At 35.9% G+C, this 115,343-nt stretch carries 103 protein-coding genes and 5 tRNA genes (1 of these 108 cut by a window edge); 68 read left to right on the top strand and 40 right to left on the bottom strand.

What is annotated here, in order from left to right:
• The 8 genes from C7D53_RS09310 to C7D53_RS09275 form a co-directional block, all read left to right on the top strand.
• On the top strand, positions 1–479 hold the 3' portion of the coding sequence (locus tag C7D53_RS09310; RefSeq protein WP_106916098.1) for an ABC transporter ATP-binding protein. The gene continues 1,270 nt to the left of window position 1, outside the view; the window shows 479 of its 1,749 coding nt (coding positions 1,271–1,749); its start codon lies off the left edge, out of view; its stop codon occupies positions 477–479.
• Between the two features lie 167 nt (positions 480–646).
• A complete protein-coding gene (locus C7D53_RS09305; RefSeq protein WP_228422272.1) occupies positions 647–1,237 on the top strand; it encodes a TlpA family protein disulfide reductase in 591 nt (196 codons plus the stop codon).
• 4 nt (positions 1,238–1,241) lie between these two features.
• Entirely contained in the window at positions 1,242–1,730 is a 489-nt protein-coding gene (locus C7D53_RS09300; RefSeq protein ID WP_106916096.1) for an SMI1/KNR4 family protein, read from the top strand.
• A gap of 164 nt (positions 1,731–1,894) precedes the next feature.
• A complete protein-coding gene (locus C7D53_RS09295) occupies positions 1,895–2,617 on the top strand; it encodes an SMI1/KNR4 family protein (protein ID WP_106916095.1) in 723 nt (240 codons plus the stop codon).
• Entirely contained in the window at positions 2,605–3,165 is a 561-nt protein-coding gene (locus C7D53_RS09290; protein ID WP_106916094.1) for a Crp/Fnr family transcriptional regulator, read from the top strand. Before C7D53_RS09295 ends, C7D53_RS09290 begins: the two co-directional genes overlap by 13 nt.
• Before the next feature lie 104 nt (positions 3,166–3,269).
• Entirely contained in the window at positions 3,270–3,659 is a 390-nt protein-coding gene (locus C7D53_RS09285; protein ID WP_106916093.1) for a RidA family protein, read from the top strand.
• An 82-nt stretch (positions 3,660–3,741) separates the two neighbouring features.
• Positions 3,742–4,530 (top strand): SDR family oxidoreductase, encoded by a 789-nt coding sequence (locus C7D53_RS09280; RefSeq protein WP_106916092.1) that lies wholly within the window; start codon positions 3,742–3,744, stop codon positions 4,528–4,530.
• 74 nt (positions 4,531–4,604) lie between these two features.
• Positions 4,605–8,090, top strand: coding sequence for a glycosyltransferase family 117 protein (locus C7D53_RS09275; RefSeq protein ID WP_106916091.1), 3,486 nt, complete (start codon positions 4,605–4,607; stop codon positions 8,088–8,090).
• 87 nt (positions 8,091–8,177) lie between these two features.
• Here the strand turns inward: C7D53_RS09275 and ric are convergent, their stop codons facing one another.
• From ric to C7D53_RS09250, 5 genes are all read right to left on the bottom strand, one after another.
• The gene (ric, locus tag C7D53_RS09270; protein ID WP_106916090.1) at positions 8,178–8,903 is read right to left on the bottom strand and encodes an iron-sulfur cluster repair di-iron protein; all 726 of its coding nucleotides are present in this window, start codon (positions 8,901–8,903) and stop codon (positions 8,178–8,180) included.
• Between the two features lie 38 nt (positions 8,904–8,941).
• Positions 8,942–9,364 carry a c-type cytochrome gene (locus C7D53_RS09265; protein WP_106916089.1) on the bottom strand — a complete coding sequence of 141 codons (423 nt, stop codon included), beginning with the start codon at positions 9,362–9,364 and terminating at the stop codon, positions 8,942–8,944.
• A gap of 7 nt (positions 9,365–9,371) precedes the next feature.
• Positions 9,372–9,821, bottom strand: coding sequence for a hypothetical protein (locus C7D53_RS09260; RefSeq protein ID WP_106916088.1), 450 nt, complete (start codon positions 9,819–9,821; stop codon positions 9,372–9,374).
• 54 nt (positions 9,822–9,875) lie between these two features.
• Positions 9,876–10,307 carry an RrF2 family transcriptional regulator gene (locus C7D53_RS09255; RefSeq protein ID WP_106916087.1) on the bottom strand — a complete coding sequence of 144 codons (432 nt, stop codon included), beginning with the start codon at positions 10,305–10,307 and terminating at the stop codon, positions 9,876–9,878.
• 173 nt (positions 10,308–10,480) lie between these two features.
• Positions 10,481–11,278, bottom strand: coding sequence for an AraC family transcriptional regulator (locus tag C7D53_RS09250; protein ID WP_106916086.1), 798 nt, complete (start codon positions 11,276–11,278; stop codon positions 10,481–10,483).
• Between the two features lie 133 nt (positions 11,279–11,411).
• Between C7D53_RS09250 and C7D53_RS09245 the strand changes: the two genes are divergently transcribed.
• The 5 genes from C7D53_RS09245 (at position 11,412) to C7D53_RS09225 (ending at position 17,349) form a co-directional block, all read left to right on the top strand.
• The gene (locus C7D53_RS09245) at positions 11,412–12,734 is read left to right on the top strand and encodes a TolC family protein (protein WP_106916085.1); all 1,323 of its coding nucleotides are present in this window, start codon (positions 11,412–11,414) and stop codon (positions 12,732–12,734) included.
• Between the two features lie 4 nt (positions 12,735–12,738).
• Complete coding sequence (locus C7D53_RS09240; RefSeq protein WP_106916084.1) at positions 12,739–13,803, top strand: HlyD family secretion protein; 1,065 nt, start codon at positions 12,739–12,741, stop codon at positions 13,801–13,803.
• On the top strand, positions 13,796–15,388 hold the full coding sequence (locus C7D53_RS09235; RefSeq protein WP_106916720.1) for an efflux MFS transporter permease: 1,593 nt from the start codon (positions 13,796–13,798) through the stop codon (positions 15,386–15,388). Before C7D53_RS09240 ends, C7D53_RS09235 begins: the two co-directional genes overlap by 8 nt.
• A gap of 217 nt (positions 15,389–15,605) precedes the next feature.
• Positions 15,606–16,607, top strand: a complete 1,002-nt coding sequence (locus C7D53_RS09230; RefSeq protein WP_106916083.1) for a GlxA family transcriptional regulator — start codon at positions 15,606–15,608, stop codon at positions 16,605–16,607.
• A gap of 100 nt (positions 16,608–16,707) precedes the next feature.
• On the top strand, positions 16,708–17,349 hold the full coding sequence (locus C7D53_RS09225; RefSeq protein WP_106916082.1) for a DJ-1/PfpI family protein: 642 nt from the start codon (positions 16,708–16,710) through the stop codon (positions 17,347–17,349).
• 93 nt (positions 17,350–17,442) lie between these two features.
• Here the strand turns inward: C7D53_RS09225 and C7D53_RS09220 are convergent, their stop codons facing one another.
• Complete coding sequence (locus tag C7D53_RS09220; RefSeq protein WP_106916081.1) at positions 17,443–18,477, bottom strand: S66 family peptidase; 1,035 nt, start codon at positions 18,475–18,477, stop codon at positions 17,443–17,445.
• A gap of 361 nt (positions 18,478–18,838) precedes the next feature.
• On the opposite strand from C7D53_RS09220, the gene C7D53_RS09215 reads away from it, so the two are divergent.
• From C7D53_RS09215 to C7D53_RS09205, 3 genes are all read left to right on the top strand, one after another.
• Positions 18,839–18,911, top strand: a tRNA-Lys gene (locus C7D53_RS09215).
• A 404-nt stretch (positions 18,912–19,315) separates the two neighbouring features.
• On the top strand, positions 19,316–19,546 hold the full coding sequence (locus C7D53_RS09210; RefSeq protein ID WP_106916080.1) for a DAPG hydrolase family protein: 231 nt from the start codon (positions 19,316–19,318) through the stop codon (positions 19,544–19,546).
• A gap of 281 nt (positions 19,547–19,827) precedes the next feature.
• Positions 19,828–19,900, top strand: a tRNA-Lys gene (locus C7D53_RS09205).
• A gap of 233 nt (positions 19,901–20,133) precedes the next feature.
• Here the strand turns inward: C7D53_RS09205 and C7D53_RS09200 are convergent.
• On the bottom strand, positions 20,134–21,837 hold the full coding sequence (locus C7D53_RS09200) for a hypothetical protein (protein ID WP_106916079.1): 1,704 nt from the start codon (positions 21,835–21,837) through the stop codon (positions 20,134–20,136).
• A 969-nt stretch (positions 21,838–22,806) separates the two neighbouring features.
• On the opposite strand from C7D53_RS09200, the gene C7D53_RS09195 reads away from it, so the two are divergent.
• Both C7D53_RS09195 and C7D53_RS09190 read left to right on the top strand, forming a co-directional pair.
• A tRNA-Lys gene (locus C7D53_RS09195) sits at positions 22,807–22,879 on the top strand.
• Positions 22,880–23,123: 244 nt separating this feature from the next.
• A tRNA-Lys gene (locus tag C7D53_RS09190) sits at positions 23,124–23,196 on the top strand.
• Between the two features lie 39 nt (positions 23,197–23,235).
• Here C7D53_RS09190 and C7D53_RS09185 read toward each other — a convergent pair.
• Positions 23,236–23,712 (bottom strand): GNAT family N-acetyltransferase, encoded by a 477-nt coding sequence (locus C7D53_RS09185; RefSeq protein ID WP_106916078.1) that lies wholly within the window; start codon positions 23,710–23,712, stop codon positions 23,236–23,238.
• A gap of 494 nt (positions 23,713–24,206) precedes the next feature.
• Between C7D53_RS09185 and C7D53_RS09180 the strand changes: the two genes are divergently transcribed.
• Both C7D53_RS09180 and C7D53_RS09175 read left to right on the top strand, forming a co-directional pair.
• Positions 24,207–25,646 carry a tetratricopeptide repeat protein gene (locus C7D53_RS09180; RefSeq protein WP_162926138.1) on the top strand — a complete coding sequence of 480 codons (1,440 nt, stop codon included), beginning with the start codon at positions 24,207–24,209 and terminating at the stop codon, positions 25,644–25,646.
• Positions 25,647–25,768: 122 nt separating this feature from the next.
• Positions 25,769–27,190: a tetratricopeptide repeat protein gene (locus C7D53_RS09175; protein ID WP_106916076.1), complete on the top strand. Its 1,422-nt coding sequence runs from the start codon at positions 25,769–25,771 to the stop codon at positions 27,188–27,190.
• 685 nt (positions 27,191–27,875) lie between these two features.
• On the opposite strand, the gene C7D53_RS09170 is transcribed toward C7D53_RS09175, so the two are convergent.
• Together C7D53_RS09170 and C7D53_RS09165 are read right to left on the bottom strand one after the other, a co-directional pair.
• A complete protein-coding gene (locus tag C7D53_RS09170) occupies positions 27,876–29,030 on the bottom strand; it encodes an FAD-dependent oxidoreductase (protein ID WP_106916075.1) in 1,155 nt (384 codons plus the stop codon).
• Positions 29,031–29,056: 26 nt separating this feature from the next.
• Positions 29,057–29,812 carry a helix-turn-helix domain-containing protein gene (locus C7D53_RS09165; RefSeq protein WP_106916074.1) on the bottom strand — a complete coding sequence of 252 codons (756 nt, stop codon included), beginning with the start codon at positions 29,810–29,812 and terminating at the stop codon, positions 29,057–29,059.
• A 126-nt stretch (positions 29,813–29,938) separates the two neighbouring features.
• Between C7D53_RS09165 and C7D53_RS09160 the strand changes: the two genes are divergently transcribed.
• Positions 29,939–30,478 carry a hypothetical protein gene (locus C7D53_RS09160; protein WP_106916073.1) on the top strand — a complete coding sequence of 180 codons (540 nt, stop codon included), beginning with the start codon at positions 29,939–29,941 and terminating at the stop codon, positions 30,476–30,478.
• Between the two features lie 108 nt (positions 30,479–30,586).
• On the opposite strand, the gene C7D53_RS09155 is transcribed toward C7D53_RS09160, so the two are convergent.
• A complete protein-coding gene (locus C7D53_RS09155) occupies positions 30,587–31,144 on the bottom strand; it encodes a GNAT family N-acetyltransferase (protein ID WP_106916072.1) in 558 nt (185 codons plus the stop codon).
• 303 nt (positions 31,145–31,447) lie between these two features.
• On the opposite strand from C7D53_RS09155, the gene C7D53_RS09150 reads away from it, so the two are divergent.
• The 3 genes from C7D53_RS09150 to C7D53_RS09140 all read left to right on the top strand — a co-directional run bounded on the left by C7D53_RS09150 (position 31,448) and on the right by C7D53_RS09140 (position 33,829).
• Positions 31,448–32,242: a class I SAM-dependent methyltransferase gene (locus C7D53_RS09150; protein ID WP_106916071.1), complete on the top strand. Its 795-nt coding sequence runs from the start codon at positions 31,448–31,450 to the stop codon at positions 32,240–32,242.
• Between the two features lie 6 nt (positions 32,243–32,248).
• Positions 32,249–32,830 carry a Crp/Fnr family transcriptional regulator gene (locus tag C7D53_RS09145; RefSeq protein WP_106916070.1) on the top strand — a complete coding sequence of 194 codons (582 nt, stop codon included), beginning with the start codon at positions 32,249–32,251 and terminating at the stop codon, positions 32,828–32,830.
• Between the two features lie 63 nt (positions 32,831–32,893).
• Positions 32,894–33,829 carry a ketopantoate reductase family protein gene (locus C7D53_RS09140; protein ID WP_106916069.1) on the top strand — a complete coding sequence of 312 codons (936 nt, stop codon included), beginning with the start codon at positions 32,894–32,896 and terminating at the stop codon, positions 33,827–33,829.
• A 97-nt stretch (positions 33,830–33,926) separates the two neighbouring features.
• Here the strand turns inward: C7D53_RS09140 and C7D53_RS09135 are convergent, their stop codons facing one another.
• The 6 genes from C7D53_RS09135 to C7D53_RS09110 form a co-directional block, all read right to left on the bottom strand.
• Positions 33,927–34,274, bottom strand: coding sequence for a 4Fe-4S dicluster domain-containing protein (locus C7D53_RS09135; RefSeq protein ID WP_106916068.1), 348 nt, complete (start codon positions 34,272–34,274; stop codon positions 33,927–33,929).
• A 136-nt stretch (positions 34,275–34,410) separates the two neighbouring features.
• Positions 34,411–34,734, bottom strand: a complete 324-nt coding sequence (locus C7D53_RS09130; protein WP_106916067.1) for a 2Fe-2S iron-sulfur cluster-binding protein — start codon at positions 34,732–34,734, stop codon at positions 34,411–34,413.
• Between the two features lie 5 nt (positions 34,735–34,739).
• The gene (locus tag C7D53_RS09125) at positions 34,740–35,792 is read right to left on the bottom strand and encodes an NAD(P)/FAD-dependent oxidoreductase (protein ID WP_106916066.1); all 1,053 of its coding nucleotides are present in this window, start codon (positions 35,790–35,792) and stop codon (positions 34,740–34,742) included.
• A 1-nt stretch (position 35,793) separates the two neighbouring features.
• Positions 35,794–36,363: an NADPH-dependent FMN reductase gene (locus C7D53_RS09120; protein WP_106916065.1), complete on the bottom strand. Its 570-nt coding sequence runs from the start codon at positions 36,361–36,363 to the stop codon at positions 35,794–35,796.
• A gap of 6 nt (positions 36,364–36,369) precedes the next feature.
• Positions 36,370–36,870, bottom strand: coding sequence for a DUF2480 family protein (locus C7D53_RS09115; RefSeq protein WP_106916064.1), 501 nt, complete (start codon positions 36,868–36,870; stop codon positions 36,370–36,372).
• A 21-nt stretch (positions 36,871–36,891) separates the two neighbouring features.
• On the bottom strand, positions 36,892–37,518 hold the full coding sequence (locus C7D53_RS09110) for a superoxide dismutase (RefSeq protein ID WP_106916063.1): 627 nt from the start codon (positions 37,516–37,518) through the stop codon (positions 36,892–36,894).
• A gap of 194 nt (positions 37,519–37,712) precedes the next feature.
• On the opposite strand from C7D53_RS09110, the gene C7D53_RS09105 reads away from it, so the two are divergent.
• Both C7D53_RS09105 and hxpB read left to right on the top strand, forming a co-directional pair.
• On the top strand, positions 37,713–38,333 hold the full coding sequence (locus C7D53_RS09105) for a helix-turn-helix transcriptional regulator (RefSeq protein WP_106916062.1): 621 nt from the start codon (positions 37,713–37,715) through the stop codon (positions 38,331–38,333).
• 36 nt (positions 38,334–38,369) lie between these two features.
• On the top strand, positions 38,370–39,014 hold the full coding sequence (hxpB, locus tag C7D53_RS09100) for a hexitol phosphatase HxpB (protein WP_106916061.1): 645 nt from the start codon (positions 38,370–38,372) through the stop codon (positions 39,012–39,014).
• A 31-nt stretch (positions 39,015–39,045) separates the two neighbouring features.
• On the opposite strand, the gene C7D53_RS09095 is transcribed toward hxpB, so the two are convergent.
• A complete protein-coding gene (locus C7D53_RS09095; protein WP_106916060.1) occupies positions 39,046–39,672 on the bottom strand; it encodes an RNA polymerase sigma factor in 627 nt (208 codons plus the stop codon).
• Positions 39,673–39,914: 242 nt separating this feature from the next.
• On the opposite strand from C7D53_RS09095, the gene C7D53_RS09090 reads away from it, so the two are divergent.
• The 8 genes from C7D53_RS09090 (at position 39,915) to C7D53_RS09055 (ending at position 50,170) form a co-directional block, all read left to right on the top strand.
• The gene (locus tag C7D53_RS09090) at positions 39,915–40,862 is read left to right on the top strand and encodes a FecR family protein (RefSeq protein WP_228422271.1); all 948 of its coding nucleotides are present in this window, start codon (positions 39,915–39,917) and stop codon (positions 40,860–40,862) included.
• A 56-nt stretch (positions 40,863–40,918) separates the two neighbouring features.
• On the top strand, positions 40,919–44,200 hold the full coding sequence (locus tag C7D53_RS09085) for a TonB-dependent receptor (RefSeq protein ID WP_106916058.1): 3,282 nt from the start codon (positions 40,919–40,921) through the stop codon (positions 44,198–44,200).
• A 308-nt stretch (positions 44,201–44,508) separates the two neighbouring features.
• A complete protein-coding gene (locus C7D53_RS09080) occupies positions 44,509–45,807 on the top strand; it encodes a hypothetical protein (protein WP_106916057.1) in 1,299 nt (432 codons plus the stop codon).
• 74 nt (positions 45,808–45,881) lie between these two features.
• Complete coding sequence (locus C7D53_RS09075; RefSeq protein ID WP_106916056.1) at positions 45,882–46,805, top strand: T9SS-dependent choice-of-anchor J family protein; 924 nt, start codon at positions 45,882–45,884, stop codon at positions 46,803–46,805.
• A gap of 178 nt (positions 46,806–46,983) precedes the next feature.
• Complete coding sequence (locus tag C7D53_RS09070) at positions 46,984–47,727, top strand: hypothetical protein (protein WP_228422269.1); 744 nt, start codon at positions 46,984–46,986, stop codon at positions 47,725–47,727.
• A gap of 6 nt (positions 47,728–47,733) precedes the next feature.
• Entirely contained in the window at positions 47,734–49,074 is a 1,341-nt protein-coding gene (locus C7D53_RS09065; RefSeq protein ID WP_106916055.1) for a S41 family peptidase, read from the top strand.
• 32 nt (positions 49,075–49,106) lie between these two features.
• Positions 49,107–49,379, top strand: a complete 273-nt coding sequence (locus tag C7D53_RS09060) for a hypothetical protein (RefSeq protein WP_106916054.1) — start codon at positions 49,107–49,109, stop codon at positions 49,377–49,379.
• 68 nt (positions 49,380–49,447) lie between these two features.
• Entirely contained in the window at positions 49,448–50,170 is a 723-nt protein-coding gene (locus C7D53_RS09055; RefSeq protein WP_106916053.1) for a sterol desaturase family protein, read from the top strand.
• Positions 50,171–50,412: 242 nt separating this feature from the next.
• Here the strand turns inward: C7D53_RS09055 and C7D53_RS09050 are convergent, their stop codons facing one another.
• The gene (locus C7D53_RS09050; protein ID WP_106916052.1) at positions 50,413–51,459 is read right to left on the bottom strand and encodes a phytase; all 1,047 of its coding nucleotides are present in this window, start codon (positions 51,457–51,459) and stop codon (positions 50,413–50,415) included.
• 4 nt (positions 51,460–51,463) lie between these two features.
• On the bottom strand, positions 51,464–54,274 hold the full coding sequence (locus C7D53_RS09045; protein ID WP_106916051.1) for a TonB-dependent receptor: 2,811 nt from the start codon (positions 54,272–54,274) through the stop codon (positions 51,464–51,466).
• A 261-nt stretch (positions 54,275–54,535) separates the two neighbouring features.
• Between C7D53_RS09045 and C7D53_RS09040 the strand changes: the two genes are divergently transcribed.
• A complete protein-coding gene (locus tag C7D53_RS09040) occupies positions 54,536–55,135 on the top strand; it encodes a hypothetical protein (RefSeq protein ID WP_162926137.1) in 600 nt (199 codons plus the stop codon).
• Between the two features lie 74 nt (positions 55,136–55,209).
• Here C7D53_RS09040 and C7D53_RS09035 read toward each other — a convergent pair whose 3' ends face one another.
• From C7D53_RS09035 to C7D53_RS09015, 5 genes are all read right to left on the bottom strand, one after another.
• Positions 55,210–60,858: a hypothetical protein gene (locus tag C7D53_RS09035; protein WP_106916049.1), complete on the bottom strand. Its 5,649-nt coding sequence runs from the start codon at positions 60,856–60,858 to the stop codon at positions 55,210–55,212.
• A gap of 90 nt (positions 60,859–60,948) precedes the next feature.
• Entirely contained in the window at positions 60,949–61,812 is an 864-nt protein-coding gene (locus C7D53_RS09030; protein WP_106916048.1) for a tail fiber domain-containing protein, read from the bottom strand.
• A 39-nt stretch (positions 61,813–61,851) separates the two neighbouring features.
• Positions 61,852–62,388, bottom strand: coding sequence for a TetR/AcrR family transcriptional regulator (locus tag C7D53_RS09025; protein ID WP_106916047.1), 537 nt, complete (start codon positions 62,386–62,388; stop codon positions 61,852–61,854).
• 251 nt (positions 62,389–62,639) lie between these two features.
• Positions 62,640–63,362, bottom strand: a complete 723-nt coding sequence (locus C7D53_RS09020; protein WP_106916046.1) for a hypothetical protein — start codon at positions 63,360–63,362, stop codon at positions 62,640–62,642.
• Between the two features lie 204 nt (positions 63,363–63,566).
• Positions 63,567–64,448, bottom strand: a complete 882-nt coding sequence (locus C7D53_RS09015) for a cupin-like domain-containing protein (RefSeq protein WP_106916045.1) — start codon at positions 64,446–64,448, stop codon at positions 63,567–63,569.
• A gap of 370 nt (positions 64,449–64,818) precedes the next feature.
• On the opposite strand from C7D53_RS09015, the gene C7D53_RS09010 reads away from it, so the two are divergent.
• The 12 genes from C7D53_RS09010 (at position 64,819) to C7D53_RS20890 (ending at position 77,347) form a co-directional block, all read left to right on the top strand.
• The gene (locus tag C7D53_RS09010; RefSeq protein WP_106916044.1) at positions 64,819–67,386 is read left to right on the top strand and encodes a M1 family metallopeptidase; all 2,568 of its coding nucleotides are present in this window, start codon (positions 64,819–64,821) and stop codon (positions 67,384–67,386) included.
• A gap of 138 nt (positions 67,387–67,524) precedes the next feature.
• On the top strand, positions 67,525–69,021 hold the full coding sequence (gene putP / locus C7D53_RS09005) for a sodium/proline symporter PutP (protein WP_106916043.1): 1,497 nt from the start codon (positions 67,525–67,527) through the stop codon (positions 69,019–69,021).
• A gap of 468 nt (positions 69,022–69,489) precedes the next feature.
• Positions 69,490–69,846 carry a winged helix-turn-helix transcriptional regulator gene (locus C7D53_RS09000; protein WP_106916042.1) on the top strand — a complete coding sequence of 119 codons (357 nt, stop codon included), beginning with the start codon at positions 69,490–69,492 and terminating at the stop codon, positions 69,844–69,846.
• A 534-nt stretch (positions 69,847–70,380) separates the two neighbouring features.
• Positions 70,381–70,950, top strand: a complete 570-nt coding sequence (locus C7D53_RS08995) for an AAA family ATPase (RefSeq protein WP_106916041.1) — start codon at positions 70,381–70,383, stop codon at positions 70,948–70,950.
• Positions 70,951–70,968: 18 nt separating this feature from the next.
• Positions 70,969–71,529, top strand: coding sequence for a DUF6624 domain-containing protein (locus C7D53_RS08990; RefSeq protein ID WP_106916040.1), 561 nt, complete (start codon positions 70,969–70,971; stop codon positions 71,527–71,529).
• Between the two features lie 51 nt (positions 71,530–71,580).
• On the top strand, positions 71,581–72,084 hold the full coding sequence (locus C7D53_RS08985; RefSeq protein ID WP_106916039.1) for a DinB family protein: 504 nt from the start codon (positions 71,581–71,583) through the stop codon (positions 72,082–72,084).
• Positions 72,085–72,657: 573 nt separating this feature from the next.
• Positions 72,658–73,083, top strand: a complete 426-nt coding sequence (locus C7D53_RS08980; RefSeq protein ID WP_228422267.1) for an immunity 51 family protein — start codon at positions 72,658–72,660, stop codon at positions 73,081–73,083.
• A 77-nt stretch (positions 73,084–73,160) separates the two neighbouring features.
• Positions 73,161–73,655 (top strand): hypothetical protein, encoded by a 495-nt coding sequence (locus C7D53_RS08975; protein WP_106916038.1) that lies wholly within the window; start codon positions 73,161–73,163, stop codon positions 73,653–73,655.
• Positions 73,656–73,939: 284 nt separating this feature from the next.
• Positions 73,940–74,024, top strand: a tRNA-Ser gene (locus C7D53_RS08970).
• Between the two features lie 248 nt (positions 74,025–74,272).
• Positions 74,273–75,340, top strand: coding sequence for a tetratricopeptide repeat-containing glycosyltransferase family 2 protein (locus tag C7D53_RS08965; RefSeq protein ID WP_106916037.1), 1,068 nt, complete (start codon positions 74,273–74,275; stop codon positions 75,338–75,340).
• A gap of 190 nt (positions 75,341–75,530) precedes the next feature.
• Positions 75,531–76,016, top strand: coding sequence for a T9SS type A sorting domain-containing protein (locus C7D53_RS08960; protein WP_106916036.1), 486 nt, complete (start codon positions 75,531–75,533; stop codon positions 76,014–76,016).
• Positions 76,017–76,036: 20 nt separating this feature from the next.
• Positions 76,037–77,347: a collagen-like domain-containing protein gene (locus C7D53_RS20890; RefSeq protein WP_106916035.1), complete on the top strand. Its 1,311-nt coding sequence runs from the start codon at positions 76,037–76,039 to the stop codon at positions 77,345–77,347.
• A gap of 153 nt (positions 77,348–77,500) precedes the next feature.
• Here C7D53_RS20890 and C7D53_RS08950 read toward each other — a convergent pair whose 3' ends face one another.
• The 5 genes from C7D53_RS08950 to C7D53_RS08930 are packed head-to-tail and all read right to left on the bottom strand — an operon-like array spanning position 77,501 to position 83,787.
• Positions 77,501–78,196 carry an ABC transporter ATP-binding protein gene (locus C7D53_RS08950; protein ID WP_106916034.1) on the bottom strand — a complete coding sequence of 232 codons (696 nt, stop codon included), beginning with the start codon at positions 78,194–78,196 and terminating at the stop codon, positions 77,501–77,503.
• The gene (locus tag C7D53_RS08945; protein ID WP_106916033.1) at positions 78,190–79,536 is read right to left on the bottom strand and encodes a DUF3526 domain-containing protein; all 1,347 of its coding nucleotides are present in this window, start codon (positions 79,534–79,536) and stop codon (positions 78,190–78,192) included. Before C7D53_RS08945 ends, C7D53_RS08950 begins: the two co-directional genes overlap by 7 nt.
• A complete protein-coding gene (locus C7D53_RS08940) occupies positions 79,537–80,982 on the bottom strand; it encodes an ABC transporter permease (RefSeq protein ID WP_106916032.1) in 1,446 nt (481 codons plus the stop codon). It lies immediately after the preceding gene.
• Between the two features lie 3 nt (positions 80,983–80,985).
• Positions 80,986–83,400: a TonB-dependent siderophore receptor gene (locus C7D53_RS08935; protein ID WP_228422265.1), complete on the bottom strand. Its 2,415-nt coding sequence runs from the start codon at positions 83,398–83,400 to the stop codon at positions 80,986–80,988.
• A gap of 33 nt (positions 83,401–83,433) precedes the next feature.
• Positions 83,434–83,787 carry a hypothetical protein gene (locus tag C7D53_RS08930; protein WP_106916030.1) on the bottom strand — a complete coding sequence of 118 codons (354 nt, stop codon included), beginning with the start codon at positions 83,785–83,787 and terminating at the stop codon, positions 83,434–83,436.
• Between the two features lie 290 nt (positions 83,788–84,077).
• On the opposite strand from C7D53_RS08930, the gene C7D53_RS08925 reads away from it, so the two are divergent.
• The 4 genes from C7D53_RS08925 to C7D53_RS08910 all read left to right on the top strand — a co-directional run bounded on the left by C7D53_RS08925 (position 84,078) and on the right by C7D53_RS08910 (position 86,747).
• Positions 84,078–84,992, top strand: a complete 915-nt coding sequence (locus C7D53_RS08925) for a serine hydrolase domain-containing protein (RefSeq protein WP_162926136.1) — start codon at positions 84,078–84,080, stop codon at positions 84,990–84,992.
• A gap of 150 nt (positions 84,993–85,142) precedes the next feature.
• Positions 85,143–85,640: a GNAT family N-acetyltransferase gene (locus C7D53_RS08920; RefSeq protein WP_106916028.1), complete on the top strand. Its 498-nt coding sequence runs from the start codon at positions 85,143–85,145 to the stop codon at positions 85,638–85,640.
• A 77-nt stretch (positions 85,641–85,717) separates the two neighbouring features.
• A complete protein-coding gene (locus C7D53_RS08915; RefSeq protein ID WP_106916027.1) occupies positions 85,718–86,299 on the top strand; it encodes a hypothetical protein in 582 nt (193 codons plus the stop codon).
• Positions 86,300–86,426: 127 nt separating this feature from the next.
• Positions 86,427–86,747, top strand: a complete 321-nt coding sequence (locus C7D53_RS08910) for a hypothetical protein (protein WP_106916026.1) — start codon at positions 86,427–86,429, stop codon at positions 86,745–86,747.
• 49 nt (positions 86,748–86,796) lie between these two features.
• Here C7D53_RS08910 and C7D53_RS08905 read toward each other — a convergent pair whose 3' ends face one another.
• Positions 86,797–87,744, bottom strand: a complete 948-nt coding sequence (locus tag C7D53_RS08905) for a beta-1,6-N-acetylglucosaminyltransferase (protein WP_106916025.1) — start codon at positions 87,742–87,744, stop codon at positions 86,797–86,799.
• 426 nt (positions 87,745–88,170) lie between these two features.
• Here C7D53_RS08905 and C7D53_RS08900 point away from each other — a divergent pair, with 426 nt between their 5' ends.
• The 5 genes from C7D53_RS08900 to C7D53_RS08875 all read left to right on the top strand — a co-directional run bounded on the left by C7D53_RS08900 (position 88,171) and on the right by C7D53_RS08875 (position 92,263).
• A complete protein-coding gene (locus tag C7D53_RS08900) occupies positions 88,171–89,295 on the top strand; it encodes a DEAD/DEAH box helicase (RefSeq protein WP_106916024.1) in 1,125 nt (374 codons plus the stop codon).
• Between the two features lie 52 nt (positions 89,296–89,347).
• On the top strand, positions 89,348–89,542 hold the full coding sequence (locus tag C7D53_RS08895) for a cold-shock protein (RefSeq protein WP_106916023.1): 195 nt from the start codon (positions 89,348–89,350) through the stop codon (positions 89,540–89,542).
• 561 nt (positions 89,543–90,103) lie between these two features.
• Positions 90,104–90,355: a hypothetical protein gene (locus tag C7D53_RS08885; protein ID WP_106916021.1), complete on the top strand. Its 252-nt coding sequence runs from the start codon at positions 90,104–90,106 to the stop codon at positions 90,353–90,355.
• Positions 90,356–90,532: 177 nt separating this feature from the next.
• Positions 90,533–91,183, top strand: a complete 651-nt coding sequence (locus C7D53_RS08880) for an SMI1/KNR4 family protein (RefSeq protein ID WP_162926135.1) — start codon at positions 90,533–90,535, stop codon at positions 91,181–91,183.
• Between the two features lie 54 nt (positions 91,184–91,237).
• Positions 91,238–92,263: a hypothetical protein gene (locus C7D53_RS08875; protein WP_106916019.1), complete on the top strand. Its 1,026-nt coding sequence runs from the start codon at positions 91,238–91,240 to the stop codon at positions 92,261–92,263.
• Positions 92,264–92,351: 88 nt separating this feature from the next.
• Here C7D53_RS08875 and C7D53_RS08870 read toward each other — a convergent pair whose 3' ends face one another.
• A complete protein-coding gene (locus tag C7D53_RS08870; RefSeq protein ID WP_106916018.1) occupies positions 92,352–93,557 on the bottom strand; it encodes a winged helix-turn-helix domain-containing protein in 1,206 nt (401 codons plus the stop codon).
• 546 nt (positions 93,558–94,103) lie between these two features.
• Between C7D53_RS08870 and C7D53_RS08865 the strand changes: the two genes are divergently transcribed.
• The 7 genes from C7D53_RS08865 to C7D53_RS08835 all read left to right on the top strand — a co-directional run bounded on the left by C7D53_RS08865 (position 94,104) and on the right by C7D53_RS08835 (position 100,580).
• The gene (locus C7D53_RS08865) at positions 94,104–96,233 is read left to right on the top strand and encodes a type VI secretion system Vgr family protein (RefSeq protein ID WP_106916017.1); all 2,130 of its coding nucleotides are present in this window, start codon (positions 94,104–94,106) and stop codon (positions 96,231–96,233) included.
• An 11-nt stretch (positions 96,234–96,244) separates the two neighbouring features.
• Positions 96,245–96,577: a DUF4280 domain-containing protein gene (locus C7D53_RS08860; protein ID WP_106916016.1), complete on the top strand. Its 333-nt coding sequence runs from the start codon at positions 96,245–96,247 to the stop codon at positions 96,575–96,577.
• A gap of 6 nt (positions 96,578–96,583) precedes the next feature.
• Positions 96,584–97,222, top strand: a complete 639-nt coding sequence (locus C7D53_RS08855; protein ID WP_106916015.1) for a hypothetical protein — start codon at positions 96,584–96,586, stop codon at positions 97,220–97,222.
• Between the two features lie 22 nt (positions 97,223–97,244).
• Entirely contained in the window at positions 97,245–98,033 is a 789-nt protein-coding gene (locus C7D53_RS08850; RefSeq protein WP_106916014.1) for a tetratricopeptide repeat protein, read from the top strand.
• Positions 98,034–98,090: 57 nt separating this feature from the next.
• The gene (locus tag C7D53_RS08845; protein ID WP_106916013.1) at positions 98,091–98,780 is read left to right on the top strand and encodes a tetratricopeptide repeat protein; all 690 of its coding nucleotides are present in this window, start codon (positions 98,091–98,093) and stop codon (positions 98,778–98,780) included.
• Between the two features lie 3 nt (positions 98,781–98,783).
• A complete protein-coding gene (locus C7D53_RS08840; RefSeq protein WP_106916012.1) occupies positions 98,784–99,557 on the top strand; it encodes a hypothetical protein in 774 nt (257 codons plus the stop codon).
• 387 nt (positions 99,558–99,944) lie between these two features.
• Positions 99,945–100,580 (top strand): DUF1062 domain-containing protein, encoded by a 636-nt coding sequence (locus tag C7D53_RS08835; RefSeq protein ID WP_106916011.1) that lies wholly within the window; start codon positions 99,945–99,947, stop codon positions 100,578–100,580.
• A gap of 97 nt (positions 100,581–100,677) precedes the next feature.
• On the opposite strand, the gene C7D53_RS08830 is transcribed toward C7D53_RS08835, so the two are convergent.
• The 3 genes from C7D53_RS08830 to C7D53_RS08820 form a co-directional block, all read right to left on the bottom strand.
• A complete protein-coding gene (locus tag C7D53_RS08830) occupies positions 100,678–101,079 on the bottom strand; it encodes a DoxX family protein (protein ID WP_106916010.1) in 402 nt (133 codons plus the stop codon).
• Between the two features lie 13 nt (positions 101,080–101,092).
• Positions 101,093–101,713, bottom strand: coding sequence for a hypothetical protein (locus tag C7D53_RS08825; RefSeq protein WP_106916009.1), 621 nt, complete (start codon positions 101,711–101,713; stop codon positions 101,093–101,095).
• A 64-nt stretch (positions 101,714–101,777) separates the two neighbouring features.
• Positions 101,778–102,377, bottom strand: a complete 600-nt coding sequence (locus C7D53_RS08820; RefSeq protein WP_106916008.1) for a Crp/Fnr family transcriptional regulator — start codon at positions 102,375–102,377, stop codon at positions 101,778–101,780.
• Positions 102,378–102,576: 199 nt separating this feature from the next.
• On the opposite strand from C7D53_RS08820, the gene C7D53_RS08815 reads away from it, so the two are divergent.
• The 3 genes from C7D53_RS08815 to C7D53_RS08805 all read left to right on the top strand — a co-directional run bounded on the left by C7D53_RS08815 (position 102,577) and on the right by C7D53_RS08805 (position 106,029).
• Positions 102,577–103,614 carry a helix-turn-helix domain-containing protein gene (locus C7D53_RS08815; RefSeq protein WP_106916007.1) on the top strand — a complete coding sequence of 346 codons (1,038 nt, stop codon included), beginning with the start codon at positions 102,577–102,579 and terminating at the stop codon, positions 103,612–103,614.
• 119 nt (positions 103,615–103,733) lie between these two features.
• Positions 103,734–105,374: a serine hydrolase domain-containing protein gene (locus C7D53_RS08810; RefSeq protein WP_106916006.1), complete on the top strand. Its 1,641-nt coding sequence runs from the start codon at positions 103,734–103,736 to the stop codon at positions 105,372–105,374.
• 238 nt (positions 105,375–105,612) lie between these two features.
• A complete protein-coding gene (locus C7D53_RS08805) occupies positions 105,613–106,029 on the top strand; it encodes a hypothetical protein (protein ID WP_185126688.1) in 417 nt (138 codons plus the stop codon).
• Positions 106,030–106,200: 171 nt separating this feature from the next.
• Here the strand turns inward: C7D53_RS08805 and C7D53_RS08800 are convergent, their stop codons facing one another.
• The 3 genes from C7D53_RS08800 to C7D53_RS08790 all read right to left on the bottom strand — a co-directional run bounded on the left by C7D53_RS08800 (position 106,201) and on the right by C7D53_RS08790 (position 109,075).
• Positions 106,201–106,614 carry a hypothetical protein gene (locus tag C7D53_RS08800; protein WP_106916005.1) on the bottom strand — a complete coding sequence of 138 codons (414 nt, stop codon included), beginning with the start codon at positions 106,612–106,614 and terminating at the stop codon, positions 106,201–106,203.
• 185 nt (positions 106,615–106,799) lie between these two features.
• The gene (locus C7D53_RS08795) at positions 106,800–108,002 is read right to left on the bottom strand and encodes an MFS transporter (protein WP_106916004.1); all 1,203 of its coding nucleotides are present in this window, start codon (positions 108,000–108,002) and stop codon (positions 106,800–106,802) included.
• Between the two features lie 122 nt (positions 108,003–108,124).
• On the bottom strand, positions 108,125–109,075 hold the full coding sequence (locus tag C7D53_RS08790; RefSeq protein ID WP_106916003.1) for a helix-turn-helix domain-containing protein: 951 nt from the start codon (positions 109,073–109,075) through the stop codon (positions 108,125–108,127).
• Between the two features lie 272 nt (positions 109,076–109,347).
• Between C7D53_RS08790 and C7D53_RS08785 the strand changes: the two genes are divergently transcribed.
• On the top strand, positions 109,348–110,193 hold the full coding sequence (locus C7D53_RS08785) for a hypothetical protein (protein WP_162926134.1): 846 nt from the start codon (positions 109,348–109,350) through the stop codon (positions 110,191–110,193).
• 202 nt (positions 110,194–110,395) lie between these two features.
• Here C7D53_RS08785 and C7D53_RS08780 read toward each other — a convergent pair whose 3' ends face one another.
• A complete protein-coding gene (locus C7D53_RS08780) occupies positions 110,396–111,007 on the bottom strand; it encodes a response regulator transcription factor (RefSeq protein WP_106916001.1) in 612 nt (203 codons plus the stop codon).
• Between the two features lie 5 nt (positions 111,008–111,012).
• On the bottom strand, positions 111,013–114,006 hold the full coding sequence (locus tag C7D53_RS08775) for a sensor histidine kinase (protein ID WP_106916000.1): 2,994 nt from the start codon (positions 114,004–114,006) through the stop codon (positions 111,013–111,015).
• Positions 114,007–114,922: 916 nt separating this feature from the next.
• Between C7D53_RS08775 and C7D53_RS08770 the strand changes: the two genes are divergently transcribed.
• The gene (locus tag C7D53_RS08770) at positions 114,923–115,276 is read left to right on the top strand and encodes a helix-turn-helix domain-containing protein (RefSeq protein ID WP_106915999.1); all 354 of its coding nucleotides are present in this window, start codon (positions 114,923–114,925) and stop codon (positions 115,274–115,276) included.
• Positions 115,277–115,343 lie beyond the last annotated feature (67 nt).

The following is a 115,343-nucleotide window of genomic DNA, read 5'->3' as shown; positions in this document are numbered from 1 at the left end:
AAATCGGGAATCCGGCTGCAACCGATCAGGAAATCACCAAAGTTATTGAACAAGCTCAATGTCTTGAATTTATTAATGATTTGCCAAAAGGTATTCATACCAAAGTAGGTGAGGGAGGCTGTAAATTGTCCGGTGGGCAAAAGCAGAGGATCAGTATTGCAAGAGCCTTATTGAAAGATGCTCCCATTGTATTATTGGATGAAGCTACCGCCAGTCTTGATCCAGAAAACGAAATTTATATCCAAAGAGCGATTCAGGAGCTGGTAAGATCAAAAACTGTAGTGGTGATTGCCCACAAACTGTCTACCATACAGAATGCAAACCAGATTCTTGTCCTTAATGAAGGAAAAATAGCGGAAAAAGGCAATCATGAAGAACTTTTACAAAAAAATGGAATATACCGTAACATGTGGAATATTCAAAAACAATCCAACGGATGGAAGGTAAAACACACAAATAAAATGCTTGATGTATGCTAAAGATGGAACAGACGTTTTCTTCTTCGTAAGAAAAGGTCCAATGCAGAGGGAGTCTTTAAATCTTCGGATTTAAAGACTTTTTTATTGAAAAAATAATTCCATAATGCCAAACCAAATAATAACCTTATCTTGGTGTAATGAATTATTAGGAAAAGAATATGGAAAACATGAAAAAATGGTTCAGAAGCAATTGGTCTACAGTAATCTTTACCATTGCTTTCATCATCTTGTTAGTCAGTCCCGATGCCAAGGCATGGCTCATGAGACAGGCAGCCTCTACAGGCTTATTAAATTCTAAAATATCAGAACCCAAAACTAAAAATACCCATACTGTGCCCTCTGCTTCTTACACTGATTTCACCCTGAAAGACGAAGCGGGAACTATGGTAAACGTATCAGACTTAAAAGGGAAAGTAGTTTTTATCAACTTTTGGGCATCATGGTGTCCTCCGTGCCGTGCCGAATTTCCCTCCATTCAGAAATTTTTTGAAAAATACCGATCAAATTCAAATATGGTTTTTCTGACAATCAATTTGGATGATGATCTGGCATTGGGAAAATCTTATCTAAAGGAAAAAAGCTTTACTGTTCCGTTTTTGACTCCGGGAAGTTCCATTCCAAAGGAAATCTATGATGGATCATTGCCTACCACTGTGGTTTTGGATAAGAATGGTGAAATCCGTTTTCATCATACAGGAGTGGCAGATTATAGTAAGGACTCCTTTTATGATCAGATGGATCAACTCTTAAAAGAATAATGTGATGCTATCCTTTAAAATACCAACCATTGAGGAAATGGAAACCGAAGTTTTGAAAGAAAAGAAAACCTTGCAAAACTTTCCCAAAACAACTGATTTTCCTTTTTCTGAACTATATAGAAAGCTGACTATTCAAATAAAAACTGTGGAAATTGCATCTGAAGCTATTTTATACAATTCTGTGGATGCAGTCAATGAAAATAAAGAATTTGTATTGAAAGATTATTGGTGTTTTGCAGGAAATGGACAAGGAGACCAGTGGTTTTTTGATAAAAACGGGAATGTTTTTTTCTACGATCATGATTATGATGAAGGTATGGAGCCCATGGATATCAATTTTGAGCAATGGCTGCAAATGGCATTTGTGATTAAACAGCTGGATGACTATTTTGATGAACATGACGATATTTCAGAACCTGTTAAACAAAAATTTTATGAAACGTTGAATATCTTTCACCCCAAACTGAGTGAAAAATATCCCTTTGCAATATAGGATCATCCTTTTCTAAAGATTGTAAAATCAATTATTTTTGAATGAAAGGATTAGATTTTAAACACAAAATAACACTTGAATAGTAACATGAAAAATGAACCGCTTGTAGAAGTTTTTTATGACACCAAAAACAAAACATATACCTCTAATACCTTATAATCACAATGAATATCTCAGAACTAGAACAAAAATACAACTTCAAATATCCGGATATCTACAGACAACTATCTGAAAATAATATGCTTGATTGGGGAGAATCCGGATCAAATTGGTACCGTACAACCTTTCCGGAGCTAAAGAAAAATCCACCATTGCTTTTATTTGGATACGATATTGAAATCTGGAATAATCCTCAGCTTGTGGAATCTTCCATAGATGAAATGTCAGATGAAGAAGACTATAGAAATATCCATTCGGGATATCAGTTTGTGCCTTTTGCAGAAAATGGAGCAGGGGATTTATATGTCTTTCAGTTTGATTTACAAAATAACGGGGAAGTTCCGGTTACCTTTATTCCTCACGATGACGAAGAGGCGGAAATAGTAGCCAAAAATTTTCAGGATTTTATTTTTCGTCAGCTTTTGGAAGCTATTACGGAAGTAGATGAAGACTCTATGTTCTACGAAGAGGATGAAGAGGATATGAAGCAGAATCTATTCAATCAACTGAAAACCCACGAACCTTATTTGACCTCCAGACAGATAGAAATTTTGAAGAATATATACCAGAGAGATATCTTTGAATATACTTACAAAGTTCCCAATGGAAGCACTTTTGAAGCAGAAGGCTTGGTGACCTTTGATGAGGTGGAGAAAATCCTGAATGAAGAGATCAGCTTTGCTCAGCTCAATAAAAAATTTAATTATACAGAAAATTGGATCAGTTAAGAACCCATATAGAGAAGATTGTTCCTCTCAATGATGAGGAGTTTCATTCTATATCATCTTTCTTCACGTATAAAAAATACAAGAAACATCAATTCTTGATACAGCAGGGAGACGCTGTGCCTTATAATTATTTTGTATTAAAAGGCCTTCTGAAACTTGTCTATACCGATGAAGGAGGAAAAGAACATATTGTAGGATTTGCAATGGAAGACTGGTGGGAAACCGATTTTCCGGCCTATTATCAGGGTAAAAGGGCAACCATGTCATTAGAATGTGTAGAAGATACAGAAGTATTATGCCTTAGCCTCGAAAAGTATCGAAAAATAGTGAGCAATCATCCCAAAATGGAGCATTTCTTCCTTGAAAAAGCATACATGGGCTTTATTGCCGCACAACAGCGTATCATTTCTACCATGACAGCAGGAATAAAAGAGCGGTATGAGAAGTTATTGGAAAAACATCCCTCACTCATACAGCGAGTACCAAAGTCTCTCCTTGCTGCTTATCTGGGAGTTTCCCGAGAGACATTAAGACGTTTACCACTATAGATTGTGATCTTCCTCACTGGAGAATCGTGACCGGGATCACAGATTTTTGCTATACCTATTCTGCAATTTTGCAAAGTAATGTATAACAAAATATAGTCAATACAATGGAAAAAAGAACGGTAAACCCATGGAAATGGCAGGAAGAACGCGGCTATTCGCAGGCAGTTGAAGTGAAAAATGTTCAGGGAACTTTATATTGCTCCGGCCAAGCGGCGATTGATCCCGATGGTACATCCAGTAACAAGGATATGAAAAGCCAATTAGAGCAGGCTATAGCTAACCTAGAAGAAGTAATTACTACTGCAAACTATGAATGTAAAGGAATTGTAAGGTTAAATATATACACGACTTCTACAGAAGAATTGTGGCCTCATTTTCCTATTCTTCAGGAATGGATTGGCAGGCATCAGATTGAGCAGGCTGTTACCATGCTTGAAGTCACTGGTCTATTTGAAACTTTAAAAGTAGAACTGGAAGCCACTGTTGTTAAATAATCATTCGGTACAAAGCTTATAATGAACCTCCTGATCTATTCTGGAGGTTTTTTATTACCTTTATATAAGCTAATTCGAACGTATGAATATTCAGTTGTTTTCAAAAAATGCCTTGGTAGGAGGAGCTACACAAGGAATAGGGGCTGGAATTGCCCTTGAACTTGCAAAAAGTGGTGCTAATGTTACGGTAATGTCCAGAAATGAAACCAAGCTCAGGGATTTTGTATCCACATTGCCTGTCTTAAATGCAGATCAGAAACATCAGTATCTGGTTGCCGATTTTTCAGACTTTGAAAACTACAGAAAAGTGATTGCAGGGTATTTCAATGATCATTCCATAGATATTTTGGTTAATAATACCAATGGTCCGGAGCCGGGTTTGGCAATAGAAAAAAATACAGGAGACTATCAAAAAGCATTTGATCTACTCTTTAAAACTGTTTGTGAAACCACACTACTGGCCTTGCCTCATATGATAGAAAACAAAAATGGACGTATCATTAATGTTTCCTCACTTTCTGTGAAAGAGCCAATTGGTAATCTGGCACTTTCTAATTCCATTCGTTCAGCAGTAATGGCCTGGGCAAAAACCTTATCCAATGAAGTGGCGCAGCATAATATTACCGTAAACAATGTTTTAACAGGATATTTTGATACAGCACGCATTCAAAATTTGATTGGTCATGAAGCGGAAAAAACAAACACCTCTGTGGATGAAATAAAAAAGACCAGAGAAAGTAAAATTCCAATGAAAAGGTTTGGAAAGCCCGAGGAATACGGTCATCTGGTTACATTTTTAGCTTCCGACTACGCCGCCTATCTTACCGGAGCAAATATTCCTTTGGATGGAGGGCTGAATAATACTTATTAAAATCAATTATTTTATAGTTTTCATGTAATAAACCCTTTCCATCAGTTGTCATATTAATTATTGGAAAATATTATATGAAAAATTGGTCTTTTAAAAAATGGAACACCGTAACGGGATGGTTCCTTTTCGGTATTGCATTCATTACCTATCTTTCTACCATAGAGCATTCCCTGAGTTTTTGGGACTGTGGAGAATATATTTCCTCAGCCGTTAAACTTGAAGTAACCCATGCTCCGGGAGCTGCCTTATTTCAAATTATGGGAGCTGTGGCGAGTATTTTTGCACTGGGAAATTCAGAAAACTATTCATTGGTAGTCAATGCAATGTCAGCCCTTTTTAGTGCATTTACTATTTTATTTCTGTTTTGGACCATTACCCATCTTTTAAGAAGACTTTTAAATAAAGACTTCGAAGAAATTTCCGGACACCAGGAAATTTCTATTCTGTTTGCAGGAGCAGTCGGGGCATTATGTTTTACATTCTCAGATACATTCTGGTTTTCTGCAGTGGAAGGGGAGGTATACTCAATGGCATCCCTGTTTATCGCTTTACTGGTCTGGCTTATTACCAAATGGGAAAACGAATACCAGGCAGTTGATAATGAGCGATGGATTATTCTTATTTTCTTTATTATTGGGCTGTCGGTTGGGGTGCATATGATGTGCATGCTGGCAATTCCGGCGATTTGCCTGGTCTACTATGCCAGAAACTATACATTCACCTGGAAGAGTTTTATAATTGCCAATCTGGTAACCCTTGGGGTATTGGCCTTTGTGTTTAAGATTATTTTCCCTTTAATTATGACGATGTTCGGGAAGTTGGAGATTTTCTTTGTCAACGGATTAGGACTTCCTTTTCATTCAGGAACAGTGGCTGCATTTGTTATAATGGCTGCAATGAGTTTCTTTCTGATTAAATATGCCCGAAAGACCAAAAAAAATATTTATCAAACCATTGTTTTATCAGTTGTATATATGATTATTGGCTTTTCATGCTGGTTGGTAATCCCGATCAGGGCCAATGCCAACCCTCCAATGAACCTTAACGATCCTGATACAGCAATTGGAATGAAGGACTATTACAACAGGGAACAATACGGCGACTGGCCAACCATCTACGGACAAAACTATACTGCAGCTCTTGACAGGAAGGGCTTGGAGAAAAATGAAGACGGAAGCTATAAAAGAAAAATAACCGGTGATATTTATGAAAAGGATGAAAAAACAAAAACTTACAGAAAAACAGGAGAACGATTCAACTATGTTTTCAGTAAGTCCCATATAAGTTTTCTGCCCAGGATGTTCAGTGAAGATAAAGAAGTTACAGCCAATTATATTGCCATGTACGGAGCTCCGGATTTTACATTCAACTATGATAATGAAGAAGTTGCAGGCAATCCACAGGCGAAACAAATTTTTGATGAACTAAGAACCAAATATGAAAATAAGACCATTACAGCAGAAGATTATTTAAAAGTAAAGCCTTATGATCTTATCAATGTACAAAGGCCCTCATTGGCGCAAAATATGGACTATTTTATCACCTTTCAGAATGGATATTATTTTGTGAGATACCTCTTGTGGAACTTCGCAGGAAGACAGAATGATCTTCAAGGTCATATGGAAAACACCCACGGAAACTGGATTTCCGGATTTTCATTGATAGATAATGCTTTGTTGGGTGATCAGGATCATATGCCGGCCAAATTTAAGAATGAAAGCACGGTGAAATTCTTCTTTTTACCCCTTATTTTAGGATTAATTGGTTTCTTTTTCCAGTTAAATAAAGATTTTGGAAGATTCTATGCAATCCTTTCACTGTTTATTCTGACCAGCTTTGGAATTGTTTTTTATACAGGAGTGAAGCCATTTGAAGTAAGAGAGAGAGATTATGCAATGGTAGGTTCTTTCTATGCTTTTGCTATTTGGATCGGATTAGGAGCAGGAGCCATTTTATGGTTGCTGCAATCCAGGATCAAATCGAATGGAGCTAATGTGGTACTAGGAACAATTTTATTAGGAGTTCCTTTTATGATGGGCTTTCAGAACTACACCTCCCATGATCGAAGCAAAAAGAGTGCAGCATATGATTCGGCTTATTCATTCCTGAAATCTTTACCTAAAAATGATATTTTCTTTATTTATGGAGACAATGACACCTTTCCAACTTGGGCTATTCAGGAAACAGAAAGATTCAGAGATGATGTGAAAACAGTCAACTTTACCCTTTTAGCTACCCCTTGGAGTATTGATCAGGTAAAAAGAAGAACCTATAACGCCATGGGAATTCCGGGAGAGTTAACCCATGAAGACTATAGAGATGGTGTAAATGATCAGGTTTATCTGATGAAAAAAGATGATTGGGAGGGACTTTTTGCCATGTTAAAAGAACAAGGTGCTCCTGATACGGAATTTCAAACTTTTAAAAAGTATCTCACTCAGGATTCGATGACACTCAAAGAAGCAATGCAGTTTCTTAAATTAAAATCGGCAGAGAAAGATGAATTGTTGAAAATGTATTTCGGAGATAAAGAATATGAAAAATACAATATTATTCCGGTCAACAAATTCATACTTCCTGTTAACAAAGAAAATGCAGTGAAGTCGGGAATTATTAATCAGAAAGATCTTCCTGATGCGGTGGATCATATCATGATTAACTATGAAGCCCATACTCTTTACAAAAGCAATCTTATGATGCTGGATATGTTGGCTAATTTCGATTGGAAACGACCTGTCAATTTTTCATCAGGTGGAATGTACGATAGCGAAAATATCTTTTATCTGGATGATTATCTCCAGTTTGATGGATTCAGTTACAGACTGGTTCCTATTCACACACCACAGAGTTCCAATGGGGATAAGGGCAGAGTAGATGCTAATTCTCTTTATAATGGGGTGAAAAACTTTAAATGGGGTAATTTTAAAGACCTCAGTATTTATTATGATGAAACGGCTACTTCCAATATTATGGGGTATAGAATGTCTGTAAGCAGAGCCGTTTCCGCTCTTGCCTTAAATGGACAGAAAGCCAAGGCAAAGGAATTATTAGCACTTGTAGCAAAGGAAATTCCTGCTGAAAAATATAATGATCCACGTTCATTAAGTTCCATTGTAACCGCTTATATTGTTGCCGGAGAAGAGCAAAAAGGGATTCAGCTGGCAGAAAAACTTAAAAGAGAAATATTTGATGAATATGATTATTATCTAAAACTTTCTCCCGAATTTCAGGCAGCCTCCCGAAGACAGATGAGGTCAAAGCCAATGGAATATGCACTTGTCATTTCTGCAGTTACAGAGGGATACAGAGCATTGGGACAAAATGAAAAAGCATATGCTTATCTGCTAAAATCTGTTCAGCCAATTGATCAGAAATTTAATGTTTTTGTAAAAAATCTTCAGCAAATGGGTAAAGAAAAAGCCATGAAAGAATCTGAAAATATTCAGCAGATTACACCTTTCTATCAATATTTGTTTGACGTTATGAAGCCTTTTGACTCTAACTATTCAAAGAAGAAAGAAGAGCAGATTACCACAGCTATGATTAGAGCAACACAGTAATAAGAATTACAAGACAACCTGCTTAATAATTAAAAAAGCCTTTAAATATTGAATTTAAAGGCTTTTTTATATAATGGAAATTACATTTTATGCTCCAACGGAAAATTCTTTTTCCAGTTGTATTGCTTTAGGGAAAAGAATATTATTTTCAAGGTGAATATGTTTATGAAGATCATTTTCAAAATCCTGTAGCATGGCAAAAGCTACTTTATAAGTATTGCAGGCATCTGCAGGCGGTTGGTATTCGTTTGTGATCTCCGCAATCTTTCTGAAACGGTCACCCTCCACGGTATGTTCGTGCTGCATCATATTAACCGGATTTTCCACTGTTCCAAATACAGGTTGTACCAGGTTTCCTCCTGATATTTTAGTCTTAATCATATTTCTTACAAAAGGAAACAGAATAAGTTCCTCTTTTTTCATATGAGCGGCCAGATCTTGTGCAGACTCATTAAACAGGGCATTGATCTCAAACAGTTCAGGATGTCTTTCACCATGAACCTTGCATAGTTTTTCTAGAAAAGCCTGTAATATTGGAGTTTTTTCTTCCACGTAACGATGGTGGGTTTTCTCAATATAATCTGCCAGAAGATCTAGCGGCCAACTATTAAAATCTATGGTTATTGCTTCATTTTTCGGAAGCGTTTCAAGTTCTTCATAAATTTTTTCAGGGTCCATTTTTTTGTTACTGCATGCTTCTTCAATGGTTCTTCCGCCTTTACAGCAGAAATCAATTCCATGTCTTTTAAAAATAGCTGCTGTTCTAAAGTCCTCAGCTACAATATTTCCTATAAAATCTGTTTTTGCATTCATAATACAATACTTTTTTGTCTTTTATTATTTTAAATTTTTTATTTTTTTAATGATAAAATGTACTTTACCATCAGTTTTGCATTGTCTTTACTGAGACCATTGTGAGCAGTCATCGGAATATCTCCCCAATTTCCTTTTCCGCCCTCAATGATTTTCTGGGCAAGCATATCGAGGTCAGCATCGGTATATTTTTCGGCAACTTCCTGATAAGAAGGCCCTATTAATTTTGAATCTGTTTTGTGGCAGGTAAGACAATCTGTTCCTTGGATTAATTGTAGGCCCTCATCTTCTGAAGTATTTGCTGTGGCAGGGGGTGCCGGAGCTGGTTCTACCGGTGGAGCTGTTTGCTGGGCAGAGTAGGGGTCAGGTACCGGAATAGGTGTTGTTTCAGTCTTTGAGCAGGAAAATAATAGGATGGATAAGGACAGAATAATGGCCGTATTTAAGAATCTTGCTTTCATAATGAATCTATTTAATTTTTATTTTTTTAAACTGTAAAATAATGGCAATGGCTATGATTAATGCCTTGGCGGTCTCAGCATAGATAAAATAATCATGAAGAGGAGTAGGCTGCAGGGGCTTTCCTGACGAAAGTAATGCTATCCGCGAATCCAATACCGGAAGCATCCAGAATTGCTGTAAGGAAACGATAAATAATAAAGCCATAAGAATGATAAAATCAAGTTTTGTATAATTTCTATGACTTATAAACATTAATATCAGAATCAAAATCAAAGATATCCCCTGTATTACTGTTGATATTCCAAACATTATTTTTCCCAGCTCCAGAGCAATCGGAAGATTCATCCCAGGCACCTGAAATTTTAAAGGTGTTTCCAAAAAACTTACAGTAATAAAGACTCCTGTCATAAGACAGAATAGCACTAATACAAAAGGATTTTTAACGGAGAACTTCATATTGAACTATTTAATAGATTAAGACCTTTTTATCTTTTATTTGATTAAATTTTTTTATACTTTAAGATGGGTTAATTTTAAATCTAAATTATCAACAAACATTTGTATTTTAGAAGTTTCAAGCATGATGCGAAGTTCATGCCTTATACTTTTAAACTGCTCATGAAGCGGGCAGGGATGAATTTCAGAACATTGATCAAGCCCAAGACCACAACCAGAAAACAACTTATCTCCGTCAATTTCCCTTACAATATCTGCAATGCTTGTATTCAGGTTTGACAGATCCATATAAAACCCTCCGTTAGGTCCTTTGGCAGATTGCACAAATCCTTTTCTGCTCAGGTCCTGAAGAATCTTTGCTATGAAATGTTCAGGAGAATGAATGCTTTTTGAGATGTCTTTAATTCCTACTCTGCTGTCATTTTTAGACTGCTGGGCAATATAAATTAAAGCTCTTAAAGCATATTCGCAGGTTTTGGAAAACATTTTATATGAATTTTATATGACAAAGGTATAAACTTATCTTCAATAAAAGACAAAAAACTCTTTTATTTTAATGAAGCTTGATAAAGATCATGAAATGATAGGTTGGTCCCTAGATACCATCCAGTCTTAACCACAAAAGTGTCAGAAGCTTTTAAAGACTTCATGCAAAATATTTAAAAAGCCTTACTGCTTTTCCTAAGATCCGATGGTCTGGATTGGGTAAATTCATGAAAAGTATCACTGAATGCACTGATGGAGCTATAGCCCACATCATCTGCAATCTCGTTAATAGGTTTATCCGTATTTAAAAGCAATTCAATAGCCTTGATGATTCTTAATGTTTTCAGGTATTGAAGAAAAGAAATATCCATGTCAGCCTTAAACAAACGGGACATCGATCGTTCGCTCAATCCAAATCGAGCACTAACATTCCCTAGTGTAAGTTTTTCTCCGATATTCCATTCAAGATAAGAAACTATTCTCATCATTTGTTTGTTGTGGGTAGCAGGAAGAATGATGGGTAAGGGCTGATTATGAGTTTTTGGGAGGATTTTTTTTAAAGCCACTAAAAACTCAAAATTTTCATCCTTGTCAGTGACATGTTTTTCGTCCCATATCTCAGAATATTTAATCATTTGGATCAAAAGCTCGGATGCCGGATATATCCCCAGCCTGCCATAGAAAGGATCAGAGCCATCATCATGAGCATAAAAGTAAAGTGAACGAAGGACAGTAGCCGTATGTCCGATCTCTAAAATATGTTCCATTCCTTGAGGGATCCAAAAGAAGTGTCTGGCAGGCACCACATATGTTCGATTGTCTATTGTAATATAGGCTATACCGCCCTCTACATAGCTTAATTGTCCTTTTGTATGTTTATGAAAAGGAATGAGTTTTTCTGATTTTTCGTGCATTACAAATACACTTTTATCATGTTTATCTATATCCGGAAGTGCTGCAATTAATCCCATAAAAAAATGAAAATACTAAAGAAAATACAAATATACGCATTTGGCCGGAATCATGTAAAACTTGACTATTTTAGATAAAAGAGATGTCTGAATTGGAGAGTAACTTTGCAGTGCAATAATTCGAAAAATCCCGATGAAAATTTATCTTACCGGATTGCTGATGCTGGGGACATCCTACACTATATCAGCCCATACAGGCAGTCCACGAAATGATACCATCCGTCTCTCTCTAAAAGATGCATGGCAAAAAGCTGAAGAAAACAGCCGTCACATTAAAATTAATACCATCAATGTAGACATTGCCGAAGCCGAAGTAAAAGACGCCAAAAGAGAAAGACTTCCGGAAATAGAAGTTAAAGGATCCGCAGAAAAAGCATCCAATATTCCAATTTATGAAAATGGTATTTTTTCAAAACCCACCCAACATGAAGTGATTCATACGCTTTACAGAGCCGGAGCAGATTTTTACCTGAATATTTATAACGGAAATAAACTGAACCTTAAGATTAAGGAAAATAAAACACTTCAGAAAGTAAGGGAAATTCAAAAAGAGCAGGCCATTTCTGAGATTCATTACAAAACGGCAAGCCTTTATCTTGAATTACAGAAGACTTTCATCTTCAGGGACCTTATTCAGCAGGATATTGCAGATCAAAAAGTCCAGCTTAAGGAAATACAGGCTCTATATAAAAATGGAGTCGTTCTAAAAAGTGATGTTTTAAGAATAGAACTGGAACTTTCCAAGAGAAAAATGACCTTGGTGACCATTGAAAATGATATTCTTATTGCCATGCAAAAGCTGAATATTATTTTAGGCATTCCAGATGATCAGGTTGTCATTCCTGAGGCTCCGTTCAGTCAATGGAATGAAAATACAAGCTATTCGGATTATCTGAAACTGGCCTTGGATCATTCTTTTGATTATCATGTTTCAGAGCAGCAGACTGAGCTGAGTAAGATTAAACTGAAGCAGGTAAAAGCTAATGTAAGCCCCAAGATTGGAATGTATGGAGAGTTTTATTATGCTAATCCGCAGATTTTTCTTTACCCTTATAATCCTTATTGGTACTCACTGGGCATTGTAGGACTTAAGGCTTCCTTTTCCATTTCGTCTCTTTATCATAATACCCAGAAAGTAAAGGCGGCGGCGTTGGAATTTGAAAAAGAAGAGGAAGTACACAAAGACACGGAGGACAAAGTAAGACAACAGGTAAAAGAGGCCTATTTAAGATATCAGGAAGCCCTTGAGCAGATAAAAGTGGCTGAAACCAATGTGGTTCAGGCTAAAGAAAATGCAAGAATCATCAAAAATACCTACTTCAACCAAACCTCTCTGATAACAGAACTTCTGGATGCCGATATACAGGTTCTTCAGACAAAATTTGAATTAGAGGCTGCAAAGATTATGGCACAGAACAATTATTATTTACTACAAAATATTACAGGCGTTTTATAATACAATGAAAAAAAAATATACTCCCACCGATAGAGTCATCACAAAAGTTACAGGATGGATTTCCGTTTTTATCGTTGCAGCCCTTGCAGTTTGGGGCGGTTTTACCCTTAAAAATTACTATAAATATGAGCAGACCAATGATGCCCAGATTCAGGAATATGTAAACCCTGTTATTTCGAGAGCAGGTGGATTTATTGTAGCTGTGAAATTTGAAGAAAATCAGGAAGTGAAGAAAGGAGACACTCTTTTACTGATTGACAATCGTGAATATGTGCTTCAGCAGAAACAAACCCAGGCAGCCCTTCAGAAAGCCCGTGCAGAGCTAAGAGTGCTGGAAAGTAATACCGGAACCACGGAAAAAGAAGCAGCCTCAGCACAGGCACAGGTGGATGCCAATAAAGCAAAGGTATGGAAGCAGCAACTTGATTATAACAGATACAAAAAGCTTTATGATGAAGAGTCCGCTACAAAACAGCGGTTAGAAGACGTAAAAGCCATTCTGGATGTCAACGAAAGCGAATATAAATCTTCTCAGGATAACTATGCTGCATCCATGTCTAAAATTAATGATATACAAACTGAAAAAGCCGTTGTACAGGCAGAAATTGCCAGACTGGAAGCATTGTTGGACCGCCATAAACTGGACGTAACCTATACCGCGGTTACCGCAGCATATGATGGAAGAATGGGGCGTAGAACCGTTGAGATAGGGCAAATGATTGATGCCGGAGAAACCCTTGCCTTTATCGTGAATAATGAAACCGATAAATGGGTAGTTGCCAATTACAAGGAAACACAGATTAAGGATATGCATATTGGAGATCATGTGAAAATTGTGGCAGATTCTTATCCTGACAGAGAATTTCAGGGGACCATTATTTCTTTGTCGCCGGCAACAGGGTCCAGCTTTTCACTTTTACCTCCTGATAATTCTACCGGAAACTATGTGAAAATTGTACAGCGTATTCCCGTAAGAATCAAGGTTGATGGGAAAAGAAAAGATATAGACGTTCTGAAATTGGGAATGAATGTGAATGTATATGCCAATAAAAAGCATTCCAATGGCTAAAAGACAAATGCCCTTTTTTAAAAGATGGGCTCCGGAATGGCTGGTTAAGATCATCCTTTTCTCCATGACCCTGCCGGGGATTATTATATTCTTTCTGCCCTTAGCAAACGTTAATGCTGCAGCGGGATATTATGGCTGTGAGCCTGCAGATATTCAGTTTTCAGTGGCATTGTTTTATGCCGGATATGTGGGGTTTTACAGTTTGGAAAGAAGATTTTTCAGCTTTCTGGCCGCCAAAGAGTATTTTCTTTTATTTACAACTTTGCAGATCGTAGCCTGTCTGGTCTGTTATTTCACTCGTGAAGTTTATATTTTATTTCCCACACGTTTTATTCAGGGGATGTTGTTTGCAGGGAATGTTAACCTTTCACTTACCCTAATCTTTACACGGCTGAACAGTGAAAGAGGACGGGAGATCAGCTTTTCGGTATTCTTTGGAATTCTGATCTGTGCATTGCCTTTTAATAATTTAATTACAGCAGATCTTATAGACTCTTATAATTTTAATATTGTCTATAAAACGGCTATCTTTTCTTATTTGCCGGGACTTGTATTCCTGAGTCTTGTGATGAGTAATTACAGAACCCATGTCAGGTTCCATTTGTATAAGCTGGATTGGCAAAGTTTTGCAGTCTTTAGTACAATACTGGTACTTATAGGATATATTATGATTTTTGGCCAGGAATATTATTGGCTGGAAGATCATCGGATTTTAGGAAGTGTGATAGGGATTATTGTTTTGGCAGGGATGTCTATATTCCGTCAACAGGCCATTAAAAGACCTTACATTGATCTTCGGATATTCCGATACAGAAACTTTAAAGTGGGGTTGTTGATTCTTTTTGTCATGTATATCTGCCGTTTTGCCTCAGGAATTACCAACAACTATTTCGCTACAGAGCTGCATCTTGACCCGTTTTATATTTCATACATTAATATTTTTAACCTTTGCGGACTCGTAGTTGGGGTGATTATTGCCTGCTGTATGGTTCTGCAAAAGAAAAGAATTCAATATATCTGGGGGCCTGGCTTTCTGATGTTGCTAGCCTTTCATACTTTGATGTATTATTCCTTTGATATCCAGGCTGATGAATTCAATTATTACATTCCGTTATTTCTTCAGGGATTGGGTGTAGGATTGATAATGGTGCCAACTATCATTTATATTATTTCGTCAGTTCCGGCTTCTATTGGCCCATCAGCAGCAGCAACAGCCCTTACGATAAGATATTTGGGATTCTGTGTCAGTATTGCATTGATCAATTTTTTTGAACTTTTCGAAAAAAGCCGCCACTATAACGCTTTTCAGGATCATTTAAGTGCAATAGACCCTGCTGTTAAAAACTTTTTGCACCAGCAAACCTCTAAACTGACTGCTAAAGGAATGCTGGAAGACCATGCTGTAAAGGCTTCCAATAAATTGCTGGTGGGAAGAATAAACACCCAGAATCATGTGCGTTTTGCTATGGATTATTATGAAATGATGATGTGGCTACTTGCTGCCACTTTACTGCTTATTTTTCTTTTTCCATATCTGAATCGTACAGCTCTTTACTTAAAATCCCGAAGGTTATCTCCGGCATAAATGTAGATGAGCATTGAGAATTTTTAAATACAAATACAATCAGGAAAGTATAGCTTATTAGCTAGTTTTTATATTAGAGTGCTGAGACTGTCTTTTATGGCAGTCTCTTTTTTGCCGGATATCCAGGTGAGGTCATGAAATATGGCTGAAAGTGTATGCTTTTTGTCATTGCAGCCATAGGGCATTCTCATTACATTTGTATCATACAAATCAGTATATGAAAGAAGTAGGAAAAGATAAGGGAATAAAAAATATTGTGCTTTTGGTTTTGCCACAGGTACAGTTATTGGATGTTGCAGGACCTTGTGATGTTTTCACTTCTGCCAATCGTTTTTTATCTGATACAGAGTCCAGATTAGGCTATCATGTTTATCTCGTATCAGGAACATCAGAAAAGAATTTGTATTCAAGTTCCGGAATCCCGTTGAACTGCAGCCATACTATTTATGATATGGACTTTAATATTGACACGTTATTAGTTGCAGGAACTACACTTACCGTGTTGGATGAGATTAATCCGGATCTTTATTCTTATTTGTATCATATGAAAAGTAAAGTAAGGCGAATGGGATCCGTCTGTGTAGGTGCATTTGTATTGGCAAAAGCCGGACTTTTAAATGGGAAGCAGGTAACTACCCATTGGAAATATGCAGATATTTTACAGAAAAGCTATCCTGAGTTGGAGGTCAATATCAATCCTTTTTTTATCCGGGATCAGCCCATTTATACTTCCGGTGGCGTTTCTTCTGGGATGGATCTGGCATTGGCTCTTGTAGAGGAGGATTTTGGTAAACCACTGGCCGCGGAAGTAGCACGTCATCTCGTTCTGCATTTAAAAAGAACAGGAGTACAGTCACAATTCGGAAATGCCCTCCCGGATTATGAAACCCTGACTTCTTTCACCAAAGAAATAAGAGACTTACTTAAAGATAAGCTTAAACAGCCCATAAACATAGAATACATGGCAGAATTTATGAATATGAGTGTTCGAAATTTTTCCAGAGTCTTTTTAAAAGAATCGGGAATGACTCCCGGTCGGTTTCTTGAAAAAATGAGACTTGAGCAGGCCAAAAATATGTTGGAATATACAGATATGAGCATTGATATGATTGCTGATAAATGTGGCTTTGGAAGTTCTATTTCTCTTCGCAGATTATTTCTCAAATACCTTTCCATCTCCCCCGCACAATATCGAAGAGCTTTCAAGGGAACAGAATAATTAAATTTTCACTTTTTATATACAATAAGGCTGGTAATCATTTATCAGCAGGTAGAAACGATGCCTTTTCCGGAAAAATATTAACCTTAAAAATAGAATAATGAAGCAAGTGCAAAACAGTAAAACAATGAATGTAGCCTTTTTAATTTATGATCAGGTAGAAGTCCTTGATCTGAACGGTCCTCTGGATGTTTTTGTTAAAGCAAATGTAGTACAGCCTGAAACCTATAACTGCTATACCGTGGGCAGAACGATGGAACCGGTGTATACAGAAGCCAATACCATGTCAATAGTCCCCACTTATGATCTCCAGAAGTCTCCCAAACCCGACATAATTGTGATTCCCGGAACCAATCCGGATCAGGTCATGAAATACCTAAAAGACGATGATTTTCAAAATGTTGTATTGAATTGGGTGAAAAATCACAGTAACAATGGAACCGTTATTTTTACCGTCTGCACAGGAAGTATGCTGTTGTCAGAAACGGGTATCCTTGATAATTATGATATTACTACCCATAGGATGTTGCTGGATGCATTGGAACAACATAATCAGGAAAGTAAGGTTAAAAGAGGAGTACGGTATGTAGATCAGGAACAGTTAATTACCACTGCAGGGATCACTGCGGGAATAGATGCCGCTCTCTACTTAGTAGGGAAGCATCATGGAAGTGAGCTTACAAATACCTTGATTACCCTTTTTGAGTACCAGAAGACAAAGGTGGAAGATTCTATGTCTTAATAAGCTCTTTTTTAGTAAGATGTAAAATGAGTTTAAAATTAATCGGCGGCTTCGAAGAAGCCACCGATTAATTAATTCAATATAATTCAAACTCTATAGAACTCCACTTTCCAATATAGAAAACGTTTGGTCAATACAGTTAATTTCCGCTAACTTCCCATAAGGAAGCGTAAAAGTAGGGCAGGTGTGGCCGAAATCCATCTGGGTAATGACGGGAAGATCATAAAGACCCTCTTCATCCAAAACTTTCAATAGCTCAGCTTCATATTCTTCTGCATGCAGGTTATCATAAGGTCTCCCAAAAATAATTCCCTTTGCATTTTTAAGAATTCCTGTTGCAGCATAGTTTCTTAGCCACCATCTTACATATTCAGTTTTAGGTTTATCCTCTGAAGTTTCAAAAAACAAAATACAACCTTTCCAGACCTCAGGATCCGGCCAGTAATCCGTTCCTTTAAGCATTTCAAGCACTTCCATACATCCACCTATCAAAGGCCCTTGTACAATGGAGTTTCCTCTTATAAAGCGCCATCCGGAAGACGGAGTTAATTTTCTTTTGATATTCTGCAGAGAAACATCAAACCAATCGAGGAATTCTGTCGTCCAGCCCTCTTTATTAGGGTGAATTTGCCCAATTACAGACGATGAAAATAAAGTTCTTTTGATATCATTGATCTGGTACTCATGCATAGCCCCATTCTCTGCAAAACCAACCAATAAAGAAGTACCATAAAAGGAACTTAAACCTGCCTTAAGACAAATAAAATGAGTAATGGTGCTGTCAGAAAATCCAAGAAATATCTTTGGGTTATTTCTAATGACATTAATATCAATATATTTCAACATTCGGATGCTGTCCTCTCCGCCAATATTTGAAATGATAGCCTTTATAGAGGGGTCAGAAAAGGCCTCCATAAGATCATGGGCTCTGGCTTCAGGGTGGTTGTAGATCCATCGTGCTGATTGTAAAGCATGCTTTGTTTCGGAAACTTCAAGGTTGAAGATCTGATTCAACCGTTCCTTGCCTTTTAAATAGCGGTGTGGCAGATCGCCAGCGCCTCCCCATGACATGGAAATGGTTGCTATTTTATCACCACTGACTAACCTTTTTGGAGTAATTAATTTCATAAATATGGGATTACTTAAAAAAAACTATGATTTGAGATGATTTAACCATTGAAAAGATAAATCAGAAAAGGCGTGTCTGCCTATTTTTTTCAAAAATAGAACTTCTTTATCAAAATACAAAGATCAGTCCTTAAAAGCAAAGGTGAAAATCTTCTATAAACCTGGCATAATAGAATACGACCGAAGATCAAAAGATTAATTTCATAAAAAGTAATAATTGTAATTAATTTATAAACAGGTGTTTGATAGTTTTTCTTAAAATTTAAAGATAAAAAAGCCGTAAAAAAGTTGGAATTAAAAAGGATTTTTCTATCTTTGCAGTCCCTTAAACAAAGGGATTTACTTGAAAAAGTAAGTGGCCGACTCGGTAGCTCAGCTGGTAGAGCAATACACTTTTAATGTATGGGTCCTGGGTTCGAATCCCAGCCGGGTCACAATAAAAAAGAACTGCAATTTTGTAGTTCTTTTTTTGTTTTTTATAGGTAAATTTTAAATTCACTCATCAACTTTTTAAACATCTATTTTTTCAGAAGTGTTGTGATGTATATTTGTATAATATCACGAAAATAGAGCTGGCACATGAAATTTATCCACCAAATTGACCTTTTTTGAACTGGATTCGTATTCGGAAGATTATCTGCAAAACCCACAACGAGCTGATTTTTTTGAGATAATCTGGTTTCAAAATAATCCAGAGAACAAGGAGGAAGAGTAATCTGTAAATCTAATTTTCTTGTATTTGGTTGATAAATAATGGTTTAAAGGAAATAAAAGTGCTGTAATATACGCCAGAATTGGATTTGGTTAAAATACATTAATAGATGAAAATGGTGACCCTATGGATGGCTACATGTTTCATGTTGTCAGAGATATGTTACAGGGATGTACGTTAAGAAGTCATTTTTTTCTAGGAGCTTTAAGGGCAGATAGTGAAAATCAATTGTCTGAAGAGACTGGATTCGGTGTAATGGAGCATTGTTATAGTGAGTTTACCTATCTTTCACAGATTCTGCCATCTCTTTATTATACTGAAAATAAAAATGGAGACCGGGCGCCTCTTCTCTGGTAATTTACCTTAAATGGGCTCATTTTAATGGATCAACACAAATAAATTTAAATTTCTACTTAAAATTCAAGGGTGCTATATGAAGGCTTTTATATAGCATTTTTTCTTTGCAACTAACCATTTATCAGTGTTTTGGAATAAATGTTACAATGACAGGAATGTAAAATCTTCCGAAATGAGAAATTTAAAAGGAAAAAATATAAGAAAAAGAGCAGAGGTAAAGGAAAAAATTATATCTTTGCAGTCCCTTAAATAAAGGGATTTACTTGAAAAAGTAAGAGGCCGACTCGGTAGCTCAGCTGGTAGAGCAATACACTTTTAATGTATGGGTCCTGGGTTCGAATCCCAGCCGGGTCACTTAAGGAGACAAACTATTACAGTTTGTCTCCTTTTTATGTAAATAAACCCATGTACTTCAGGTTGTTATTGCTCAAGTATTAAGAGTTTTGTTTTATCAGGTATATAAAGGCATTCTGAAAATTATTTCTGATGAGTACTGAAAACGTATTTTTATAGCTCAATCATTTTAATAATAATACAAGTCATATTTTATATCATCCAAAATCCATCTCATTAGTAGAGTCAATAATTTATTGTATGGGTTGATAGGTAAGTGATGATTCATTCCAATCAAATCGAACATCAAAAGAGACCCGCCCTTCCGTACTGGAAACATTGTCTGCAAGTAAGTAATAGGTTTTGTTGGTACCACTAGAATTGTTTACCGCCAGATCTCCCCTCACTATTCCTCTTTGTTCAGATTTTGCAAAGCCTGCTGAGGCTAATCTGGGTTGAATTGCATCGGATGAAAATTGTCCCATGGCAAGATCGGTTGTATTATCTGCAAGTCTGAATCGGATAAAATTACTTCCTTTAGTGTAGGTACTTGCGGCCGAATTCATAAATTCCACTCCCAATGTTACATTTATTAACCATTTTCCAGGAGGTAGTGTGATAGGAACTCCCGTATATTTTGCCGTGTTATCGTTTGTTGTTGGATAGGTGTAGATTATTGAAGGGAAAGATAAGGATCGAAAAGAGATTGCTATTGCTTTCCAGGTTCCTAAACCATCATCATCAGAAGTCAATACTTTTCCGCTTCCTTGTGTCCCATCCACAATCTTAATGGCTCCATTTCCCGTTCCATTATTAATTTCAAAAGTTCCGTTAATTTTTAAAGTTTTGGCAGAGAAATCCCCATCTATCAATGGAGTTATTGTATTGCTATTAGCAATAATAAGACGATTATTCATTACATAACCTGATGATGAGGATGTTCCAGCCTCATTTCCTATCACTACATTTCCATCTCCATCAATATTAGATGCTGCATTGTTACCCACAATTATATTTTTAGAACCTTTCCCTGAGCGCCATGCTCCATATCCTAGCGCTACATTATTGTTTCCCGTACTGTTCTGATTAAGAGCATAACTTCCCAATGCTGTATTATTTTGCCCTGTAGAGTTTGAGGATAGGGATTTGTAACCAACTGCTACATTCTCAGAGCCAACTGTATTGTATTCCAAAGACTGTACCCCCACTGAGGTGTTCTCACTCCCTGTTTCGTTGAGTCTTGAACTAAACCTCCCTATTGCTGTATTGCTTCGGCCTGAAATATTGCTAAAAAGCGAAAAAGTACCTAAAGCTGTATTGTAATTTCCAGTAGTAGAATTACTTAATGTTCCCAAACCTATAGAGACATTTTCATAGCCTTCCGTATTGGACTGCAAAGACTCTGTTCCTACAGCAGTATTATATCTACCAGTTGTTACGCTTTTTAAAGCAGACACACCAAATGCGGCATTATACTCACCAGATAGTAAAGGATTTAATGCTTTATATCCAAAAGCAGTATTCTTGTCGCTGATAATTCCTGAACGGGTATTGTTTCTTCTAAAAATAAGATTCTTATCGTCTCTTGTTCCTATAAAATGAGTAGAGGGGTCTGTATCTATATTACCATCAACATTCCATGAATTTTCTTTTACTTTCACCCATTTTGCCCCATCAAAATAGTAAAACCCTATCGTATTCATATCAATGGTGGTTCCTGATAACGAACCATTGGAAATATCATTTACATAGATTAAAGTAGAAGTCGCTGTACCTGTCATATTCTGAGCTTTAAGCCTGTCAATTCTGGGAAGAAGTAATCCGTCCGGAGATGTTCCTGTCAAATTCTTTGCTGTTATATCAAGAGTAGCTTCAGGAGAAGGTGTGTTAATACCCACCTGAGCCATAACGCAAACACTTACCTGAAGAAACAAACAGGTAATAAATCTAATTTTCATAATTTCTAAATTAACATTTTTATGCTGCAAAGCTAGAGGATAATGTATGGGAGAACAATAGAATAGGTAGCATTATTCCCGAATAATGATAGCCTTTTTTTGATTGTAAGTATAAGTTATTCAGTTTGTTGAATGGTGTTTTTTTTAATTGGTAGTATTCATGATTAGTTGAGCTCTAAGGTTAACCAAAGTAAGGTTTTCTATGCATGATTGGCTGCAAAATGAACTGTATTTTTATGGGCTGATGTTACTGGTGTATCGTCCTATTTTTAGAATATGTACATCATTATTTAAGAATTGTAACACCCATATACCTATTGAAAATTTCTTATCAATCTAGCTTTGCCATGTTAAAAGTAATTCTTGATGGAGAACTTTTCTTTATGCAGTATTTTTTATGTGGAAAATGTTGGTCATACAGAACCATGAATAAAAAAAAAGCCAAATGCATTAGTTCATGCTATTTGCAGTTTTAAATAATAAAGCTGTTTAAACACTTAAGCTATTTAAGTGTTATCCTTTGTGTACAAGGAAAGACACTCAAGTTTTGTTGAAAATCAAAGATTTTCATCTTATGTGAACTTAATTGTGCCGTATTTCCTTACACTTTCTAAAGTGTACTAAAGTGTTAAAAAAATAAAACCTTTTGTGACTTTTGCAGTTAAGTTTAAACAGACTTAATAAGAAAGATAAACTTAAAAGTATAATTTGAGAAAAATAAGCCGTTGTAAACGGATGAGGATTTGACTCAAGATTTAATTTTATTAATCATTTTTTATTTTTCCTAAACCCCACCATAGAAATTTATTTTTATATAAAGTTCCTAAAACTCATGAAAATTAATCTCATTGTATTTCTGTACTTTAGAATTTATTTGAATGTTTTTAAGGTGGAAAAGTTGGATTCGAGAAAAAAGTTTCTATCTTTGCAGTCCCTTAAACAAAGGGATTTACTGAAAAGTAAGTGGCCGACTCGGTAGCTCAGCTGGTAGAGCAATACACTTTTAATGTATGGGTCCTGGGTTCGAATCCCAGCCGGGTCACAAGCAAATGGATTATCAATATTTGGTAATCCATTTTTTATTTTCCCTACACTTTATTACGTAAATATGATTTCCATTGGAGATACAAAATTTCATGAAAATTAATCTTGCTGTATTTGTGTGCTTTAAGAATATTTTTGATATTTTCAATGATTTTTTAAGGCGAAAAAGTTGGATTGGAGAAAAAAGTTTCTATCTTTGCAGTCCCTTAAACAAAGGAATTTACTTGAAAAAGTAAGTGGCCGACTCGGTAGCTCAGCTGGTAGAGCAATACACTTTTAATGTATGGGTCCTGGGTTCGAATCCCAGCCGGGTCACAAATAAAAAAGAACTACTTTTTGTAGTTCTTTTTTGTTTTAGAAGAGATATTTCATGACGATATTACTTTCTGTATTTTTTTCATCAATTACCTCCTGAAAACCAATTTTTTTATACAAATGATAGGCCCTGTCATTTTTCGGGGTTACTTCCAACACTATTTCAATTCCTTTAAATCTGCTATGGGCTTCATTGAGGATAGCCTGTATTAATCCGGATCCGATATTTTTTCCCTGAAATCCCTTTCTTACATACATCTGATAAATATTTCCTGTATTGTTTTCATCCTTTACGAAAGCACAGATACCAATAAGTTCTCCATCAACAAATGCCCCAAATACAAATCTATCTAATGATTGATTTTCTATATCAGTTTCTATCCTGAACTTTTCAGTCTTCAGAGCTTCCTGGTAGTTTGCACCAAAGGAGTCAGGGAATTTTTCAAGGCTTTCCAGACGGATTACCCGATAGGCTTTACTTTCATTCGGCAAAAGATTTCGATATTCAATGTTCATGATGATTTGTTAAAAACTTTAATTTATCCTATTTTTTTATACAAATATGCGGATAGTTTTGGATGCGTGCTTTACGAAGAACCTGAATTTTGTTTATTGATGGTATTTTTCAATAAAATAAGAAATTTGTAACAATTTTACTTTCAAATAGTCTTATTATAAAAAGCAGAAATAAAATATTTTCCAATCTTACACCTACAAAAAAATAAAACATTGCAAGAGTAGCTAAAGCTGTAAAAAATACAGAAATATCTGCCCAAAGTAAATAATTTTTGAATGATTATTACGTTGTTTTTTTTAGATTGGAATGATTTTTATGCAATAATTTATTGGATAAATCAGTATATTTATAACGAAAGTTGCTAAAGAGGGCTATTTAATAACAGCAGAACAGGTTATTAAAGCAATGTTCAGGTAGGTATGTGGAATGCAACTGATAAAAGGGGAAATTAAAATTGACAATTAGTAAGAATAATAAAGCATCTTCAATAATTTTGAGGAAAGTACTGGTGTATACATTGTGTATAGGTCTGTTATTGCATATGTTTTCATGCCATCCGGATTCTCAGGATAAGGAGAAAGAAAATTTTGATATTTCTTTAATCAGGAAAAATTCAGAATTACAACTTTCCGGAGAATATGAAGCTCTTATCCATCTTAATATGGAATACCTGCAGAAAGCTTCCCAAATGGAATACAGAGAGGGAAAAGGCCTTTGCTACCTCAATATTGCAGGAGTAAATGTATCTGCGGGAAATTATGAAAAAGCACTATTCTTTTTCAACAAAGCAGAGAAAGACCTCGAAAACTCTGAAAAAAACTATCACAAAGCAACCTTTTTTAATGATTACAGCCAATATTATTCCCATCTCAAGCTATATGATAAGGCTGTAGCATACAACACTAAAGCATTTTTTTATCTAAATAAAGCAAGGCCTTCGGATCTTAAAAACAAGCTTTTGCCAAGACTTTACATCAATAAAGGGATTTACTTTGCATGGAAAGGTTGGAAAGGGACTTCAATAAAATCTTTTCTAAAGGCAAATGAATTGGAAAATTCGGCGTACAGTAACTGCATGGTTGCTCAATACTACTTGTTTGTACACGAGCCGAAACTAGCGGGTCCTTACATTGCGATAGCAGACCAAAAAATGTTCAGCCAAAAGACCAGCGATGTAGAATCTCTTTGGGTTTACTATACAATGGGGTATTATTATAACGAAATCAATGATAATGATGAGGCTGAAATAGCCCTTAAAAAAGCTCTGGACATTAATATAAAGACCAAACGTACTTATTCTACTCATATCAGTGGAGTATATAAATCTTTGGCAGAACTCTACAAGAAAAAGAATGATGGCGGGAAGGCTTACTATTATTTGAAAAAATACATGGAAGAGGAGAACAGACTTGATGCGGCACGATTGGCCACCATGAATAAGGCTACGGAAAGCTTTATTGTAGAGATGAAGAAAGAATCGGATTGGCATAAAAATGATTTACCTCTTCTTATTGTACTATCGATAACGGTATTTACTGTTTCCAGTATTTATGTGCAAAAAATGATAAAGCAGCAGAAGATAAAAAAGAAAACTTTAAAGGAAGAAACGGAAGAGCTGAAAAATCATGTACAAACTAAGATGCTGGAGGAAGTCACCGAGCTGGCCAAAAAGAATGATTCTTCCTTTTTAAAAAGGTTCAAGGAAGTATATCCGGATTTTATAACTGCACTTTTGAAGATTAATCCTGATCTGGAAAATTCTGAGCTGGCTTTCTGTGCTATGCTAAAGCTCCATTTTTCATCCAAGGAAATTGCCGATTATACTTTCGTACAGCATCGGTCTGTGCAGCAAAAAAAATATAGAATTAGAAAAAGGCTTAACATTACCGGTGAAGAGGATATTTATGCTTTTTTTGATAGTCTGGATCACTGAAAGAACTATTAAAAAATTAATTAGGATCCGATATATAAACAAAATGTAACATGATTGAGTGTAATAAAATCATTTTTAAACCATAATTTATACCTAAGTTCAATTTAGATGGTAAAGGTGCTATGATACGTATTCTTCTTTTTATCTTAATAATAACCCTAATTTCCTGTAATCCGGATTCGAAAGAATACGAGAAAAATTTTGATGTTCCCCTCATGAAAATGAATGAGGAATTTAGACTTGCAGGTGAATATGATTCTCTTGTCAACCTTAATAAAAGATTTTACAGAAAGGCTGAAAATATGGGATATGAAGATGGTAAGGCGCTTTGCTATATCAATCTGGCAGAAGTTAATATTTCGCTGGAAAACTATCAGAAATCTCAGTCTTTTTTCAACGATGCAGATGCTATCTTAAAGCATTCAAAAAATAAGATCCATCAATCCAGATTTTATAATGTGTACGGTCGTTTCAATTTAGAGATGAGGAGGCTGGACAAAGCTTTTGAGTACAATAATGAAGCTTTAAACCTTATTATAAAAAGTGGAAACTCAAAACTGAAAAACAATATCCTTTTTAATATTTACCTCAGACAAGGGACTTATCTTATTGAAAAAAAGCAGTATACAAAAGCGCTGGAGTACTTTCAGAAAGCCAGGAAACTAGACCATTCAGGGCTGGCGGACTGCGCTATAGGAGATTATATATACATGCATAAAAACATGGATTCTGCCTATAAATATGTAACCATTGCTTACAATAAGGCCAATGCTAGCGGGAAGAAAGATGGAGTGGCCCTTTATGCCAATACCATTATGGGAGAATATTATCTTGCAGACAAGCAATATGATAAGGCCGAGGAAGCCCTTAAAAAAGCTCTGGAAATAGATAATAAAACAAAACGCATCTATGCTTACTATACCAAGTATATTTATAATGATCTGAGATCAGTATACGAGAATAAAAAAGATAATGAAAAGGCTTATTTTTATCTAAATGCCTATACAGAAGCCAAAAACAGAAATAATACAGCCATCCTGAAAACGATCAACAAGGATATGGAATCCTTTATCACAGAAACAAAGAATGATTCGGAAAATCATAGGAGAAATATACAGTGGGTAATTTTATTATCTCTTGCCGTTTTTTCATTGCTGGCGGTGTATGCGTGGAGAATCATAAGTTTGCTTAGAAAGAGGAAAGATACACTCAGAATAGAATCTGAGGAACTAAAAAGCCGTATGAATGATAAAAGCCAGGCTGAAGTAATGGAGCTGGGCAGAAGAAATGATCCCGAATTTCTTACTCAGTTTAAAGAAGCATATCCGGAACTTATCAATAAACTTTTACATATTAATCCTAATCTTGAGGATTCTGAATTGGCTTTTTGTGCCATGCTAAAATTACATTTTACCTCAAAGGAGATTGCCAGTTATACACTTATCCAGCACAGAACGGTTCAGCAGAAAAAATACAGGATTAGAAAAAGGCTTAATATTCCAACGGAAACAGACATTTATCAATTTTTTGACGATCTGAATTAACTGCAAAAAAAAACTGCCTGAATCATCACAATCAGACAGCATTCGAAATATTTTTTTTCCACCACTATATTTTTAGTGGTCTCTTGTTCAAATATGAAGATTTTTACCAGAAAGAAGAAAAAAAACACTACTACACGAATACTACAGCTTTGAGTTATTGGTTTAAATATTTATAATACAGTCTGTTATGTTTTTAGTGTCAAATTCCAAAAATAGGTATATATTATGGAGAATGTTGATGTCTGACTTTCTTTTTAGTATTTAATGATGATAAAATATCCTACTGTCAGGAACTGCTTTATATTGTATTTATATTCCGATTGTGGGTCAAAAATATTTTTTGTGGACAAATTTTTATTTTTTGATATGTTTTTACAAAAGACTGATAGTCAGTTTATTTTACTCAATGCTGTATGGGTGTAGTAGGAGATTTTTTCAAATTTCTGATTTTAAAATATAGATTTGCAGATAAATTATTGAAAATAAATAACCAATATGCGCATTAGTTGTTATTATAAATAATAGCAAACACTATAAGACATTATAAAATACTTATAATACTAGAATAATAAAAAAATAACACAAATGGTCTCCAAAATCAGAATCTAGCGGAGAGAAAGATCTTTATTTTTAAGAGGGAAAAAGAGGCTGTCTCATTTTTGAGGCAGCCTTTTTATAATAAGTTTCAATGCCCGCTAAAGAACTCCAACATTGTGGTTAATGCCTTTTCAGAATGCATTCTTTCTCCATTTTCAAGAGATTCTCGAGTGGCAATGGCGGCCCGTTTACCCATTTTGGTTTCATAATGATGAAGAGCTTCCTCTAAGGTACTGTAGCTATTATTGGTTAAATGTTCACTTAATTCCAGTGCATCAAGCATTGCCATATTGGCCCCTTCTCCTGCAAATGGAGGCATTACATGGGCAGCATCACCCAGCAGAGTTACATTGGACTTCGTTTTCCAGGCTTTATCCAAAGGCATATAGTAGATGGGACGCGGAATAAAGGGAGTAGCAGCATTGGTAAACAACTCATGCCATATATTGCTCCATTCGGAATATTCTTTTTTAAACCATTCCAGAATAGTTGCAGTATCAGAAAAGTTCAGATCACTGCTTATAGCCCAGTTTTCCTCTGCTTTAAAGCTTGCATAAAACCCAAGATCACCATTCCCTTTTTGACCCATCAATACATTTTTGGTATTTCCGAATGCCATTATTTTACCCCCTTTTATTAAGGCATCAATATTCGGGGCATTTTCCTTTGAAACATTTCCTTCCAACATGATAATTCCTGAATAGATCGGTTTGCTATCCGTAAGATAAGGACGGATTTTAGAATTGGCGCCATCTGCAGCAATCACCAGGTCTGCATACGCTGATGTCCCGTTTTTGAAATGAAGTAACCAGCTTTCGTTGTGAGGCTCCATAGATATAAATTGGCTGTCCCATACCACTGTTTCCGGTTGCAGAGAGTCCAGAAGCATATTTCTGAGCGGTTCCCGGTCTATTTCAGGACGAAAATGTTCGGCTCCGAAATCTTCATCCGGTTTGGCCTCATGATCACTGAAAAGAATTTCTGCCTGTTCATTTAGAATCAGTGTTTTATCTGCACCTGGGCGGAAAGCTTTTTTAAACTCTTCCAGTAGATCAGCCTTACGCAAAGCGGCCAGTCCGGAATCCTCATGCATATCAAGAGGAGAGCCCTGTACACGGGCATATTTATTAAAATCTCTTTCATATACCTTTACATCTGCTTTTTTCATTTGTAAAAGTCTTGCCAGAGTAAGCCCCGCAGGACCACCTCCAACGATGGCTATTGATTTATTGTTTATCAGCATTTTAATTTAAATTTTACAGGACAAAATTACTTGCCTTTCAAAACTGATAATAGTACAAATCGGTCGTTTTTATTTTGTGATAATTCCTTGGGAGCGACTCCGGAAAATTTTTTCACTTCCTTGATGAAATGATTTTGATCTGTATAATTAAGCTCAGGAAAAAGTCTTCCCTGTGCAATATGCTCCAAAGATGCCCGGAAACGCAATATCGTGGAGTATGCTTTTAATGAGAGCCCTAATTGTTTTGTGAAATACCGGTTGATCTGTCTGCTGCTCCAGCCTACATTTTCCGAGAGTTCTTTTACACTCATTTCTCCTTTTGATGAGTAGATAAGATTAAAAAGATTACGCTTTCTTTCATCTGTTTCTTTGGGAAGAAGTTCCTTTATTTTTTGTATTGCTTTTGTACAGCAAAGCTCAAAATCTTGTAAATCTTCGGCCTTAAATCCCCAAAAATTATCAGAAAGATCTTTTCCTGTATTTACTATTTCAGCAATGGACGTATTTAGAATATATTCAACAGCAAGAGGTTTGAAACTAATCACAAAGGCAGTGGTTTGAGGTAGAATCTGTCTTTGTTCAGGATAGGTTTCCAGTCCAATTAAGGTAACATGGAAAGGTTCAGACAAGGATTGTGTGAAAAATAAGTCAACCCGTCCATCAGGAATGATCACCACTTCTTTTGCATCATCTGAACGGTTATGAAATGTCCCCAGATTTTCTACAAAATCAGCAAGAACGATATCGGGTTCAATGAAATTATAATAAAAGTCCTGGTCCATACTGATAAGGAATGCATACTGATTAAACAGAAGTAAATTACAAAAATAGTTAGATCACAACAAATAATTTAATAATTTAGTAGAGAAGACTTATTCATATAATTTGAATTTATAAAGACTAAAAATATGGCCAAATATCAATTTTTGTTGTTCTTTCTGTTGGTTTTTATGGCAACGCCTGCACAGAAAAAGAAAAGTAAAGGAACACCTTCCCTGCCTAAAAGAGAAGAATTAATTCCTCCTGCAATAATAACAAAAGAATCCCTGGAGCCTGCTATCGGAGATATTTCAGCCTTTCGTTGGAAGAATGAACCCGAGACATTAACTACTTTTACTCCTGATGACCTTGTAGAAAGGATATATGACTTTAACGGAATGTACAGCGCACGCATTATTTCCCATTATCCATTGGAAACTATAAGCTATAAGAAACCGGATAAAAATGACGATCGGGTAGTATTACTTGGGTATACCGTGAAGTATGATGATTATGATACTGTTCAACTGAAAGGAAATAAATTGCAGCTTTCTGATAAAAAGGATCCCCAAAAGGAAAAAATTATACTGGAGGTAACCAAAAAGGGTAATAAAGTGATCAGAATAAAGGAAGTAAAAACAGGAAGAGTATTTAGCCCATCAGAATATTCGCCCTCTCCTTCAATCTAGAAAAGCCAGTAGCATTGCAAAAATTCTCTACACTTTAATTAATTTTAGACGGAGAATATTATACCCATCAAGGATATTAATTTTCTAATATCCTTGATGGGTAGGTTGTTAAGTTTTTGAGAAATAATCCTCCTCCAGGATGGCATATTCATAATTGTCACTCCATCCATTTTTTAAGGGAAGCAATTTTCTCCGATGTGCTTCTCTTATCATTCCTGTTTTTTCCATGATCTTATAAGATGCAATATTGTCTACTGCACAACCTGCCTCAACTCTATGTAGTTTTAGATCTTCAAAGCCAAATTGAATAATTCGTTGAAGCGCTTCAGTACCATAACCTTTTCCCCAGCTTTCAGGACTGATTTTGAACCAGACTTCAGCATTTCTATAGTGGGGTTTAATAATATCAAGGCCGATAATTCCAATAAAGGTGTGGTTGATTGTATCCTCTATTAAAAAAGTAAATTTTTTCCTGTCCTTTCCTTGTTCAGATTCTAACTGCCAGGTATGGATTAATTTTTCTGTCTCTTTTTTATCCTCGGAGTATGTTGTGGGGTTAAATTCTGTACTTTCTGACCTTAAAAGCATTTCATGCACATTCAAAATATCACGATCTCTAAATGTACGTAGAGTTAATCGTTTTGACTCCAGCATAAGATGATTCATTGTTTTAGTTTAAAAAAAATTCAGGGCAATATATAAAGAATAAACACAATTTCGGCCTCTGGAGAAAATATTCCAGTTTTTGAGGTTATTATTTATGAGATGATAAGGTGTAGATTATCAGATATTTAATTCTGGGTCTTTAAATGTTTATATAAATGAGTAAACCCCAAGATGCTTTAAATCAGATGTTTTTCTTTTAAAATATAGAAAAAGCACGTGTTAATCAGGGCTAAAGTACCTATATTTGAATCATGTAATGCATTGTAAAGTGCTTTATAGTGCCCATGAAAAAGAAATAATCATATGCAAGAAGAGAAAATAAACTTTTTACACCATAATGAGTCTGCCTGGAATAAACAGGCATTGGAGGAGAACGAATGGTCAAAACCTGTAAGCACAGAACAGATTAAAGAGGCTAAAGAAGGGAGATGGGAAGTTCATCTTACCCCAAAACCTTTGAATAAGGCATGGTTGGGAGATGTAAAAGGGAAAAAGATACTATGTCTGGCATCTGCAGGAGGACAACAGGCACCCGTATTGGCTGCCGCAGGAGCTTCTGTGGTAGTTTTTGATCTCTCTGAAGAACAATTAAAACAGGATGAACGCGTTGCAGAACGAGATGGATTATCCTTAAAAACCGTTCAGGGAGATATGAGAAACCTTAGTGAATTTGAGGATGATTCATTTGATATTGTATTTCATCCCATATCCAACCATTATGTGGAAGATGTGAACCCTGTTTGGAAAGAAGCCTACAGAGTTTTGAAAAAGGGAGGGACTTTATTGGCCAGTTTTTTCAATCCGGTTGTTTTTGTTGCAGATCGTAATCCTGAGGATATGGCAAACGGAGTTATTCGCCCGAAATATACTTTACCCTACGCCGATATAAAAGATTTGGAACAAGAGCAGATTGCCAGAAAGCTGGAAAATCAGGAGGCCTTGGTTTTTGGACATACACTTTCGGATCTTATTGGCGGACAATTAAAAGCAGGTTTTGTTATTGCAGATTTTGAAGAGGAAATGCAGCCCAATCCTAGGTTTTTAATAGATAAGTATCTGCCCACTTTTATAGCAACAAAAGCGTTGAAATTAACGTAGTATGTAATGGATAAGTCATCAATTAACAATTATTTTCATTCCCTATTCAGTATCCAGGATGAAGTGGTTGAAAACATTACTAAAACTTTCAATCATTTTGAATTAAAGGCCAATGCAGTTTTACTTGATCGAAATACCATCAGCACAAAGACCTATTTTTTGGAAAAAGGGTATGTTCGGTCCTATATTTTGAATGAAGATAATGAAGAAATTACCACGAACATTTATGCCGCACCTTGTTTTGTGAATGACTTTCTGTCGTTTTTCCGGCAGCAACCCACCAAGGAGATTTACCAGACTGTTACAGACTGTACTTTCTGGGAAACAGGGTTAGAAAATGTACAGGATAATTTTCATAATATTCCCGAATTCAGGGAATTTAGCAGGCTTCTTTTCGTATTAAATTATTATAATATCCATGATCGGTTGATTGAAATGGCGAGTCAGAAAGCTTCCACAAGATATTTTAATCTGATGAAGAAAGATCCTGATATTTTTCAGCATGTTCCTTTAAAGGTTATAGCCTCCTACCTGGGCATCAAGGACAGTTCTTTGAGCAGGATCAGGAGAGACATTCATAAAATGTAATTTCTTTTCATTTGTCAAGTGATATTTTCACATTTGTCATTCATCTTTGTTAAAAATAATTTCATGAATAAAAAACATATTGTTGTTGTTGGATTAGGAGGTGTAGGCGGATATTTTGGTTTCAAGATTAATCAGGTTAATGAAGCTTCCAAAAAATATACAATTTCCTTTGTAGCCAGAGGAGAAACCTATCATAAAGTAAAAGAAAACGGATTGGTTCTCCTTTCTCCGGAGCATTCCAATGATAGAACCTATCCTAATGCTGTGGTAGAAAATATCAGTGACATACAAACCCCTGATCTGGTATTGATCTGTGTTAAAGAATATGATTTGGAAAATGTCTGTAAACAGCTTTCGGAGGTCATTCATAAAGATACTGTTTTGCTTCCGATGATGAATGGAGCAGACATTTATGACAGAATTCGAAAGGTAATTCCGGATCATATCATTTTGCCAACCTGCATTTATGTAGCTTCTCATATTAAAGAAAGGGGAACCGTGGAGCATAAAGGAAAAGCAGGAAAGATGATTGTAGGAAGAGATCCCGAATATTTTTCCGGTGATGTGGAATGGGTAGCAGATCTGCTTAAGGAAAGCAACATTGATTTTGATTTTAAAGACAATTCACTAGCTGATATCTGGACTAAGTTTTTCTTTATTGCAAGTTTCGGATTGGTAACAGCAAAACATAATTCATCCATTGGAACGGTATGCACAGATGAACAACAGAAATATGAAGCAACAGAAATAATGAAAGAAATAAAACGGATTGCGGATAAAAAAGAAATTCATCTGCAAGAAGATATTATAGAGAAAACCTTTAAAAAAGCCTCTACATTTCCGTTTGAAACACCCACGTCCTTACAGCTGGACGTTCATTCCGGGAAGAAAGATAACGAACTGGAATTATTTGCCGGAGCGATCTTAAAATATGGTACAGAACTTCATATTGATACTCCTTTTACGCAAAAAATATATAATGAGATAAAAGGAAAATAGGTTTAGGCTAAAGCCACACGAAGAATTTTTGATATTGAAGGCGGGTTAAAACCCGCCTTTATTGGTTACTAAAATTCAAGAAATAAAACTCAAAAAACTAGGTATGCAAAAATTTCTGTCGGTTCAGTAGCACTTCTTCAGTTTCCCGATGGTCAGGATCATCTACACAACAATCTACAGGACATACAGCTTTACATTGTGGCTCTTCATGAAAGCCCTTGCATTCAGTACATTTTCCGGATACAATATAGTAGACTTCATCAGAAACGGCCTGATTAAAGGCACTGGCGTCAATTTCTTTACCATCAGGAAATGTTACATTTCCGGAGAGCTTTGTTTTGTCCTGCCAACGCCAGTCAATTGCGCCCTCGTAGATGGCTGAATTGGGGCATTCAGGTTCGCAGGCCCCACAGTTGATACAGGCATCAGTTATTTTTATAGCCATGTTCTTTATTTTTAAAGTATTAAAAAAAGGGACTTCTTCAACATTGAACTGTTTTGGAAATCCCTACTAAACTTAATTAAAACAGTTTCAACAATTTATTACATCATAAAGTGTGCAAACTTGTGTTTTGGATCTGTTAATCTGCTGCAATTTCCACAGAGAGGCCGTCCATTTGTGCGGTCAGGTATATTTGACAGGCTAATCTGCTGGTTGCATTAGACGTGAACAGTTCTGAGAGAAGAGCTTCTTCAATATCATTTTTTTCAGGTAATGAACCGGCCATACTGAGAATATAGCAATGGCAGGTGGCACACATGGCCATTCCGTTGCACATGGCCTCCATGGGAAGTTCATAGGCTTTACAGATATCTTTTAAAGTAAGTCCCATCTCCAGAGGACAAATCAGGATATGCTGAATACCTGTTTGATCTGTTACGGTGATTGTAATTTCATCTTTCATTATTATTAGTCAATCGTTGCTACTACTTGTTTTTCTGCTTGTTTTTTTGTTCCGTCAAAACCTTCAATACCACTTACCGTAGTATATTTCAGAACAAACTTTTTATTGGGATTAAGACGTTGATAAATACTTTGGCAGGCAATGGCCGCTTCATGGAATCCACATAGGATCAGCTTCATTTTATAAGGATAGGTATTGATGTCACCTACAGCATAAACCCCAGAAATATTAGTTTGGAAATCTGTGCTGTTATCTACCTTAATGGCATTTTTTTCAAGTTCCAGCCCCCATTCTGCCATAGGTCCCAGTTTAGGAACCAATCCAAATAATGGAATAAAATAGTCTGTTTTTATAGTTTGAATGAGCCCTTCTTTCTCAATAACAATCTCCTGTAATGAATCACCTCCTTTCAGTCCAATCACTTCTGCAGGAGTTACCAGATTAATTTTTCCCTCGTGTTTTAATTTTTTCACCTTTTCCACAGAATCCAATGCTCCCCGGAATTCATTTCTTCTGTGGATCAAAGTAAGTGAAGAGGCAATTTCTGACAAATGTATTGTCCAATCCAGAGCAGAATCACCACCACCGGCTATTACAACATGTTTTCCAGCGTAGTCTTCAGGATGTTTAATGAAATAATTTATCCCACGGTCTTCGTAAAAAGAAATGTTTTCAAGAGGAGGTTTTTTAGGTTCAAAACTTCCAAGACCTCCGGCAATAATAACTGCCTTGGCTCTGTGTACGGTACCTTTATCTGTAATTACTTCAAAAAGATTTTCTTCCAGTTTCAGAAGATATTTTGCCGTTTCATTGAATGTAAAGCCTGGTTCAAACTGTTTGATCTGTTCATAAAGATTATCAATCAGTTCACCTGCAAGCACACTTGGAAATCCCGGAATGTCAAAAATGGGTTTCTTGGGATATAATTCTGATAACTGGCCTCCCATTTGAGGTAATGCATCTATGATGTGACAACGCATTTTGAGAAGGCCGGCTTCAAAAACCGTAAATAACCCTGCAGGGCCGGCACCAATGATCAGTATATCTGTTTCTATCATGTTAAGATTGCTTTATTGTAGTTTTTTCTATTTTCTTTGTTGTGGCTATGCTGATAAGTTGATCAAACTTACCGGAATAAAGAGGACAAATTTGTGTAGGATGATCACTATCAAATAGGGAACCCCTTACAATCGGGACACTAAAAGGAAGTGGCCAGGCCCGTAGTGATTTGGCAATAACATCCATCGCATTAATTCCGTGCATGGCCTGTAAACCATCTGCCCAGCAAACCAATCCTACGGTTTTGTCTGTAAGGTAAGGTTCATAGGTATTCGCTGTCACTTCCAGCCAGTCGAGGCAATTCTTCATTACCCCAGGAATACTTCCATGATAGAGAGGAGCCAGCCAGAAATGAAGATCTGCCCCCAAAAACATTTGAGTCATACGTTCCACAGCCAAAGGTGTTTTGGTAAGGGTGACATCAAATAAAGGAATCCCGGAATCCGCAAGGGTGAAAATATCAGCCTGAACTCCTGATTGTGAAAGACGTTCTGATAAATATCTGGAAATAAGCCCTGAAGTAGATTCTGTTCTTCTTTCCAGCGATCCGTTGAATATAATTGCTTTCATTTTGTTTTATTTTTTGAAAATTACTTTTGGCAAGCCTATTTCGCCATACATCAGGCTTTTGACCAAGGGTTTTAGAAGTCCGGTTGCCAATAAGTAAAGTGCAGGATGATGATGGGTATGCGCTCTAACCACAACTTTTTGATTTTTATAATGTTTCAGATCTGCATAGGTGATCCGACGCTTCCAGAGGTCAAGCAGAATTGCTTCAGCATTGTTTAAATCTACATAAGCAGCATAAGGAGATATTTTTTCCATGATGAGCATGTAGGCCCACGGTGGAATAATGGCATCAGTAGAACAAATAATCCCCACTGCTTTTTCGTTGTATACAGAATAGTCCACTGCAGCAATAGATTCTTTAAACTCCTTTTCTTTGACAATCATTCCCATAAAAAGATGATCTTTGATATCGAACTCTACAATTTCTGTAGTGGGTTTATAGTCTAAAAAGTCAAAAGCAATAATACCGGAGGCCTCTGCTTTATTGACAAAAGTTTGAGTGTTCATTGTTTGCAATATTTTCTTGTATTATCTTATTTTTGAAAGAGCTTCTTCATATTTTTTCTCTACTGAAGCCCAGTCTAATACCGCCCAGAATGAATCCAGATAGTCTGCTCTTTTGTTCTGATAAGCTAAATAATAGGCATGTTCCCAGACATCTATCCCAAGGATTGGAAAACCTCTGTTCATAGAAAGGACATCCATCATAGGGTTATCCTGATTAGGAGTAGAACTTATGGCAAGAGAACCATTGAATTTTACAAAAAGCCAAACCCATCCCGAACCAAATTGTCCAAGACCTGCTTTCTTCATTTCTGCTTTAAGGTTTTCAAGGCTTCCGAAAGTTGAAATAATATCTTCATTAAGTTTTCCTTCAGGGTTTAGCTTAGGTTGTGGGGATAAAATTTCCCAAAATAAAGAGTGGTTATAGTGACCGCCGCCATTATTTCTCACAGCAGGGCTGTATTCACTTATTCTTTGCAGTAATGAATCAAGGTCAGGATTCGTCTCATTGGTCTGCTCCAAAGCAGCATTTAGATTATCCACGTAGGCCTGATGATGACGTTGATGATGAATAGTCATTGTATTTTTATCTATAAAAGGTTCCAGAGCATCATAAGCATAAGATAGCTGAGGTAGGGTAAATGGTTTCATTGTATTTATTTTTTTGATTAATGTAGGACAAAGGTAATAATATATTTGAATAAAACAACTTTAAGGTTGTTTTATTAGTGTGCCTACTATGAAGTATAATAGTCTGTAAATGATGTTATTAATATTGTTATTTAAAGATTATAGAAAATGACTATATTTGTTGTTGGAAAATAAAACAACCTAAATATTGTCAAATGAAGAAGCCGGCAGCAGACCGCATTCTGATGTTTTTAAAGATGAGAGGAGAAGCCACTGCGCTCCTGATCTCTGAGGAACTGTCCATCACAAAGGAGGGTGCGAGAAAGCATTTACTGAATCTTGCAGAAGATGGATTGATTGAACCTGTCATAAAAAGTGAAGGGGTAGGCCGCCCATCTACTTATTATATCCTTACAGAAAAGGGATTGGCTCAATTTCCGGATACGCATGCAGAAGTAACAGTTCAGCTTCTGAAATCTGTGAAAAATCTTTTAGGAGAAAATGCATTGGATTTACTGATCAGTGATAGAGAAAAAAATACCCATGAACGGTATGAAAAGGCTATTTCCAAAACAAAATCTCTGGAACAACGTTTGGAAGTCCTTGCAGAAGCCCGAAGCAAGGAAGGGTATATGGCAGAGTGGAAAAAAGAAGGCAATGAATATTTTCTGATTGAAAACCATTGCCCTATATGTGCCGCTGCCACCGAATGCCAGGGGTTCTGTCGTGCCGAGCTCTCCAATTTTCAGTCTCTTATCGGGAAAGATTATACAGTGGAAAGGGTAGATCACATTATTTCCGGAGGGCAGCGTTGTGTTTATAAAATCAGCCAATAGTTAATTATTCATCATTTAAATTCATCAGCAAGAGATATGGCTTTAAAAGCAGTAATATTTGACATGGATGGAGTTCTTGTGGACTCGGAGGGTTTTTGGGCCAAGGCTGAACTGGATGTTTTTTCTTCCTACGGGGTTCAGATCACGGATGATCTGGCCACGCAGACCAAATATATGACAACCAGGGAGGTTACGGAATTCTGGTATGAAAAATTTCCCTGGGACAATCTGAATGTACCTACTGTAGAGCAGGAAGTTGTTTCTAAGGTTATAGAATTTATACGATCTGAAGACTGTATCATGTCTGGTATACAGCAATTTATTACTGACCTTAAAAAAAGAGATTATAAGATAGGATTAGCAACTAATGCCCCTTTACGGGTAGCTGATGCGGTGCTTGAAAAACTTCAGATACGGGAATTATTTGACAGCGTTCACTCCTCGGAATTTGAAGAGCTGGGAAAACCTCATCCGGCCGTATATCTTACCTCAGCTAAAAAGCTTGGCGTATCTCCGGAACATTGTATTGCCATTGAAGACAGCCATTCCGGGCTTCGGGCTGCAAAAAGTGCGGGGATGAGAACCATTGTTTTTACCAATGATGATGAAAGCATAGACTTTGATTTGGCAGATTTTAAAATATTGAGTTTTAAGGCAGAATTATTGCCTGTTTTTCAATAATAGAATACACCAATTATCTTAAACAAAGCTCTTAATATCTTGTCAATATTTCCATCAGCATAAGAATTGATACTAGTTTTTTAGATGACTGGTATTCAGGATTAAGTTGTTCCCGTACCTCATTTAGGGCCTTACTTAATTTATTGCTTACCGTTTTATTGCTTATTCCCAAGGCTTCTGCCGTTTCATTTACAGACATATTCTGTCGGATTCTCATGTCGTATACCTGCTGTTCTGTTGCAGGGAGTTGTGAAACCACTTCATCAATCATAGATAACAGAGTGGAGATTTCATTTTCCTCGATAATTTCAAAATACTCCGTATCAGAGATATTCAGTTCTTCCGGGGTTTCAAACTCGTCAATACTAAGTGTTGGGGGTGCTTTTTTATAGCTATTATAGTAATCCAGAATCCGATAATGAAGATGACGAAGAAGATAACCTTTGGCACTTTCAGATTCGTCCGTTTGTATTGTATCTGTATTTTCAAGGATCTTCATCCAAAGGTTTTGAAGAAGTTCCTCAGAAGTTTCTTTATCCTTGGTTCTTACAAAGACAAAGCGATACAAACTATCCCAGTATCGGTCATACAACAGCATAAATGCAGGGCGGTCGCCTGATTTTATTTTCTTTAATAAGGTAGAGTCTGTTACGTTCATATGGTTGCAACAAAATTACCTAAAGGAAAATTAACTTTTTGTGAACTTTAATTATGGTAAGGTTAAATATTTCTATAAAACTGGGCTTAAATATGAAGTTAATGTTGAGTAAATGTAAAGTAAGTTAAAAATAATCCCAAATCTGGCTTTAATATGAATAAAATATTAAGAAATGGCTGGGGAAGTTTTTCATTTTCATGGTCTTATAGATAGAAGTATCTGTGAATACTATGAAATATTTTATGAAACATTTTAACTATAAAAATATTGAGGCCTTTGTTTTTAAACTTTGGGCACGTGAAGTCTCAGGTGAAAACATTTCTGAAAAGGAAAAAGAGCTTTTAGGACAATGGAAGACCAATGCTGAAAAAGATCTGGATGCTGTTCATATGAAAGAATCCAAAGAAAGAATCCTGTCCGGTCTGGAATCTTATTTTACATCATCACATAAAACCCCATCGATAGGAAGATTAAAAAGGTATTCCTATCAAATTGCAGCGGCAATTGTTCTGCTTTTTTCGTTGGGAGGTCTCTTTACTTATCACACATTCATTAAGCCTGATATTTATCTGGCTGAATCTGGGAAACGTATTATTCATCTGGAAGACGGATCTGTTGTCACCTTATTACGGGGTGCAGAACTTACGGTTTCAAAATCATTTCCTGCTTCTACCAGAGTGGTTAATTTAAAAGGTGATGCTATTTTTTCTGTAGCTAAATCAAAAACTCATCCCTTTATTGTATATGCAGACGGTTTCAGTACCAAGGTATTGGGAACGGTATTTAAAATCTCCCAATCCGGGAAGAGAAAAGCGGTAGACCTTTATGAGGGTAAGGTTGCGGTATCTTCTGCCGGAGTTCCTGTTTCATTTCTTAAGCCTAATCAGAAATGGACCAATTTCGGGATTGCACATACCACTGCTGTTATTTCTTTTGTTTCTGATAAAGCCTCCGGAAAACAAACTTCTGAGCTATTATCCTTAAGTTTTAACGATGTGCCTTTAAAAGAAGTGATTGCCGTTTTGGAGGGGAATTACAAGACAACCATTCATTATCCGAAAGACATTGAAAATAAAAAAGTCACAGCCGATTTTACAGGGGGAACAGTCGGTGAGAATATTGAATCATTGGCCTTTATATTGGGTTTTGAGGTTCTTAAAAAAGACAACACCTATATCCTGAAAAAGTAAATCATCAAAAAAATTAAATAATCAGATAACCTTTAATTAAAAGAGAACACTAACGTATGAGAAGTTTGAAATGTGGTTTTACCATAGCAGCCTTATTTTTTACCGTTGCAGCAGAAGCACAGGAGTTGGTTCAGAAAGTTTCATTTTCTGTTCCTGCCAGCCGACCGCTCATTGAAGTTTTGGAGGACTTTGCAGGAAAAACAGGTATGAGACTGGCCTATTCAAAGGTAGATATTAAAGAGCTAAGGGTAAAAGGCGTAAAATGTGAAAATTCTACGATCAATGGCTGCCTGAAAGACATTATCAGTGGTCTTCCTGTCGTATTCCGATTGCATGGAGACCTTATTTCAATAAAGTATGAGGGGGGTAATACTTCTATACCGGGAAACGGACGTATTTCCGGGAAAATAGTAGATGAGGTGGGAAATCCTATCGCAGGAGCAGAAGTAAATATTGCCGGAAAAACGGTAGTCACAGACAATAATGGTGACTTTTCAACGGATCTCCCTTCAGGAACCTACAATTTAACAATAAAAGCGGCCAAGTACAATACCCTTCGGGTAGAAAAACTATCCATCCTCAATAAAGAAACAAATGCAGTGTCATTTGCCCTAAACAAGGCTTCTGATAAGATTACAGACATTAAGGAAGTGGTGGTTACAGCCACTAGAAAAGCAGATACCCAGGCCGGATTACTGGCTCAGCAGAAAAAAGCAGCCCAAATGAGTGATGGGATCTCTGCCGAACAGATTTCAAAAACACCGGATAATGATGTGGGTGGAACATTGAAAAGGGTAACGGGGATTACTACCATAGACAACAAATACGTTGTTGTACGATCTATGGGGGAACGTTGGAATACAGCTGCCATGGATGGTATCAATTTACCAAGTACAGAGGCATATAACCAGAATTTTTCTTTCGATATTATTCCCACGGCAATGGTGGAAAGTGTAGTGGTAAGTAAGTCTGCAACCCCTGATATGAATGCCAATTTTGCAGGAGGTTATGTAGAAGTGAGAACAAAGGATATTCCCAACGAGAACTTTACGACGGTGAGTTTGGGGACTTCTTATAATGATCAGGCTGCTTTCAAAGATTTTCTTACCCGTAAGCGTGGTAAATACGATTATTTCGGATATGATGACGGAACAAGAGATTTTCCAAAGGGACTTGAACCAATGAACTGGAACAACCCTATGTTTTTTGAACAGTCTAAACAGTTCACCAATGACAACTTTACAACCTACCGTACAAAAGGGGATATGGGATCTAATATGCAGCTGGCTTTAGGAAGAACATATGCACTTAAAAACAATAATAAATGGGGTTTTGCAGGTGCTTTTATCATCAGAAACGAACAGAATAAGCTGGACATAGATCATACAGGAAGAGGAAACTGGATGGATACTACGGGCGTACCGGATGCCAACGGAAAAATCCCTTTTTATAATTTTAAAAACTCAGGAGCATCTTATAATTACAATTCCACAGTAGCCGGAATGCTAAACTTTGGATTACAGCTTAATAAAACCAGAATATCATTCCGTAACTCCTACACGCATATTTATGACAATACTTTGACAAGGGTTACCGGCTGGAACGAATATTCTAGCGGAAGTGCTCTTCCGGCCAATGCAGAGCTTGCCTATAATTACTTTTACCACGGAGTTATTCCGAATAATGATCCATCACAGATCAAATCTTTGGATGCTCCTTATACTGATAATGCCAATTATCCTGTTTATCAATCATTTTTGCAAAATAAGCTGGAGGGAAATCATAAAACAGGAAATTTGGAAATCAACTGGTTTGCAGCCAGAACAGGGGTTACCTCAGATACCAAGGATTATACTTTACATCAGGCTTTATACCGTTTCATGGGTAATGAAATCCTAAGCTATCATAATATTAATAATTCCTCAAGTGATTTTGCAAGAGGGTATATTGAAAATAAAGAAACCGACTATAACTATGGAGCATCTTTTAAGCTAAACCTTGACAGGGGAAATTTTAAAAATGATATCAAGGTAGGGTATGCCGGTGCTTCCAAATCCAATACGAACCAACAACAGAAATTTCTGCTTAGAGTAGATGAAAACAGAGAGGTTTCCAATTCTAATATCTTAATAATGTACGGACCTCTTTCCGAATGGTTCAATGGCTCTCATTATGCACCGGGAGGAATAGGATGGCAGACCAGGCCTCTTTATAAAAATGAAAAATATGAGGGAGAAGTGGATCAGCATGCTGCCTATGTGATGTTTGACAACCGTTGGAAAAATAAATTCAGGTTGGTTTGGGGATTGAGGGCAGAATATTTCAGATATGATCTTATTTCTCAGCAGTTAGATCCTAAAGATTCCCGAAATTTTTCCCGATCCGGTATTGATGATAGACCATGGCAATGGATGCCCTCCGCCAATTTTACCTACAGTCCCACCAATAAAATGAATCTGAGGTTGGCCTACAGTAAAACCGTTATACGCCCACAGTTTAATGAAAGAACAGGACTACCTTATTTTGACCCGATTGCCAATGGACAAATTTTCAATACCGAAATGGTTTCTTCTGTGGTGAATAACTACGATTTTAAATTTGAATGGTTTCCGGGATTAGGAGAGATATTTTCTGCCGGAATATATTATAAAGATATAGACCGTCCCATAGAACGTGAAGGATATATTTCCAGTGAGGGAAATCTGTATCTGTACAATGGAAATTCAAAGAATGCAAAGTTGAAAGGATTTGAAGTAGAGGTAAGAAAAAACCTGGGCTTTATTGTACCGGATTCCTTTCTTTCAAAGCTTTTCATAAGCGGAAATTTCACTTACAATGATACTAAGGTAATCGCCTTTAAAGACAGAGAAAAAACAAAGGATGAAGACGCAACCTACGAAGTGGGAAGGCCTCTTTACGGACAAACTCCCTATGCCTATAACTTAGGATTAATGTATGACGGAGAGAGGCTGGGAGCCAGTTTTTTGTACAATGCAAAAGGAGATCAGTATATGACGGTAGGGTATGCCTACAGCGGAGAAGAAATACAACGTCCATATGCCGTGGCAGATGCACAGATTTCATATAAATTCTTGAGAAACAGAAATCTTGAACTGAAATTGAATGTAAGAAACCTATTCAACAGAGTAAAGGAATATTACAACAATTATAATTCTTATTTGAATGAGAAAGATGGCGGAAGTACGGTAGGAACCTACAGAGAATCCTTGGCACTTTTACCCGGAGCTACCGATAAGTATGATAAGGATGTTGATAAAATTTTATTCCGGGCATACAGCGGAAGAATATTCGGGCTAAGTGTAGGGTATACCTTTTAATATCTGCCTGCCCAAAACTTAAAATGAGAAAAAGAGCTCTTGATATAGAAACGTACAGGTTTCGGTAGCCTGAACATGAACCGGATCAATACTGATGATGCGCACAGCAGTACCGGATGAGCAAAAACCGAACGTTGCTGTTTTTCCCGAACAGAAGCGGACTCAAAGGGAACTTCGGTAGGACAGCCCCTCCTGGAATACCGGATGAATATAAAAAACCAAATCGAAGGAATATAGAGACGGATATTCCTAAATATTAAAACTTCCGGTCATAAAATAGATACCGGGATCTACTAAAAATTATAACAATGAAAAGATTAACTCTAATTGCAGTTGCTGCATTATCCCTTACTGCTTGTCAGAACGACCACTTAGCAGATTCTTCAACTCCTTTCGAAATGAAACCTACTTCTGCTGAATATCTTACAGCTTCTTCACTTCCTGTTACTACTGTAAGTGGAGCAATTACTGGTAACACTACTTGGAGCGGAGTAATAGAGCTTGACGGTACAGTAACAGTTAAAAACGGAGCAACACTTACAATACAGCCAGGTACATTTATCAAAGCTAAACCGAATGCATCAGGAGAAGGTTCTGGAATTTTGGTTATTACAAAATCAGCTAAGATCAATGCTGTAGGTACAGAAGCTCAGCCTATTGTCTTTACAAGTTATAAATTGTTGGACGGAGAAGAAACTACAACAGCTACTCCAGGAGATTTCGGAGGAGTTATCCTATTGGGTGATGCTCCTACCAATGTACCCTTTACAACAACTATTGAAGGGTTAAGCGGTGATGACTATTACTTTGGAGGAACCAATCCGGCTCACAGCGCAGGAACAATGAAATATGTGCGTATTGAATTTGCAGGGTATGATTTCGTAGGAGCTAACTCTGGAAACGAAGTAAACGCATTATCATTAGGAGGTGTTGGTAACGGAACTACATTAGATCATATTCAGGTTTCTTATGGTCAGGATGATTCTTTCGAATTCTTCGGAGGAACGGTAAATGCTTCCAACTTGGTATCTTTTGCTGCTGAAGATGATAACTTCGATTTTGATAACGGATATACAGGAACAATCACATGTGCATTGTCTTTGGCAGATTACAAATCAGCACACACCGTAAGTGGAGGTTCTCCAGATTCTAACGGTATCGAATTGGATAACAACGCAGGAGGTACGGCTACATCATTGATTACAAATCCTATAATCAATAACCTTACAATCATTGGGGCAAGAAATGGATCCGCAGGACAAGGACTTGCTTACGAAAACGGTATCCATATCAGAAGAAATGGAAAATTAACATTAAATAATGCTGTAGTTACAGGATATCCTGTAGGAATCAAAGTAGAAGGAACAGGGTCTGAGCTTTCTTCAGCTTCTAACCTAAACTCAATCCTTGTACACGGATTCGGAACTTCTGTTACAGGAACAGGAACTGCCGGAATTCCTACTGCAAACCTATTAACGGGATCTCTTGCTTCACTATGGGGAATGAGCCAGCCGTTCTTCAACGAAGGACCATGGAATGTTTCTCCTAGAAACTGTGGAAACTTCCAGGGTATTTGGACAAAATATGATTTCTCAGTTCAGGAATAAGACTTAAAAAGCAGGGAAGGCATTCTTGTCTTTCCCTGCTTTTATTCTTCAAAAAAATCTTAATAACAAGTATTATGAAAAAATTAATTTTACTATCTATTGTATTGGTATCACAGGCTGCGGCTGCACAGTTTCAAATATGGAGCAACTCCTTTGAAACAGAGGATGATCTTCAGGGATGGACCATTCATGATTTAAACAATAATGGAAACAAATGGGTTCAAGGAAAAAATATTTACCATAACGGAACATCAATGGTATTGGGAAATTCAGGATCACTTCGTTATTCCATAAGCTTAGTTCCATCAGGTACTGCTGCCAGTTTCAATACAGAAAATGACTGGATCATTTCGCCTGAGATTGATTTGTCCTCTGCAGGAGGAAGTATTATGCTGGCCGCCTTCGTAGCAAGACAAAGAGCAAGTCAGGCTTCTGTTGCCAGAGATCTTTATATCTACGTGAGTACTCCGGAGAAACCGGTTCCTGCCTTATCAGACTTCCAGTCACTTGCTGTAGATGCCAATGGGAACGATCTTCCTAATCCTTATAAAATACAGGGGGGATACACCAATAATCCATTTCCGTCAGATGTTACCCAGTTTGTAGAAAGTATTGTAGATCTGTCTGCTTTTGCAGGAAAGAAAATTTACATAGGTATATGGTCAAACAGAAAAGCATTAGGGAACAATATTCAGAATATTAATATAGATGAAATGGCTATTTATGCTACATTGTCTCTAAACACAAAGGATGTAAAAAAGAAAGAAAATCTTACTAAAATAATAGAAAATCCGGTAAAAGATCAACTACAGTTACAGCTTAATCCGGCATTGAAAGAAAATATAACAATGATCAATATCTACAATAGATCAGGTCAGAAAGTTATGGCCACTCAGTATTCCAAATCTATGAATGTAGCAGGTTTATCTACAGGAGTTTACACCGTGGAGGTTACTGATGGAAAGATCACAGAAAGGTTAAATTTTATTAAGAAGTAGCCATTCTTGATTTTAAAAATGATTTTTAGAAACATCATGAAATTTTAAATATACAATAATGGGTAGAGATTTGTAGAAAAGCTTTATCCAGAACATATCCAACTAGTTTTTTTATAATTATATATTGCCCTGCTATAGGGTGGGGCAATATTTTTTAAGTTTTAAAATAATATAAAAGATGAATAAGATCTTTGCAGTACTATTATTATTTACCATACTATTTTCCTGTACAGACAATACTGTAATGGAGCCGTATGATACAATACAAAAACCCGGAGATATCACAATCAACGGATACTCCAAGCCTGATGTAATTCAGCTGAGATTTAATGGAACTCCCGTATCCATTAACGGAAATACTTCATATACCAATAAAATAGAGACCAATATTCAGTTTGCGCAGGATCAAGGAGAGACCAACAAACTGGCAATATATAATAATGAAACAGGAAAGGAAATAGCACAATACAATATCACTTATGATAATATAGATGATTATAAAAAGCTATATTTCTTCAACTTCCCGGGCATTTTTCTGCAAACTTATATCACAAAACCTCAGGTAAATCTCGGAAAAGTAGGCTTCGAGTTTATTTTTCCGAATCTGGGAGAATTTTCAGGATCATCCCTTAAAAATGTAAAAGGTGTTTTAAAAAGAGAAAATGGGGCGGTATTGGCAGAGTTTGACAATATTGGAAAAGATAATTTTACGGCCCTAAAAATCTATAGCTTTTTTAGTTCTACGGCTCCTGTATATCTTGAATTATATAAGCCGGGGACTACAGAGCCCTATGCCGGAACAGGAATTATCAAGGTAAAAGTGAAACAACACATGGGTGCCAATATGATTGTTCTTCAGGAAAAACTGGAGAATGGAACATGGTTGGTAAAAGGTGATATTGATGTAGCAGAATATTTGTAATCAGCGATGAGAAATTTTTTAAAACTTCAATGTATAGCCATCGTAGCCATTTTAATATCCTGTACCAACAGTGATGAAAATATACCTGTTTTTCCTGATGGAAGTACAGAGTCTGTCAACGTCTGGGTTCAGGACAGTATGAAGCGCTACTATTACTGGGCAGATCAGATGCCTGCCAAACCTGATTATCATCTTCCGGTAAAAGATTTTTTTAAAAGCCTTTTATCTTCTCAGGATCGTTTTTCATTTATTGTAAATACCGAAGACTCTTCCAGCTATCCACGTTCCATTAGGATTATGTATGGCTTTGATTATACTGTTCTTCAGCTGACAAATGGGGAAGTGGTAACGGTCATTAAGCTGGTTCTTAAAAATTCTCCCGCATTCAATGCCGGTCTGGAACGAGGAATGATTATTACCAAAATCAATGGGAAAACCATAACAGCAGCCAACGCAGAAACCATTACAACTACCATGAAAGATTTCACTGTGTTGGATCTTACTTTGGGAGATTGGAAAAATGGTACCATTACAAATGAAAAGGAGGTTAAGGTCTATTACGGTTTATCTCTTGAACAGCCTGTACTCACTAAAATATTCGAAAAAAACGGTAAAAAAGTAGGCTACCTTTATATCTATGACTTTCCGGATGGAATGACTTCCGTGCTCAATCAGAAATTTGCAGAATTTAAAGCAGCCGGCGTACAGGAACTGATTCTGGATCTTCGGTATAACTATGGAGGATCTGTGTCTGCTGCTGCGGCACTTTGCGCTCTGATTCCCGCAGGTATTTCCGCAGGTTCACCATTCATATTGTTTAAAGGAAATAAAAATGGAGGTCAGGTAAAAAGAACATTTGCCCAGCAGATTGCCTATGATCCAAAAGCTCTTGATTTTAATGCCTTGCGTGCCAATGCCTTGGGGTTAAATAAAATCTATATTCTGACTTCAAACAGTACGGCATCTGCCGCAGAAATAGTGATTAATAACCTGAAACCTTATCTGCAGGTCGTTCAAATCGGGAATACCACTTTAGGAAAAGATATGGCCGGATTTACAGTGGAAGATAAAAGGAAGCCCAAAAAGGTCTCATGGCAGATTCATCCGGTAGTGTACAAAGTATTTAATGCCGATGGATCCGGAGAATATAGCAATGGCATCTCCCCACAGATCATGGTGAATGAATATGCTGAGTTACCTTTATTACCTTTGGGCAACCCCAATGAAATCCTGATTTCATCTGTTCTTAACGGTACCTATCTAAAATCAGCAGGTCAAGATGAGCTGCATAATGACGTGAAGATCTTGTATCAGAGTGACCTTAATTTTATCCAGGGGCATAAGTAGCCATTCATTTAAGTTTTTTTAAAAGTAAAACAATGCAAGGAATAGAACCTAAACTTCACACAAGCCTGATGGGCCGTATGGAATGCTTTCGCACACTGTTACAGGAAGCTATGGACAACCCAGAATCTCAGTCTTCTGATATTCTGGTAAAGATTTCGGAACTTGATGAATTGTATGATGATTATTTGCTCAATAAAAAGAATTTGGAGAATAGTATAAAAAATTATCGTGAATATCATAATGATTTAAGACGTAAACTCACTGTAAGGCTTCGGGAACTTAGGAAAAAAGCAAACGAGAAATGATCCGAAAGGCTGATTTTTAAAAACGAAATTCATACTTTTATAACATCAAGTTGAAAGATGAAGAGTTTATGAATTTTAATGAGACTGAACTTTCCGATTACCTAGAATTATTTTGGCAATTTTCCTGGCCCCAATGGATCATGTTCAGCCTGGTCATAAATGTTTTTCTATACCTGTTTTCAATAGGGCTCTATCTGTTTATTGATAAAACCTGTCGCAAAAGTAAGCTGCAGAAACAGGATCATCCTGTTACAAAGCCGGATTTCTATCTCAGCCTGCTTACCGTTTTTTGTAACAGTCTTGTAATGCTGATAGGCGTTTTTCTATGGAAAAATGGATGGATAGAGGTTGAAAATACCCTTTCGTCAGGCATCATTGTTCTGGAAGTGATTGCATTGCTTCTTTTGATGGATCTTCTGATGTATTTCTTTCATTATGCTGCCCATTTACCTTTTGTATATAAACTTTTACATGGAAAACATCATGAGCATATAAGCACCAATTATCTGAGCCTTTTTGTTCTTCATCCCTTTGAAACCATAGGCTTTGGAATAATGATGCTGATTTTACTGATGATGTATGACTTTTCTGTTGTTTCAGTTTCCATTTATCTGCTTATCAATCTTATTTGGGGAACTATAGGACATCTAAATCGAGAGTTTTTCCCTGCCAGTTTTGACAAATTCTTTGTGGGAACAACCAGATTTCATAACCAGCATCATTTGGAGGAAACGAAGAACTTTGGGTTTTATACCTCTATTTGGGATAGGTTGTTCAGGACTTATAAGTAATGATTTTGATACAATTGATTGTGGATAGTTTCTCTTGCAGATTTTTGCTTCCGGAAAAGGTTTCTGTTTTCTATATGTTGGACACGCAAAGTCGCTAAGATTTATTACTGGTGTAATATGAAAAGACGCAAGGATTTTATCTTTGATAAAATTGATTGTAGAATAAAATAAAAAAATAAGCCATTAAGATTTTTGAAAAATTTTTATCCTAATGGCTTACATTATATACAATATTTAAAAACTTATTTTGTTTGCTTTGAGGTTTTTATAGCGGATTCAATTCTCTCTTCAATAAGCCTCCAGTCATATATATGGAAGACTCTGCCGTTGCTCATGGCCACAAAAACGCCCTTAGGAAATTTTGGCCCCAAATTGACATTCGTTACCTCAGAACCATCACTTTCAAGAGTAGAAACAGGAATTTCCGCGATACGTCCCTTGGCCGGATCTTCTCTTAAATATACATTAAACGTATCATTCTGCTGATTAGAAACCAAAATATATCCTTTCCCTTTTGAAGTAGGGTAAATGGAGATTCCTTCCACATCAGAGGTGAAGTCACCCTGTCCGAAAACCAAAAGTTCTTCATTCCCTTTTGCCGGATCTGCATCATATTGATGAATTCCAAACTGCTCATCAGAATAATAAATATATCCCATTTCATCATCTACAGCAATGCTTTCAATCTCTTTCAGACCACTGTATTTTCCAAATTTGCGGGCAACTTCCCCTGTAATGATCCCCTCTTTTTCAGAAAGCTTATATTGCCAGAGATAACCCTCCTTCGGGCCGGATTTTCTTCCTACAATAGCGAAAATCTCTTCAGTTTCCGGATTTTTATACATAGAAATTCCCATCGGGCCACGTTCGGTTTCTCCATCAAATACAGAAAACTCGCCAACCTCTTTCAGCTCAGGAAGAGAGTAAAGCTTTACCTTATTGGTTTCCCGCTCTGTAACAGCTGCTATGTCTGTCTTTTTTCCATTTAAAATAAAACCATACTCAATATCAACATTATTAGGGCGCTTGAGTCCCAAAACCTTGTGAGTGATCTTACCGTTAAGGTCAAAGGCGTACAATCCGCCATCAGTATCCTTATCTGTCCCAATGACGATACTCTTTGAAGCATCTTTTGGATTGATCCATATGGCAGGATCATCGGTATCATGCACTACAGTTTCTGTAATGACTGTTGGTTTTAGTTTTTCTCCTAATTGATTCTGCCCCTTACAGCCTATCACAAAAGGAAAAATGGCAAGTGCTGCGATATAATATATAATCTTTTTCATGTTGTTAAAAATCAAATTTCACCCCTAAAGTAAATCTAGGTCTGTAATATTCTGCCTGTGCTGTTCTGCTCTGAATTCCCTGGTAGTATCTTAACGGTTGATTGGTCAGATTATTGGCTTCAGCAAAAATTCTTAACTGGCTTGTGATTTTATAGGAGGCATTGGCATCAAGGAAAAATTGCTTGTCATAATAACGATCATCAAAGGATTTACCTCCCAATTCATCAATATAATGAGAAGCGTAATTCATGGAAACCCTTGCAGAAAAACGCTTGTTCTCCCATGAAAGTGATCCGTTGAACATATGAGGTGCAGCTCCCGGAAGACCTACGTCCGTTCTTTCAATACCATCTTCATTGGTAATTCCTTTAGCTTTTGATTGGGTGTACGTATAATTAACATATACTCCCATACCCTTCCAGAATGCTCCCGGAATGAAATCCAGTTGCCTCTGTAAAGCCACTTCAAAACCATAGATGTCTACATTGTCACCATTACGCTGCTGGGTAAATTTCCAGTTGCTTTCTCCGGCCGGAATAGGATTGGATTGTCCTGCAAATTCACTGGAAAAATCATTGGCTGTGTAATTTCTTCTGGAATAGGTATAAATAAAGTCGTTCAGGTTTTTGTAAAAAATTCCTCCGGAAAGAATCCCCACAGATTTAAAGTACTTTTCTGCCATAAAGTCGAAGTTATAAGCATATGTTGCCTTTAAATTTGGATTTCCTGCTGAAATAACTTCATCTTCTGAAATCACATTCAGGTAAGGAACCAGTGAATAGTAATTCGGGCGTGCAATGGCTGTTGTAAATGCCGCACGAAGTACAAGATCCTGAACAGGTACATATTTGAATGATAGGTTGGGAAGTACATTGGTGTAAGTGTTTGTGTTGTTGATCTTTCCAATCAGATTACTTTCATTCATTATATAATTTCCGGTGTAATCAATCTTTGTAGTTTCAACACGAGCCCCTACAATCATGGAGAGCTTATCATTAAAATCCTGATCCCAACGGATATATCCTGCATAAATCTGCTCCTTTGCACTGTAGTTATTGGAAAGGAATTTTGATGGCTTCAGCTTACCATTGAATTGCCCAGAATTAAAAAGATCCAATCCTCCCAAATAAGCGGGATCAACGAATGCTCCGGGAACATAATTCCCCGGTTGAAAGTTTTTCCCGTCAAGATATACAGTAGGGACAGAAAGAAGACTGCCCATGCTGCTGGCGGGTTCAAAGGCATAGAAATCATTATCTCTTTCCTTTTCCTTTAAACGCATACGGAAACCGGTACGAAGCCTACCTTTTTGGTCCTCTATAACGGATAGGGGAAAACGTACATTCACTTTGGCGCCAAACTCCTTTTCCTGTGTAAAGCTGTTGGCATCCGAAAGATCACTTAATTTATAACTTCCTAAATTATCTGCTGCCAGAAGATTGAACATAGGTTTTCTCGGGTCACTAAGGTCCGGTGAAAAATTCATTTTGCTGTTTTCAAACTCTATATACCTTTGATGAGGCTTGTCTTCACTGGCTGTAGCGTAGTTCATAGACCAGTCAAGATCTACTTTAGTTCCGAGAAGGTGTTCTCCTCTTAAAGCATAATTCTGAACCTTTTGCTTTTCAAGACGGGTATTATCATTGCCTGAATCTCCACCCTTATTTTGCCTTGTGATGCTGCCTTTCCAGCCTGTAATCTCAGATTCGTCAGTATTATAGACTGGTTTTATTTTATAGCCTAATGCAAAACGGTTTTCCTTGTCATTCCTGAAGTTGTACATGGCGGAAGCATAGATCTTATTTTTAGAATTGAATTCATAATCCATATTAAGATCAAAACTATGCCTGATACGATGTTCATTATAGTGACGGACACCCATTTTGCTTACATAAACAGTTTGTGCCACATCATTGGCCTGGCTCCATACAGGTTCTATATTGTCTGAACCAAAATTATTGTTGTTATAAGAAAAGCTAAATACAGCTCCCAATTTTTTGTCTAAAAAACGGTTTCCATATACAAATCCGGCTGTATAGTTTCCTTTTTCACGAATCGGATTATATCCTCCGGCCAATGTTGCAGAAATTCTCTGCCCATTAGGAGAAGCCCTTGTGATAAGGTTTACAGAACCACCGATGGCATCAGCATCCATATCAGGAGTCAAGGTTTTATTTACTTCAATGGTAGAGATCATATCAGAAGGAATCAGGTCCATCTGAACATTACGGTTATCCCCTTCGGCAGAAGGAATTCTGTCACCATTCAGGGTTACCGAGTTTAGGTTGGGAGCAAGGCCTCTGATAATAAGGTTTCTGGCTTCCCCCTGATCATTTTGTATGGTAATTCCGGGAACACGTTTCAGCGCATCACCGATGTTGGCATCAGGAAAACGACCGATTTGGTCAGAAGAGATCACATTGGTAATATTGGCATTGTTTTTCTGTTTGTTCAGAGCTCTTGCCTGATTCTTTAAAGTAGCTCCTGAAACTACGATTTCCGCAATATTTGTTTCCTTTTTATCGAAAACGATGTTTTGTTTGGTATTTTTTTCAGATTCTATGATAACACGATATTCATGCGCTCCATAGCCTAGATAATCCACTTTCATGGTATAATTACCAGGAGGAACATTCAGGAAAACAAAATTTCCATGCTCATCAGAGGTTGTATAAATATTTCCCGGGCTTAAGGAGATTTTGGCTCCCGGCAGGGCAATTTTAGTATCGTCATTAATATTTCCGGAAAGAGTACCGGTTTGTGCATAGAAAAAAATTGAAGCACAAAACAAAACAGATGTAAAAATTTTCTTCACTTTCTTTTGATTAGATTAAAATCACAACAAAATTAAACGACTGTTTGGAAAGGTGCCTGAAGTGAAAATTAACATTGTTTTAAGATTTGTTAATATGGAAAGAAATAGAGTCTTGTATTTGGAATGTAAATGCTAGGTACGATCAATGCATCAATAGAAAAGGGCTTTATGGAAAAATTTAATTCTATTCCTACCCATAGTTTTAAATTATTTTTCTCAATTTGCATAAGAAATAAACCCATATCAAAATTTACCAATAAGATGAGCAGATTTCCGAAGATTCTATCAGATGAAAAACTTAATGAGAGACATATAGATTTTAGGAACGCATTGTATAATCTTGAATCTGGTGATCTTACTCCTGAAAATTTTGAAAGCTTGATCAGAATTTATACAACCACTAAGCAGATTGATTATCGAAACAGAATCCTGAAACTCCTTTATAATCAAACTTATCCCAAGCTTCAGTCATTTTTTGAGCTGGCTTATAAAAAAGAAAGATATCTGGATATGAAAATCTATGCCTTGCGGGGATTGGCTTTGTTTTCAGAGGAAAAAGATATTGAAAAGCTTGTAAATAAACTTAAAGGGACATTGGCAAAACGTGAGCAAACAACCCCTTACAATTATCAGGAATATGAATTACTGAGAGGGAAAAATGCATTACCATTTCTTGTTGAAAAATATAAGTATACATCTTTTAAAGACCTGCTGGAACAGGTGAATGAACAATATGACAGAATGCCGGAAGCTTTTAAAGGACACTTTACCACTGATGAAAATGGAGAAACCGTTAACTTAAAAACCGCTGAGCAAAGTTCAAAGTTGCTGAGGGATTTTTTTGATCAAAATAAAATATAAAGTAACAAAAAAACCGCATTGAAATATTTCCAATGCGGCTCGTGATGATTAGTCAGTTTTAGTTAAGTGCAATTTTAATCATTATCTACCCTTATCCATTTTCCGTTTTCTACTCCTTCGTAAAAGTGATCGTTGTGATAAATAATAGCTCCCAGAATATGAGTCTTGTTTGTGGGAAGTATAAGAGTTTCGGGGATGGCGTTCTCATTACGGATCAGGAATACATCATTTCCTTCCTTTACTACAATTCCTGTTCCTGAAATAAGCCTTGTCACACCAGTATCTGTTGGCGGGTTTATTACACCAGAAGGACTTAGTTCTGATAAGCGTCTTGCTCCCGTAGCAGAAGTGCAACCTCGGAGAACATTATCCATCAACATCATGACGCCCGGAGTAGGGCAGTCAGGGTTAATATTCACAATCATCTTTTTATTACTGATCGCAGCCGGACAAGCTTCTCCGGTAGCAAATCTGATGCTTTTAAGACGGTAAACAAACGTTCCTGCCTGGGCTTTAGAATGAAGAATAATTGCTTCCCCGTTAGCCGCAGATGCAATTTCTTGATCAGGACCTCCGTTAATGCTATACGTAAAGATATAGGCCTGGGCAAGAGATCCTTTAAACTTTACTTCTATATCTCCGGAAATCTGCTTTGAAGCACTTGTAGCCGAAGAAATGCTGCTGTCTGCCGGCAGTGCAATGGAAGAAATAGTAAAGTCTTCTGTAATATTACATCCATCCTGACTATAGGTGACATTTACCCTGTAGTTTCCAGGCTGTGTAAATGTTACCAACGGACTTGTACTCATCACTCCTGAATTGGGAGTATTAAGTTTCGTCCAGGTATAGCTTGCATTGGGATCCGTTCCATATAAAGCGGATGCATCATAGGTTTTTGGAAACTCGGAAGCACAAAGGGTCTTGTTACCTCCGAAGCCTGCTGCCTGTACATTGGTAGGGACAATAGTAAGGTTGGCTGTATTTCCCAAATCCTGGCTATTCCCATAAGCACTTACAGAGCGGGAAAAGTTCATATCTCTGATGGAAGCATAAAACATGGTGTATGCTGCTGCCGGGTCCAGATTGATGGTATTCTGACCAGCAGCTGACTTGATGACAGAAATTCTGTTACAGGGAGTTCCTGTCATGAATAGATTTTCAGTTACAGTCTGGCTGCTTTCTATCTGATAAGATCCGGGATTAAAGTATAGTGTTTTATACTTACCTGCGGAGGTCAGCGTACTTACAGAATTGACGGCAGAACTTCCGAGGAAAGTCATTTTATTAAAATTCCAGATTTTTGTTCCGGTATTTACTGTTCCGTCTTTCCAGATGGTAAGATCTCCAAAGCTGGCTCCATCAGGAGTATTGGTTGTAAGATATCCTATATCTACTTTAGCAGCAGTTGCATTTAAAGTGATTGGATTATTCCCTGAGTTAATATAAAAATAAGGACTATAGAAATTATAATAGGAAATTGCTGCAGCGTAATAGTTAGCAGCACCAATGCTATTGGTTCTTGTGCCTGTAATGACGGACTGCCCAAGATCTACTACAGGATTATTATTGACCGTTTGATTCCAGCTGAAATTAACAAGATTCATTGGCTGGTCATTGGTTTTAAATCCTGCAGCATTATTAAAGTTGATATCTCCCTGATAAGGACTTTTTAATTCAAAATAATCCTGGGAATTAATATTCAGATAAATATAAGCTCCTTTTGCATCAATATATCTTGTTCTCCCTGTGGAAGTTCCCTGTGCCATGATGATGTTACGGGTTAACCCATAAGTTGACATTGGCACTATAATTTTTAAGTCGTTTTGCAAGGTAAGATTTCCATAAACATTCAAATAATAAGGGTTGCTGCCATTTATACCAAAATCCAGTACCGGTTGATGAGGAGCATTATTAAAAGTGATGTTATTGGCTTTCGAAAAGTTATTTCCTCGGATCATGATCTTGTTTGCGGTGGCTGTAAACCCTGAATTCTGATCAAAGAATACATGATCAGCTGCGGTAGGAATATCACATCCTGCAACAGGTATACCACCTGAACTTAATGACCAATGTTGAGGATCTTGCCATAATCCCTGGCCACCAATCCAGTAAAGATTTCTTGGAGTGGAGGGAATTGCATCCTGAAAATTGATACCGTTATTTCCTCCAAGATCCGTACTTCCTGTAGCAGTATAAGTTTGTCCACCAGAAGAGGAGATTGCCTTAAACTGTATTTTATCCATTATGTAATTGGATGGATTGGTACTGTAATTTGGGAGCAGTAAGGTTTTCGGTTGTGCATTTGATGAAGCAAAAGTAAGTCTGTCTACACAGTCTCCCAGCATCTTTAATGACTGATTGACTTGCAGGTTACCGTCTAAGGAAACAAAATTATTTTTCTCAATGGTCAGGTTATTCACAGCCATAGGGTTTTTAAGAAGAATGGATGGATTAACCTTATCAATTCTTGAACTGGTTGCTGAGTGAATAATAAAGTTATTAATAACCCCGCCAAGCATGCTAAAAGAGATAATATAATCTGTATTGGTAGAAGAATTGGTGTATTCTATCTTTTCAAAATAATGATTTAAATTATTGAATGTAATATCAGAATCAGAGCCCCCAAAGTTTCTTATTAACTTGATAACACTATTGGCAGTGTTTATAACAGGTTGTTTGGTGTTGATGATAAAGCTGGAATTAACAGTAAGGTCTGCGTTTTCCATCAATAGCTGAGAACCGTTTATATTGACCACATTAATGTTCATTACAGTACCGCTTATATCCAAAATATTTCCAAGAATACTGGTTTGGCCAATACTAGAGCTACCATTAAGATCATACTGTGAAGTTCCTCTGTTGATTTTCCATTGGGCATCTCCGGCAAAATTAAGGGATGAAGTTGCCCCATTGGGAGTTACATTTTTTAAGGTACCTGTAGGTTTATTATTATTTACAAACGTAAACCCGCTGAAGTATCCGGCATCATAATATCCTGCATGCAAGACTGCATTTCCGTTGACATTTATCTTGTAATAGTTGCTGTTTCCTGAGAAAAGAGATCTTGAACCGGGTGTTAATCCACTGAATGTTATGTCATTAATGGAAACATCATTAGAAAGCTGTATACTGGTGATTCCTGTTGTAGAAAATCCGGAATATTGATCAAAGAAAACATTGTCATTAATGGTAGGAAGACCACAATTGGCTGTTGTTCTTGTACTTGTAGGATCCAAAGACCAATGGCTGAGGTCATTCCATGTGCCGGGACCTCCTTTCCAGTAAAAGTTTTTAGGAGTAGTAGCCAAAAAATTGATGCCGGAATTATTTCCACTGTCTATAGAGTTGCTGGCATTAATAGGTTTTGCTCCTCCAACAGGATTAATGTAGCTGGCATTAATTCCTGAAAAATTCATTCTGTTCAATTCAACGAACCCATTACCATTGATGTTGTTTCCCAAAACAAGGTTGCTGCCGCCCTGACCCGTGAAATTAACAACCAGATCACAGTCTGAACGATTATATATCCAGCTGTCTGTTATGGTAAATTTGGTACTGCCATCAAACATATTGATATTGGAAGAAGCATTGATAGCAACATTTTTTGCCTTATTGTTTCCAAAAAATCTTAAATCTCCTCCATTAGCCTGAAAGTTTTCGGTATTCATATGCTGTATATCTCCGATACTATTTCCTTCTTTGTAAACTTTCCCGAAAAAATTATTGGTATTTCCCGAATTGTAATATCGCCCGTTATAGCTTTGGGTGTATACTGCCGTATTGGGTGCCGTAATGGTTTGTTTGGCCATAATATTTAAGATATTTTGACGCAGCAAAGCATTATTTATATTGACACTGTTACCGCCTAGCCACAGTTCTCCGGATTTTATTTTTCTTCCGTCTGCATAAAGATTACTTGTCAGCGAATTGTTATCAAAATTAAAAACACCACCAACTTCCAGATCATAAGGAGTTCCTGAATTAGAGGGCAGAAGGTAGAAGTTATCATTTCCGTAGATGCTCAGCTGAGTGATTTTCTGACCTTCAAAGTTCATATAGCGGCTTACGACAGGATCTCCTGTATTGTTTTTGAGTAAAGTCATTGCTACAGGAGCAGTCATATCTTTTTGAAGATAAATATTGCCATATAAATTCATGCCTACATTCAAAACAGGATTAGCCGGAGCATTATTCCAGGTCATATTTCGTACTGAAGCAATTGCACCGTTATTACTGACAGTATTATTTCCAGCTGTAAACCCTGAATTTTCATTGAAAATTACATCATCATACATAATAGGAATACAGTTAGCAGAAGCCCCACCTGATGTGAAAGACCAGTGTGCCGGATCACTCCAGCTACCACCACCGCCTATCCAGTAATAGGTTTTTGCTGTAATTCCAGGATAGGTAATGTTTCCTGTATTGTTTCCACCATTTATTCCTGCCGTTACAGAAGCCCCTCCGGTAAGTTTTGTAGTGATTAAATTATAGCCATTAAAAGAAGCAGTTCCATTTCCGTTGAGAGTACCCGGGAGAATGAGGTTTACAGGGAACGTAATATCTAAGGCTCCAAACTTTGGAATAGCTCCGTTACATGGAGTATTGGCAATAAGGGTTTGATTAACCTGAAAATAAGTAGGAAGGCCACCTACAGGCTGGCGGAAATTGTATTGTCCACCATTCAGTGTAAGATTATTGATGTCAAATTGTGATGTACGCAGAATATTATTTCCCTTACCGAGAGTCATGTTTTTGATCTCAAAGCGGGATCCTATCATCTCAGCGCTTCCATCGCCAATTACTATATCATTAGCCTTAAGCAAGTTAGCATTGAGTATAGAGGCGTATAAATTGAATTTATTAATGTTAAATTGATTTCCTGTAAAACTCCCCCCGGAAGTTCCTACTCCTGCAACTTCATCAATGGTCAGCAGATTTCCACCTGATATTTGGGCAAATCCTGAAAAAGTAAGGAGTATTTTTTTTATATCCTGAGTCGTTTGTATATTCAACAAAGCAAAAGTAAGAGTAGCCTGGGTAAGATTGGCAGACGAGTTGAACGTCATTGAATTGGAAGTAGTTATTGTAGAAGACCTAAAATTGGATGCCGCCGTAGAACTGTGGGTAAGCATTAAGGAGCTTATATTTTTATGATCCGTATCCAGAAAAGCACTCTCACTGATATTGAATAGGAAAAACCCGTTGCTGGCAAAATTTTTCACAAGCTTGAATGTTCCGTTTCCTTTGAGATTAAAAGACGACTGATATCCTCCATTAACGTATAAAGGATCAATCATGTTATCAGCGATATCGATGAGGTTTGGGGTCGGACTTGAGCTGTCCGAAAACAAATTCATGGTCAGGTTATAATAAGCACCTGCATTAGATTTCCATTTCAGATTTCCATACACATTAAAAACACTTCCTGCCGGAAAGCTAAGCTTTGCATTAAATGAATCATCTATGATGAAATCCTTACAGGTAGCTGTTGATGGGATATTAAGCATACCTCCGCTGGAAGTAAAACCACTTCCTGAAGTAATATAAACATTATCATAACGGGAAGGTATAATGGTGGCTGCCTGTCCCGATGAGGAACCTATACGCCAGTGATTAAGGTCTGTCCAGTTACCGGCACCACCTACCCAATAATAGTTATTCTGCGCCAAAATACTCTGGCTTATCAGAATAAGCAGTACGAAATATAATTTGAGTTTCATGTTCTTTGAATTACAAGATTAATAATGAGCTGAGATAAAATCCCAACCCCTGATGACAATGAATAGGTCAAAAATCGATTTCCTCGATGATTATTTTGACTTTTTCAGTTGATGTACTTCTTTTTGTAATTCATCGATTTTTTTTCCTTGTTCCTGAACGGTTTGCAACAGCAAAGGAATCAGTTCATTATAGTTTACAGATTTATATCCATCGTTATCGGTACTTACGATGTTGGGAAGAACTTTTTCCACTTCCTGAGCTAGGAGACCATATTGTAGCTGTGCATTTCCACCTTTCTTCTTTCCTGTTTCGTTCCAGAAGTAAGAAACTGGTCTTAGCCTATTCACGATTTCGCCGGAAGATTTTATTTCTGTGATATTTTGCTTCAATCTTTCATCAGAATTATAATCTATGGCACTCGCTTTCACAGTTCCTGCAACATCCAGCTTTGCAGTTGCTGATGGAGCAGTTCCTATGCCCACACTTCCTGTTCCGGAAAAAACAAGGTTCTTACCATTAAGATCTACATTTCTTGAAGCCAGAGGTGTTGTGATAGAGCCATCTGCGGTGTAGATATTAGAATTTACACCCATGCTTTCCCAATGGGTACCGTTCCAGAAATAGTAACCCGGCTGCGTTATTTTTGAAACTTTTGCGGTGGGAGAAACAGGAGATGCTGTTGCATAGATCATCAAGGATTCTGTCCCGGGCTGGATGCCTGCTGTCATTGTTTGAATCTGATCTCCGGTAAGGCGGGGAATCATCAGACCTTCTGCCTGTGAAGTACCGTCTGTTTTGGCATTAATATCCAACGTAGCCTTGGGGTTAGGTGTATTTATTCCTATTCTGCCACCCGTCTGAGAATACAGCAATGAAGTGATGATAGTGCTTCCGATTAGGCATAGCCTGAACAGTGCAGAATGAGTCTTCTGCAAGAAAGTAGAGTTTTGCATAGTTTTTAATTGCTTTTTTTGGGTATGTTTAATTCTTCCTTAGTGTGAGGAATTGAGTATCTTTTTTATAACAGTTTTAGATGTTTCGATTAATTCATTGGATCTGTAAAGCTGGCTGGTCAGTATAGAACTTTCAAAAAGGAGATAGATATGAGATGCAGTATGTTCATCCTTAATCTCTTCATTGAAGAAGTCCCGCAGTTTATTTTTATGATACCGGAGAACATTGTGGATTTCTACTTGTTCGGCAGGTATTTCAGAGAGAAGGTTCAGAAAACTACAACCTCTGAAGTCTTCCTTTTTATTCATATAGATTAGAAAATCAAATGAATTCAGTATTTTCTCCTCAATGGTTTTTGCTTCGGATATAAATTTTTCCAGTTCAGAAACCCAATAATCATATCTTTTATTGAGAAATTCAATGCAAAGATCGTCCTTTGACTTGAAGTGCTGGTAAAAGCTTGCCTTTGATACCTTGGCGTCTTCAATAATCTGATTGATACCAGTACGGTTATAGCCTTGTTTGTGAAACAAAAGCATAGAAGTGCTTACTATTCTTTCGCGAGGTCGAGACATTGATTATTGTTTTTCACAAATTTAAATAAAATATGAACAGACTGGTGTGTTTGTTAAAACAATCTTAAAATAATGTTTGTGTATGATCTTTTTGTTGGTTTTATTTTATTGTAAATCAATTATTTATGTATTATTGCCAATATGGAAATTAAGTATAGAGAAAGCTATTCAAAGCATTGTATTTTCGTCATAAATCTTTCAATAAAAATGCTCTTTCAAGTGTCAAAAAATACTTAAAACAAAGGGTTTTCTTAAATGAATCCTCTTGCATAATAAACCTGTATAAGAAAAAACAGTAAGGTGAAAATCCATACCACATAAGGATGATAACGGAAGTTTTCGTGTAGAATATGATGTAAGGCTTTGAACAATTTTATTAATCCGATAATTCCTACCACAACAAATACAAAGAAAACAATAAAAAATACATAATCCCTGGATCCATAGGCTCCCGAGTCTGCCAGTTTTGTAAGGTGGTCCAAATAAGACTGTACATTCACCGTTTGCCCCAGAAACATGGCGGATAGAATCAGTAGGAAAAATGGAGTAGAGGTGTAAACGGTGGTATAGATAAAGGAAAAAAGTAAAGTACGAAAAGCCACTGTGTTCACTTTTTCCTTTTTGTACCACAATAGTATTACACTGAAAATAACTGCTGTAAAATTGTTCATCAGAAATATAAACAAGGCTTTTTCTACCATGCTTAGTCCCTTGATCTTTGAAATAAAGCTTTGTTCACCACTATAATCCATGAGAAGAACAGAAACAATTACTGAAGTGTAAACAGAAAGTTTAATAGGAGAAAGGTAATCACGAAAGCGCTCCGTTTCTTCCTTTTCCATTTCATGTACAGACAGATCATAACATTTACGGGTATCCTGAAATAACTTGAAAATGGTTACCGGTACCAGCAATATTTCAATAATAATCTGAAGACACAGCTTCTCAAAGCTATCAATCAATTTTTCGAACATACATCAAGTGTTAAGGGAACGGGTTCACTATGCAATTTAATTAAATTTTAATTGCGATGGATAAAAATAAACTGAATGGAATAAAGGGCATATAATGGTAGATGGTCATGGATTTTCATTACCCTTTTTCTGTTCTTATTAGATGAAATTGATCGATAAAAAAACAGGTTGAAAGAAAAATCTTTCAACCTGACAATAATTTTTTTATTTAGGAAGTCCTTTTTTTAAGGCAATATTAGCTCTTTCCACGGCTTTTCTTTCTTTCCAGTCCATGTATCTTTTTTTATACCTTCCTTTCATGAAGTTGTCAAAATTACGTTGAACAGTAAGATTCCAAAGAGAATGTGCTTTTACAGCCCAGCTTTTGTCCCAGGCACGAAGAGAAATAGAGAAAGATCCGTCCAGATACTTCATCCAGTGCCACCATCCGGTAGGCATAAATAATGTATCTCCATGTTCCAGATAACATTCAATTCCTTCAATGCCATCCAATGCAGGAAATTTTTCAAAGTCAGGATTCGAAATATCATAGTCTTCCAGTGCATAAGTTGCATAAGGAAGCTTATAAAGACGTGTTTTCCATTTATATTCAAAAAGAAGAACATGCTTTCTTCCATTGAAATGAGTATGGAAAATATGAGGCATGTCTATATCATAATGAAGGAACGTTACAGAACCTTTTCCTCCGAAAAACATACTCGGATATTTATCTAAAAATCCACCCATCAGATTCTTTGGCGGAACATAATCATCCAGCAATTTAGGCGCAAATTTGATAGGGTCGAAAAAGAAAATCCTAAGGTCCGTAGGTTCCCTTTGGATAAGGTCAACATATTCACTGAACGGCATTTTAGTCGTTGGAGTGTTGATGGGAGCTGCAGGATCAGCCTTGGCACTGTCGTATAAAGGAACAATCACGTCACCTACAACCTCCTTCATGTACTCCATCGTCCATTTTTGATATGCAGGCCAGTTCTTTGCCATGTTTCTGATTACCACGGGTTTGCATGGTTTTAAATATTTTTCACGAAAGTCTTCTTGTGAAATATCTTCTACTACATCAATAGGTTTAAGAAGTATGCCCATTTGTTTCAATTATACAGCTAAAGTATTAAATATTTGTGAAAAAAAATACAAAGAATTGCATTTGTTTGGAATTAATATAAATAAATATGAAAATATTCTTTTAGATTGCCCTAATCCGGTTATAGTAAACGGATTATTTGGACTTTGGTATTGTAAAAAATACTGATTTTTACCTGAGAAAATACATCGATAAAATGCAGTAATTGTGCATCTTAAAATAGGATTGAAAATAAGTGTCGGATTTTTTATTAAAATACATCACCCATTGGAAATAATTTCTGATTTGCAATAAGATCTCAAAACTTTAGTCTTGCTGGGGTTTGGTGATTTCAATATTACCCATTCCAATTCCAATCCTTATATTTGATCTATGAAAAAAGCAAGTCTGTTAGCATTATTTTTAGTTGTTTTCAATAGTGGTTATCAAGCACAAATGAAATCCTTACCAAAGATTGAATCTGGTGTCTCGTATGAGTTGGCTCAATTTAGAAAAAATACACTCAATGATATCAAGTATGAACTTAATCTGAAAATTCCGGAAAGTAAATCTGAAAGAATCTCAGGAACAGAAGTGATTACTTTTAACTATAAAAAACAAAATGAAGCCCCGTTACAGATTGATTTTAAAGAAGAACCCTCTTCACTCCTGTCTGTATCTGTGAACGGGCAACAGATAAAAGCAACTCTGGAAAACGAACATGTTATCATTCAACCAAAATACCTGAAATCAGGATTTAACCAGATCAATATTGCTTTTCTTGCCGGAAATGGGGCGTTGAACAGGCGTGATGGATATTTGTATGCTTTATTTGTTCCTGATCGTGCAAGAACCATGTTTCCATGTTTTGACCAGCCTGATCTGAAAGCTAACTATTCTCTGACTTTAACTGTTCCTGAAAAATGGAGCGCTATCACCAATGGAAAACTTAAAGATACAAGCATTCAGCAGACCCAAAAAACGTTGCGTTTTGATCAGTCAGATCTGCTTCCTACCTACTTGTTTTCATTTGCTGCCGGAGATTTCAAAAATCATACAGAGAAGATCAGTCAGCAGGATTCCAGGATTTTATATCGTGAAACAGATTCTGTGAAAATTAAAAATAGCATGGATTCAATTTTTACTTTATATAGAAATTCTCTTTCTTATTACGAAAAATGGACTGGTATTAAGCATCCTTTTCAAAAGCATGGGTTGGTGGTTATTCCTGACTTTCAGTTCGGGGGAATGGAACATCCTGGAGCTATATTATTTCAAAATTCCACTTTGTTTTTAGATCAGAATGCTACCCAAAACCAGTTGAATAACCGATCCAATCTTATAGCCCACGAGGTTGCTCATCTTTGGTTCGGAGATATGGTAACCATGAATTGGTTTAATGATGTCTGGATGAAGGAGGTTTTTGCCAACTTTATGGCGGATAAAAGTACCGGTGCATCTTCAGATAAAATGGTTTATGATCTGAAGTTCTTAACAGGGCATTTTCCGGCGGCTTATTCGGTGGATCGTACTTTAGGAGCCAACCCGATCCGACAGGTTTTGGATAATCTCCAGAATGCAGGAATGATGTATGGCCCTATTATTTATGATAAGGCACCTATTATGATGCGTCAGCTGGAATTGCTGATTGGTGAGGAGAATTTTCAAAAAGGAGTAAACGAATATCTTACAAAATATGCTTACAGTAATGCAAGCTGGCCGGATCTTATTGCCATCCTTGATAAACATACACCGGAAGACCTGCAAAGCTGGAATAAAGTGTGGGTAAATGATCCCGGCAGGCCTGTTATCGATTATAATGTAACATATAAAGGCGATAAAATAGAACAATTTACCATTTCTCAGAAACCCGAGTACGGAAAGGAACAAAAATACTGGCCACAGGAATTTCAGATCAGTTTATTTTATGCTGACAAGGTTGAACATGTTAACGTAAAATTGTCCGGAAAAGAACAAAACGTTTCAGAATTAAAAGGGAAAAAGAAACCTCTGTTTATTCTGCAAAACTCATCGGGAATAGGGTATGGGGTATTCAAAACGGATAAAGCTGTAATGTCTGAATTTTCTTTAGTAAAAGACCCGATAAACCGTGCAAGTGCTTATATTTCGTTATATGAAAATATGCTGAACGGTTCAGAAGTCAGCGCGCAGGATTTATTACACTTTTTTGCTGAACAATTGCCAAAAGAAAGCATAGAATTGAATTTACGCTTGATTACCGGTTATATTTCTACTATTTATTGGGATTTTTTATCTGAAAATACACGATTGAAAGAATCTGTAGATATTGAAAATACATTATGGAAAACATTGCAGGTACAGACAGCAAAAAACAATAAGAAAATTATTTTTGATTGCTATCAGGGAATATTCCAGTCGCAGCAGGCATATGATAATCTGTATACAATTTGGAAATCCCAGACGCCACCGAAAGAGGTATCTCTTAATGATGATGATTTCACGAATCTTGCCCTTGCTTTATCTCTACGAAATACTAATAATAATGAGTTGTTGCAAGAGCAGTTGACGAGAATTAAGAATCCGGATAGGATTAACCGTTTTAAAATTATTATGAATGCGGCTTCTTCAGACCAGAAGGTACGTGATGAATTTTTTAATGGACTTATGCAAAAACAAAACAGAGCGAATGAATCAGCCGTTGGCTCTGCATTAGGGTACCTGCATCATCCGTTAAGACAAAAAACGTCTATTCATTATCTTTCCAATACTTTAGAGGTTTTGCAGGAAATACAAAAAACAGGAGCTATCTTTTTTCCGGATAATTGGCTTCGTTCAACATTTAGTAATTATCAGGCTCCGAAAGCTTTTGATATTGTGAATCAGTTTCTTTTGAAAAACCCTGATTATAATCCTATTCTGAAGAATAAAATTTTGCAGGCAACGGACAATTTAAAAAGAGCTCAGGTACTGGTGAAATAAAGTTCACTACGCTAATGATAAAACCCAAACCTCAGGCAAATTTGTCTGGGGTTTTACATTTAAAACAGGGGAGTTTTTAAGAGACCGGTCGGGCATTTTTTAAAAAATGGTTATCTTCGGCTTCATAAAAAAAATGATATGCAAGTATATGAAGGGATTTCTGTGGGGTTGTATCTGTTATTAATGATAGGTATAGGCATATATTCTTATAGAAAATCAACAAGTAATTCGGAGGAGTTTTTAATAGGCGGAAGAAAGATGGGAGCAGCCGTTACGGCACTATCTGCAGGGGCCGCCGATATGAGTGGCTGGCTGTTGATGGGTGTTCCGGGCGCCATGTATTTATCTGGGATTTCCAGTTCCTGGATTGCGATAGGACTAACAATTGGAGCCTATCTCAACTATATTATTGTAGCACCAAGACTTAGGATCTATACGGAGGTCGCTCAAAATGCGATAACCTTACCCGTGTTCTTTGAAAACAGGTTTAAAAATAAAAATCATCTCTTAAAAATAACGTCTTCCATTTTTATTCTGGTGTTTTTTACGCTGTACACGTCAGCAGGGATGGTGTCAGGCGGAAAATTGTTTGAGTCAGCTTTTGGAATGGATTATACAGTAGGATTACTACTAACCAGTTTAGTTGTGGTTCTGTATACATTTTTAGGTGGGTTTTTGGCTGTAAGCCTTACAGATTTTGTACAGGGAACCATTATGGTATTAGCCTTGGTAATTGTACCCATTGTGGCCATTACCCAGATTGGAGGTGTTGGGGAAACGTTATCCCTGATTGAAGCTAAAGATCCTAAATATCTGGATCTATTCAGAGGAACCACTACCGTAAGTATTGTCTCTTTATTGGCATGGGGATTAGGATATTGTGGGCAGCCTCATATTCTGGTACGTTTTATGGCTATTGATAAGCCCAAGGATTTGGTTAAAGCTAGACGAATAGGAATTACATGGATGATTTTTACTGTTGCCGGAGCCTTAGCTATTGGCTTGGTGGGGATTGCTTTCCTGCAAAAATTTGATTTTGAAACCATGATGAAGTTTGATGGATCCAAGACAGAGGCGGAAACGATCTTTATTTATTTCTCCCGTATATTATTCCATCCGTTTATTGCAGGATTTCTGCTTACCGCTATCTTAGCAGCTGTAATGAGTACTATTTCTTCCCAGTTATTGGTTACTTCAAGTTCATTAACGGAAGATATCTATAAAGCTTTCCTGAATAAAAAAGCAACCTCAAAACAGCTATTGATTGCCAGCAGACTTTCTGTTTTACTGGTAGCCATTATTGCAGGTCTTCTATCCTTAGATCCTAAAGACAGTATTCTTAATCTGGTAGGAAATGCATGGGCAGGTTTTGGTTCCGCATTCGGGCCACTTATTCTTTTGTCTCTTTTATGGAAAAAAACAACCTGGCAGGGAGGTTTAGCCGGTATGCTAGTAGGAGGAGTTACAGTATTGGCTTGGGTATATCTCCAGCATCCGCTAAAGGACTGGTATGAAATCATTCCGGGATTCACTCTTTCTCTATTCACCAATATTATTGTTTCGTCATTGACCTACAAGCAGGATGAAGTAATTGAAAGTGAATTTGATGAGGTTAAAAAAATTATGAAGGAATAATAATGCAATTTTAACTTATATGATATAAAAAAACAAACCCTTGCCTGAGCGAGGGTTTTTGTATTATAATCAGTGATTACACAAGCTGGTTTTGCATTGTATATTTTGAAAACTCTTCACGGTCATGGTAGCCAAGCAACCCTTACACAGTTGAGATGGTGTATTCTCTTCATAGTTTCATTGTTTTTTTTGAGGCTCAATATTTCATTGACAAATTACTAATTATAAGTGGTATTTCAACTCATATCCTTTGTTTTTAGTAGTATTCATGCCTTATGACAAAAGTTTCCAATATATGCTGAAAGAAGATTATCTGTATCAATATCAGCTGAGTTGAGCCCAGTATATTTTTTCCGATTTCATATTTTTTTTGTGCAAATTTGCAAAATAAACTATCAGAAAGTTATATACCTGCTTTTTGGTTCCATACTGGCCATTAGGAAAGTATACCTGCAAAAAACGATTATTATGCCTGAGTTTTTCCACGACAAAAGATTATACTATACCCCGATTGAATTTGCTCTGAGTCATATAGGAGGAACCTGGAAAATGCCTATTTTGTGGAGGTTGCAGGAAAAACCACTTCGTTTTAGTGAACTGAAGAAAGATATCCCCCATATTACAGACAAAATGCTGACCAGCCAGCTAAGAGAGCTGGAAAGCAAGGAAATGATCCACCGTGAAGTATTTCCTGTAGTTCCGCCAAAGGTTGAGTATAGTCTGACCGAGAAAGGGAAAAAAGCCATTCCTGTTATTGAAGCCATTATGACATATGGCTATGACCTTATTCAGGATGCCGGCATTATCTTTCCGCCAAAGAAATAGGCCGTACTTTCCATTTATTTTGCCCCAAAATGATTATCTTTACTGATAAGAAATCTGATTTATCATATCAAAGCTGTTTAAACTTTTTTATTAAACCACAAAAGATATACAAAAGTTTTTTAAACATCTAAGCTATTTAAGTGATATACTTTGTGTGCAAGGAAGGATATTCAAGTTTTGTTGAAAATCAAAGATTTTCATCTTATCTGAACTTAATTGTGCCGTATTTCCTTACACTTTCTAAAGTGCACGAAAGTGTTAAAAAAATAAAAACTTTTGTGACTTTTGCGGTTAAGTGTAAACAGACTTATCAAATTAATTCAGGTTTCTCTTGTACAGATAGAGTTTGATTATTCTTAATTTTTCAAACTTTTCTATAGTATAAAAGGGCTTTTTCCAGTCTTTACAATCAATAAAGACTCCTTTTATCTACTTGTTCCGCAAAAGCTTTACGAAGCTTCTCTTTTTCAAGCCAAAATAATTTTACAACATTTTCTAATTAATCTAAGTTATTAACCTTTCAAATATTTGAAGATGAAAGATAAAGATACAACCCAAAAACTTTATATTATTACCGGCGGGCCGGGTGCCGGAAAGACTACGCTATTGAATGAATTACACAGCCACGGATTTAGAATAGTACCTGAGGATGGACGAAGAATTATTAAAGAACAAATCGACTTAAAAGGCGAGGGGATGCCTTGGGCCAATAAAAAACTATTTGCTGAACTGATGTTTGAAGCTGCACAAAAAAACTACCAGGAAATGATAGAAATTCCTAGTTGGGATCCTGTTTTTTTTGATCGTGGAATATTGGATACTATTGGCTACCTCAAACTGGAAAATATTCCCATTCCTCAAGAAATGGAAGTAAGTGCCCGCAAAATGGTTTACAATAAAAATATCTTTATTCTTCCTTGTTGGAGAGATATTTATGAGAATGATTTGGAGAGAAAGCAAACCTGGAATGAAGCTGTGCAAACCTTTGATTGTATGATGGAAACTTATCTGAAATACGGCTATAATATCATTGAGGTTCCGAAGAGTACAGTAACGGATAGGGTTCGGTTTATTCTTGAGACCATTAATAATTTCGTAAATTGAAACATCATCTGACGAGCAATGAACCATCCATTTGAAAATGAAATAATAAAACTATCGAAGCTGGATCTTTCAGTAAGAGAGAAACTTTCTGCGGAAGGAAAGCTTTCAGGAGGATATCACCCTGAGATGGAAAAAGTTCATAAGGCTAATGCAAGACGACTTCGGGAGATTATGAATGAAATTGGATTTCCCACCATATCCAAGGTAGGGGAAATGGCAAGTGATGCCGCGTGGCTCATTATTCAGCATTCTATTGGTGAACCTGAGTTTATGAAGCAGTGCTATACAATGATGGAAGAAAATATTGATGATATTAATCCGAAAAACAAGGCATATTTGTATGACCGGATTCAGGTGTTTCAGGGCAAACCACAAAAATATGGTACCCAGTATATTGAAACTGAAATTCCTTATCCTGTAGAAGATAAAGAAAACTTAAACAAAAAACGATTAGAAGTAGGCCTGCAACCATTATCTTTAAAAGATATCAACAAAATTCCCGATTTTGAAAATATTCCTGAAATAGAAATAAGAGACCAGGAATATACGAATTGGAGAAGAAAAGTAGGGTGGATCTGACCATCCATTCACCATACAGAAATTCAATGTATTAATTAAATCAAAAATAAAATGGAAATAAAATCTGTAGATTCATTCATAGATTACTATGAAAAAATTCGTTCAAGAACCAATCGGATTATCAAGATTGTTCCTCCTGAACATATTGATTTTACCTATAAACAGGGAAAATTTACCATTGGTGATCAAATACGGCATATCGCCACCATTGAACGATATATGTATGGAGAAACTATTTCCGGAAGAAAAAGTGCTTATCCTGGTTGTGGCAAAGAACTGGCGGATGGGTACGAGAACATTGTGAATTTTTTCAATGAAATGCATAGGCAGACTCTGGAAATCATAAAAGGATTTTCCGATGAAGATCTTAACCGTAAATGTCTTACTCCTGCCAATAATGAAATATCAATATGGAAATGGCTTCGGGCGATGGTTGAGCATGAAATTCATCACAGGGCAGAGCTATATATTTATCTGAATCTTTTGGATGTAAAAACGCCCCAGATCTATGGTTTTTCAGCAGAAGAAGTTCAGGATATGAGCGTAAAACTATAACTTTTTAAAAATCAGTAGCTTTTGAACCCCAAAAATGAAAGGGTTAATTTATATATTCATCTTTGGAAAAATAAGAATATTGAGCAACTGTATTAAAACAGAATAATAAATAAAATAAGATAGCCACAGATGATTCATTCGTGGCTTTTTTCTAACATCAATTCGTAAATGACTATGTATTTATCATAATAATGTGAAAAAATATTTTTTTTGAAAATGATTAATATGGGTTTGTTATACAGTGTTTTGTTGAGTGTTTTTAGGGTAAGTAAAAGAAGAGTTATGATCAAAAGTCGTAGAACTACTACAAATTTTCAGATTGATGTCTGAAAATTTTTTGAATATAAATAACCGCTTTATATTTGTTATACCAACACCCAATTATAAAATAGTATTAACGATTAAAATTTATAGATCATGGTAACAAATTCAAGAGCATTCTTAACCATTCTGTACTAACTTTTCTGATTATTACAGATTTTTAAAATTTAGCTATTTATTTCATCGTCTTTTCTGAAGTTTTTATTTCAGGGTTATCCTTTAGTGCTAAATTAAAAGAAAAGAATGAGATAAATGGAAGTCCGATTAGAATCCCTTTGGGGAACTGTAAATGAAATCGCTACAAAATTTTTAAAGATTAAAAACAATATGGATATTAATAATTTAAAAGAAACAATCAAGCCATTTTTCTGGGTAGAACATGGCAATAGTTTCTCGGTATGCTTAGATGCCGGAAGTTATAAACAGGAAATCTTTGATGCAAGAGCAGAAGAGGGTTTTGAAGGAAGCGGTTACGACTGGGGTTCCTTGGCTCAGGTTTTTTTGGAAGAAAAAAGACCGGATTTAAGCGATAGTATTCGGTTTGATCCGGAAGGGGGAATGTTTTGTGTCTATTCTTCTGATAGTGATCAATTGAAAGACTTTATTCTGGATTTCAAAAAAACCTGTGAAGATGAAAGCGTAATCATGGACTTATTTTCTAGGGCAGAACTGGATTAAACAAGAAGTATATCCCCAGGAATATTGAAAGATAGCTGGCCGTATTTAGACTTTAACTCAATTTATCAAAATTAATTATGAAAAAAATATTTTCTGAACTTAAAGGCTTTGTAATATACAGTCCGGAGCTTTTAGCAAAATACCTTCAGGACCATAACCTGCCGGGTAATAATATTTTGAAATACTTTGTTGAAAATGAACACGGAGATGAGATAACAAAGTCGGGAATTGCCATTCCTCTTATAGGGGTAGAAGAGGGCTATTACTCTTTCTGTATCTCCACCGGTGAAGAACGCATCTTAGGAAACGGAGAAGTAGCAGTTCAGTCAGATGGTTGGATATACCAGACAAACAATAATGATTTAAAGGTTGTAGGCATCGGTTATTTAAAGGATATCTCAACCATTAATGATGAAAATAGCATAAAACTTACCCTGGAGAACGGTTGGTCTTCTATCAAAATAAGAGCGGGAATAAAGGATGGAGAAAGATTATTTGAACTTGTTGCTCAAAAGCATGAAATAAAGCCGGATTTTGGTGGAGATGTGACTACAACCTATTATTACAGTTAAAAAGGTAATATCTAAAGGGAATTTCCATCAAAAGAAAATTTTTGTAAAAAAGTTTTTAAAATTAATTTTTAGAATGACAGAGCAGGAGTTTTTGCTGTTAAATAATAAAAATATTTGATAGTCAATGCCTTTGTAAAGCTATATTTCCAAATGTCCTTTTCAGGAAAGGCCCGTTCCATCAATGTTTTTTTTGAAAATTATAATTTTATTAAAAAATATTTTGTCAGTTATAAAAAACTTTCTATATTTGCACCACTGAAAACAACGGTATAACCGGAGTTAAGGGAGAGTTGGCAGAGTGGTCGATTGCGGCAGTCTTGAAAACTGTTGACTGTAACAGGTCCGGGGGTTCGAATCCCTCACTCTCCGCAAGATGTAACCCTAAGGCATCAAAAATACAAGTCCTGTAGATCAATGATCTACAGGACTTTTTTTATTTGTGTTTTTTTTAAAAATATGCTAAAAAATATTGGTCAAATAAATGGCTTTCAATCTATAATCTGAATTAACAGCTTGGTTATTTGAATTCTTGAACTGTATAATAATCATTAAAGAATATATATGAGTATCTACAATTAATACCATTATCTTTATATCATAAAAATTATTTAAAGTCAATGAAAATAAGTTTGTGTTTAATTGTTAAAAATGAACAGCATGTTTTAAGCAGATGTTTGGAAAGCGCCACAAAATTCGCAGATGAAATTATCATCGTAGATACAGGCTCTACGGATAAAACCAAAGAAATTGCTAAACAATTTACAGACAAAGTTTTCGATTTTGAGTGGATTGATGACTTTTCAGCCGCACGTAATTTTGCATTTTCCAAAGCGACTATGGATTATCAGATGTGGTTAGATGCTGATGATGTTGTTCCGGAAAAATCAGCGAAAGAAATAAATGAGCTGAAGAAAAGCCTGAATGAAGATGTTGATATTGTTACGATGAAATATGTTTTGTCATTTGATGAAAACAATAATCCTGCTTTCTACTCAACCCGTGAAAGGTTATTCAAAAGAAGTAAAGATTATCAGTGGATTGAGCCCGTTCACGAATGTATTCCTTTAGTTGGTAATCTACATTATACAGATATTGAGATTTGGCATAAAAAAAAGAATTCCGAAGTACTTTCTACAAGAAATATAGACATATATAAAGCCTTGGAGAAGAATGGGACGGTGTTTTCTGCAAGGCAATTGTATTATTATGGCAGGGAGTTGAGGGATCACAATGAAACTGATAAAGCGATTTTTTATTATGAAAAATTTTTAAACTCGCGATCCGGTTGGTTGGAAGATATAATAAGCTGTTGTCATCAGCTGGCTGTTGATTATAAAAAAAAGGGTTCCAGAGAAAAAATTCTTCCGACTTTACTTAAGAGCTTCGAGTATGATGTCCCAAGACCAGAAATCTGCTGTGAACTAGGATATTATTATAAAGATGAGCAAAATTATGGTCAGGCATTTAAATGGTTTGATTTGGCCACTAAACTTCCCCAATCGAATTCTGTAGGTTTTGTATTTACTGATTATTCAGGATATATTCCCAATATTGAGGCTTGTGTTTGCTTATCTCTTTTAGGAGAATATAAAAAAGCCAATGAATACAATGAGAGGGCATCTGTTTCAAGACCAGACTGTCCTTCTGTAAGGCAAAATAGAGATTATTTAAGAGGACTTATTTAATTGCTGAAAAATTCCCCAAAATTCCCTTTTCTTAATTTTTTAGGACTCCGTTTTAATGTAGAAATTATTGGATGATAAAAGAGTAATAAAGTTCTTGTAATTCTTTTTAATCATAAATTAATATAATTACCACAATATAATTATATATTTGATAAATAATAAAAACTAATAAGATATACATTAATATGATATGAAAACTACACTTTTCACGCTTCCTTTGTTTCTTGTGAGTTTCTCGATTCAGGTTTCGGGACAAGAAACCCTAAATACCGGAGGTGCTAATATTTCCGGTGCCACAGGAAATGTTACAGCTTCTTTAGGCCAGATTTTTTATGAAACAGCATCTTCTTCTGTAGGAAATATTGCTGCAGGTGTTCAACAGCCCTATGAAATCACAGAAACATTAGGTGTTGATATTACCGAAATCAGTTTGAACCTTAATGTTTTTCCCAATCCCACAACAGATATTCTTAATTTGAAAATGGGATTCAAAGATTACAATAAATATCGATACGATCTTTTTGATGGCAGTGGTAAGTTACTTACCAGTAAACCTATTATGCAGGCACAAACTCAAATTACAATAGGGTCTTATCCTGCTGCAATCTATTTATTAAAAATATCAAAAGATGGCAGGATTATCAAAATTTTTAAGGTTTTAAAAACAGACAAATAAAATATAAAAACTAATTACCTATGAAAAAACTTTCCTTTCTAACAGCCTCTCTGGCTTCTGCTTTGGTGTTTTCACAAGTGCAGGATGCAATGAGTTATCAGGCTATTATCCGAAATTCAAGTAATCAATTGGTCAGTAATCAGAATGTAGGAATGAAATTTTCTATATTGAAAGGTTCTGTAACAGGAACGGTTGTTTACTCCGAGACTCAAACTCAGCCTACTAATAATAATGGTTTAGTAACTGTAAAAATAGGTGCCGGTACTTTGGTTAGTGGCTCTTATTCTACAATAAACTGGGGGGCAGATGTTTACTTCATGAAAATTGAAACAGATCCTAATGGGTCAAATAACTATACCATAACAGGAACATCACAATTACTAAGTGTTCCTTATGCTCTATATGCAAAAACTTCAGGAAGTTCTCTTCCTGGTCCTCAAGGAGCTACTGGTGCAACCGGTCCACAAGGTATTCAGGGTATCCAAGGAACTATCGGAGCAACCGGTGCTGTAGGAGCCCAAGGTATTCAAGGAGCTACCGGCGCAACAGGTCCTCAAGGTTTGCAGGGAATTCAGGGAGTTATCGGAGCAACCGGTGCTGTAGGAGCCCAAGGTATTCAAGGAGCTACCGGCGCAACAGGTCCTCAAGGTTTGCCGGGAATTCAGGGAGTTATCGGAGCAACCGGTGCTGTAGGAGCCCAAGGACTAGTAGGAGCTACCGGCGCAACGGGCCCACAAGGTATTCAGGGTGTTCAAGGAGTTATTGGAGCAACAGGAGCAATAGGAGCCCTAGGAGCACAGGGTGCTACAGGTGCGGGTTTTGCCAATGGTTCTGCATCAGGACAGGTCTATATAACAGGAGCTACGCCATTTGCACCCACTAATCCTGTAAGTTTAAGTGGAGATGTTACCATGAGCGCCTCTGGAGTTACAAGTATTGGAAGTTCCAAGATAACGACAACCAAAATTGCCGATGCTTCTGTTACAGTAGCGAAAATATCTACAACTTCCGGTACAGCGGGTTCTTCCACTTACCTTAGAGGAGACGGGACCTGGTCTACGCCAAGTAGTAGTGGTGCACAATTGTTGACAGGAACAACTACCGTGACCTTACCGGCATCAGGTAATGCTGGGGTATTTACAATGACTGTAAACGGAGCGGCCGTAGGTGATGCAGTTATAGTAAGCCCAATAGGAAATATTTCAGGAGGAAGTTACCCGCCAATTTACACTCCAAAAGTAACAGCAGCAAATACCATAACTGTTTATCTGTATGATGCTGGTGATGCTGGTGGTACATCCTTTTCTTTTAAAGCCACGGTTATCAAGTAAATGATCTATTCTTTTTTAGAAAGAAATTATAATTATATATTATTAAAAATCAAAAAATCCAGTAAATAACTGGATTTTTTGATTTGTCTATGAATGGTTTTCTGCCTATTTTAATTATTGCTTGAATTTATAAGCTAGATGAGAAAAGTGAGATCAAATTGTTTTTAGATACAACTCTTGTAATTCCTGGGTTGTAAATGCTTTAGATGGTAAGTTCTGAACCAATTCTCCTTGTTTCATAATGCCAATATTAGTGGCTACACTTACTGCATTAAAAATATCATGGGTTGCCATTAAAATCGTTCTTCCTTCTTTTCCTAGCTGGCGCACAATCTCTGTAAATTCCGCTGTAGCTATAGGGTCCAGTCCACTAGTGGGCTCATCCAAAAGAAGTACTTTGGCATCTTTTGCAAGGGCTATGGCAATACCAACCTTTTGACGCATTCCTTTAGAATATCCGCCTAGTGGTTTTTGATGAGCTGTTTCCTGTAATCCGGTGCGGAGAAGTAAAGAAGACAACATTTCTTTAGTGTAGCTAAATCCTGCAATTTTAGAGAAAAAATCGAGGTTTTCTATTCCGGTAAGATTAGGATATAATAATACGGTTTCAGGAATATAAGCTAAATGCTTTTTTATTTTTTGCTGATCATTCTTTACCGATATATCATTAATGAAAGCGTCTCCGGAAGTAGCTTTTATAAGTCCCAGAAGAATATTGATCGTAGTGCTTTTTCCAGCTCCGTTTTGTCCGAGAAGCGCAAAAACTTCCCCTTTTCCTACTTCAAGGTTAAGAGATTGAAGCGCTGTAAAATCGTTGTATTTTTTATGTAAATTGATTATTTTTAACATAGTTTTTTGTATTTGTTTTGTGAAAGAATGATAAATAGGCTGATGAATATCAAATAGGGTAAGAAAAGTTGTAATGTGCTTACATTTTCAGAAGAATTAAAAATCTTTACAGTTTGCAAGTTCCAATCAACGGATTCTGCATCTTTTCCTGAAAAAATAAGAGGGTAGAAGAAGAGTCGTTTCTTTTCATGGAAATCTTTCAATGCTGAAGCATATTGTAAATGATTGATCACGTCAGTTTTTGCTATTTGGCTTTCTACAAGCTGAGTATGGATGTTTGGAAAAAAATATCCTAAATATATAGCAGCTTCATTCCGTTTTTTCATTTTTTCAATATACTGTTTTGAAGACTCTGAAGATTCCATATCTCCCATATGTTGCATGGCATAATACCATGTCCAGGTAAATGTGTCATTTTCTTCTACTTTGAACTTTCTGTATTGGGGATAAACTTTATAAAATTTTTCCATGGTTGGAACTTTGGCCTCATCCCACTTATTGTGATACCCTTCTCTTTGTTCCATAACTGCTTTAAGGGATTCATGAGTTGGATATAGTTTTTGAATCAGCATATTGCCACTCATCGGAATAATGAAGTTCATACCTACCCATACAATGAGAAGCGTTAATGCATTTTGAGCAGAAGATTTGCGGAATGAAATAACCCATCTGCATAATGCAAACCAAAATATAATATACAGCCATCCGCTTATAAGAAAGAGGATATAATACCTATCAAAAGGGATTTTTATCCATATTGAGGCTATAGCTGCTAAAATTATATAGACTAATGAGACCGCGATGAATCGTATGCCCATTTTATGATCCAGTAGCCTTTTTAGATTATTGCTTTGAACAGACAACAGTTTCCAGGTTCCTCTTTCTTCTTCCTCAGAAATCAGATTATAACAGAATGCAATAATAACAAGTGGAAAGAGGAAGACTAAAACAAAACTGAAGTCAAAATTTCCAACAGCAGTATTGGCCGGATTATAAAAGTCAGAATTATAACGCTGCTCCTCAAGATTTCTTATAGTGACACCCTGGATAGAGGGATTTAGATCTCTCATACCTATATTTAAGGCCGCCAGTTTTGGGGTCTCATTAGCTAGGTTAAATTTAATGTAATACAGAATAAGGCCTAGATCATCTTTATGAAACTTTGTGTTTCTTTCAATACTTTCCATCTGAAATGCACCACTTTTGGCGATAATATCTTCATTACGATCAAGGAATTTTTTTCCTGTGTAAATTGCCATAAGCCCGGCCAGAAATAAAAATAACAATGCAACAATGTAAGCCTTGTTACGATAAAATTGGGTATATAAATAACGATTCATTTAGATTAATTTTAATTTTCTTCCACTTATTTCAATGGCGATTATACATATAGTGAACCAGATAATTAAAGCAACAGCAGATATCCACTGGGCCTTGAAACTTTCAAATACAGGAGTGTACTGGTAATTGAAGTCTGGAAATTTCTTCCAATTATCTTTATTAATAACCGCAGGAGGACCTCCTTTTTCAGGGGTTACATTACTGATATACTCAATCTGCAAATTATTGAGATGCTGAGCCATCTGATAACGATAATCTTCAGCTTGCTTTTGAAATTGAGTATAAGAGAAAAAATCAGTGCCCGTGGAAATCATTGAGAAATTTTTAATAGCCATCGTAGGATTGATAAATCCAGAAAGATCAGATATCTTTTGCTGCTTGTTGTAAATTTCTTGTAATTCTTTCTGATGCCTGCTGTAGATCTGAGAGCTTATCTTTTCTCCTTCTTTCATAACAAAACCACTATAATTAAAAGGAAGTTTATCAGTAGTTTTTACCTTATAATGAGCCAGTAGGGAGTCTTTTATCTTTTTAAAATGAGGATCATCAGGATTGTGGCTGTCTCCGGATTTTAAAATGTCCTTTTCCAGCTGTGTTTCAAATGCTATACGGGAAGGAGTGGGATATAGGTTTTGTGCTGCAAACTGAATACCCTTAGGCAAAACAATAATAAAAAGAAGCCAGAACCCGATAAGGCTAATAAGCGCTCCCGAGGTGTTTTTACTGATTGCGGAAATAACAACCGTTAAAGTACTGATGAAAAAATAGTACATCATGTAGGAGGGGAGTAAAATCAATAGCCTTATTAGGATATCTGCTCCAGTAGTGGTTCCTGAAATTAATGCGGCCAAAAATGTAACAGGAAATACGGGAAGCAGAAACAGCAAAGAAAATTGCCATAATCCAAGAACTTTTCCCAACAGAATATCTCTACCCGAAGCACCCTGTACACTCATTATTTTTAAGGTAGAATTTTCTCGCTCCTGAACAATTAATCCAAATCCTAAAAACAAAATAATAAGGGGGACGATGCTTTGTAGAATAAAAGCACTACTGAATGCTCCGAAACGAACTAAAGTTCCTGAACTGCCGGCTTCTGAAAGATTTGCAGTATTCTGTTTATGGGCTTCCAGAAATATGACATTACCCAGATAATCATCCAGACCATTATCAAAAATATTCAAGGGATGCCCAATCCTAAAGACAAGATAGCCGTAGTGAGCCATTCGGTGAGGGTGTTTATCCGGCCTTTGTTCCCAATGTTCACGCACTTCAGTCCGGTATTCCTTTACTTTTGAAAAGGTGTCTGTGTATTTGGTAAACCCTATACCAATACTCAGCATACAGAATAAAAGAACGATGACAATGATGAGTAGGTTTTGCTTTCCTTTGATCAGGTCCTGCCTGGTCTTTCTTACGATCAGTTGTAAGTTTGAAATAGCCATAATTTAAAATTTATAAGTAGTAGTTAGTACATAATTTATCGGTGCACCGGGGAATAGCCTTAGATAGTTTTGTGCCCCGATCCAATAAGTTTTGTTGGTGATATTATTGATGTTTAATGCCAGCTGAAAATTAGATTGGGCAGGAGCATAATATAACGCTGCATCCATTGTAGTATAGGCTGGAAGTTCAAAGCTTCTGGTAAACCACGGTACTTTTGAACTCTGATGGAGCATTCCGAAGCCGATTCCAAAGTCTTTTATTGCCGGAATGGCTGAAAAGTTGTAACGGGTCCAGAGGTTGATTGAATTTTTAGAGGTGTTTTCTTTTCTTTTTCCAACAAGATTAATATTCGTATCCTCAAGTATTTTAGCATCAATATAGCTGTAACCTCCGTATACATGCCATTGGGGTAGAATATGTCCGGTAAATTCTGCTTCAAAACCACGGCTCCTGTCCGCACCTCTTTGTATCAGCTCATCCGGCTCTGCAGGGTTATTGGCATTGATTAAAATATTTCTCTGATTAATTTCATAAACAGCGATATTCACAGCTATTTTTCCGAAAAGCTTAGCTTTTACTCCAATCTCTTTAAGGTCAGAGGTTAAAGGTTTAAATCTTGCTGCAGATTCCGGGCCTGTAAGACTGGATGTGTTAGGCATTAATGTGACCGTATTAGATTGTGGCTGATATCCTGTGAGGTAAGTTCCATACACATTGATATTATCAGTTAGGCTGTATGTGATTCCGAACCTGTATAACAGCTTGTTGTTCTGAAAAGAAGACTTATTAGGCTCTTTAAAGTTGGTGGTATCTTGAAACCATTCCTGGCGGATGCCGGATAATATTTTAAATTTCTTCCAGGTAAAAAGATGCTGAATGTATGCGGCATGTGTAGTGGTTAATGCAGCAGGCAACGGAGTGACGATGTTAAGGATATTAAAATCAACACCCTGGTGGTTGGTTGCCCCGGGACTCAGATCAAACGGATTCACATTGGGTTTGGGTATTAATATTCCATTGTAATTGACCGTCTGATAGTTGGCCGCATTGGCCGGATTGTAAGAAGAAACTACTGAACCGTCCTTTAAAAGAAAGCCTCTTGCAGCATTTTGTTGACCGCCTTTACGTTTCTCCCATATTTGACTGTCATATCCTATTAACACCTGATGCTGAACCGAACCAGTTTTAAAATTGAAATTAAAATAAGCATTGATATTATCCACCGCCCATTTTTGCTTTCTCTGCACAAACTGCATCATAGCCAGATTAGAAACCGGTTTATTATCCATATCGGGAACAAAAGAATTGGTAGTTCTGTGTTCCTGTAGGTTTTCTCTCCAGTACTGCTTCATATAGGAGGCATTAAAACTGACAAATTTGTTGAAATGATGGGTTAAACTTCCCATAATGATGAGGTCTCTGGTTTTAAAAAAATCATCCGGCGCGCCAAGATTCAACGTTCTGGGGGTGCTTTTAAGATCTGTTTTTCCAGCAACAGCTCCGAAAATAGGCTGCCCTCTGTCCAAATTTCCATAGAGATCATTAAAAATCATTTCTACGTTCACAGATGTCTTTTCATTGGGAATAAATGTTAAAGAAGGGGATATTAGAATACCACTGTTTTTAACATGATCCCTGAATGACTGGGCATTTTGATAAGCTCCGTTGAAACGATAGAGAAGGGTTTTACTCTTATTTAAAGGACCTGTAAGATCCGTAGAGACCCGGTAAGTATCAAAACTACCCCCTGATAAACTGACTTCATGACGGGGTATGGAGAGGGGCTTTTTAGTTACCATATTAATTGTTCCTCCCGGATCAACACTGGACATGGTAATGCTTGCAGGGCCTTTAAATACTTCTACACGCTCTATATTGGATGTCATAGGCTGTAAAAAATAATACTGCCTTGTCCGCATCCCATTAATAATCTGCCCTTCTTCGTTTTGACTGATTCCCCGGATGTTATACTGATTATAATAACTTGAAGGAGATACTCCATTTACATTTTTCATAACATCTCCAAGCTGGAATGCCTGACGATCGGTAATAAGTTCCTTTGTAACCGTATTAAGAGTTAAAGGAAGGTCTTTGTTTCTCATGGCAATTTTAGTGGCCGCAAAAGAATAATCAGAAGTGTAATCTTTAGACTTTCGTCCTATAATTTCAACGGTTTGTACAACTGAAGATAAAGTATCCTGATGGCGGGACTGAGCATGAAGAATTGATGATGCTATAATGAAACTTAAGCTAAAAAGCCTAACAGGGACTGGGGAAATAAAATGAATTATTCCCGAATAATAAAAATTATTGGTAATCATAAATAAGATCGAATAGGCATAGAATGCCTCATTAATAAAAAGAGATGGGTAAGTGGATAAAACGCTAGTATCCAAAGGGTATACATACAGACTCAAGAATCTGTATATGTAAAATGAAGGCAGCGTAACTTAGGCTACCACGGAAGAAATAGATGGGGGAGCTCTCGAACTAAAAAAGTCGAGAAGACAACGATAAGAAATGGCTTTTGGTTGAGGCATTTCGCTGTCATTAGAAGTATTGACCGCAAAATCCATCTGCAAAGGTTCAGGGAGAAGAATATTATTCATATGCATATGAAGTGCACACTGGCATTCATCATCCTGAGAAAAAGTAGGAATCTTTTCTTCTTTGGACCCTTTTTTATAAATAACTTTCGTCTTTGTATGTTGAGCATGATCAATACATGTACTTACCCCACTGACATTCGAAATAAATATCAGGAATAAACAGGAAACAAAAAAGACTCTGAGAAATTTTTGCATAATTAGATTAACAAAAGTACAATTTAATTTTAAAAATAGATGATAGATGAATAAAAAGTAATCTGGAGACCAATGTTTTTTGTTATTCTACTGCTTTTCTTCATGGAAAATTAAATTATCTATTCTTACATATATCATCCTAAGCTTTTTGTATTTTTGGGCAAAACCACTAAAAAAATATAATGAAAATAAATATTTTGGGAATATCGTTATTCCTGCTAATTTCTTCATGTAAAACCAATAATACAAACAAAAATCAACATTCCTCTTTATCATCAACAATTGATAGCATGGCGATAAATAACCATTTCAACGGGGTTATTTTAGTAGCAAAAGATTCAGCTATCCAATACGAAAAAGCATTTGGATATTCTGATATTGATACTAAGGCAAAATTAAAAACAAAGGATAAGTTTTATATTGGATCTATCAGTAAACAAATTACCGCTGTTTTAATTCTTAGAGAATATGAAAAGGGAAATTTACAGTTAACCGATAAACTGAATAAATATTTTCCTGAAATTAAGCAGCCCTGGGCAAACCAGGTTACTATTCATGATTTGCTTACTCATACCCATGGAATTTTAGAAATCGATCAGCCTCTGGAATTTGAAGTGGGTACCCAATTTCATTACTCCCAAATAGGATTCGGATTATTGGCTCAGATACTTGAAAAAATAAACCATAAATCTTTTGAAAAAATATCAACAGAATTATTTACCCAATATGGACTGAAGAATACTTTTCATCCCGATCATAAAAAATACAACAATCTTGTAAAGGGATATGAAGAAGATGAAAATGGTAAACTTGTATATGCCACGGGCAATCCTGTTAAATATATAGCTGGGGGTGGCTTCATCTCCAATGCTGAAGATGTATTAAAATGGCATCGCCTGTTATACTCGGGGAAACTTGTAAAGAATACCACCCTGAATATGATGAAAACACGATATGCCACCAGAAATCATCCTATTTTTGATAAAATAGAATATGGTTATGGGCTCTTGTTTTTAGATGGTGAGCAGAACACTCAGATAGGGGCATTTGGATATGCTCCGGGCTTTCCTTCGGCAGCCTTTTATTATCCTCAGACAAATATGAATCTTATCGTTTTGGAAAATATCGGATATAATTTGAATGATTTCAAAAAAACGTTTAAAACCCATACAGATTTAATGAAATTAATTAAAAATCAGAAATAAAAAAAGGGTTGTGTAAAATTGATGTGAAGTACAATAAACATTTTAGTTCACTAAATTAATTAGTACTTTTATCCAGTCATATGCTCAAATATAACATATTGAGGAGATTATATGATGATATCATTTTTTTTAAACTATAACTTTTCAACCATGAACTTATTTCAAAGAGATAATTTTCCAAATGTAACAGGTGGTAGGGTATCACTAAGGCAGATTCTGGATGCAGATCTGGATGACATTATGGAAATTTCATTTTATGATGCTATCCAGGCAAAAACCGTTCAGCAGGCTGCTGAAATGCAGGTAAAGATCAATCAGGATTATAGAGATGGAAATTCCATTCACTGGGGAATTGTAGATAATGTAACCCATAAAATAGTAGGAACTTGTGGCTACTACCGTGGATTGGATAAGGAAGAGGGAGAATTAGGGTGTGTCTTATTACCAAAATATTATGGACAGGGATATATGACAGATGGAATGTTGCTGGCTATTGATTTTGGATTGATCCAAATGGGACTAAAAAGAATCTGGGCGGCAACAAGTAAGCAAAATGGTCCAGCAATCAAGTTGTTGGAAAGGCTCAACTTTGTGAAAATTGCAGAGGCAGACGACGAAATTGAATATGAACTAAAACCGATTAATTAAATTATTTATTATTCTGAATTAAATATACATTGGTGTGTTTTTTGTAGGGAGTGGTCCTGTTAAAACTATAATAAATTATGAAAATTACTTATCTAGGAACAGGATTTTTAGCAATGGCATTGGTACTTACGATGGGATCTAATTCTGTTTCTGCCAAAAGACCAACGATTCAGATTGAGAAGGCATATGGAAATTCGGATTCATTGAAAGTTGAGAATCTGGCTAAGGATTTAAAGAAAATAAAGCCTATTACTATCAATGAATTTAAGGCTAAATTTAAAAAGGAAGTGGCGGGATTTAAGTTGACAGAAGTAGAAGCTTTTGAGGATAAAGATACCGGTTCATTTGCTACTGCCAATTATAAGAAAGGGGATCAAAATGTTTATCTGATGGTGGCCGATGGGGCAGGTCCGGGGGCAGATCAGGTGAAGTCCAGTTTGCTTAATTATTTAGAAATTAAAGCAATAGAAGAGCCTGGTGATAGGCTTATCATTAAGAGCTACAAAGGATGGCAGGCCTTATTTGATTCAAGTATGTATGAAAATGATGGAATGGCAAACATTCAGTATCTGGAGGGAAACAGATATTCTATTGTAGCCGCTGGAAATAAAATTTCTTTAGAAGAAGTAAAGGCTCTTTTAGACAATATCAGCCTATAAAGAGAATTATTTGAGATATATGGTCCCGGTTTATTAAAAGCCGGGGCTTTTTTATTCAAAATACTTAGATATTTGGCTCAAGTAAAATAATAATAATTTATATTGAAACTCCATAAATTAATACGTTATGACAGCAAAGGAATTTATAACAAGTGAGATCGATAGATTAAATGTTTTAATAAGCAGAGAAATAAACAAAGAATCTAATTTGCAGCTAAGAAACGAGTTGTCCGAAGTCATTTACTTAATAAGCCTTTCTGACAAGCATCAAATTAACAAAAAAAACATTAAAACCATTCTGGAATTACCCGATTCTAATACCGGATATTCAGACTATAGAATAATAAACGATTGTGAATCTGATCAGCCGGATCATTGGATTGAAGTAAGTATCCATAATGAGAAAATTAGGCTGGCTGAGGGTGATATTATCATTCAAAAGAAATGAAGTAGGGAGAACTTTGAAGTGTACTAAAGCAGGCTATTGCCTTGGGAAATTAATTATTTTGACGATCGTCCCTCTTTAATTCTCTTTCAATTTCATTAATTTCTGGTAAAGGGAAAAGAAAGCTGTCTTCAATATAGCTTAAAATGTTTTCATCTGTTTTTTTATTCACTTTTCTTATAAATAGTTGATTGCTAGATTTTAAATACTCAATATAGGATAGTGTATTCTGTTTGTTTTGAAAAAATGACTTACCAAATATGGCTCTTTTATCATCATTAACGATAATATCATTGAATGATGTGTTCATAAGAACAGTCTGGAAAAACGATTCGGCAGGTAAAAAAGTATGGAGGTAGTAGTCTTCAAAATCCATTACCCTTTTATTGTTTGTTAAGAATATGCAGGTTTCTTTTGTAAACATAAACCATTTCCCCCCGATGTAAGGAATTACCCCTTTCATAAAATCTCTTTTATAAATAAATGAAGAAACCATGTAAGCTAATTCCGTAAAGTGATTCTGTATTCTTTGCAGAGTATCCGGCCTGTAAAACTCTTGGTCATAATAAAAGAGATAATTCCGACCCTTATTTGCTGTAAGAAACTTACGGATGATACTTTGAGATCTAAGAGGATAGTCTTCACCGCTTAGATTAATAAAATAATCCCATCCCTGGTTTACATTCAGAAGAAATTCCATAGCATTAAGTTCTGCCTGAATCATACTGAAGCCTCCTGATACAATATTCAGACTCTCCAAAATATAAACATTGGGAAATTGAACAGCATACAGCTGAATCTCTTCTGTGAACTTTGAATTTGATTTCCTGTCAATATGAATAAGGTAGAATTGATCTCTTGTATAGATTTTCTGAAACATAGCTTTAAATACTTCAGGTTTATGATGTACCATAATAAAATAAGCAATTTTGATATGGGGTACAGCATGTGATTCTAATGTACAGGGATAGGGAGCAGTTATGGGAAGAGACGTTTGCATACTTCGGAGCTTAAAATCATCCGCACTTGCAAATAATTAGGTTAACGTGCGGAAGCTACGAATATATTTTTGATAATCAACTAATTAAATATAGTTTTGTTGCTTTTCTTTGTTGTACGTTTGCAGAGCATTTATAAACAGGTCACTGCCTTTGCTATTCTGTAAGAGTTTAAAATCACTATCTTTTCTTTCAGTTATGCTTTTTCAGCTGCCAATTTATAGTCTTTGATGGAGGAGATTATAAAATCTTATTGTAAATAGGAACAATATGTTACTGCTGGATAATCAATAATATTTTAATGTTATAGTAAAGCAAGCAGAATGATAGGCCGAAAGAGTATTCCTTAATTTGTTTTTGCTAATACCCCAAATCAAATCCTGATAATAAAGATTTGCTTACAAACTACCGGAAGACCGGAATTTATAATGAGTTTTAAAAATTTAAATCTAATCAATCCAATTATCCGTGCAGTTACAGAAGCTGGCTATTCCAGACCTACTGAAATACAGGAGATTGCAATTCCGCATATTTTGGAGGGAAAAGATATAATTGGATGCGCTCAAACAGGTTCCGGAAAGACAGCAGCATTTGCAATGCCTATTCTACAGTTACTCAAAAGACATACCCCCGAACATAAAGAAATACGAACTTTAATACTTACCTCAACCCGGGAACAGGTTATACAGATAGAAGAAGATCTGGCAATTTATAGTAAGTATTTACCTCTGTCGCAACTTTCAATTTACGAAGGAATTTCACAAGGAAGTCTATTGGCAGCACTAAGAAAAAGAGTAGATATTCTTGTAGCAACTCCCGGAAAACTTTTGGAACTGGATAACCAAAGACATATTGATCTTTCCAAAATTGAGATCCTTGTACTGGATGAAGCAGATAAGATGCTTGATATGGGATTGGTGAATGATCTAAAAAAGATTTTAAAACAAACTCCTCAGAAAAGGCAGGCATTATTCTTTTCCGGAACAATACCAATACCGGTAAACCTGAAAAAATTTGCTGAAACAGTTCTGAATAATCCTATAAACATTACGATAAACCCGGTATCTTCAACAACAGAAACCGTTAAACAATCTGTGTATTTTGTAGAAAAAGAAAAGAAAGCTGATTTATTGATTGATATACTGCGTAAAAAAGACAGCATAAAATCATTGGTTTTTACACGCACCAAACAGGTTGCCAACAAACTTGTTCAGCAGCTGGAAAGTGTAGGGATTTTTGCAGCAGCTATCCATGGAAATAAATCACAGGAAGCAAAGCAAAGTGCTCTTGATGATTTTAAAAATAGCAAAATCAATGTACTGGTTGCTACTGATACTGCCGCAAAAGAAATGGATATAGAGGATTTTCCCTATGTCGTCAACTATGAACTTCCAAATATTCCGGAAACCTATGTTCTCCGAATTGGAAAAACAGGAAGATCCGGTGCAGAAAGAATCGCTATTTCATTTTGTGATACCGAGGAGTGTCTGGATCTTAAAAATATTCAAAAGCTAATAGGGTTTACAATGCCTATTAGTTTATTTCAGAAATAAAATCTGTAAAGTATACAGATCATAATATATACAATTTTTAATAATAATTACAATGCAAGAAGGCACAGTAAAATTTTTCAATGAAGCAAAAGGCTTCGGATTTATTTCTCCATCAGACGGAGGTAAAGACATATTTGTACATTCTTCAGGATTAAGCACAAGTTCAATCCGTGAAAATGATAAAGTAGTTTTTGATGTACAAAAAAGCGATAAAGGTTTAAATGCTGTTAACGTAAAGTTAGCATAATTAAATCTTGATTACAAAGGGTCTTACTTTTAATACCCTTTGTAATTTCATTCTCATATTTTTATATTTTTTTACAATAAAATCCACACACTTTTAGTACTTGGATATATTAAGTCTGTTTAAACTTAACCGCAAAAGTCACAAAAGGTTTTATTTTTTTAACACTTTAGTACACTTTAGAAAGCGTAAGGAAATACTGCACAATTAAGTTCACATAAGATGAAAATCTTTGATTTTCAACAAAACTTGAGTGTCCTTCCTTGTACACAAAGTATATCACTTAAATAGCTTACGTGTTTAAAAAGCTTTTGTATATCCTTTGTGGTTTAATAAAAAAGTTTAAACGGCTTTATTGTTTGAAAGAACATTAATGCAGGTTAAATTACTTTTTATTTTCATTATATGTTCATTTACCTCTTGCTTTATGTAAGAGGTTTTAAGGATGCTATAAATAATAGGTTCAATTCCGTCAGCATTAGTTTTTTTTGAAGAAAATGATGTTTTTTTGTAAGTTAGCAAAAGAAAACTAACCCCAAACAATAACCAAAAAACTTTAAGCGAATGAGGGAAAAAGAATTAAATGAGCTAACAGACCAGGAATTACTGGACAAGAAAAAAAAATCCAAATCTGAAAATATAATCAATGGAGCTATTCTTGGCTTTCTGATTGGTATTGCCACATACAATGGTGTGAAAAACGGAATCGGTTTTTTCACTTTCTTACCCCTTATTTTTGCATTTTATGCTGCTAATCAATGGAAAAAGAATAAGCAGGCATTAGAAGAAGAACTGAAATCCAGAAATCTGAAATAAAGTACATCAAATTTTATTTGACTGATGATAAAAACCAACGGCCCATTGCTAAAAGCAATGGGCCGTTGGTTTGTAAAAGGTCAATAGGGAATAAATACGAATGAATTTCCAAATTAAGCAGGAATGCTCATACTGGTTATCTTGAAAAGTACTAATTTTCCGGAAAAATTAAAGCCCATGAGCATTATAAGAACCTATATAGATAAAGCACTTGCACTGGTAGAAAAGAACAGAGAATACCTTATGTATGAGAAAGAAGTTCATCCTGAAATGAAAAGCGAGATGGCTTGGGAGACTTTTAAACATAAACCAGGTAAGGTAAATCTGGAACAAAAAGGAGCAACCACAGAACTATTAAGTTTGATTTCTGAAGATGATAAGATCTGGAAAGCAATAGATGGTACCATTACTGATAACGACATAGAAAAACTAGAGTCTGATCTGGAAATTACTTTTCCGGATTCTTACAAAGAATACTTAAGATATAAGCATTTTTATACAATTTTTCTGGATAATGACATCAGGCTTTATCCAAAGCCATTAGGATCTTGGGATCAAGTTTTAAAAGAAAATAATGTAGCAATGAAAGAGGTGCTCTTAAACCATGGGTATCTCGGAATTGGAAATTTTTCTGATTATGGAGAAGTATGCTTTAATCTTAATGAGTTTGCGGACAATCCTCCAATTGTAATGATAGATTATGAAACTGGTGAAGCGGAAAGACTTGCTGAGAATTTTACAGCTTTATTGGAAAAAATAGTGGCAAAACCTGAGCCTGTGGTAACCGAATTGAAATCTTGGGAGAAGAAAATGTATGGGGTATCATAATTTTATTTAAATTCAAAAATCAGAGTGTAACAGGCTCATAGAAATTTTATAAAAATGCTAGTAACAGAAAAAAATATATTAAAACTATTATTGATTCTTATGATGGGTTTCAGCAATATGGTGTTCTCCCAGGAATTTTATCCCATGAATATAAGGCATCTGTTTACGGATGAAGAAATGGAAGGGACAAACAGTAAAATTGCAATTTTGAATGAGGATTATCTGTCCAAAAAAAGATTTCAGAAAATCAATGATTCCTTGTATGTACAACCAGATTCAAAGGAAATCGTTTTTCTTTCAACCCTTAAAAACCAAAAAACAAATCGATTAACTGTTAATTACCTTACTACAAGTAATCTGAATGCTTTTAAAAAACGATTGCAGGATAAAGAATTCAAGCTTGAAAAAGTAAATGAAAATCTTTATCAGATGAAATTTAAGGATGTGAATAATCAATTTCTAATAGACAAAGATTCATTGGTGGGCAATACTAAATTTCACCATCTTAAATTTATTCTGACTTATGATAAGGAAACTCAATTTGGATTTTCCACCAACAAGTACAATTTTCCAAAATCAAAAATATATCCGTTTCAAAACACTATCTGGTACTTTACTGTAGACTATTCCGAATCTACTTCTTATCCTGATGAAAGTGAAATGAAAATAAAGCTGACTAAAGAAAAAACAACCAACAAGATAGAATTTACAGATGATGTTCACTATACCATTACCTATACAGACACAAGCAATAAAACTAAAATATGTAAAGGAACCTATGATAATGGAAGCAGTATAGGGTTTGATTATGACTTTGAAGGGCATGAAAAAACAATAAAAAATAAAAACGGGACAAGTACCAAGATTTCAGAAATGCGTCCATTGCCACCATCATATAACACTCCGGCTGAGCTAAACCAAGCGAAAAATACGCTACCTTATTTTCAATTTATATTTTCCAGATCATATGATGTAATTTATAATTCGGAAAATGATATTAATTTAATTGGAATAATCCATAGCGGATATCCCATGACAGAGGCTCCGCCATCACTTCCACCAGCGAAAAAAAAGAAATAAAGCCTGGGGAAAAGTTTTAGCATGTTGAGGGGCAAAAGCTACCACTTGAAGAGTTTTTGATCAATAGATGAACAAACCTAATGATGAATTAGGTTAGTTTGTTTAGCATTTTTTTAATTGTAACTGTCAGTTTTGTAGGACTTACTTTTGTTAACAGCAGAGTAGTACAGCCATTAAATTTGGCAAACTGTTTTACCGATTCTATAAAAGATTCCAGCCACAATTCAGGGGCTATATCTCTGTTTTCAATATGCAGATGAATGAGTTCAAACTGTTTGCTCTTTCTGTGAGCCTTACAATCAACTCTTCCGATAAATGTATTTCCAAATAAAATAGGCAGACAAAAATAACCATACTGTCTCTTTTCCTTGGGAACATAGCATTCAAGACGAAAATCAAAGTTGAAAATCTGCTGGATACGGTCACGATGGATAATGGAATTGTCAAAGGGAGATAAAAGCTGAACACGCGGGGCAGGCAGATCAAATACACTTTCCATTATATTGCTTTCTACAAAAACAGGAGACATACCATCAATATTAACCCGTTGGATAGCCTTTTCCTGAAGCATTGATTCCAAGACATCATTGACCTCTTTTTTCAGGATTCCTCCTTTTTTGAGGTGTGTTATTTGCTTCAAAGTTGTAAAACCATAGGCGCGGAGGTAGGTTTTTACCAGGTATTCAGCAAACTCAAACGATGTAGGTTCTGTTAGATCAATATGGGCCGGGAGAATCCTTTCACTGAGGTCATAGGTTTTTTCCATTCCTTTACGTTTAGAAATCATTAGATCTCCCTGCATAAATAGTCTTTCAAGAGCCAGTTTGGTAGGTTTCCAACTCCACCAGCTTCCTGCCTTTTTACTTTCATTCTCAAAATCTCTTGCCTTTTTAGGACCTTCATTTCGAATGACATCAAGTACATGCTGCATGACTTTTGGATCTGCGTTGTAATAATGAGACTGATTCTGTTGAACACTTAGCATTTGGGGCAAAACATAGCGGAAATCCCTCATAGGAAGATAGGAAGCGGCATGAAACCAATACTCAAACACATTACGTTCTTCCACAAGATCTTCCAAGTAGCTTGGCTGATAGTCGGGAACTCTCGTCCAAAGTGTATGGTGATGAGCACGTTCAACAATTGATAAAGTATCAATTTGTATATAGCCAAGATGCTCCAAAGCCTTTAATACAGCATTTTTTCCTGTTCCAAATGAAGAGATTTTTAGTAATCCCTGACTTTCTAGTGTGGCAAGCTGTAATTGCAATATTGGTCCCTGTTCTATATCCATATTATCACAAATTTATTGAATTAAATGAGGATAAACAATCAGAATATGAGTCTTTTTATCTTGTTTTATTCCTAATATCATCTGGGTTTTTAAGGGAAATCCTAGAGTAGAAATCTACATTAATTTATTTATTTTAATAGAAAAAGCAATGTATCTTTAAGAAAATGAGTAAGATATCCTTTTGTTAAAGGGATCGTAGGTAGGGTGTTAAATAATCAATTCAATGTCGAGTCGTAGTTTTACTACAATTTTTCAAATAATCTCTAATTCATTTTGCTGTGATTTTTATAGGTGATATATTGGTATTACCAAATCACAGTAAAATTTTATGAAAATGAATTCAAATTACGGTAAAAAAAGATTACCAAAAAGCGCATAAACACGAACTTTTTTAAGTTCATTTCCTATTCCGAACCAATCAAACCAGTCAAAAAGTAAACTTGCGAAAGGAGACCAAGGCAATTACTGACTGTGATTTGAGTAAACGGTCTCTTCTTTCTGTGGAAGAAATTCCAATCTACATTACACAACAGAAAAAATTATGTTATGTTTCAAGAAGAAGAAAAAAATCTTTCCAAGAAAGGGAAAGAATCAAATACAAAAAACAGTAATAAACCTAAGGACTTAACCGAAACTTCTGATACATCTTCTGTCCCAAATAAGAGTGATGGAGGAAACTATTTTATGAATCAGCCATTGGTGCCAAATGATCCCTCTATAAGTAATGATAAAGTATGGTCAAAACAGCCTACTTCAAAAATTTTCAATGCACAGGGTATCCCTGAAAACGCCATTGCGGGAATTAATAGAGTAGTGCGGCTTGAGATTTTTGTGGAAGGAGAACCTGTCAAGTTTTTCAAACATTTTAAACTTACCCAAAGCGCAGTCAGACACCATGAATTTGATCTTACCCTTGCCTATGATACCTTAGGAAGTGTAGAAAATCATAATCTGGAACAGGCCCAAAAGTTCCTTGGCAAGCGTATTACCGTTGTATTCAAGTATAAAGATATCGAAGAAGGCCCTGAAAGAAATTTTGTAGGAGTAATTACCGAAGTAGGATTCAGTCAGGAGAAAGGAAGTCTTGGAAACCTTGTATTAACAGGATATAGTCCCACCATTTTATTAGATGCCGCTCCACACATTCAAAGTTTTGGAGGAGCACAACCTATAAGTCTGAACAGCATTGCTCAGAATGTCATCAAGGAAGGCCTTGGCCAAGGAAAATATGATGTGAGAGTAGATGCCCGCTACGGAAATGTTTCTTATAGCTCACAGTACGGAGAAACCCATTACAACTTTCTTGCAAGGCTTGCAGAAGCCTATGGAGAACAGTTCTTCTATGATGGAGAGGTACTGCATTTCGGACAGTTGCCGCCACAGGAACAGCCCGTAAAGCTTACCTATGGAAGTAACCTGAGCGATGTTAAAATAAAAATGAAGGCCCAGCATGTAAACCCTACATTTTACGGTTATAACAGTAGTAAGAATGAAAAATTTAAAGGAGGGAGCTCAAAGATCAGCCATACCTCCGATATCGCAAAGCGTGCCTACGAAATATCAGAAAAGATTTTTTCTACTCCATCATTACGGGTAGCCCCCATAAAAGCATCTTCGTTCCTGGATATTGATGCTTCTCAAAAAGGTACAGCAGGAAGCAAAGCCTCAGAGGTATTCATTACCTCAGGGTGTACTACCGTTCCTTTCCTTTACCCCGGTTGTATTGCAGACATTGAGATGCGAAAAACAGATACCAACGATACCTCATACTTTACAAAACTGATGCTTACAGAAGTAACCCATGAAGTAGATGCAAGAGGATACTATATGGGAACCTTTGAGGCAATAGCTTCAGATACAGGCTTTATCCCAAGACCCGAATTTGCTGTTCCGATAGCAGAACCTCAATTTGGAAAAGTGATATCCAATACAGATCCGCTCAATCAGGGACGGGTTCAGGTTCAGTTTGACTGGCAAAATGGGCAGGATACCACAGAATTCATCCGGGTAATGTCTCCTGATGCGGGAAGCAGTGATAAAGTAGGAAAAAACAGAGGATTCATGTCTGTTCCGGAGGTTGGAGACCAGGTCATTGTAAATTTTGTGCATCTGCATCCTGACCGTCCTTTCGTGATGGGAGGAATGTATCATGGAGGAATTGGTGCAGGAGGTGGCTCAGGAAACAATATGATGAGCTTCAGTGGCCGCAGCGGTGCCGAACTGAAATATGACAATGGTGCCGGGTCTATGAACCTGAAAGACCAGGGAGGAGCCAATATGTTCTTTGACGGAAGCGGAAATGCAATCGTGAATGCGAATACAGACCACACCACAAATACAGGAAGCAATAATACAATTAATGCCGGAAGTACTACCGTTATCAATGTGGGAGGAGAGAAAGGAGCCCCACCGCAATCGATGTTGAAGATGGATTCGGCAGGTAATGTGGTTATTGATGCCAAGTCTTCAATTATCCTAAAAGTAGGTGATAATCTATTGTCAATTGATAAACAGGGATTAATTAAACTGAATGGAAAGAACCTGGAGCAAAAGGCCGACAATAATTTTGACCTTAACGCAAAACGTGTGAGCCAAACCGCAAAAGGATCTAATTTTAAAATCAATAGCGACCAAAACGTTATTGTGACCGGAGGAAATGAAGTTAAAATGAAATAAAGAATAAAGTCATGCAATATCTTAAAAACAATGCTATTTTAAAGTGTGACAAAGGCTTGATTCCGTCACTTTTAAATATTACAAGCAATAACAAAATAAAGAATAGAGAAGGTTTATTTGCCACAGACAAGGATAATATTGCAGGAGTAAATATTACCCACTTTACACTCTGCAGTGTTGCAGGAATCTGTAGATTAAACCTAAATCTGAGCGGGCAGAAGCTCAATTGGATCAACACGGTGCCGAAAGTGAAAATAAAAGATACAAAGGCATTGTTTGAGGCATCTAAATGTATTTGTCCTCTGGGTGGAATTATTACAAGTATTAACTCTGGACAAATATAACGGATTATGCCAGCATTAGTAATAGGAGCAGGAATAGCGGCTTTGGCTGCAGCGATCATTGAGGCGCTTATAATGGCAATTATTATTGTTGCCATTATACTTATTGTTGCCTACATTATCTATAAAATTGTTGAGTTTGTACAGGGACAGATCAATGAAACAGCAGATGATGTTTGGGATGATACCGCACCGCCTGTGGCAGAACCTATTCCGGTTCCGGAAACAGAACCCATAGAAATTCCCATACCGATCCCCATTCCATTGAGTGTACCTATAGATAAAGATGTTCCGTCAGAAGCAGGGCCATTTAATGTGTATGATGTACATGTGAATCTTCCTGGTAATTATGGCGACTATCAAAGAGGAGTTACAGATCCGGATTCTGTATTTTTAAGTGCCGGAGAAATCTACAAATATGGTATAACCAAATATGGATCTGTACTAAGACGATATGAGGCTTTTTCATGGACAAGCCCTAAGGAATTAATGATTTTACGAAATTTACAAAACGGCAGCTTTGGCCCTTATGAATGGTATGCCTTTAGGAGAAGTTACGCGTATGCAAGGTTTATTGAGAACGGCTTGATCGCAGCATACTTTGCAATTCGAGGGAAATTACCTCCGGGAAATACCGGCTTTTATTAATTTAAGAAAATATAGATAGAAAATGAACGAAAAAGAAGTTAAGAAACATCTTTCAGACGCAAAAAAGTACAGGAATAATGGTGAATTTGCAGAATCTCTGGCGATACTGCATCAAGTGAATAATGAGTTTCCCGAGAATGTTACCTACCGATATTTATTGGCCTCTACCTACTATGAAAGCTTGAGTATGGATCCTGCTAAACGGTATGTTGAGGAAGCAATAGCCTTGGATGCCAATTTCAAGGAAAACTATGAATTGCTTGGAGATATTTATCAGAAAGAAGGAGATTTGGAGAAAGCCCAAATCAATTATGAAAAGGCTTATGATCTGGATTCTCAATACTTGACGGTAGGTGAGAAGCTAATTCAGTTATATCTTAAAACTAAAAATTATGAAGGAGTTGTCAAAGTTTGCGATAACATGATGAGCTATATTCCGGTGGATGCATCTACTGCGAAATCAAGAGCTTTAACGTCTGTCTATTTAGGATGTATTTTGTACAAGAGCTGGGCGCTGGCTTATTTAAAGGACTATACCAATGCTGCTAAAGAAATTGAAAATATTAAAGCAATGGATAAGCAAATGGGACTGCCAACATACCCCGATATGTATAGGAATGAAGATGAAGCCCTTTTCAAAATCTACTATAAACTTAAAAATACTGAAAAAGAAGAGGAATACAGGAACTTATTGACCAATGCCTATAAATATGGTACAGAAGCCATTCAGAAACTTGAAACAGAAGCAGATCAGGATATTATTTTATTCAGACAACGCCCTGAAGTAATGGTACATTTAGGATTAAGCTAATAGGAGATGAACGTTCGTTTTAAGCAGTAAGAGATTTAGATTTATAAATGCAGCAATATGAAAAAAGACCTTAATGCAATACATCGTATCGAGCGGATTACCCAGCAATATTTTAATGAGGGAGAGATTCGTGCAGGGCTTAAAACATACCGTTCTTTACTTGAAGACTATCCTAAGGACAGAAACTATTATATCAATTATATTAATTTTTTGCTGGATGAATCGGTAGTAGCAGAGCTTTTGTGGCCTGCCTATGAAGAAGCTGTTGCCTGCTGTGATAGGGCCATTTCTCAACTTTTGGAAGAGGAGAAGCTTTTTTTCTATGTTAAAAAAGCAGAAGTATATGTTATAATGATGGATGGAGACTATCAATGGTATATAGCTCATCAAACTGAGGTTAATCACTTTGTAGAAACTGCAGTTGAGAGATATCCTGCCAATGTTCCATTGCTGAAAAGTGTAATGGCTTTCTATCGAATAAATGGCAACCAGAATAAATTTGATGAAATTCTTGATCAGGTTTATCAGCTTAGCCCTAATGATTTTATGATTGTTTTAGAAAAAGTAACAAATCTGGAGCAGCGTGGAAACATTGAAGAGGGTATTGATATTCTTGAAAAATGGATCAGTATTAATCCCGAATCACCTTATTTAGCAACAAGTTACAATAAGATAATACTGATGTATAAGAACGTTGATAACCAAGATATGGCGGATGTATACCAAGATTTATTAGATAAACAATAGATTATGTTGATCAATATTAAACCAGATTCGCAGGAGCTTTACAAAGCAGAGTATTCAAAAAATACACTTTATAAAAATAATAAGCTTTCTGATCTAAAATCCCGCCATACTTTTTCACTTAATCTGAATCAGGGTGAAAATCTACAAATGATTTTCACAAATAAAGACCTTACAGATGATGCATCCGGCAATCTCATCTTTTCTCCGGTACAATTTGACCTGAACGAAAAGAAAAACTTTTTTGAAATTACAAACAAGAAACTGCTAAAGGTACAATGGAATAAATTCAAGGAAAAAAATAGAAACGGAAAGAATAATACCTTTCTGTTTCTCTACGAAAGACTGTATTTCAAGATGCAGCTTGGGATGGAGTACGACCTGCTTTCCAATGGTTCCCATTTGCCTTTTTTTGTCAATATTTATAACAAAGAACTTGAAGTAGGAACGGTGATTGACGGAATGTCCTGGGTACATGCCCCTCTTGGACTGCCCTTAAAAATTGAATATGTAGTTGAACTTATAAACGAGACGGATCTTACAATAAGAGGAACGATCTCTCTGGATGAAGAAACTCTTACAAAATTAATAGCGGATAAACAGTTTCAACAGAAATCAAAACCTTACCACTACACCAAGAATTTTACAATCATTTCTGATATTAAATCCGTTTATAATGTAAGAACTGGATATTTGAAATATTCCACCCTTACCCTAAAAATAGCAGGGGCTGAAGAAGAACTAAATGAATCGGTAAGTTCCTCCGTTTCTTTTTTATAGCTTTTCCTACAGTGGACATAGGTACTTCTATTTAAAAAAGTTAAAAATAATTTGCTTTTTGTGCAGAATTGCCTAATTTTATCATAACCAAGTAAATAACTCGTTTTGAGAACAACTCTTAAACTTATTATAGCTTAGTATTAGCCTTCACAACCACAGGCTAATCATTCTTTCGTTTGGGTAATTCTACCCGAACAGGTTTTCATTTAATCATATTATTTATCGCATTGTTGCAAAGGCAAAGGCTTATGCAATCCGGGATTTTGACAGTTTACTGATCAGAAAGCCTTGCTATTTGGAGATAACATCTTTTAACCTGTTTTTCTGCCTTGTAATGCGTGAATAATATGAAAAACTTAACAAAGAATATTAAGCACCATTATAATAATGAGTATAGAGTATATCTGGGAGGTAAAAGCCAAAAATACACCCCTTTTAAAAAAGAAATGCAGCCATTGCGACAGTGAAAGGTTTCATTGCAGTGATAAATTCAGATTAAATGCCCAAAAAAAGAATATTGATATCTGGTTAATTTACAGATGTGTAAAGTGTAATAATCGATATAATATGACTCTTTTTTCAAGAATCAGAACGGAATCTATAAGTAAAGATTTATTCAATAAACTTTCAGAGAATAATACGGATTTAGCTTGGGAATATGCATTTTCCCACGAAATAAGAAGAAGAAATAATGCAGAAGCCGATCTTGATAGTGTAGAATATGAAATTCAGTATACTGATATTTCGATAGAGGAATTAGCCAATTCGGACAATGAAATAATTACCTTTAAAATTAACTGTCCTTTTGATTTTAATCTTAGAATGTCAACGATTATCAGAAGTTGTTTACAAATTTCATCCAGCAAATTGAACCAATTAATTGAGGCAGAATCCATCTTCGTTCATGAAAAGCCTTTACAAAAGAAACATAAAATTAGAAACGGAGATCTCATCAGGATAAACAGAGAAAAATTAATTCATATAAAATTGATGGAGAAAGACATTAATGATCTGGTGAAATAGATATCAATAATCTTGGTTTTATAACTATTTGAACAAGCAACCTCCAAATGAATAGGTTGGAGGTTGTTATTTTTAGATATTTACTTAGGATTCAGGCTTAATCCCATTTGTTTTGGGTAGAAACGGAATATTTACCGGCACCACTAAAGAAGAAACTTAAGCCGATGATCAGATAAATAAACAAAAGTTCCAGTGCCCAGCCTCCAAAATCATTAAGTTTAAATAAGTTACCGGTTTGGGCAAGAATGGTAGCCGTAAAGCAATTGGCAGCAAAGATTAATCCTGCAAGACGTGCTCTAAATCCTATAATCAACATAATGGGTGCAATAATCTCACCTGCAAATACTCCATAGGCAAAGAATGAGGGCAGGCCATGCATGGTCATCATATCTTCAATAAATCCAACTCCGTGGATCAGTTTATTAATTCCATAAACTGACATGGGAAAACCAATGGCGATTCTGCTGATTAACAATCCTAAATCAATGTTCTTTTTCATTTCTTATCATTATTTAAAAGTTATATTTTACGAATGCCCCGATATTTTCAAGGGTCTTTTTTGCATTATTGAACTGGTCAAAATTAGAAGCCACTCCATACATCATTTTATCCTGCTTTACCCCCAACCGGATAAATTGTAACCCTCTTGGATATCCGCCATCATCGAGATTTCCGATAGCCAGCACACTGAAATATCCCTGCAGGTTTTCCTTGAGATAAGGGGTATATTCAAAAGAAATAGATTGTTCCAGTGTAAATCCTTTCTGGTAGGTGGTCCCGATAGAATAGGAAAGAGAATAGGAGGGTTTTGCAATTCGGTACTGTACATAGGCGCTGAAAAATGCTCCGGGATTTTTCATTCCAAATGCAGCATTTACACTAAATTTCTTATTAAGATGGTAGGCAAGGGTATTTCTGATGAAGAATATATTCTCTTTATCCTTGGTATATTCAGTATCAAATAAAGTAAGGTTGTTGAGCTTCAGCCGATCATTAAAATAATAATTGACATTATGCATATACGTATAGGAACGATGCCCTGCAACAAGATCCGGGGTATAGGTAAGCTTCTGTGCATTCAGGCTCAGATAAGCTGATGCAAGCGTTGTTATAGCGATGATTTTAGCCTTCATATTTCACTCATTAAATTCTGTGAGCAAAATTATTCAGGCCGAAACGGAATAAACTTAAGAAATCTTAAGAAACGTCTGACAGGTGCTTTTTTCTCAGGTAGCTAAGGTATTCTACTGTAATTCCAAGATAAGAAGCAATCATGTACTGCGGAAAACGTTGCTCGATATTACGGTAGGCGGTTACAAAATTTCTGTATTTTGTATAGGCATCCACTCTTGAATGTTCAAACGTTCTTTCCTGTAAAGTAACATAGGCGGACTGCATTTTTAGTCGCCAGAATTCTGATATGGCAGGTACTTCTTTATACAACAATTCCAGATTTGTTTTACTGATCTGGACTATGATAGTATCTTCATTCGCCTGAATAAACATTCTTGAGGGAAGTTCACTCAGATAGCTGTATAAGTCATTAACCCACCAGTTTTCAATGCCTAGCTGGGTTATGTTTTCCTTACCTTTTTCGTCTATATGATAGGCATACAGACTTCCCTGAGCAATGAAACGCATATGTCTCGATATTTGCCCCTCACGAAGCAGATAATCTTTCTTTTTAAGCTGAATAAACTCTAATTTTTGAATGACAAGTTCAATCTCTGTGCTTTTTAAAGGAACAATTTCTTGAAAATGCCCTGTCAGTTGTGAAATAATGATATCCGTATCCATGAGAATTGCTTGGGGTTTTGTCCGTAAAGGACAGGAAACAAATGTAAGCAAATAATAAAAAATACCTAAGAATGTACCTTGGATTAGGGAATTTTCATCTGTTTATTGCTTTAGTAGTGTATTTTATATCATTTTTTAAAGAATGACGGATTAGAACCTAATGTATTATTTGTAGTTTTGTGATAATCAAAATAGAAATATGGCATTAATAAATGATTTAGGTAAAATTATTGTTTTCTTGTTTTTGCTATTGATTGTTTTTCTGATTACAGTAAGGCCTAAGAGAAAATTACCCAATTATTTGTTTGCTGCATTTCTTTTGATTTCCGTGGTAGATCTTTCAGGTTTTTTTCTGAGCACGCCGGACCATGAACTTATTAAAGCATTTAAACTATCCAGTATCCTGCTTCAGATGCCTTTGTACTATCTGTACGTTAATGCAGCCTGTTATTATAACTTTACACTCAATAAAAATCAGCTTTTGCATGGAGTACCATTTGTATTCTTTTTCGGTTTATTGAGCATCGTGGGAGTTTCAGAACAAAATCAAAAGATATTTGATATTGTTTCTGTCATTCAGTATTACTATTATATTATTGCTGTATTCTGGGCATTGAGAACTTTTAGAAAGATATACCAGGAGAATTATTCAAGTAATCATCATCTTACCTATAAATGGTTGTTTCAAACCACTGTTCTTTTTTTAATTGGAAACATTTTCGTACTGATCAGAGGGTTTGTAAAAGATAATACAGCCATTTTTCTTGGACTTTATACATTTTCCTCATTGTTTGTTTTATTTGTTGTCAGCTGGTTTGTACTGAATGCCTTATACCGACCAAGCTTATTTTCAGGGATTGATAAAGATCTGGTTCCTGTAAAAACTGAAAAAGAATCTAAGGAAGAACCGGAACAGCTTAAAATTCTTCTAAAGTTTATGGATATGGAAAAACCCTATCTAGATGATAAGTTAACCTTACAGAAATTAGCCGAGCAGATGAGTATGCCGGAAAAGCAGCTTTCAATGCTTATCAATCAACATACCGGTAAACATTTTTTCGATTTTATTAATGAGTTTAGAATTCATTATGCAAAGGAACTGCTTAAGGATCAACCGCAGCTGACTGTACAGGAAGTCTTGTATGAAGTGGGATTTAATTCTAAATCTTCATTTTATACAGCCTTTAAAAAAGAAACAGGTATTACTCCTACAGATTACAGAAAATCAATTGTTTAAATAGTGTCCGATTTTAAGTCGGACTAATTTTTTATGATTAAAGAGTCCGATTTCCGATAGTCGGATGTTTATCCTGTGATAAAATTTCAGCTTTGCTTCATTATTAAAAATCAAACATAATGAAAGCATTAATCAAAACTATTTTACTTCTGTTTTCCGTTCTGTCTATTGAAATTTATTTTGGACAATCTCATCACAAAGATGAACTCCGGAAAGCAGATTCAATCATTAACCATTATTCTCAGCCAGATGCTCCCGGGATGGCTATCGGAATTATAAGAGACGGAAAAGTCACTTATAAAAAAACATATGGGCTGGCAAATCTTGAAGACCGGATTTCTGTAACAGATTCTACAGCTTTTGATATTGCATCAGTCTCCAAACAATTTACGGCCTTTATAGCTCTTATGGCAGAACAAGACGGAAAACTTTCATTGAATGATGATATCAGAACCTATTTGCCGGAGTTGAAGCATTTACCCTATACAATCACTATCAGACAATTGGCCAATCATACTCATGGCTTACCCGATTTTACAAATATCAAAAGACTGCAGGGATTTGGAATGGAGTCTCAGATAACCAATACTGAAGCTGTAAATACCGTTTTGGCCATTAAAAGTATAAATTTTATCTCCGGCGAACAATACAAATATAATAATACAGGCTTTATACTTCTTGCCGAAATTCTTCACAGAATATACAAGAAAGATTTTGCTGACCTAATCAGAGAATATATCTTCAATCCTCTTCATATGAACCATACGAATGCCGTGAATAATCCCGAAATAATTATTCCCAATAAGGCAGAGTCATACAAAGAAAACAAGGGACATTTTATCAAAAAACCCTTGGGGCAAATGGAGAATGGCTCTTCCAATATTTTTACGACTTTGAATGATCTTTGCAGATGGGCTGTCAACTTTCAGAATCCAACAGTGGGAAGTCGTGAAATTTATCAAAAAATGCAGCAAAATACCTATCTGAGTACAGGTGAAAAGATAGAATACGGCCTTGGCCTGCAAACCGGAAAATATAAAGGATTGGATATTGTTTTTCATGGTGGAGGTACTGCCGGTTACAGAGCGTATATACTCCATGTTCCGGCTTATCATTTATCAATTGTATTGATGAGTAATAAAGGTAATTTTGACGGATTGCTTATAGCTTATAAACTGATTGATGTATTCTTGGAAGATCATGAAGTTTTACCAGCTTTACCCAAAAAAACAACCTATACCTCTACAGAACTTAAACAGTTTGAGGGAACCTATGAAATAGATCCCGGAAATTATATGGAAATAACTACAGATGGTAAAAAGCTATATGCATGGGGAAGTAAGACCCCTTTGGAATCTATAGGAGACCATAAGTTTAGCATTCCTTTTATTCCAACCGCTTATATTACTTTTCATACAGGAAAGCTCATATTCAGCATTGGCGATTTTGTATTTACCTGCAAAAAAGAAATATTGAATCCACCGGATGAAAGTAAAATGGATCTTCATCAGTTTATTGGCTACTACAAGAACGAAGAGTTCAATACAATCTATGAGTTAATTATTAAGGATAATAAGTTGGTTGCAAGGCATGCTATTAATCCTGAGGTCATCTTACATCCCTTAAGCCTGAAAAGCTTTTATTCCCGGGAACCATTTTTGGGGCGCATTCATTTTGAATATGATAAAAATAATAAGATGAAAGGATTTATATTATCAGGAGCCAATATGTTCAACATACAGTTTAAGAAAATAAAATGATGATATTTTAAGCCGAATATCTGAAAAAGTTGTATCTTATTCTTTGTAAAATAATATTTCAACAAAGTTGGAATACTATTTGTAATGCAATATGAAAATGACAAATGAATAAAATTTTAACAATAATTATCAGTAAATAATTAAAAATCATGTTCCTGTCTCAATAAAGTGGTTTATTTTATTAAAGTAACTCTCTTTATTCAGTACAATAAAAAATTGTCCCATAAATTTTAAACATATGAAAAACGCAAAACTATTAATTACAGCAATTACAGTTGTAATGTTCGCTTCAAGTGCTTCTGCACAACTTGTTCCAAAAGGAGCCGGTTCCGACAAAGATAAACATGGATGCAAAGGATCTGCAGGATATACTTTCTCTGTGATAAAAAACGACTGTGTGAGGCTTTTTGATGAAAAAATTCTTTTGAAAGAAGTAGATACTAAAAAATCATACACCTCTCAAGCTGCCATCATTCTTAGCCAGGACGAGCAACAGGCAGAGTTGTTTTTGCCGTCTTCACACGGAAGTCTGATACTTGACAAAGTAGAATCTAAAAAGGCTGTTGTTTATAAAAAAGGACAATATACTTTAACGAAAGGCAAAAAAAATAGCTATGTATTGAAACTTGCGAATAAAACAGTATTCAAGAGTTAAGAATACCATCAAAAATGAGCGCATTTTGTTTCATATTTGTGCTGAGAAGCTGCTTCAAAACCGAGGCAGCTTTTTTGTTTTTTATTCAGAATTTCTGATGACTTTTTATAACACGGAAAACCACAGATTATCATGATAATCTGTGGTTTTCAATAACTAAGAACTATTAAACTATGATTCTGTTTTCAGGTAGCCATAATGTAAAGACGGATCCTTACCAAAAAGGCATGAGAAAATGTTTTGAAATTCATGGATGTACCTGCATTTGATAGCATTTCCATAAATTTTCAATCCCTCCAGTATTTTTCTGGAACTCAGGTCAATATCATACTTTATAAAGGCTTCAGGCCTTTCGTATCGGATGCTTTGATCTGAACTGAATGTTCTTGAAAAGCCCAGTCTCTCCAGCCATTCTTCTGTTATCTTAATAGGCGTAATGGAATCTGCAGGAACCGAAATACGTTGAATATCATTTTCTATATGAACAAAATACTCCTTTTCTACACTCTGAAAAATTTCAGTGATCGTATAAATCTGATTTTTGTACTCGACTAAGTTTTTGATTTTAAGATCTGCTACATTCATAATATTTTGATTTTTTGTGATGATAATGGTATAGGATATAACTATCAAATATTATGCCCTGCATTGTATTATAATGCGGTGTTTTAGTGAAGATTAGGTTAAATTTTTCCTTAAAAAATTAATATTATGTTAAAATAACAAAATTGTAAATCGTTTTAAAGAAATTGAATGCAGCAAGTAATGGATCAGTGATTTTTTTTCTCCTTTGAAGACTTATTGGCTGTGGCCAAAAGAAGAGCAATAACAATAGAAATGATAAGAAATGCAATGAAAACATTCCAGGAATAGGAGTGGAGAAGGTATCCCGTGCCACTTCCCAAAATACTTGACCCGAAATAATAGAACAGCCAATAGATGGAGGTAGCGGAGGACTTTCCTCGTTTCGCATAAAGTGCAGTCATCTGGCTGGCCATAGTGTGAGAGGCAAAAAAGGAAAGTGTAAAAAGAGCAAGCCCAAAAATGAGAATATAAATATTTTCCGATAGAAGCAATAATGCTCCAACAATCATGAACAGGATAGAAACCTTTAAAATATTATTGGGTGGAAATCTTTTGGATAAGCGACCAACAATCATGGTTCCAAACACTCCGAAAACATACATTAGGAATATAAATGCGATGATAAAATGACTCAAAGAAAAAGGAGCTGCCTCTAATCTGAAAGTCAGATAGTTGTATACACTCACAAAAACACCCATTACCAAAGCGGCAATGAAATATAACCGAAGCATATAAGGATTGGTCAGAAAAAACTTCATCTGCTTCATTTTGAGATGATAATCTGTTTTCTGAGGATTGAAAAATTTTGATTCCGGAAACAGTTTCCAAAATATAATACCCAGAATTAAACTTTCTATTCCAATCACCAAAACAGCATTGCGCCATCCAAATTCTCCTGCTACAAGAGTTGCCAGGATTCTTCCGCTCATCCCGCCAATTGTATTTCCACTCAGGTACATGCTGATAGCTGCACCTATTACAGCAGCATTTACTTCTTCAGTAAGATAGGCGAGTGCAACCGCTGAGACACCCGAAACCACAAATCCTTTAAAGATCCCAATGGCAATCAAAAGGCTAAGGCTGGGAATCCATGTCGAAATGATGGTCAATAAGGCTGATGAAATCAGGGAGAAAGCCATCAGTCCCTTTCTGGAATAGCTGTCGGCTTTAAAGGCAAAAAATAACAGACCCAGGGCCATTCCTATGGTAGATGATGACACTAGCAGGGAAGTATCTCCCACAGATACTTTGAAGTGTTCTGCTGCCATGGGAAGCATCGGCTGAAAAAGATAGAGCTGCGCAAATACGGAAAGTCCGGAAAAAAAAATGCAAAGTTTTATAAATCGGAAACGTTGGCTTCCCTGATCAGCTTTTTCAAATAGATTCATGATTTCTTGCCGTTAAAATGCAATGGGTTCATAGAAATAAGGTATTGTAAAGTTCCTGATTATTTTTTAAATGTAAAAATCATTATTTCAATAATTTTTATTGGTAAAACAAATCGAAGTATTTACATATTACTGATGTATTCTGATGGAGTGACCCCTTCCATCTGCTTAAATACACGGTTAAATGTAGATTGGTTTGAGAAGCCTGCTTCTGTATAAATATACATAAGAGTTATCTTTTCAATATCATTTTCGCTAAGCAAGTTTTTTACACATTCTATTCTGTGTATATTCAGGTAGTTATTAAAATTGGGATATCCTTTATATCGAATAGATTTGGATATATAGCTGCTGTTGATATCCATTTCTGTAGAAAGCTTTGAAATATTAAAATTAACGTCCTTATACAGTTGTTTTTCTTTCATTACAGATTCTACTTTTTCAAATAATTCTTCTGCAAAAAATGGAATTTTTTCTGTTGTAGTTCCCGACTGTATTTCTGGAGATAATTTTTCTTCTTGAATTTCATTATAAATTTCAACTCTTCTTATTTTATCCTTAAAGTAGATGAGAAGCGAGATTACTGCTACATTGGCTGTAACGAGAACAATATCTGTTAATCTCACATCTTCAGGACTATGTTTTTGGAAATTAAAAGAAAAGTTTTTGGAAATGATAAATCCCGCTGCTATGTTGAGTAGAACAAATAGCCCATAGATAAAGACATATTTTCTGGAAAAAAAAACATAGGCAGCCAAGGGAATAGGAATAAGCCATACAAAACTTGCTACCGAATTATTCCAAAAAACCAACATGATATAAAAATTGTAAAGCGTGGCAATAATAATGTAGGAGTGAACTAATACATTCACTGAGTAGCTTTTGCGAACAATCAAATAAGTGTAAATAAGTAAAAAGAGTCCTCCATAAAGATACCAAGACATCATTTTATCAGGAATGATAAAGGTAAATATCAAAGCAAATACGGCAAGAATGATCCACATCAGAACATTGTAGTAGTAAATCAGCTCTCTCTTGTATTGTTCAATTTGTTCAATTTTTGTAGTGCTCATTTATGGTTTGAGATAATTTATTTTTTTCAACAAACTTTTTTTCAGTCAAATATTAAAAATGACTGGCTTAAATTTTTGATATTCAGTATTTTGTGTTTTGTTGTAGCCGTTTCCGGTTTTTCATTGATTATTTATAAAATTGATTTATCAGTGAAGATAACTTTGCATCAGTATAACCGAATCAAACTAGCTGTTCATCTGAAAAATTAATCTACGTGATTGTATATACTTAGTCTATAAATCAAATAATTGTTTTAACAAATATAACTAAAATGAAGAAAATAAAATTATCTCTTTGTAGTATGATGTTGTGCTTATCTGTAAATGCTTTTTCTCAAGTTGGTATAAATACAGATTCTCCCAAAGTTACACTGGATATTGTAGGTAAGCCCGATATAAAGACGGTGCCAGATGGTGTAATGGCTCCAAAATTGACGGGAAATCAGCTTAAGGATAAAGATGCAGTATATCTTAATGCACATGCCGGGACATTGGTTTATGTGACTGAAGCAGTAACGGTACCATCGGTTAAAACTGCAAAAGTAGATAAGCCGGGATATTATATGTTTAATGGAGAAATTTGGAAGTTTTCTTTTGGAGGAAATGATGATGATATTTCAATCGGAGAATTAATTTATTATCATGGAAGTATACCTGCGGGAACTTCAGGGGCGAATATTCTTGCAAGTACCTATCTTTCTGATCTCCCTATTCTGGGAGGAGTTTTGAGGCTTGATGCTCAGTTTGATGGAAACTCGGCAGGAACAGGGGCTTCTACTACCTTTAATCCCAGACTTTATAATGTAGGATCGGCTGATATAAAGATTTGGGTTTCAGAAATGTCTACCCATACTGGTGATTCTGATAATGGAAATATTAAACTGTCACCCGGAGCTTTCAGACAGTTTGATGATGGTGTTTACCTGACTCAAACGCATAATGAAACCGTAACATTTGATATTACCATGCAGCAACCGGAGCCAAGATGGTATAGAGTATATTATGCATTTCGTGTAGATAATAAATCTATGACCGGAAGCAGTAATGCCTCCACTACGGACTCAAGTACTGCCGATAATACAAGAGAGCTGTTTCTTTCCGTACAAAGGCTATATTAATGAAGTTTCTTTACTTACAACCTAACTTTTCTGCTTCTAAAAACAAATGATGAAAAAAATAATTCAAGGGATCAATGAATAGGTTCATTTATTGGAGCCCAGTTAAAGTTGTGTTTTCTCTGGACCGGAATTTTGTGAATTTTCCGGTCCTCATTTTAGTAAAATATTTATTGAATTAAATGAAAGCATGGTTGAAGAATCATCAATGCATCATTTCATACACTTTAATCAATTCTGCAATATTTCCTACATCCAGTTTTTGGAATATCCTCTTTTTATAAGTGCTTACGGTAGACATTTGAATGTTAAGACGATTAGCGATTTCCAGATTTCCATTTCCGTCTGCCAAAAGCTTAAAAATCTCGTATTCACGGGAAGAAAGTTTTTCAGCAGGATTATCTCTTTTATTCTGAATGATAAGCCCGATTAATTCAGCAGGATAGAAATAACCTTTTTCAAGCACTGTTCTTACAGCATTCTTGATTTCTTCTTCACTGCTTTGCTTATTTAGGTATCCCTCGGCTCCCTCTCTGATATATTGGATGGCAACATCTTTATCATACCCCGAAAATACAAGGATTTTTATGTTTTTCTGAATGTCTTTAAGCTCTGAAACCATTTTTTTATATTGTGTTCCGGGCATATCAATATCCAGAATAATAAGATCATATTGCTGGGTTACCAACATCTTTTTTACCTGTTCATAGTTTTCTGCAAAGTCTATATTCATGGTAGGAAAAGCAGTTTCCAAAACCAGTGCTGTTCCTGCTCTGACAACATAGTGATCATCAGCAATTAAAATTCTCTCATTCATATAAATTAGTTTTTATTGAGCATTATTTCTACAACAATTCCCTTGGGTTGATTCTGTCTAAAGTTGATTTCAGCATTAATTTTTTTAACTAAATGAATCACCATATGCAATCCTAATCCTTTTCCCTTAAAGCTAGGAGTCTCCAATTTAGGATTTTTAAAAAGATTCATGTACACGGTTATTTGTTCTGCAGACATTCCTGCTCCTGTATCTGCAATTGTGATGGTAGATTTTTGTTTGTTTTCTGTAATATTCAGGGTTATTTGTCCATCAAACGTATTCTTTACAGCATTGTCAAGAATATTGTGAATAATAGCCATTAAAATGCTTTCATTTACATGAGAATAAACCTTGGTTTCAACAACGCTAATTATCATAGTACCCCTTTCTTTGGCGATCTCCCAGAATAGATTTTTCTTGGTCTCCAAAATCCTGTTAATAGGATATTCTTTTTCCTCAAAGATATTTTCAGCTTTATAAAGTTCAGTATATTCTTTTAAATTTAAGGTAAACTGATAAAGCTGTTCCGAAGATTTATAAATACTGTCAAAATACTTTTTCTGCAACTCTACATCATCCGATTCATACAACTTCTGCGAAAGCATGGCAATAAACCTGATGGGAGTGGTGATATCATGGCTGATGGTCTCTACCAGTTTTTTTTGATATTCAGTTTCCTTTTGCAGATCACTTTTTACCCCTTCAAGAGTAAGTGCTCTTTCTTTCAACTCAGAATTCTTGTTGTGAACAATCTGCTTTAATGCCTTATTTTTTATTCTTAAAAAGTTAGTTGTTAACTGAACAATTATAGTAATGATAATCAAGATAATAATAGAAGCAGATACTCTGAAGAGAAGGGTTTGAAAAAAAAATGGCTGAATCTTAAACTGAATATTTTTTTCTTCATATTTCCCATCCGGAGAGATCAACATTCTTACACTGAGCGTATATTCACCCGGAGATAGGTTGCTGATGGTGTATTTCAGCTCCTTTCCTGTGGTAATTTGCTCCCATGGAGTATTTTCCGCACCCGATATTTTCGCCTCTATGTAAAGGTTTTCCAGATTGGAGAAGTAAGGAATATCAATGAAGATATCGGCTGTTTTATAATCTTTTTTTAAATCAAGAAGATGATGGAAATATTGAGGTTCAGAATTTCCAATTTTTACCCTTTCAACATAAATTTTATTTTTGTCGGGATAATAAGTCTTGATACTGTCCGGATTGAAAAATACAAACCCATCCATAGAAGGAAATACAAAATCGCCATTCTCCAGTGCGTAGGCATTAGGCTGTGAACTCCCATTGAACTCATTGGTTAAGAACCCATCTTTTTTGGTGAAACGATAATAAAAAACAGGACTTTTTTGGTCTTCTGCGTATTGTAAAAGTTGTTTTTTAGGTACCTTAAACAATCCATTATTAGAAGAGATCCAATAAAAGCCTTTTCGATCTTCAAGAATATAATGTGCCGCTTGAAGATATCCATTCCTGTCATTGGGCATTTTAATAAGCCTTCGATTTCTGAAAAGGTAAAAACCATTCTTATTGGTCATAATCCAGATAAGATTATCCTTTGTTTTGATAATACTTTTAACATGGATATTTTTCAGAATAGGAGTAATCTTTTCGATGCCCGGGGTAATAGAGTACAATCCATCGCTGTTGCCCACCAAGACCTCATTCTTGCTGTATTGAGCAAAAGTATTGACAAAACTATTAAAATGATATACGAAATCCGGCTTCGAAAATATGTCTTTTGAAGAGAGATGGAGCTGACTTTTAGAAAAATCTGAATAGGAAGAACCGTACAGATTTTCACTTTTCAAAAACATCTCAAACCCTTGTTTTATGAAAGTAGAATCTTTTCTCTTATACCCGGAATCCTTATAAAAACGAATAATGCTGTTTCTTTTTCGGATCAGAATATTTCCGGATTTGTCATACATCATAAGATAATTATCATTGTTTCCAAAAGGATATTTATTGACAATTCCATGTTTTCCAAATACTGTTCCGTCTTCTGCAATGATCGTATTTTTGCTGAATGGGAGGGAAGCATAATAAACATTGTTGGAAAAATCAGCCTCCTTTCTGGCAGCATAGAAATCTGAAAGTCTAAGAACATTCAGTCCATTATTCAGGGTTCCAAGATAAAGCTTATTAAAATCCTTATCATAGAACATTGAGTAATAGGAATGACTACCTATCTCATTATATTTTACAAGGAATTTCAGTTTAATTTCACGTCCTTTTCCCTCGACTAGGTAAATATTATTGTGATTGATGATAAAGGTCTGATTAGTGATCTGCTGCCAGTAAACCTTTGTATTTGGATCATTAAAAAGACTTTCCTTTTCATGAACAAAAAGACTTCCCTGATCAATAGAATAAGTTTTTCTGGTTTTGAAATTATTAATAAAAAGAACCTCATTAAATACAAAAATATTGTTCAGATCCTTGTTGGAAAATGGAAGAGCTATTTTTGTTTCTTTCCCGCTGTTATCCCTATAGACAATCGTATTTTTGGTCGTAAAGTTGTATGTTGAATTTTTGAGCTGTATAAAATAGTGAATGTCATTATAAAAATTAGACGCGATAATATTATTGGCAACCCTGTTGATAAACGTTTCTCCCTTTAGAAAACCTTTTTTATCACTATTATTGAGATGGGTGACCTTAGGAAATCTATTCTTTATAATAATCTTGTTTTCCTGAAAATTATTGAGAACCGTAATACTGTCCAAAAGCGGATCTCCAATGAATTCTCCAAAGTGCAGATTGTTGATTTTGAAATTATTAAAAGTAATAAAAGAGCTGCCATCATATCGCACAAGTCCATTTTCTGTAGAAATCCATATGAAACCATATTTATCCTTAACAATGGCCTTTGCACTGCTTTGTGGAAGTCCGTTGTCAATATTGTACCATGTTGAAGTATGGCGCTGTCCGTAAATGTTGAAATATAAGCAAGTAAAAAACAATGCCCAGACTCTCATGTGTGCACAACTGATCTATGTTCTATGCATTAATGCATAAAACGGTTAATAATAGTTTTTGTACAAGTCGAAGTTTTTTTAATGGGTAGGAACGATTGAGAATAAATTTTTATCATTAATTTTTTTAGCCGTTTGTGTGGTATGTGTTAAACAGATTTGTTTGATGCGGTAAAAATAATGAAATTATACAGATAAATCAGTATTTTTTAATGGGTAATAATATGAGTTTTGTGTGTATTTATTGATAACAGAGCAGATATTTATCGGTTTGTTTGTAGTAATAATTCTACAGGTGGTGAGAATTAATTTCATTTAAACCCATATGCTATAAAAATCATGATTTTAATTTGTCATTTTTTTAAGCTTTCCGGGTAGAAAATAGGGCGATTTCAAAGAATATTTGAGCCCTTAAATGAAGGGTTATGTAAAATTATCTGCTTAAATCGACTGAATGTCAAGTGAATGGCTGTCGCGTATTTAGTTTGTTTTTATCTTTTTTTTAGATTTTTATTTAGTTTTTTCTTTTTGTAGTAAAAGTTTTACAACGATACTGTGTTAATTCTACGCGTTTTTTTTGATCAGCCCTAATGGCTTTCCTACTTTTGCAAACGGTTCTCACAAAGATGAAAAAGGCTTCTATTAATCAAAATGATTCTAAGAACACAAACGGTTTTTACCTCTAAAGTAAAGGGTCTCTTTCAAGAGATCTTTTTTTCTTTTTATGAAGTTTTCTATTTGAATTGAAATTGTTATTTCAAGCCTAAAATATCATCTCTATTTTACAGAAAGAAATCTCCTTGTATTAATTTAATTGTCAGATAAACAGGCTTTTAAATTAAGGGCCGAAAAGTTCACCATATAGTTTTTAATTCTTAAATTTAATTTTATGCTTTAAATCGGCGAAACCCAAAACAGAATGAAAAGAAGTAAAGATATTGTTAATCAGTATTTTGTGTTCTTAGAAAAGCATGTTCAGGATGTAATTTCAGGAAATCTTTCTGAGTTTATGGAGGTGAATGAAATTGCAGGACAGCTAGCCCTTTCTCATAAGCACCTTACCGATACCATCAAAAAAGAAACAGGGCAGCATCCTTGTTATTTTTATGATGAAAAAATCATTCAGGAATCAAAAAAAATGCTTGCCAATTCAGATAAATCAATAGCAGAAATCGCGCGTATTTTCACTTATGATCCCTCTAATTTTTCTAAATTTTTTAAAAAAATGACCGGGCTTACTCCGGGTAAGTTCAGGGAATCTAAGCAAACTTAACTTTTCGAATGGGCCACGCTTTGGCTTCCCTAATACAATCTTTTTGGATGGTCTTGTTCTCCTTTAT

The organism is Chryseobacterium aurantiacum (assembly GCF_003020585.1).
GTDB lineage: Bacteria > Bacteroidota > Bacteroidia > Flavobacteriales > Weeksellaceae > Chryseobacterium > Chryseobacterium aurantiacum.
Note: the sequence above shows the minus strand (reverse complement) of the source record. Positions and strands in the feature narration are given on the sequence as shown.

Coding starts and splice junctions, on each gene's coding strand:
- C7D53_RS08875 (WP_106916019.1), top strand. CDS start 91,238: ATGCTAGTAACAGAAAAAAATATATTAAAACTATTATTGATTCTTATG.
- C7D53_RS09210 (WP_106916080.1), top strand. CDS start 19,316: ATGGATGGCTACATGTTTCATGTTGTCAGAGATATGTTACAGGGATGT.
- putP (WP_106916043.1), top strand. CDS start 67,525: ATGCAAGTATATGAAGGGATTTCTGTGGGGTTGTATCTGTTATTAATG.
- C7D53_RS09175 (WP_106916076.1), top strand. CDS start 25,769: ATGATACGTATTCTTCTTTTTATCTTAATAATAACCCTAATTTCCTGT.
- C7D53_RS08830 (WP_106916010.1), bottom strand. CDS start 101,079: ATGAAAAAGAACATTGATTTAGGATTGTTAATCAGCAGAATCGCCATT.
- C7D53_RS09090 (WP_228422271.1), top strand. CDS start 39,915: ATGAAACATTTTAACTATAAAAATATTGAGGCCTTTGTTTTTAAACTT.
- C7D53_RS08930 (WP_106916030.1), bottom strand. CDS start 83,787: ATGCAAAAATTTCTCAGAGTCTTTTTTGTTTCCTGTTTATTCCTGATA.
- C7D53_RS09255 (WP_106916087.1), bottom strand. CDS start 10,307: ATGTTTTCCAAAACCTGCGAATATGCTTTAAGAGCTTTAATTTATATT.
- C7D53_RS09015 (WP_106916045.1), bottom strand. CDS start 64,448: ATGGGCATACTTCTTAAACCTATTGATGTAGTAGAAGATATTTCACAA.
- C7D53_RS08810 (WP_106916006.1), top strand. CDS start 103,734: ATGAAAGCATTAATCAAAACTATTTTACTTCTGTTTTCCGTTCTGTCT.
- C7D53_RS08855 (WP_106916015.1), top strand. CDS start 96,584: ATGCCAGCATTAGTAATAGGAGCAGGAATAGCGGCTTTGGCTGCAGCG.
- C7D53_RS09250 (WP_106916086.1), bottom strand. CDS start 11,278: ATGGGATTAATTGCAGCACTTCCGGATATAGATAAACATGATAAAAGT.
- C7D53_RS08845 (WP_106916013.1), top strand. CDS start 98,091: ATGAAAAAAGACCTTAATGCAATACATCGTATCGAGCGGATTACCCAG.
- C7D53_RS08790 (WP_106916003.1), bottom strand. CDS start 109,075: ATGAGCACTACAAAAATTGAACAAATTGAACAATACAAGAGAGAGCTG.
- C7D53_RS09040 (WP_162926137.1), top strand. CDS start 54,536: ATGAGCAGATTTCCGAAGATTCTATCAGATGAAAAACTTAATGAGAGA.
- C7D53_RS08965 (WP_106916037.1), top strand. CDS start 74,273: ATGAAAATAAGTTTGTGTTTAATTGTTAAAAATGAACAGCATGTTTTA.
- C7D53_RS08975 (WP_106916038.1), top strand. CDS start 73,161: ATGAAAAAAATATTTTCTGAACTTAAAGGCTTTGTAATATACAGTCCG.
- C7D53_RS09115 (WP_106916064.1), bottom strand. CDS start 36,870: ATGAACACTCAAACTTTTGTCAATAAAGCAGAGGCCTCCGGTATTATT.
- C7D53_RS09000 (WP_106916042.1), top strand. CDS start 69,490: ATGCCTGAGTTTTTCCACGACAAAAGATTATACTATACCCCGATTGAA.
- C7D53_RS08995 (WP_106916041.1), top strand. CDS start 70,381: ATGAAAGATAAAGATACAACCCAAAAACTTTATATTATTACCGGCGGG.
- C7D53_RS08770 (WP_106915999.1), top strand. CDS start 114,923: ATGAAAAGAAGTAAAGATATTGTTAATCAGTATTTTGTGTTCTTAGAA.
- C7D53_RS09050 (WP_106916052.1), bottom strand. CDS start 51,459: ATGAAAAAGATTATATATTATATCGCAGCACTTGCCATTTTTCCTTTT.
- C7D53_RS08980 (WP_228422267.1), top strand. CDS start 72,658: ATGGAAGTCCGATTAGAATCCCTTTGGGGAACTGTAAATGAAATCGCT.
- C7D53_RS08920 (WP_106916028.1), top strand. CDS start 85,143: ATGAACTTATTTCAAAGAGATAATTTTCCAAATGTAACAGGTGGTAGG.
- C7D53_RS09285 (WP_106916093.1), top strand. CDS start 3,270: ATGGAAAAAAGAACGGTAAACCCATGGAAATGGCAGGAAGAACGCGGC.
- C7D53_RS09140 (WP_106916069.1), top strand. CDS start 32,894: ATGAATAAAAAACATATTGTTGTTGTTGGATTAGGAGGTGTAGGCGGA.
- C7D53_RS09235 (WP_106916720.1), top strand. CDS start 13,796: ATGGCTAAAAGACAAATGCCCTTTTTTAAAAGATGGGCTCCGGAATGG.
- C7D53_RS09225 (WP_106916082.1), top strand. CDS start 16,708: ATGAAGCAAGTGCAAAACAGTAAAACAATGAATGTAGCCTTTTTAATT.
- C7D53_RS09110 (WP_106916063.1), bottom strand. CDS start 37,518: ATGAAACCATTTACCCTACCTCAGCTATCTTATGCTTATGATGCTCTG.
- C7D53_RS08910 (WP_106916026.1), top strand. CDS start 86,427: ATGACAGCAAAGGAATTTATAACAAGTGAGATCGATAGATTAAATGTT.
- C7D53_RS08795 (WP_106916004.1), bottom strand. CDS start 108,002: ATGAATCTATTTGAAAAAGCTGATCAGGGAAGCCAACGTTTCCGATTT.
- C7D53_RS08780 (WP_106916001.1), bottom strand. CDS start 111,007: ATGAATGAGAGAATTTTAATTGCTGATGATCACTATGTTGTCAGAGCA.
- C7D53_RS09165 (WP_106916074.1), bottom strand. CDS start 29,812: ATGGACCAGGACTTTTATTATAATTTCATTGAACCCGATATCGTTCTT.
- C7D53_RS08905 (WP_106916025.1), bottom strand. CDS start 87,744: ATGCAAACGTCTCTTCCCATAACTGCTCCCTATCCCTGTACATTAGAA.
- C7D53_RS09085 (WP_106916058.1), top strand. CDS start 40,919: ATGAGAAGTTTGAAATGTGGTTTTACCATAGCAGCCTTATTTTTTACC.
- C7D53_RS09060 (WP_106916054.1), top strand. CDS start 49,107: ATGCAAGGAATAGAACCTAAACTTCACACAAGCCTGATGGGCCGTATG.
- C7D53_RS09240 (WP_106916084.1), top strand. CDS start 12,739: ATGAAAAAAAAATATACTCCCACCGATAGAGTCATCACAAAAGTTACA.
- C7D53_RS09295 (WP_106916095.1), top strand. CDS start 1,895: ATGAATATCTCAGAACTAGAACAAAAATACAACTTCAAATATCCGGAT.
- C7D53_RS08885 (WP_106916021.1), top strand. CDS start 90,104: ATGAGGGAAAAAGAATTAAATGAGCTAACAGACCAGGAATTACTGGAC.
- C7D53_RS08865 (WP_106916017.1), top strand. CDS start 94,104: ATGTTTCAAGAAGAAGAAAAAAATCTTTCCAAGAAAGGGAAAGAATCA.
- C7D53_RS08785 (WP_162926134.1), top strand. CDS start 109,348: ATGAAGAAAATAAAATTATCTCTTTGTAGTATGATGTTGTGCTTATCT.
- C7D53_RS09155 (WP_106916072.1), bottom strand. CDS start 31,144: ATGAATCATCTTATGCTGGAGTCAAAACGATTAACTCTACGTACATTT.
- C7D53_RS09055 (WP_106916053.1), top strand. CDS start 49,448: ATGAATTTTAATGAGACTGAACTTTCCGATTACCTAGAATTATTTTGG.
- C7D53_RS08950 (WP_106916034.1), bottom strand. CDS start 78,196: ATGTTAAAAATAATCAATTTACATAAAAAATACAACGATTTTACAGCG.
- C7D53_RS08925 (WP_162926136.1), top strand. CDS start 84,078: ATGGCGATAAATAACCATTTCAACGGGGTTATTTTAGTAGCAAAAGAT.
- C7D53_RS08800 (WP_106916005.1), bottom strand. CDS start 106,614: ATGAATGTAGCAGATCTTAAAATCAAAAACTTAGTCGAGTACAAAAAT.
- C7D53_RS08840 (WP_106916012.1), top strand. CDS start 98,784: ATGTTGATCAATATTAAACCAGATTCGCAGGAGCTTTACAAAGCAGAG.
- C7D53_RS08895 (WP_106916023.1), top strand. CDS start 89,348: ATGCAAGAAGGCACAGTAAAATTTTTCAATGAAGCAAAAGGCTTCGGA.
- C7D53_RS09105 (WP_106916062.1), top strand. CDS start 37,713: ATGAAGAAGCCGGCAGCAGACCGCATTCTGATGTTTTTAAAGATGAGA.
- C7D53_RS09135 (WP_106916068.1), bottom strand. CDS start 34,274: ATGGCTATAAAAATAACTGATGCCTGTATCAACTGTGGGGCCTGCGAA.
- hxpB (WP_106916061.1), top strand. CDS start 38,370: ATGGCTTTAAAAGCAGTAATATTTGACATGGATGGAGTTCTTGTGGAC.
- C7D53_RS08960 (WP_106916036.1), top strand. CDS start 75,531: ATGAAAACTACACTTTTCACGCTTCCTTTGTTTCTTGTGAGTTTCTCG.
- C7D53_RS09160 (WP_106916073.1), top strand. CDS start 29,939: ATGGCCAAATATCAATTTTTGTTGTTCTTTCTGTTGGTTTTTATGGCA.
- C7D53_RS09230 (WP_106916083.1), top strand. CDS start 15,606: ATGAAAGAAGTAGGAAAAGATAAGGGAATAAAAAATATTGTGCTTTTG.
- C7D53_RS09185 (WP_106916078.1), bottom strand. CDS start 23,712: ATGAACATTGAATATCGAAATCTTTTGCCGAATGAAAGTAAAGCCTAT.
- C7D53_RS09245 (WP_106916085.1), top strand. CDS start 11,412: ATGAAAATTTATCTTACCGGATTGCTGATGCTGGGGACATCCTACACT.
- C7D53_RS09020 (WP_106916046.1), bottom strand. CDS start 63,362: ATGTTCGAAAAATTGATTGATAGCTTTGAGAAGCTGTGTCTTCAGATT.
- C7D53_RS09075 (WP_106916056.1), top strand. CDS start 45,882: ATGAAAAAATTAATTTTACTATCTATTGTATTGGTATCACAGGCTGCG.
- C7D53_RS09120 (WP_106916065.1), bottom strand. CDS start 36,363: ATGAAAGCAATTATATTCAACGGATCGCTGGAAAGAAGAACAGAATCT.
- C7D53_RS09010 (WP_106916044.1), top strand. CDS start 64,819: ATGAAAAAAGCAAGTCTGTTAGCATTATTTTTAGTTGTTTTCAATAGT.
- C7D53_RS09080 (WP_106916057.1), top strand. CDS start 44,509: ATGAAAAGATTAACTCTAATTGCAGTTGCTGCATTATCCCTTACTGCT.
- C7D53_RS08915 (WP_106916027.1), top strand. CDS start 85,718: ATGAAAATTACTTATCTAGGAACAGGATTTTTAGCAATGGCATTGGTA.
- C7D53_RS08900 (WP_106916024.1), top strand. CDS start 88,171: ATGAGTTTTAAAAATTTAAATCTAATCAATCCAATTATCCGTGCAGTT.
- C7D53_RS08945 (WP_106916033.1), bottom strand. CDS start 79,536: ATGAATCGTTATTTATATACCCAATTTTATCGTAACAAGGCTTACATT.
- C7D53_RS09130 (WP_106916067.1), bottom strand. CDS start 34,734: ATGAAAGATGAAATTACAATCACCGTAACAGATCAAACAGGTATTCAG.
- C7D53_RS08825 (WP_106916009.1), bottom strand. CDS start 101,713: ATGAAGGCTAAAATCATCGCTATAACAACGCTTGCATCAGCTTATCTG.
- C7D53_RS08835 (WP_106916011.1), top strand. CDS start 99,945: ATGAGTATAGAGTATATCTGGGAGGTAAAAGCCAAAAATACACCCCTT.
- C7D53_RS09125 (WP_106916066.1), bottom strand. CDS start 35,792: ATGATAGAAACAGATATACTGATCATTGGTGCCGGCCCTGCAGGGTTA.
- C7D53_RS09275 (WP_106916091.1), top strand. CDS start 4,605: ATGAAAAATTGGTCTTTTAAAAAATGGAACACCGTAACGGGATGGTTC.
- C7D53_RS20890 (WP_106916035.1), top strand. CDS start 76,037: ATGAAAAAACTTTCCTTTCTAACAGCCTCTCTGGCTTCTGCTTTGGTG.
- C7D53_RS08775 (WP_106916000.1), bottom strand. CDS start 114,006: ATGAGAGTCTGGGCATTGTTTTTTACTTGCTTATATTTCAACATTTAC.
- C7D53_RS09035 (WP_106916049.1), bottom strand. CDS start 60,858: ATGAAACTCAAATTATATTTCGTACTGCTTATTCTGATAAGCCAGAGT.
- C7D53_RS09145 (WP_106916070.1), top strand. CDS start 32,249: ATGGATAAGTCATCAATTAACAATTATTTTCATTCCCTATTCAGTATC.
- C7D53_RS08870 (WP_106916018.1), bottom strand. CDS start 93,557: ATGGATATAGAACAGGGACCAATATTGCAATTACAGCTTGCCACACTA.
- ric (WP_106916090.1), bottom strand. CDS start 8,903: ATGAATGCAAAAACAGATTTTATAGGAAATATTGTAGCTGAGGACTTT.
- C7D53_RS09095 (WP_106916060.1), bottom strand. CDS start 39,672: ATGAACGTAACAGACTCTACCTTATTAAAGAAAATAAAATCAGGCGAC.
- C7D53_RS09280 (WP_106916092.1), top strand. CDS start 3,742: ATGAATATTCAGTTGTTTTCAAAAAATGCCTTGGTAGGAGGAGCTACA.
- C7D53_RS08940 (WP_106916032.1), bottom strand. CDS start 80,982: ATGGCTATTTCAAACTTACAACTGATCGTAAGAAAGACCAGGCAGGAC.
- C7D53_RS09305 (WP_228422272.1), top strand. CDS start 647: ATGAAAAAATGGTTCAGAAGCAATTGGTCTACAGTAATCTTTACCATT.
- C7D53_RS09170 (WP_106916075.1), bottom strand. CDS start 29,030: ATGCTGATAAACAATAAATCAATAGCCATCGTTGGAGGTGGTCCTGCG.
- C7D53_RS09265 (WP_106916089.1), bottom strand. CDS start 9,364: ATGAAAGCAAGATTCTTAAATACGGCCATTATTCTGTCCTTATCCATC.
- C7D53_RS08850 (WP_106916014.1), top strand. CDS start 97,245: ATGAACGAAAAAGAAGTTAAGAAACATCTTTCAGACGCAAAAAAGTAC.
- C7D53_RS09150 (WP_106916071.1), top strand. CDS start 31,448: ATGCAAGAAGAGAAAATAAACTTTTTACACCATAATGAGTCTGCCTGG.
- C7D53_RS08815 (WP_106916007.1), top strand. CDS start 102,577: ATGGCATTAATAAATGATTTAGGTAAAATTATTGTTTTCTTGTTTTTG.
- C7D53_RS09200 (WP_106916079.1), bottom strand. CDS start 21,837: ATGAAAATTAGATTTATTACCTGTTTGTTTCTTCAGGTAAGTGTTTGC.
- C7D53_RS08860 (WP_106916016.1), top strand. CDS start 96,245: ATGCAATATCTTAAAAACAATGCTATTTTAAAGTGTGACAAAGGCTTG.
- C7D53_RS08805 (WP_185126688.1), top strand. CDS start 105,613: ATGAAAAACGCAAAACTATTAATTACAGCAATTACAGTTGTAATGTTC.
- C7D53_RS08880 (WP_162926135.1), top strand. CDS start 90,533: ATGAGCATTATAAGAACCTATATAGATAAAGCACTTGCACTGGTAGAA.
- C7D53_RS09300 (WP_106916096.1), top strand. CDS start 1,242: ATGCTATCCTTTAAAATACCAACCATTGAGGAAATGGAAACCGAAGTT.
- C7D53_RS08990 (WP_106916040.1), top strand. CDS start 70,969: ATGAACCATCCATTTGAAAATGAAATAATAAAACTATCGAAGCTGGAT.
- C7D53_RS09065 (WP_106916055.1), top strand. CDS start 47,734: ATGAGAAATTTTTTAAAACTTCAATGTATAGCCATCGTAGCCATTTTA.
- C7D53_RS09260 (WP_106916088.1), bottom strand. CDS start 9,821: ATGAAGTTCTCCGTTAAAAATCCTTTTGTATTAGTGCTATTCTGTCTT.
- C7D53_RS09070 (WP_228422269.1), top strand. CDS start 46,984: ATGAATAAGATCTTTGCAGTACTATTATTATTTACCATACTATTTTCC.
- C7D53_RS08985 (WP_106916039.1), top strand. CDS start 71,581: ATGGAAATAAAATCTGTAGATTCATTCATAGATTACTATGAAAAAATT.
- C7D53_RS09025 (WP_106916047.1), bottom strand. CDS start 62,388: ATGTCTCGACCTCGCGAAAGAATAGTAAGCACTTCTATGCTTTTGTTT.
- C7D53_RS09220 (WP_106916081.1), bottom strand. CDS start 18,477: ATGAAATTAATTACTCCAAAAAGGTTAGTCAGTGGTGATAAAATAGCA.
- C7D53_RS09030 (WP_106916048.1), bottom strand. CDS start 61,812: ATGCAAAACTCTACTTTCTTGCAGAAGACTCATTCTGCACTGTTCAGG.
- C7D53_RS08820 (WP_106916008.1), bottom strand. CDS start 102,377: ATGGATACGGATATCATTATTTCACAACTGACAGGGCATTTTCAAGAA.